Source organism: Buttiauxella cochleicola (genome assembly GCF_021282405.1).
In the GTDB taxonomy this organism is placed as follows: domain Bacteria; phylum Pseudomonadota; class Gammaproteobacteria; order Enterobacterales; family Enterobacteriaceae; genus Buttiauxella; species Buttiauxella massiliensis.
The window spans coordinates 115,343-230,290 of record NZ_JAJSOU010000005.1 but is presented as its reverse complement, the minus strand read 5'-3'; the positions used below and the strand labels follow the sequence as shown (position 1 = coordinate 230,290).

Sequence of the window (114,948 nt, the reverse complement as noted above, 5' to 3'; positions counted from 1 at the left end):
TTCACCGACGATAGCGGTAATCAACACCACGACACCCGCACCACAGACAAAACCGGCGATGGAACCGAAGTCCAACCAACTGCCCATAAAGCCGCGTTTACGGTCTGGTGAGTATTCGGCGACAAATATCGAAGCACCAGTGTATTCACCACCCACTGAGAACCCTTGCGCCATTTTCGCAAGTAACAACAGGATTGGCGCCCAGATACCAATAGTCGCGTACGACGGAATCAGGCCAATACAGAAGGTACTCAAGGACATAATGATAATGGTAATGGACAGGATCTTCTGGCGCCCATATTTGTCACCGAGCATGCCGAAGAACAGGCCACCCAACGGGCGAATCAGGAAGGGGACAGAGAAGGTACCCAGTGCGGCAATCATCTGCACACTAGGGCTGGCATCCGGGAAGAAAACCTTACCGAGGGCGTAAGCAACAAAGCCGTATACGCCGAAATCAAACCATTCCATCGCATTGCCAAGCGAGGCGGCGGTAATTGCCTTTTTAAGGCGACTATCGTCGATGATGGTGACGTCACTGACCTTAATAGGTCTGACTTTCTTTTTCCTTTTTAACATTATTATCCTCTTTTTCCTTGCGGGGGCGAAACGGCCCCGTACTAAGTGTAGTGTGCCGATTGCAAATTGAAGGTCAAAACTCCAGCACTTAGCGTCACTATGACATTTTCATTAATAACTTCATGAAATTAATGGGAAATGTGCTCCCCATCCAAAATCATTATAAAAAATATGGCTTAGTTAAAAAAGTGTGATCGCCGTCAAGTTTAACCGCTAAAGTAAAATTTTGCAGCGCCGAAATAACAATACAACTAAAAATATTAACAATTGGATAACCTGCCAAGGGAGTTGCTATGACTGCGCGCGCGGCTGCTACACAGCATGAATACCTGCTTGATGACGACACGACATTGATGTCGACAACCGATTTAAAAAGCACAATCACCCATGCGAACGACGCATTTGTGCAGGTGAGTGGTTACCAGCTTCATGAACTCACCGGGCAGCCCCACAACCTCGTGCGGCATCCCGATATGCCCAAAGCCGCCTTTGCCGATATGTGGTTCACCCTGCAAAAAGGAGAACCCTGGACCGGTATCGTTAAAAATCAGCGCAAAAACGGCGACTATTACTGGGTAAGGGCGAATGTTGTGCCGGTGGTTCGCAATGGCAAGACGACGGGCTATATGTCAATTCGCACTAAAGCGAAGCCTGAAGAGATCGCCGCGGTCGAGCCGCTCTATAAAGCGCTCAAAGAAGGGCGCTGCAAACGTAGCCTGTTTAAAGGCCTGGTTTTGCGTAAAGGCTGGCTGGGGAAATTACCCGCGTTACGGCTGCGGGGCCGTATTCGTATGATCATGAGTTGCGTGTTTGTGCTGATGATGGCCGCTTCTTTATCGTTAGGTCTGGGTTCGCTTCCGGTGTTGATTAGCGCGCTGGCGAGTGTGGTGGCTTGCTTGCTGCTCGAATGGCAAATTGCCCGCCCGTTGGAAAATGTCGCCCGCCAGGCGCTGGAAGTCGCCACCGGAAATCAACAGCGTGTGCAGCATCTTGCGCGAACGGATGAAATTGGTATGACGCTGCGTGCCATTGGCCAGCTAGGTTTGATGTGCCGCTGGCTAATTCATGATGTCAGCCATCAGGTTGAGAACGTGCGCAGCGGCAGCGAAATGCTGGCCCAGGGCAATGTGGAGCTCAATGAGCGCACGCGCCAGTCGGTTGTCAACGTGCAGCAAACCGTCACCACCATGGGCCAGATGGCGGTGTCGGTGCAGAACAATTCAGAAACTGCCGCAGCCGCTGATAAGCTTTCAAGTTCCGCGAGCGAGGCCGCAGCCCACGGTGGCAAGGCGATGGAAACTGTTGTGACTACCATGGATGACATCGCCGACAGTACGCAACGTATCGGCTCCATTACCAGCCTTATCAATGACATTGCCTTCCAGACCAATATCCTGGCGCTTAACGCGGCGGTAGAAGCAGCACGAGCCGGAGAGCAGGGCAAAGGCTTTGCTGTAGTTGCCGGAGAAGTGAGAAATCTGGCACAACGTAGTGCAACGGCGGCGAACGATATCCGCAAGCTGATTGATGCCAGCGCCAGTAAAGTGCAGTCCGGCACCATTCAGGTTCACGAAGCGGGGCGCACCATGAATGATATTGTTTCCCAGGTACGAAATGTCACGCAGTTGCTTGGGCAAATCAGCCTTGCCACTTCCGAACAGGCGGAAGGGTTGTCCGATTTAACCCGTGCGGTCGCAGAACTGGACGCCATCACGCAGAAAAATGCGGCGCTGGTCGAAGAAAGCGCAGAAGTGTCGGCGATGGTGAAACATCGGGCAACGCGTCTGGAAGATGCCGTGACGGTTTTGCATTGATGTTAAATGGCACATTTTTCACCCCATGTCGGTGGATTATTAGCTAGTCTGGGACTAATTGAATTTTTACTCACGACCCTATCAATGGAGAGCGTTATGACTCAGTCGTCCCAGATTAACCGCCGCTTTGTGCTGGCGAAACGCCCGCAAGGCATGCCGACCAGTCAAGATATCAAGCTGGAAGAAGCGCCTGTCCCGCAACCCGCTGCAGGACAATTACTGCTGCGCACGCTCTATTTATCTCTCGATCCGTATATGCGCGGGCGCATGGATGATGCCGAATCTTATACGCCACCACTTGCCATTGGCGATGTGATTGGCGCGGGCACCGTGTGCCGTGTCGAAAAATCCGAACATGCGGACTATAAAGCGGGTGATCTGGTCCTGGCCTATACCGGCTGGCAGGATTACGCATTGTCTGATGGCAGTGATGTGCAAAAACTCGACCCGAATATGCAGCACCCTTCATATGCGCTTGGTTTGCTCGGCATGCCTGGTTTTACCGGGTATATGGGCCTGACCGATATCGGCAATCCACAAGCGGGTGAAACCGTGGTCGTGGCGGCAGCCAGCGGCGCGGTTGGTTCGGTTGTCGGGCAAGTGGCGAAACTGCGCGGAGCCAAAGTGGTGGGGATCGCAGGTGGTGCGGATAAATGCCGTTACGTCACTGAAACGCTGAAATTTGACGCCTGTATTGATCACAAAGCCCCGGATTTTGCCGAACAGCTGAAAAAAGCCTGTGACAAAGGCATTGATGTCTATTTTGAAAATGTCGGCGGCGCCGTGTTTGATGCGGTTCTGCCACTGCTGAACACCAAAGCACGTGTACCGGTATGTGGTGTTATCAGCCAGTACAACGGGGCTAATAGTGCGTTTGAACAGGACAGATTACCGCTGCTGATGGGCACGATCCTGAAAAAACGCCTGCGCGTGCAAGGCTTTATTATTTCTCAGGATTACAGCGACAGTTACCCGCAATTCTTTAAGCAGATGAGCCAGTGGCTGGCGGAAGGAAAAATCCAGTTCCGCGAAGATATTGTTGATGGCCTGGAACACAGCGTGGAAGCATTCCGCGGTCTGTTGAGCGGCAAGAACTTTGGCAAGGTGATTGTTAAAGTCGCAGAGTGATGTATAAAGCGGCGCAGTTCGCGCCGCTTTTATTTATCTTTAAATGGCCCGTCAATCACTGAATTTCTCGCTAACAAATCCGATGTGAACACATTCTCTTTCGACAAATATCCACCATCTAGCATCGATATTAAGCGGTTGATCACCTCGCTTATCATATCGCTCACCGGATCTTTGATACTGGTTAAAGCAGGTGAGAGATAAGGTGCGGTAGGTATATTATCGAAACCGATAATTGATATTTCATGAGGAACAGAAATACCCATATCGTTTAATTGTTTCATTGCACCAACCGCCATTTCATCGTTACTGGCGAGGATTGCGCTGATCTTGTTCTTGCGCGCAAGCAACGTTTCAACTGCCGCAACTCCGCTGGCTGGCGTCCATTTTCCTTGTGCAATCAGATCTTCATTTACACCAATATCATATTGATTTAATGCTTCTTTATAGCCTGATAAACGCTCAATAGCGGTAGGGGAGTCCATTGAGCCGGTAATAAAGGCAATATCGCGATGCCCGCGTTCAATAAGATATTTTGTTGCCTGGAAACTGGAGCCTTTATGATCACAAAAAACGCAGTGGCTTTGATTTTTTCTTAATTTTCGGTTAACCACCATAATGGGTTTTTTATGCTGCTCAATAATCAAATCCATTTCATCAATGGTTAAAAAACGCGGGTAAATAATGACCGCATCGCAGCGTAAATCGAGCAGAAACTGAATAGCTTCCCTTTCTTCCTGCGCACTGTGTTTACCATCGACCAGAATAAGCTGGCGACCATTGTCTTCTAATTTCTTCGCCGCCTGAGAAAGTATTTCGCTGAAATAACTGCCGTGATAAAGCGTGTTGGTGACCACTAAACCAATGCATTCCGATTTATTGGTCGCCAGATTACGCGCCAGTAAATTGGGCCGATACCCTGCCTCCTCAATGGCTTTATAGACCTGCTCTTTCGTGGCTTCGCTGACGTATCCCTTCCCGGACAGAACACGTGAAACGGTGGCTTTTGATACACCGGCTTTTTTTGCCACTTCTAGCATTGTCGACATTGGAGCTTCCTGGCTTTTATGAATGCGGCCATTTTACACATTCCGCGGCGACAAAATACTGCCCCATACCCGTCATACTTCAAGCTGCTTCTTTGTTGGCTGCGTGATCTCGCCCGGGTCACTTACTTAAGTAAGCTCCCTGGGACTCATTCCCTTGCCGCCTCGAAGCAACTCGAATTAATTAGGGTATGAAAGCGGTGTTAGTGGCCTTAAAAGGCTGATTATGGCGATCGTAATCACAAAATTAACAATATGTAAAATTAGTGTTTGATCTGTTTGTTTTGCTTGGTCAATCTAATGTGGAACCGGTTACCTATTTCTCGGACTCCCTACAAGTCGATGCGGTGTCACCGGAAAATATATTCATAACATCATGAATTTAAATAAAAAGAGTGATAACTCATGGCTAAGAATTATGCGGCAGTATCTCAGTCGATAGTCGACGCAATTGGTGGCGCAGGTAACGTTGGCGCGGTGACTCATTGCATGACGCGTTTGCGGTTCGTACTCAATGACGACAGCATCGTAGATACTGCAAAACTGAAAGCTATCAATGGCGTGATGGGTGTTGTTCGTAGTGAAAATCAGTGCCAGGTGATTATCGGTAACACGGTTTCTCAGGCCTACGCTGAAGTGCTAAAACTCCTGCCAGAAGGTATGCAGCCAGCCGAGCCTGCACAAGGGAAAGGCAAAATCACCCTGAAACGCATTGGTGCCGGGATTTTGGATGCGTTGATTGGCACCATGTCACCGCTGATTCCAGCCATTATTGGTGGCTCGATGGTGAAACTACTCGCCATGATTCTGGACATGACGGGCGTCTTTGAAAAAGGCTCCTCAACACTCGTCATTCTGAATGTGATTGGTGATGGCGCGTTCTTCTTCCTGCCAGTCATGGTCGCGGCTTCTGCGGCGGTTAAATTCAAAACCAATATGTCGCTGGCCATCGCCATTGCTGGCGTGCTGGTTCACCCAAACTTTGTTGATTTGATGGCGAAGGCAGCACAAGGCCAACACGTTGAATTTATGGGGATGTCGGTCACTGCGGTGAAATACACTTATACCGTTATCCCAGCGCTGTGCATGACATGGATTCTCTCTTATATCGAAAGATGGGTTGATCGCATTACACCTGCAGTAACGAAAAACTTCCTCAAACCGATGCTGATTGTGCTTATCTCCGCACCGATTGCCATCATGCTAATTGGTCCGTTGGGTATCTGGATTGGTACCGGTATTTCATCACTGGTTTACACCATTCATAGCTATTTGGGCTGGCTGTCGGTTGCGATTATGGGCGCGCTGTGGCCGCTGCTGGTGATGACCGGTATGCACCGTGTATTTACACCATCTATTATTCAAACCATCGCAGAGACAGGCAAAGAAGGGATGGTTATGCCATCTGAAATCGGTGCCAACTTGTCACTCGGCGGTTCATCTTTGGCTGTGGCATGGAAAACGAAAAACCCGGAATTGCGCCAGACGGCGCTGGCTGCAGCAGCATCGGCGATTGTGGCGGGGATTTCTGAACCTGCACTTTACGGTGTGGCGGTGCGTCTGAAACGTCCACTGATTGCGGCACTTATCAGTGGTTTTGTATGCGGTGCGGTCGCCGGAATTGGCGGGCTTGCGAGCCATTCAATGGCCTCACCAGGCTTATTTACCAGCGTGCAGTTCTTTGACCCGGCGAATCCAATGAGCATCGTATGGGTGTTTGGCGTGATGATCCTGGCGGTTGTGCTCTCTTTCTTCCTGACACTGTTACTGGGCTTCGAAGATATCCCGGTTGAACAAGAGCAAAGTAAAGAGAAAGAACAAGTACAGCCAAACGCTGTTGTTGCATCCGTAAGCGCTAATTAATTTAGAAGAGGAATCTCATGAGCGAATCTATATTTCCGAAGGATTTTTTATGGGGCGGTGCGATTGCGGCGAACCAGGCTGAAGGCGCATATCTTGAAGGCGGTAAAGGGCTAACCACGGTTGATACCATCCCGCATGGTAAAGACCGTATGTCGGTAAAACTGGGTATCGAAAAGCGTTTTAGTTTGCGTGATGACGAATACTACCCGAGCCATGTCGGTATCGATTTCTATCATCGTTACAAAGAAGACATCGCGCTGATGGCCGAAATGGGTTTCACCGTATTTCGTACTTCCATTGCCTGGAGCCGTATTTATCCGAATGGCGACGAGTTAACACCTAATGCGGAAGGCATCGCTTTTTACCGTGACATGTTTGCCGAGTGCAAAAAACAGGGCATCGAACCGCTGGTCACGCTGTGCCATTTCGATGTGCCAATGCATCTGGTGAAAGAGTATGGTTCCTGGCGTAACCGCAAAATGGTGGAGTTTTTCACCCGCTATGCGCGCACCTGTTTTGAAGCGTTCGATGGACTGGTGAAGTACTGGCTCACTTTCAACGAAATCAATATCTTGCTGCACAGCCCATACTCTGGCGCAGGTCTGGTATTCGAAGAAGGCGATAATAAAGAACAAGTGAAGTACCAGGCGACGCACCACGAACTGCTGGCAAGCGCCCTGGCGACCAAAATTGCCCACGAAGTGAATCCGAACAATCAGGTTGGCTGTATGTTAGCGGGTGGGAATTTCTACCCGTACTCCTGCAAGCCTGAAGATGTCTGGGCGGCGCTGGAAAAAGACCGTGAGAACTTGTTCTTTATTGATGTACAGGCGCGTGGTGCTTATCCGGCTTATACCAAACGCTTGTTCCGCGAGAAAGGTTTTGAACTTGAAGTGCAGCCTGGTGATGACGAAATCCTTAAAAATACCGTCGATTTTGTCTCATTCAGTTACTACGCTTCGCGTTGCGCTTCGGCCGATATGAACGATCAAAACAGCAATGCGGCAAACATCGTGAAATCCCTGAAAAACCCGCATATTCAAGCGAGTGAATGGGGGTGGGGTATTGATCCGCTGGGTCTGCGCATCACCATGAACATGATGTACGACCGTTACCAGAAACCGTTATTCTTGGTGGAAAACGGACTCGGTGCAAAAGACGAAATTAACGAGCAGGGTCAAATCAACGACGACTATCGCATCAGCTATTTGCGTGAGCACATCAAAGCGATGGCAGATGCTATCGACGACGGTATCCCGGTTATGGGTTACACATCGTGGGGCTGCATTGATTTGGTATCGGCTTCGACCGGGGAAATGAGCAAGCGTTACGGCTTTATCTACGTTGACCGCGACGACCAGGGTAACGGCACGCTCGCCCGCACGCGCAAAAAATCGTTTTACTGGTACAAGAAAGTGATTGCCAGTAACGGTTCTGATTTGAGCTAACTTGTGCGTCATGCGGGCAGGCTTTGTAGCCTGCCCGCAGTAAAACATTTAAACCCGCACCACCATCTCCAGAGCATCGCTATCCTGCAACCAGTCGCGTGTATTAATCCTCAGCATTTCCATAAACGTATTTCCAGCCGTTGAGAGACGAGCGATATTGGGGCACAAAATACAGATGCTGCTGGCGGGAAGCACTTCGCGTAACACCAGCGGACGCAGGTTCGGGCTGTAGCCGGGAAAGCGCAGACGCACTGACGTCCACATACTTACCGCATCCGTCTGTTCCATCATACGGGCCATAATCCACGGCGATGAGCAGTGAATAATGTTTTGCGGTAGCGGTAGGTTATAACGACGAAAAACTTGCCCAAGAATCGAATGCTCACCGGGTTCGTCCCAGTCCAGCCACGGGTAATCCATCAATTTCTTCAAAGAGGTGGTGTGCGTTACGGGGTGCTTAATTCCGGCAATCACTGTGTTGCTCAAAGCGTATAGCGTTTCGTAATACATACCGTTTTGCACCGCATTGCTGGCGGTGGTAATCACGGCAATATCCAGCCGCTGGTTCTCAAGCGCGTCGTGTATTTGCTGCGGGCGGCCTTCCATTACGATGAGTTTCACGCCGGGATAACGCGCCTGAAATTGAATCAGCGTGTTGGTAAATGGCCCGTAGGATGCGGCAGAAGTAAAACCTACCCGTAACTGGCGCATGGCTTTGCCAAGCAGATTGTCGATTTCATCCCGTGCCTGATGTAGCGAACGATCGATGTCCCGTGCATGGCGCAGCAAAACCTGCCCATACTCATTTAATGTTACGCCGCGTGATGAGCGTTGCAGAATCGGCATGCCGATTTCAGCTTCCATTTCCTGAATTGTTTTAGAAATGGCAGGTTGTGTGAGGTGTAACGCCTTTGCCGCTTTACCGATGCTGCCTTGCGCGGCAACTTCCAACAAAATATCTAACTGATTTAGTTTGATTTTCAATTTTCCGTCCCGCCAGAATCATCACCGTGGTGCAAAATTTGCTCTCTTACAATACAAATAAGATAACCAAAGGCATAACTAATTTTTATGATTGTAATGTTCTTTTTTTATGCAGATAGTTAAAACAACCCCTCCCAGTTGTTTACATCTGAGTAACAAAGAAGGACGTGAGCATGAAACAGCGTGTCAGCTATGCCCAGGTGGATGCCGAGATGTCAGCCTCGCTTCCGTATGATGCGCCGTTGGTCCCGGAGCGCGCTAACGCTAAGTCGTTGGTGGCAGTTACTCTCGGCAATGGCCTCGAGATTTACGACTTTGCGGTTTACAGCTTTTTCTCGGTGATCATTGGTCATCTCTTTTTCCCAAGCTCCAATGACTACACCTCGTTACTGCTGGCGGTGGGGACCTTTGGGGTTGGATTTGTGATGCGCCCACTAGGTAGCATGGTGTTAGGGAGCTATGCCGACAAACATGGACGTAAATCGGCGATGACGCTGATCCTCGGGCTCATGTCCCTGGGGGTAATGATGGTGGCCTTTGCGCCGACCTATAACCAGGCGGGGATCTTAGCTCCTGTCGTATTGGTTGCCGGGCGCATGCTGCAGGGTTTCTCTGCAGGCGGGGAAGTAGGGGCGGCGACCTCATGGTTGATGGAAGCCGGGGACAAATCTCGTCGCGGCGCGCGTGTCAGCTGGCAGATGACAAGCCAGGGCGGTGCGGCACTTTTTGGTGCGGCGATGGGCGCGGGCTTAAGCCATGTCCTGAGCGAGCAGCAGCTTTACGACTGGGGCTGGCGCATCCCGTTTATTGTTGGCCTGGCGATTATGCCGATTGGCTTGTATATCCGCCGCCAGCTTGCTGAAACTCACACAGTGACGCCAACCGTTAGCGCAGAAAGCCCGACTCTCACATTATGGCGTGAACACCGCCGTGCTTTGTTACTGGGCATTTTGCTGGTGATGAAAGGCACCACTACGTTTTACATCATCATCTACTACATGCCCGCTTATATGGTTAACACGCTGCATATGCCTGCCAGCACGTCGTGGTGGGTGAGTTTGACGGCAGCGGCATTAACGCTGGTGGTGCCATTCTTCGGTGGCAAGTTGGCAGATAGATTACCTAAGCGCAAACCGATTTTGATCGCCTGCGCATTAGGATCATTTGCCCTGATCTGGCCGATCTTTGCCACCATTCTGCACGGTGCGCCGCTCGGTATTACCCTGGCGCTGATTGCCGTGGATCAGATCCTCGCCAATATCAGTTCCGCCGCCTTTTTCTTGTTGATCCTCGAAGCCTTCCCGAAAGCGGTTCGTGCTTCTGGTATGGCTATGGTTTATGCCATTGGTGTCACGCTGTTTGGGGGATTCGCGCAATTGATCGTGACCTGGCTGTTAAAAGTCACCGGGCAACCGATGGCTCCGGCCTGGTATTTGATGTTCTGCGCGGTAGTGACATTCGGTGCATTGATTGCCTGGCATGAACGCAAAACTTTCTGTGATGAATAAAAAGGAATAACCCTATGCTGATTAAAGAAATTCTCGACCACGAAGAAGAGATGATTGCTATCCGCCGTGATTTTCATCAACACCCGGAATTAGGTTTTGAGGAGTTCCGCACCAGCGATCGTATCGCCCAGTTGCTGACGGGATGGGGTTACGAGGTGCATCGCGGCCTGGGCGGAACAGGCGTGGTAGGGACGTTAAAAGTCGGGAATGGCGGTAAGCGTCTGGGGATCCGTGCCGATATGGATGCACTGCCGATGCAGGAGCAAACTGGGTTGCCGTGGGCGAGCGTGAACGAGGGGAAAATGCACGCTTGCGGGCATGATGGGCACTGCGCGATTTTGCTGTCGGCGGCACGGTATCTGGCAGAACACCGCCCGTTCAACGGCACGCTGCACCTGATTTTCCAACCGTCGGAAGAGTCCATCGGTGGGGCTAAGCGCATGATTGATGATGGTTTATTTAAGCTATTCCCTTGTGATGCGGTATTTGGTCTGCACAACTTCCCATTGCTGCCTGCGGGTGAGATCGCCACCAAACCCGGTGCCTTGATGGCCTCGTCAGACAGCATGACGATCACTCTTGAAGGCAAAGGCGGCCACGGATCGATGCCTGAACATTGTATTGATCCTACCGTTGCAGGTGCCTCGATCGTGATGGCGTTGCAAACCATTGTGTCGCGCAATGTGGATCCGCAGGATTCTGCTGTAGTGACGGTGGGGAGTCTGCAAAGCGGTACTACGCACAACATCATCCCTCACAGTGCGGTGCTAAAACTGAATATGCGTACTTTTAAAGCTGAAGTACGTGAGGCGGTAAAGCTGCGTATTGATAAGTTGGTGCACGCTCAGGCGGAAAGCTTCGGAGTGAAGGCGTCAATCGCGGTGGACTTCGGCTACCCGGTGACGGTGAATGATCCTCAACAGACTGAGTTTGCACTCCAGATAGCACGCGACGTTTTTGGATCCGATAAAGTTGCCGATCCTGCGCAGGTGAAAAGTGCGATGGGCAGTGAAGACTTTTCATTCATGCTTGAAGAAGTTCCGGGCTGCTATTTATGGCTTGGTACCGCAACCGGCAATAATGATTACTCGGTTCACCATCCTTTGTATCAGTTTAACGATGCCTGCATTTCGGGTGGCGCGACATATTGGGTCAAACTGACCGAGTCATTTTTACGTTAAATTCCCAGCCCTCATCCTGTGTAAAGCAGGGTGAGGGTGCCCGTAAATTACAACTTTCTGCTGACGGTGAATAACCCTGGGTTTTCTAGACTGAAAGAAAACGTGTGTTGAGGTTTAACATGTCCTGGCAGCCTTTTCTCTCAGTGATCCCGGGCTCTGTACCTGCGGATCTGGCCATTAAACATATCTCTTACAGTGATATAAGCGATAGCTGGCCGATGAAAGATCAGGTTTTAGAGCAGATTGATGATATCAACCAGCAGTTAGAAGGTGATCCGACACTCGAAGCCCCGGAAATTTTTCTGGATGGCCAGGGAATGCGACGGATACGCTACCGAAACAAGCTGTCAGAACAAGCCTTTATAAATCGCCCCGCACTCGAAGAGTGGCGTTGCCAGTTGGTTCCTACCGCTCTTTCACTATGGTCTGTGCAGCATCCGCTTGCCGAGCGCCTGATAAGCGGAAGGGAAATAGATAGCAACAGCCGGGCATGGTTTATACATGCCAATGATGCTCAAGGTGTTCGTTCACGAGCGAAAGTGATGTCGGCGATTGCTGATGTGTATATCAATAATCATGTTACCGGCAACTGGATAAGTCTTGCCTGTGGTGCAGCGGTACCCGTGCTCAGAGCATTGCGTGGTGCGAAATTACGCGCGCAGAAATTCACCATATTGCTGGTTGATCACGACAGGCAGTCGCTGAAATTTGCCCGTGGGCTTGCGACTCAATATGGCCTGGTGGAAGGGCATCATTTTCAGCTGTTAATGAGGAATTTATTCGACCGGATGATTTTCAGTGACAAGCTGGTTCAGGAACTGGGTGAACAATCAGCTGAGCTCGTTGATGGACTGGGGATTTTCGAATATTTTTCGACATCTGAAGCGGTGAGTTTTATTCGCCATGCGTTGCGCTTAGTTAAACCAGGCGGCGTGTTGATTATTTCCAATATGCTGACTACTAGCCCACAGCTTGCCTTTTTATTGCGCTGTATCGGCTGGCCCACACTCTATCCGCGCACATTGCCTGAGCTAAGAGATATTATTATTGCAGCGGGTGTCGATTTGAAAAATGTCACCGTTACGTTACCCAGTGATGGTGTCTATGCGGTGCTGGAAATTAATGTGAAATCCTGAATCTGCCCCCGGTATCAGGGGCAGGTAATCTGATTAAGACAGATAATTTACGCCTTGCTTCAGGACAAAATCACACGCCTGAGTTTTCACTTTTTCTGCCAGCGGTGAATTACCGATGGTTTTCAGATCCAATTGCTGGCCTTTGCCGGTGTTCAGCAAGCCCATCAAACCCTGAGTGTAATCTTCTGGTGGAGTTTGCTTTGTGCCGCTATCTAAACCTAATTTATCCATCAACTGATTTTTGATGTTTTCAGGGTTGGTTGCTGATACCAGTTTGTTCTTCATGCAGTACTGCAAAATACCTGCCGCATTCGTCATGCTGTCTGAACTCAGGGCTTTAGTGCCGCCGCCAAGCAGGCTGGTCAATGACGCCATAGAGTTGCCGGTTGTTCCGGTGCTACTGCTGGAGGTGGTGGTTTTGCTTAACTCTGTTGCCGCGCTGGAGAGTTGATCTTGCCAGCTTGATGCCATCGCCTGGCCGGTAAACACGGACGTTGCCAGCGCCAGAGCGCATATAACACGATTGCTTGCTTTCATCTTTTATACTCTTTTTCGATAACCTGCATTGCAGGAGAATTTCCGCCGAGTATACCGCTTTCTCTGGGCCTGTTGAGGTTCGGAGAGTTCTTAAAGCATCCAAAAATACGGTTATTTACGGCCCGATGTAGCGCAGTACCACTTTTACCGCCATTTCACGGTAATGGCTGGTGCTGTCAGTCGGTTCGGCTCCGTCTTCAAAGAAGTTGGAGAAGGTATAGCTGTTAGCAACATGGTAGAAACTAAAGCTACTGATCAGGCGGTGAACGTCTTTGGCGCAAACCTGCTTATTGAACAGCTGTTTTTCTTGCCCACGGGTTAACACATCTTCCAGTAATTCCAGTGCGCTGCGGTTAATTTCCCGCAGGTAAGCGGATTCTTTTACGAAACGCCCGCGCTGCATGTTTTCCATACAGATGATGCGAATAAAATCTGGATGCGTGGCATGGAAATCAAATGTCCATTCCACCAGTTCCACCATTGCTTCTACCGGCGGCTGGTCTGAGAGATTGAGCTTGCGCTCACAACTGCGAATTTGGGTATACACATACTCAAGCACCTGAACATAGAGCAGCTCTTTGCTTTTGAAGTGATAGACGACCATCCGCTTTGTGGTGTTGGCTTTCTCGGCAATCTGTTCCATGCGTGCGCCGTTAAGGCCAAATTCAGCGAACAAACTAATGGCGCTGAAGAAAATCTTTTCTTTCAGACTGGCGTCATCAAAACGCTCAGGAAGATAAATTTCGTGGGTTTCCACGCAAGGCTCCTTAATGTCATCAGACCGCGGGTAACAGACCTGGCCTGATGACATTAAAACAAGTTTGCGCGGGCAAAGCACTGATGAGTTAGCGAAGCCCTGAAATACATCACACTCGCGGGCGTTTACGGTAAAGCCACAGGCCAGGAATAGATAAGCCAATCGACAATGCGCCGAGGATAAACGAGGCCTTCAGGAAGTTGGTGAGCAGCTGAATCATGAGGTCTTCGGTGTAACCAAAGTGGCTGAGTTTCACCGCTGAAATCATCGCGGTATAGGCAGAAATTCCTGGGAACATGGGAATTACCGCAGCCACTGTGAACACTTTAGGATGCGCCAGGTACCAACGCGACCACTGTATTCCAATCGTGCCTATCAGAAGGGAGGCGATAAACGTACTCCATTCGATGTTCATACCCGCCGCCATCATTGCCATTCGGGAACCGTGGCCAATCGCGCCGAGCAGAGCGCAGTAAGGCAAAGCACGCTGCGGGACATTAAACACCAGCGCAAAGCCTAGTGCGGGAATCGCCGCAAGCACCATGTCTTGTAGCAACGCCAGTAAAAAATCGATTATTCCCATCCGCGCAGCCCCCATAGTGACATGGCCATCACGACACCAATACAGGTAGCAAGCGTTAGTAGGCTCGCCATTGCCCATCTTGCAAGCCCCGTGTTGACGTGACCTTTAAACATATCGGCCACGGCGTTAATCAGCGGAAAGCCCGGCACCAGCAGCAGCACGCTTGCCGCCATGGCAATATTGGATGTCGTGGCAAATGGGCCTTTGGCAATGAGTAACCCAGAAATTGTGGTGGCAACAAACGCCGTAATGCAGAAATTAATTTGCGGGTGTAGATGGCGTGCGGTAAACACCAGGCGAACATACATCGCTACAGAACTGGCAAGAAAGGCGACGAAGGCACCGTCCCAACCGCCTTTATTTAGCTTACAGAAGCAGCCACAAGATAGGCCAACCATCAGCACCACTAACCAACGTGGATAGCGCAGCGGTTTTATGTGCGTAAAACGTTTCAAAACATCTTTATGATCCAGAAGCTTATGCTCGGCCATAATCACAATGTGTTGCACTTCTGTCACCACATGCATGTTGATGCCGCGGTCAGTGTTTTTACGCGTGGTGGTAAGGCATTGATTATCTTTTATGGTGCTTAGCACAATAGCATTTGCTGAAATTGAGCTTTCAACGCTATCCATACCTAAGGCAATGCCCAGGCGACAGGAAAGTTCTTCTACCAGTGCGCTTTCGGCACCATGTTGCAGCAAAAAAAGCCCACACTGGATGCAAAGGCGAGTCACGTCCCGTTGCGTGTTTACATCTTCCGACATACCTGTCCTATGAAAGGTAGAAGCGACGATAGCCGCTCAAATTTTAACATCCTTTATTATTAGCATATGCCACTACCAGGACTCAGGCGCTCCAGATCAACATTTAACCAAATAACCTATTTCGCACACTTTTTCGGCGAACTATGAACTCGTCCACACTCTTTACATGACTTTCGAAAAGTGCACGTTTTAGACCGATATTGGCCTTCTTTTTCCCTCTGATGACGTTAAAAATGCATTAACGAGCAATTGTTAAACATAAAAATAACATTTTAATAACGCACATCAGAGAACGTATCCTATGAAAACTCAGGTAGTGATTATTGGTGCTGGTCCGTCGGGTTTGCTGTTGGGGCAATTACTACATAACGCAGGCATCAGCAATGTGGTGCTTGAACGACAATCACCCGAACATGTTTTAGGACGTATTCGTGCGGGCATCCTGGAGAACGGCACCGTAGATTTGTTGCGTGAGGCAGGGGTCAGTCAAAGAATGGATGTGGAAGGGTTAGTCCATGAGGGTGTTGAGTTTTTGGTTGATGGAAAGCGTATCCCTGTTCCGCTAAAAGAACTGACTGGCGGGAAGACGGTGATGGTGTATGGCCAGACGGAAGTGACTCATGATTTGATGGAAGCGCGCCGAGCAACTGATGCTATTTCCATATACGGCGTTAGCAACGTGCAATTATTTGATCTCAAAAGTGATTGTCCCTATGTCACTTTTGAGAAGCAGGGTGAAACCTGCCGTATCGATTGTGACTATATTGCGGGTTGCGATGGCTTTCACGGTGTTTCCCGTAAGGCTATTCCTGAAGAAGTCACTCGTGAGTACGAACGTGTTTATCCGTTCGGCTGGCTTGGGTTGTTATCGGATACGCCACCAGTTAACCATGAGCTTATTTATGCTCATCATGAGCGGGGATTCGTTTTGTGTAGTCAGCGCTCACTAACTCGAAGCCGCTACTATTTACAGGTCCCACTTAGTGACAATGTTGAATCCTGGTCAGATGAACGCTTCTGGGGCGAACTAAAGCTGCGGTTGCCTAAAGAGCTGGTTGAGAAGTTAGTGACTGGTCACTCACTTGAGAAAAGTATCGCCCCGTTACGTAGTTTTGTGGTGGAGCCGATGCAATATGGCAATCTTTTCCTGGTGGGTGATGCGGCTCATATTGTGCCGCCGACCGGAGCAAAAGGATTAAATCTTGCCGCATCTGATGTGAATTACCTGTATCGGATTTTGAGCAAGGTGTATCACGAAGGGCGAACTGATTTGCTGGAGACTTATTCACCAATGGCATTGCGTCGAGTATGGAAAGGGGAGCGTTTTAGCTGGTTTATGACTAATCTGCTTCATGATTTCGAAGGCATGGATGAGTTTGACCGTAAGATGCAGCAGGCCGATCGTGAATATTATTTGGCTTCGCGCGCAGGGTTGACAACGATTGCTGAAAACTATGTTGGATTGCCATTCGAACTTGTTGAATAAACTATACTTATTCAGCGTAGGATTAAAGAGGATGTCATGGCCCCGAACACCAGTATTCCGGTATTCAAACTTTATGGTGAAAGCCGGAACTGGCCTGCATCTGATTTGCTGCATTGCGAGTCCATCCACAGCCGCAGTAGCCTTTATGAATGGCATATTCGTACGCATCAACATGCGGATTTAGTTCAACTGCTTTATTTGCATAAAGGGCAGGTGGAGATAGACATTGAGGGCTGTACTCACCATGTGACGCATGCCTGCATTCAAGTTGTTCCGGCCTTGTGCGTGCACGGTTTTAAATTTTCACCCGGTGCACAAGGCTATTCACTGTCTTTTTCAGCGCCTTTAATAACGCAGTTTGAACAACAGTTTGGTCGCCCTTTGCAGGTGCTCTCACAAGCCACCTGCCTGCCGGTGAAAGGCTCTCGCAGGCAAATTAATACTCTGTTTAGCACTCTGCAAAGTGAGTATGAAGGCCAGGGTGAAGCGCGCGATATGATGTTGCATTCACTGATTAGCGCCTTGCTGGTTTGGCTTAATCGGCAATGTACTCCAGCCCCGAATGGCAGTTCGCGTGTTGAGCGAAAACGTTCAGTGATTCATCAGTTTAACCAACTCGTTGAACGACATTATCGTGAGCAACTTTCGGTAACGCATTATGCAAGTGCCGTAGGGCTATCCAGTGTGCATTTAAATAATCTGTGCCATGAGTTTTATGGCTACAGCGCACTAAACGTATTGCATCAAAGGCTGTTGCTTGAAGCCCGACGCAGTTTGCTCTACACCAGCATGACAGTCAGTCAAATCTCTGATTATCTTGGTTTTAGTGACTCAACCTACTTTTCACGTTTTTTCCGTCGCCATATGGCAACTACGCCAAAAGATTTTCGTAATCATCCAATTCGGGATCTTTAAGTCGGTTTTCTGTTTTACAGGAATTGTTTATATTAAATTATTGTTTTCTCTTTCAATACTCCATTGGATTTTTGCTAATAAATATAATGGGGTGAATGCTATTTAAATTGGCGTTGCATGTTGCTTTTCATGTATATCTATTATCCTTTGTTTTTATGTTTTTTGATATATTGATCAAGGGAATGATATGGAAAATAATATCACTATAAATAATGTATCGAGTCAAGTAATGGTTGTTATACCTTGTGTATTAATGGTGGAAGGGATAATTCATCAGCTAAATGCCAGACCAGAATTTAAAAATTCAATTAATATTATTAAAGATATTCATGGCGCTTATGATGAAGTGTTAAAAATCCCCCATCCCACTATCATCTTAAATATTAGTAAATCATCACAGCAATTGGCTGAGGAGATAAAGTTTATTAAATGGTATCGAAAGGCAAAACCAAATAAAAATATTGTTATTTACACTCATAATCATAAGGTCAGCATTCTGAAGTATATTTCATCTCTGGGTGTTCGAGTGATTATATCTCAGTATGAATCAGCCTCAATATTTATGGAGCTGTTAATAAAATCACTATCTAGTAATATAACCCTACACAGCCCAATGATTAAAACTGTTCTGCGGGAGCAGATACCTGGTGAATTGACGGAATGCGAGATGGAGGTAATCGAGCAACTATTTTTAGGACGTAACGTTACCCAAGTAGCAAAGCGTTTGGGGCGCGATATCAGAACAGTAAGCTCACATAAAAGACATGCAATGGAAAAGCTGGGATTTCACTGTGATAAAGACCTACATGTTTTTCGCTGTGAGCTAACAGGCAATTAATTGTTATTATAAGGATATTTTGATGACGGAAAACAAGGAAACGATCTTTTTGCATAATCCTTTTTGTCGTGCAGTAGTTATTAGTAAACGGCCATTGATGAGAGAAGGTGTGCAGATCGTTATGAAAGAAAAAGCGGCAGAATCTTCACAGATTTTGTTGGCAGATTATTTAGAGCTAAATTCAGAAATTCTCGATCAGGCGGATGTTGTCATGCTTGAGCTGGATAGTTCGCAACAGGAATTCATACAGCAATGTGACTTTCTGAGCCATCTGAAAAATGAATCTCAGCATGTAAGATGGATATTTATTATGCCTCAACATCTGCTCAATCTCGCTATTGAACGTTTGCTGACAACCAAAACTTCATTGCTTTCTTTACATGAACCAATGAACAGCATTATCGAGCATGTATTTAATAATGCTAGTGATGTTGAAAGAATCAGCAACTGTCTTTTGCAAGAGAGAGCTGCACAGGCATCTGTTAATGATATGGTCAAAACGAGGTTAACTTTTTCAGAATGCCGAGTTTTACGGCTGATCAGTAAAGGCTGGAAGTTGGTGCAAATTGCGACGCTACTTGAAAAAAACTATAAAACCGTTAGCGCACAAAAAAAAAGCGCTATGCGCCGATTGGAAATTAAAACAGATGCCGAAATGTATACCTGGCTATTCAGTGAACATGGAAAGCGGGAGTTAAATATTCCACCTTATAAACAGTGAGTATGAAAATAATGGGGTACGACTGAGGAGCTCAAATCCTTCCTCAGTCTCCTGATTATTGGCACACATCTACCCAATGTGCAGCGGTGAGTTCAGCCAAACGAGCAGGTGAAATGCGCACCGCGCTATGGATGGCTCCGGCAGCAGGTAAAACCTCCTCGTACTGTTTAAGTGAAATATCGCAGTAAACTGCTAACGGATTTTCTAGTCCAAAAGGACACACTCCGCCCACGGGGTGGCCTGTCCAGGTCACAACCTCATCACTGCTAAGCATGCGGGCTTTGGCCCCAAAAACAGTTTTAAGTTTTTTATTATCCAGGCGTGCGTCACCTTTCGCGACAACCAACACCACTCTATCCTTCACTTTCAACGACAATGTTTTAGCAATCTGCCCTGGCTCGACGTTATGGGCTGTCGCAGCTAAAGCAACAGTTGCTGTGCTTTGATTCAATTCAATGATGTCGATATCGGGGGCGTTTTCGGCAAAGAATTGCCGGACGGACTGCAGGCTCATGCTTTTCTCCCATTCTGTTCAGCAAATAATTTGGCATAAGTATGTGCTATATGTAAACCAGTGAAACCGACCCTGATTGTGTCGAATGAAAGGGCGACGTTGTGATGTGAAATACCTAAAGAAGCTAAAGTTTCAGTGATTTCTGGATCTTCTTCACATTCACTGCAACCGGTTTCAGTAACCGGTTGCAGTAGGTGAATTAGCGATGAATACTTAAACGGTCACACACCTGTACCCAATAATAAGAGCAGCCTATGAAACCGATTTTTTTATGCTGTGCCACTGATGTCGAATTGAAAGCTGTATCTAAAAAGGTCCCGGTTTCGGGGATGAATTCTATGAATTACGGACTGTTGCGCGGCGATACTTTTCCCGCGGCTACATTCGCGTTGATAGCCTGACTGGAGTTCCGATATGTCTACGAATCATGCAGCTTTTAATTTGATTTTCCGTTTTGTAGAAAACTACGTTAGTCCCGTTGCGGGACGAATCTCTTCACAGCGCCATGTTATGGCGATTCGTGATGGGTTTATCTCTGCGATGCCATTTATGATTGTCGGTTCGTTCTTGCTGGTGTTTGCATACCCTCCATTCTCGCCAACCACCACCTGGGGGTTTGCTCGCGCATGGCTGGATATGGCGAAACAGTTTGAAGGGCAAATTCTGACGCCGTTTGATATGACGATGGGCATTATGTCTATCTACATTTGTGCGGCTATTGCCTACAACCTCGGTAAGCACTATGTGAAGTCGCACGGCCTGGATCCATTCATGTGCGCAATGCTTTCACTCATGGCTTTTCTGCTGGTGGCGGCACCAAAAACTAAAGGCACGATGCCGGTAGACAGTATGGGAGGGACAGGGATTTTCACTGCAATCCTGGTGGCGATTTACTGTGTCGAAATGATGCGTTTCCTGAAAGCGCACAATATCGGAATCAAACTCCCGGACCAGGTTCCACCGATGATCAAAAACTCCTTTGATCTTCTGATCCCCGTTCTGGTTGTGGTGCTAACGCTCTACCCACTGAGCCTGTTCATTCAGTCTGAGTTTGGCATGTTGATTCCACAAGCCATTATGTCACTGTTCAAACCGCTGGTTTCTGCGGCGGACTCACTGCCTGCTATTTTGCTGGCGGTGCTGATTGGCCATCTGCTTTGGTTTGCAGGAATTCACGGCGCGGCCATTATTTCTGGCATGCTGCAAATGTTCTGGTTGACCAACCTAGGTATGAACCAGAGCGCGTTGGCACAAGGTGCGCCACTGCCACACATCTTTATGGAAGCGTTCTGGACGTTCTTTATCGTGATTGGTGGTTCGGGTGCAACCATGGGGCTGGTGATTTGCTATCTGCGTAGTAAATCAGCTCACCTGCGCTCTATTGGGCGACTAAGCGTGGTGCCAAGTTTCTTTAACATTAACGAACCGGTCATTTTCGGTACGCCAATTGTTATGAACCCAGTGTTCTTTATTCCGTTCCTGCTGGCACCAATGGTTAACGCCGTGCTGGCGTGGGGTGCAATGAAGATGGATTTGATTGGCCGTGTGATTTCAGTTGTGCCGTGGACTGCTCCTGCACCAATCGGTGCGGCTTGGGCTCTGGGCTGGGATTTCCGCGCGGCGATTCTGGTTATTCTGCTGGCTGTCGTTTCCGCCATCATCTACTTCCCGTTCTTCAAAGTGTACGAGAAGCAGTTGCTGGAACAAGAAGCGGAAGAAGCACAGAGATCATCTGGAGAAGAGAGCCAACAGGCTGCTTAACAGTAGAGCGATGAGTGCAATGAAACGGTGGGGAAACCCACCGTTTTACTTTAACGTGCAGTCACCGCAGCGTTGTACATCTGGCAGTTTATAGCGTTGGCAGCAGGTGCGACGTACTAGCAAACCTTCACGGAGAATGACGGTACGGTAGAGGGGATTATCCTGACCATCCTGCAGCTGTTTCTCAAAGAAACAGGCATGACGCAACTCGGCAATTGTTGATTCATCCAGCAACTCTCTGAGCTCGCCAAAAAACCAGTTCAGCAGATATCCCGTATTACTCCAGATGAGTTTTCCATTGATTTCACCACTTTTTTCCAGTGCCTCAACGACGGGCATTAACCCTTTAATAATCAGCTTTTCAAGGCGTTGGGTTAACGGCATTGTTGTTGCCATCTTATCTTCCTGGACGTCTAGCCAGAAAGTAGCAGCTCTGCCTGTTTCATGAAACTCAACATGGATGTGTTGCGGGTCGATATCCAGTGCACGAGGTTGGGTAATCAATGCCATGACCAGCGGTGGAACCAACAAACCAAGATACCATTGTGCCCATAGCGATTTTAGCGGCTTCCCTTCACGCGCAAGCTGCGGCTGGTTCCGGTAAATGTGGTCACTGTAGCAGGCGAGAAATGAAGTTAAGGCCGCAGGTTGTGCCCACTGATGCAGAGCCTGGCTGGTGTGAGGCACAGGTTCATTGAGTTTGATGATGTCGTTGAAGTACGGTCGATGCACAGCAAAATGCGCGCGTAGCTCATCTGCAAGCGGCGGTTGCGAGCTCGTAAATGGCGGCTGCCATGCAAAATCATTAATAAACTGTGAAGACTGAAACGACATCGGCAAACAGAACCACTAATACAAATGATAATGATTGCCAATCCTATCTATAGATAATGCCTTTAGCAAGGTTGTTTTGTGTTCAAGGTATTTAGCCGTTAAAGATGAGCGGGTTCTGTTGGTGTTTGAAGGAGAGTGTCGCTGACAAAGATGCTGTTACGGCCCTGTCGTTTGGCACGATAAAGTGCGCCGTCAGCTTTGCGCAATGCTTCTTCAATGTCGTGCTGCTCAAGTGCTGCAAGTCCGATGCTTATTGTAAGATGGGTCGCCACGCTTTTATTAAACATGTGCTGAATATTTAAATCATAAACGCGTTGGCGAATGCGCTCTGCTGTTTGCAGGGCTTGTTCAGCATCAACATCAACCAGTAAAACCATAAACTCTTCGCCACCATAACGCGTGACGACATCACGTGAACGAACAGCATCACGAATGGCCGCAGAGACATGCGTCAGTGCCTTATCGCCCATGTTATGACCATAGTTATCGTTGTAGTCTTTAAAATGGTCGATATCCAGTAGCAGTATATAATGCTGGCCGCTGCTGACTGAGAGCAGAGTGTCAAAACGGTTCTGGAACCCACGGCGATTATTCAAACCGGTAAGCGGATCTAACATACTAAGATCGTTAAGGGTTTCTTTTTCTTCAAGCAGCTTATTCATCAAACGACGCGTAAAGTTATCATGACGCTGATGAATGATATGTTGAATGGTAATCCCCACGCCTGGCAGAACAATTGAATACAACAGGCGCGGCCAGTTGGCCCCTTGATCAAGCCAGAATATGATTAAGGTGGCAGGCAGGCATGCGGCAATAAATGCTTGTATATTATTAATAAAAGAGATTGCGCCAATAAATAATATTGCCAACAAGGCAATAATTAAAAAAGAAACGTCTTTATTTGGCATTGCAGAGACTTTTATATAGATATGCCCCGCCCAGAGTAAGCCAATTATTAACGAAATGAAGTTAATGTTAATTAATTTCTTTTTATTTACTAGCTGCCAGAGTAGACAGGACAGGCTTACCACCAGCACCAGAACAATGGGTACTGTAATATGTTGCGTATTAGTTGCCGGGGATATCATGCTAAATCCCGCAGAAAACGCATTCAATAATAAAAATAAACGCAAAGAGAGTTGATGTTTCCCTTTGAGTAAAGTGGACCAATTTGTTGCTGTCATATCAAAAATAGTTCTTTCGACTCATGCCGACATTATGCTGGGAATGAAGTAGGAAAATATATCCGTAAAGTGATTACTTCATATATGTATTCGGTGTTAATCAGAGATTTAACATTCTGGGCCAATCTATCACCTTACTGAATATATGTCATCTGATGATACAGAAAGCTTAACATTTCTAATGTAAAACTGACGATACGCTATCGCTGACAAACGAGAAATAATATCATATGATATTGGTTATCATTACCAATTGATGAGATAGCGATGATGTTACAACGTCAGTTAGAAAGTGCATGGGGTGTGCTGGTGCCGGCAGGTATCGTCGCCGCGTTACTGTATCTAGATCTTTCTTTTAGTCAGTGGCGCGTCTTGATTGTATTAGGATTATTGGTGACCGCAGCCATGCTGTACCATAAACGGTTACGTCATTTTGTGCTGCTACCGTCATGCGTTGCATTTGCCAGTGGGCTTGCTTTGGTGATGATGAATATGGGAACGATGAGATAGCGAGATAAAACTGAGGGATAAAAGAGTACTGCTGGGAAGTTGATAAGAATTGGTGCGAAGAGAGGGACTTGAACCCTCACGCCCGTTAGAGCACTAACACCTGAAGCTAGCGCGTCTACCAATTCCGCCACCTTCGCAATTCAAAACTTATCTGATATCGCCTTCGCATTGGTGCGAAGAGAGGGACTTGAACCCTCACGTCCGTAAGAACACTAACACCTGAAGCTAGCGCGTCTACCAATTCCGCCACCTTCGCGCAGTGCGAACGATATCTTGCGTGGTTAATGGTGCGAAGAGAGGGACTTGAACCCTCACGTCCGTAAGAACACTAACACCTGAAGCTAGCGCGTCTACCAATTCCGCCACCTTCGCATACCCACAACACCGAAGTATTGTAACCACGGAGGCGCATTCTAGATGTTTTCTGCGCGTCGTCAACAGTTAATTTGGTGCCGCTTTTCTAATCGCTGGAAAAAGCGGCACTGTGTTGTATTAACGCTTCTTCACGCCACGCATCACAACTGAGCGGTAAACTTTGAAACGCCCTGTCTGAGCGATCACTTCGTGGTTACCAAAGGTTTCGTCCAGCACGTCCGGATAGGCCAGGAAGGCGTTCGCTACGATACGCAATTCACCGCCCATATTCAGATGGCGGACTGCGCCGCGAATCAGCTGGTGAGCTGCATCAAGGCTAGTTTGCAAACCATCATGGAACGGTGGGTTTGAGATAATCATGTCAAAACGACCATTCACTTCGGAATAGACGTTACTGGCGATGACTTCGCCTGCGATCTCGTTGGCTGCAAGCGTTGCGCGGCTTGCTGCAACGGCTGGAGCAGAAACATCACACAAAGTCAGACGGACTTTTGGAGAATGTTTAGCCAGGGTTACCGCCAGCACGCCAGCGCCACAACCTACATCCAGCACTTTACCTTTGGTGTGCGCAGTCAGCGTGGAAAGCAGCAATTTACTGCCGGTATCCAGGCCATCACGGCTGAACACGCCCGGCAGCGTTTTGATGGTCATATCATTGTGCTGATACTCATCCCACCAGGAATTCTCATCAAACTGTGGCTGTTTTTCCAGTTGACCGTGATAGAAGCCGCAACGACGCGCGCTGTCGATTTTATTCAGCGGGCAGAATTCGGCGAGCATTTGCTCGGCACTACGAACGCCGCTACGGTTCTCACCCACCACAAAAATGTCACTGCCAATCGGCATTAAAGACAAAATGTTCATCAGCTGGAACTGCGCTTCTGGCTTATTCTTCGGCCAGTAGTAAATCAGGGTGTTGCAATCGCCAAGGGTGCTGGCATCCGCCACCAGACTATATTGCGCATCTTCGCCCATTTGAGCGCTCAGAGCCTGCCAGTGGTGAAATTGTTGTGTGTGAACGCGACTTACCGCCGTTTCGAAACGGGCAGGCAGGTCGTCTTGTAAATCACCGGCAAACAGCACGCGGCTCTCGGTAAAATCATCGCTATGGCGCAGCAGCACTTCACTTGCCGGGGTTAACGCAGTCATCAAATTACTCCTGGGAAATCAGAACCGGGATTATAGAGCTTTAATGGCGCATATTCGATGAATTTGCTATATTTGCGCCCCAATTGGCACTCTCAATAGGTTTCGCTATGCCTCAAATACCTTTGCGACGTGACTGGTTGTTACAACAACTGGGCATTACTCAATGGGAGCTGCGACGCCCGGCTGCGTTACAGGGCGAAATTGCCGTCTCGCTGCATGAAAACGTCAAATTGCTGATGGTTGCCGAAGACCTTCCAGATTTAAGCGATCCGTTAGTTAACGATGTTTTGCGTAGTCTGAATTTGGATGCACAGCAGGTCATGCAACTGACGCCTGAACGAGCCGCGATGCTGCCAACTGACAGCCGCTGTAATAGCTGGCGATTGGGTGTGAGTGAACAACTCCCCATTCCCGGTGCGCAGTTGGCGACTCCCGAATTAAACGAGCTTTATGAAAATGGCGCGGCACGACAAGCGTTGTGGCTGCAAATTTGTGAACATGAAAACGATTTCTTCCCTCACCACCAGTGACTTGAGCGCGGCTTACGCCATCGAACTTCGCAGCCATGCTTTCCCATGGAGTGAAAAGACCTTCGCCAGTAACGAAGGTGAGCGCTATTTGAATTTTCGCCTCGATGTTGATGGCAAAATGGCGGCGTTTGCGGTGACGCAAGTCGTGTTGGATGAGGCGACGCTGTTTAATATTGCTGTTGACCCTGATTACCAACGTCAGGGGTTAGGTCGCCAGTTGCTGGAGCATTTAATCAGCGAACTGGAAGCGCGAGATGTATTTACCCTGTGGCTTGAAGTGCGCGCCTCAAATACGGCAGCGATCGCACTTTATGAAAGTCTGGGCTTTAACGAGGCGACGATTCGCCGTAACTACTACCCCACAAAAGAGGGTCGCGAAGACGCCATCATCATGGCGTTACCGTTAGGCTAATTTGAAAAAGGTGTGTTGATGAACTGGGACTGGATTTTATTTGATGCTGACGAAACGCTATTTACCTTTGACGCTTTCGGCGGCTTGCAGCGGATGTTTCTCGATTATAGCGTGACCTTTACCGCTGAAGATTTCCAGGATTACCAGGCGGTTAACAAACCTTTGTGGACCGATTACCAGAATGGAACCATTAGCGCGCTTCATTTACAGCATCAGCGTTTCCAGGGGTGGTCCGAAAGATTATCAGTGCCTGCGGGTGACCTTAATGCAGCATTTCTTAACGCTATGGCCGAAATTTGCGTGCCGCTGCCTGGTGCTGTTTCGCTGCTTAATGCGTTAAAAGATAAAGTGAAAATCGGTATTATCACCAACGGTTTTACTGCGTTGCAGCAAATTCGCCTGGAGCGTACCGGTCTGCGCGATTATTTCGATTTGCTGGTGATTTCTGAACAGGTCGGCGTCGCGAAACCCGATCGTAAGATTTTTGATTACACTTTTGAGCAAATGGGCCAGCCGCCACGCGACCGAGTAATGATGGTTGGTGACACTGCGGAATCAGATATTTTAGGCGGCATGAACGCAGGCATTGCCACCTGCTGGCTCAATGCCCATGGACGAAGCTTACCGGAAGGCATCACGCCGACCTGGGAAGTGACCACATTAAGTGAACTGGAGCGATTGTTGTGTAACTAATGACTGCTTACAGCCGATTGTTAAACCTCACCTGATGGGTAGAATAGCCGTCAGGTAACGTTCATTTGCCGCGCAGTTACGACTGTGCGCAATTCACAGAAGATTTCATTATGACTTTGTCTCCTTTTTTGCAAGAAGTGGGGAAACGCCGCACTTTTGCGATCATTTCTCACCCGGATGCCGGTAAAACGACCATCACTGAAAAAGTGTTGCTGTTCGGACAGGCAATTCAGACCGCCGGTACTGTAAAAGGCCGTGGTTCCAGCCAGCATGCTAAATCTGACTGGATGGAGATGGAAAAGCAGCGTGGTATCTCAATTACCACATCTGTAATGCAATTCCCGTATCACGACTGCCTGGTTAACCTGCTCGATACCCCAGGGCACGAAGACTTCTCCGAAGATACTTATCGTACTCTGACCGCTGTTGACTGCTGTTTGATGGTTATTGACGCCGCGAAAGGTGTAGAAGATCGTACCCGTAAGTTGATGGAAGTTACCCGTCTGCGCGATACGCCAATTCTCACCTTTATGAACAAACTCGACCGCGATATCCGCGACCCGATGGAAGTGATGGATGAAGTTGAACGCGAGCTGAAAATCGCCTGTTCACCAATCACCTGGCCTATCGGTTGCGGCAAGCTGTTCAAAGGCGTTTACCACCTTTATAAAGACGAAACTTATCTTTATCAGACAGGTAAAGGCCATACCATTCAGGAAGTGCGCATCGTTAAAGGGCTGGATAACCCAGAGCTGGATGCTGCTGTCGGTGAAGATCTGGCAGCGCAACTGCGTGATGAGCTGGAACTGGTTCAGGGTGCTTCCCACGAATTTGATCGTGAGCTGTTCCTTGAAGGTGAGCTGACACCAGTCTTCTTCGGTACTGCATTGGGCAACTTTGGTGTTGACCACATGCTCGATGGCCTGGTTGATTGGGCGCCAGCGCCAATGCCGCGTAAAACGGATTCCCGCGAAGTGAAAGCGGAAGAAGATAAGTTCACCGGCTTCGTATTTAAGATTCAGGCCAACATGGACCCGAAACACCGTGACCGCGTTGCCTTTATGCGTGTGGTTTCCGGCAAGTATGAAAAAGGCATGAAACTGCGCCAGGTTCGTACCGGTAAAGATGTGGTGATTTCTGATGCGTTGACCTTTATGGCGGGTGACCGTTCACACGTTGAAGAAGCGTATCCAGGCGATATTATCGGCCTGCATAACCACGGCACTATTCAGATTGGTGATACCTTTACTCAAGGCGAAATGATGAAGTTCACCGGTATCCCGAACTTCGCACCGGAACTGTTCCGTCGAATTCGTCTGCGTGATCCATTAAAGCAGAAGCAGTTGCTTAAAGGTCTGGTACAGCTTTCTGAAGAGGGTGCGGTACAGGTATTCCGTCCAATCGCGAACAACGATCTGATTGTTGGTGCGGTCGGTGTACTGCAGTTCGACGTGGTTGTGGCGCGCCTGAAAAGCGAATACAACGTTGAGGCGATTTACGAGTCGGTCAACGTCTCAACGGCGCGTTGGGTAGAAAGCACGGACGTTAAGAAGTTTGAAGAATTCAAACGGAAAAACGAAATGCAGTTGGCTCTCGATGGCGGCGACAACCTCGCTTATATCGCTCCAACTATGGTCAACCTGAACCTGACGCAAGATCGCTACCCGGAAGTCACCTTCCGTAAAACCCGCGAGCACTAATCGTCTCTCAGGGCGCGGCAGCCGTCGCGTCCTGCTACTTTTCCCGTCTTATTAATCCCTTACGGATTGTTCTTAATTTCCTGCTTTTCCCTCATGTTCATCCCATTCCGCCATGCAATTCCGTGATTGTTGTCTATATTTAACAAACCAGTGACAAATTGGTTGGTTGAAAACGCCACGTAAATGAAGATTTCTGGCGAGTTCATTTGTACTCATTTTTCCTGGCGCTATTAAAAACTGAACGGAAAATTTTTGGGCTGTAAGCGTTAGCCCAATTTTTAAGGAAAGCCGTTACGTAAAGGCTTGTGCTCAAATAGTGAGCAAAACTATAGGAATTAATCGATGACTATGACTACGACTAAGATTTCTAAAACTCTGTTAGCTGTTGTTCTTGGCTCTGTGCTGGCAAGCGGTAGCGCTTTAGCAGAAGACAAGATGCTTAACAAAACCGAATCAACAGCGGACACAGCAGGCGAAAAAATCGATAGCTCCGTGAAAGACGTCGGTAATTTCATGGATGACAGTGCAATTACTGCGAAAGTAAAAGCTGCACTGGTCGATCACGACAGCATCAAAAGCACTGATATCTCAGTGAAAACGGACAAGAAAGTGGTAACGCTAAGTGGCTTTGTTGAAAGCCAGGCGCAGGCCGAACAGGCCGTCACTGTCGCAAAAGGCGTGGAAGGGGTTTCTTCCGTGAGCGATAAACTTCATGTGCGTAACGGGTCTGATAAATCTGTCAGCGGTTATGCAGGCGATACTGCGACCACTAGCGAAATTAAAGCTAAACTTTTAGCTGATGACATCGTCCCTTCACGTCACGTGAAAGTGGAAACCACTGAAGGTGTTGTACAGCTATCCGGTACCGTGGAATCGAATGCGCAGTCTGCTCGAGCCGAGAGTATCGCTAAAGCAGTTGATGGCGTGAAAAGCGTCAAAAACGACCTGAAAGTGAAGTAACAGGGCATATAGAAACTTTCTCCTTCGGTGTAATGCCGGGGGAGTAGGTCAGCAACATCGTTACTCAATATCGCCAATGAGTGTTTATCTGGCACTCATCCAGAAGCGATTCGGGTTCATTATGGTTAAGGAGAAGCTTATGTTTCGTTGGGGCATTATTTTTCTGGTCATTGCGTTGATTGCAGCAGCACTGGGTTTTGGTACTCTCGCGGGTACTGCGGCAGGTGCAGCAAAAATTGTCTTCGTGGTAGGTATTATTCTGTTCCTGGTTAGCCTGTTTATGGGTCGAAAACGCCCATAGCATACCCGTCATACTTTGAGCCGCAGGTGCGTTGACGCACCCGTTCGCCCCAGTCACATAGTAATCTATGCTCCTGGGGACTTACGGCCTGGTCGCCTTCCTGCAACTCGAATTATTTGGGTATATAATCATTTTGAGACAGACCAGAGAGCCAGTCTAATTTAGACTGGCTCTCGCGTTTTTAAGCGACTATCAAATAACCAATATCTAATAATAATTATCCTTTAGATTTCGAGTTGCAGGTAGGCTGCCAGGGAGAGCATCTCCAGGAGCTTACTGAGATAAGTGACTGGGGTGATTGAGCGCAGCCAACACCCCTGCGACTTGAAAGATGAAGGATAAAGAACCAAGGAAAGCAGGGTGGGACAAAGAATACCCGTAACGCTCGGCAATATTTCGCCGCTTGCGCTTCCAAAGTTTCGTCCCGGAAAACTCGCCATAGTTTGTGAAGGCGGCGGGCAGCGTGGGATATTCACAGCTGGCGTGCTGGACGAATTTATGCGCGCTAATTTCAACCCGTTTGACCTCTTCTTAGGCACTTCTGCCGGTGCGCAAAACCTTTCGGCTTACGTTTGTCACCAGCCGGGATACGCTCGAAGAGTCATTACTCGATTTACCACAACTCGCGAATTTTTTGATCCTCTGCGCTTTGTGCGTGGCGGGCATCTCATAGACCTCGATTGGCTCGTGGAATCCACTTCCACCAAAATCCCGCTTTCAATGACGACGGCCGAAAAGCTATTTGAATCTGGTAAGGAATTTTATATGTGCGCCTGTCGTAGTGACGACTACACGCCGGGATATTTTTCCCCGGACAGCGGCACATGGCTGAATCTTCTAAAAGCCTCAAGCGCGATTCCAGGTTTTTACCGTAGCGGGGTGGAGATTGACGGCATCGGTTACCAGGACGGTGGAATAAGCGATGCGGTTCCGGTGAGAGAGGCTGTGCGCCTCGGTGCTGACACACTGGTGGTAATTCGCACTGTCCCTTCGCAAATGTATTACACACCTGAATGGTTTAAACGCATGGAGCGTTGGCTTGGCGACAGTAGCCTGCAGCCCTTATTAAACCTGGTGCATCACCATGAAGCCAGCTATCGCGAGATTCAAAACTTCATTGAAAAGCCGCCAGGTAAACTGCGTATCTTCGAGATTTACCCGCCGAAGCCATTGATGAGCTCTGCATTGGGCAGTCGATTACCTGCGCTAAATACCGACTATAAAACAGGACGTCTGTGCGGGCGTTACTTCCTCGCAACCATAGGCAAACTAATTTCTGATAAGCCGCCGTTAAAACGTCATCATCCGCGTATTGTGGTTCCGGGGCAGGTGGTCGTTCCACAGGCCGTGGTCACTGAGCCATTGTCTAAAGCGGTGATTGAAACACCAGAAGCTAACGACTCCTCTTTCAATAACGAAGATACGGCGTGACGATGACGTTTTACGATACCCATTGTCACTTCGACTTTCCGCCATTTAGCGATGATGAAGCCAACAGCATTGCCCTCGCCGCGCAAGCGGGCGTAACAAAAATCATTGTTCCGGCAATCGAGGCTGAGCGGTTTAGCACGGTGTTGGCGCTGGCAGACAACTATCCGGCGCTATATGCCGCGTTAGGTTTGCATCCGATAGTAATTCACAAGCATCAGGATGCGTCTTTGGCGTTGCTCGAACATCACCTGAAACAGCGGCCGGGAAAATTAGTGGCTATTGGTGAAATAGGACTCGATCTTTATATGGAAAATCCGCTTTTTGATAAACAAGAAGCGGTGCTGGATGCCCAGCTAAAACTGGCAAAATGTTATGATTTACCTGTCATTCTCCATTCCCGTCGTACGCACGACAAACTTGCCGCGCATTTGAAGCGTCATAATTTACCGCGCACTGGTGTGGTACATGGCTTCTCGGGGAGCCTGCAACAGGCCGAACGTTTTGTGGCGATGGGTTACAAAATTGGTGTGGGTGGAACGATTACTTACCCACGCGCCAGCAAAACGCGCGATGTAATGGCGCGCTTACCCCTTAGCGCGCTGGTGCTGGAAACGGATGCACCTGATATGCCGCTTAACGGCTGGCAGGGGCAACCGAATCGCCCGGAACGCATAGTTAATGTTTTTCAGACACTTTCTATGCTGCGTTCAGAATCTCCCGAAGTTATCGCGAATGCGATTATTAATAACTGCAATGAATTATTTGAAATGAAATAGTAAGTAACAAAATGTGACCTGGCTCACTTAATAAGACAAACGTTTCCGTGGATGTCTATAAATACGTGATTGCCATTCCATTTAATGGCCTCCCTGCCGTTATAATCCCGCCCGCTGTCGTTTTTTAGTTCGTTTTCCTTTTTCATTCAATACACAGGGATTCTGTATGCAACTACTCATGGGATTGATCGGCATGATCGTTCTGCTGCTGATCGCCGTTTTACTTTCCAGTAATCGCAAAGCAATTAATCTGCGTACTGTTTTAGGTGCATGGATTATTCAGGTCGGTATCGGGGCGCTAATCCTGTATGTTCCGGTCGGTCGCCAGGTTCTGCTCGCTATGTCCGAAGGGGTCGCTAACGTAATTGGTTACGGTAACGCCGGTATTTCCTTCCTGTTCGGTGGCTTAGTTTCAGACAAAATGTTCGAAGTCTTTGGCGGCGGTGGCTTTATTTTCGCACTGCGTGTTCTGCCAATTATCGTCTTCTTCTCCTCACTGATTGCTGTGCTGTACTACCTTGGCATTATGCAGTTTGTTATTCGTATTCTCGGCGGTGGTCTGCGTAAGATTCTGAAAACCTCTCGTACAGAATCTCTTTCTGCAACAGCAAACATCTTTGTTGGTCAGACTGAAGCTCCGCTGGTTGTTCGTCCTTATATCGCCACTATGACGCGTTCAGAACTGTTCGCTGTTATGTGTGGTGGTTTGGCTTCTGTTGCAGGTTCAGTACTGGCAGGTTACGCGCAAATGGGCGTGCCACTAGAGTACCTGATTGCCGCTTCATTCATGGCAGCCCCTGGCGGGTTACTGTTCGCCAAAATTATCTTGCCTGAGACAGAAACGCCAAACGACTCACCTGAACTGGACTCTTTGAAAAACGATCCAGACCGCCCGGCAAACGTGCTGGATGCGGCGGCATCAGGTGCAGCTTCTGGTATGCAACTGGCTTTGAACGTGGGTGCAATGCTGCTGGCGTTTGTTGCTTTGATAGCGCTGCTTAACGGCATGCTTTCTGGCATTGGTGGTTGGTTCAACTATCCGCAACTGTCTATGGAACTGATTCTCGGCTGGGTGTTCTCACCACTGGCATGGGTTATCGGTGTACCGTGGAGTGAAGCTAACGTTGCTGGTTCCTTCATTGGCCAGAAGTTAATCATCAACGAATTTGTTGCTTACCTGAACTTCGGGGAATACCTGAAAGATGACGCCACTGTAGCGGCAGCAGGTCTGCAAGTTCTGTCAGATCACACCAAAGCAATTATCTCCTTTGCTCTGTGTGGTTTTGCTAACCTTTCTTCTATCGCTATCCTGATTGGTGGACTTGGAAGCATGGCTCCAAACCGTCGTCATGATATTGCACAGTTAGGTCTTAAGGCTGTAGCAGCAGGTACATTGTCAAACCTGATGAGTGCCACAATTGCCGGGGTCTTCCTGTCATTATAAAAAAGAGATGTTAAAATTATAACATCTCTGTGAAATCAATGGCTGGCGCTTGCGTCGGCCATTTTTTATATCTGGCGATGAATTTTCCGTTATCGCTCGTTGTTAAATCACATATACTGTACAAATTATGTAATTTCATCGTGGCTTTTGTGAAGCTATCCGCAAAACCATCAGGGTTGTGAATGTTATAATTATAACATCGCAACTGATTCTATATCTTTTGTTGGAGAATGTTATGACCGATTTAACTGCAAGCAGCCTGCGCGCCCTGAAACTGATGGATCTGACCACTCTGAATGACGATGACACTAATGAAAAAGTGATCGCACTTTGTCATCAGGCAAAAACTTCAGTGGGCAACACCGCAGCTATTTGTATCTACCCGCGTTTCATCCCAATCGCGCGTAAAACTCTGAATGCTCAGGGCACTCCTGATATTCGCATCGCTACGGTGACCAACTTCCCACACGGCAACGACGACATCGAAATCGCGCTGGCTGAAACTCGTGCTGCTATCGCCTATGGCGCAGACGAAGTGGATGTGGTGTTCCCATACCGTGCGCTGATCGCCGGTAACGAACAAGTTGGTTTCGAACTGGTGAAAGCTTGTAAAGAAGCCTGTGCCGCGGCTAACGTTTTGCTGAAAGTCATCATCGAAACGGGTGAGCTGAAAGAAGAAGCGCTGATTCGTAAAGCTTCTGAAATCTCCATCAAAGCAGGCGCTGATTTCATCAAAACCTCTACTGGTAAAGTGCCAGTCAACGCAACACCTGAAAGCGCACGCATCATGATGGAAGTTATTCGTGATATGGGCGTTGAAAAAACTGTTGGTTTCAAACCAGCTGGTGGCGTGCGTACTGCTGAAGATGCAGCGCTGTTCCTGTCTATCGCTGATGACCTGTTTGGTGCTGACTGGGCTGATTCCCGTCACTACCGCTTTGGTGCTTCCAGCCTGCTCGCAAGCTTGTTAAAAGCGCTGGGTCATGGCGACGGTAAAAGCACAAGCGCTTACTAATCTCTTCCTTGCGGCGGGCTCCCCGCCGCATTTCACCTGATGTACTCAGGGGGTTACCTTGTTTCTCGCTCAAGAAATTATTCGTAAAAAACGTGATGGTCATGCTCTCAGTGATGAGGAGATTCGTTTCTTCATTAATGGTATTCGAGATAACACCATCTCCGAAGGGCAGATTGCCGCACTGGCAATGACTATCTTCTTCCACGACATGACTATGCCTGAACGCGTATCACTGACCATGGCGATGCGAGATTCAGGAACCGTGTTGGACTGGAAGAGCCTTAACCTAAATGGCCCAATCGTTGATAAACATTCAACGGGCGGCGTGGGTGATGTGACGTCCTTAATGCTTGGCCCAATGGTGGCGGCATGCGGCGGTTATATCCCAATGATCTCTGGCCGCGGTTTAGGCCACACTGGCGGTACGCTCGATAAACTCGAAGCGATCCCAGGCTTTGATATTTTCCCGGACGATAACCGTTTCCGCGACATTATTAAAAATGTCGGCGTGGCGATTATCGGCCAGACTAACTCGCTTGCTCCGGCTGACAAGCGTTTCTACGCGACGCGTGACATTACCGCGACCGTAGACTCCATCCCGCTGATCACCGCATCAATTCTTGCGAAGAAACTCGCAGAAGGCCTGGATGCGTTAGTGATGGATGTGAAAGTGGGCAGTGGCGCATTTATGCCTACTTATGAGCTTTCTGAATTACTGGCTGAAGCGATTGTTGGCGTGGCAAATGGCGCGGGCGTTAAAACCACGGCGCTACTCACCGACATGAACCAGGTGCTGGCATCCAGCGCGGGTAATGCTGTTGAAGTTCGTGAAGCGGTGCAGTTCCTTACTGGCGAATACGTCAATCCACGTCTGCATGAAGTGACCATGGCGCTGTGCGTGGAAATGTTACTTTCCGGCAACCTTGCGAAAGACGACGCTGAAGCGCGTGCCAAACTGCAAGCTGTGCTGGATAACGGTAAAGCGGCAGAAGTATTTGGTCGTATGGTTGCAGCTCAAAAAGGGCCGGCAGACTTCGTCGAAAACTACGCGAAATACCTGCCAACCGCGGTTCTGAGCAAACCTGTATTCGCAGACCGTGCTGGTTTCGTAAATCAGATGGACACTCGTGCATTAGGTATGGCGGTCGTTTCCATGGGCGGCGGTCGTCGCCAGGCTTCTGACACCATCGACTACAGCGTCGGCTTTACCGACATGGCTCGTCTGGGCGAGAGTGTAGATACCTCACGTCCACTGGCAGTGATTCATGCAGCAAGTGAAGCTCAATGGCAGGAAGCGGCACATGCCGTTAAAGCGGCAATTAAAGTTAACGAGACCGCACCGGCACAAACGCCAGATGTGTATCGCCGTATTAGCTAATTGCTGGCATACTGATCTGATCACTTTTTGAAACGCCTCCGGGCGTTTCAGGCGCAACGACGCAGGAGAAATTATGAAACGTGCATTTATTATGGTGCTGGACTCTTTCGGTATCGGCGCAACAGAAGATGCAGCAAAATTTGGCGATGTTGGCTCTGATACTTTCGGGCACATTGCAGAGGCTTGTGCCAAAGGCGAAGCAGACAAAGGTCGTCAAGGACCATTGAATTTGCCAAACCTGACCCGCCTGGGTCTGGTAAAAGCCGCCGAAGGCTCTACCGGCAAAATCCCAGCAGGTATGGACGGTAATGCAGAAGTTATCGGCGCATATGGCTGGGCGCATGAACTGTCATCAGGTAAAGACACTCCGTCTGGTCACTGGGAAATCGCTGGTGTTCCTGTGTTATTCGACTGGGGTTACTTCTCCGATACGCAAAACAGCTTCCCACAAGAGTTACTGGATAAACTGGTTGAGCGTGCAAACCTGCCAGGTTACCTCGGTAATTGCCACTCTTCCGGTACTGTGATTTTGGATGAGCTGGGCGAAGAGCATATGAAAACCGGCAAGCCGATTTTCTATACCTCTGCTGACTCCGTGTTCCAGATTGCTTGCCACGAAGAAACTTACGGCCTGGACAAACTCTATGAGCTGTGCGAAATCGCACGTGAAGAGTTGACCGAAGGTGGCTACAACATTGGCCGTGTTATCGCGCGTCCGTTTGTTGGCGATAAAGCGGGTAACTTCCAGCGTACTGGTAACCGCCATGACCTGGCTGTTGAACCACCAGCACCAACCGTGTTGAAAAAACTGGTTGATGAGAAAAATGGCCAGGTGGTATCCGTGGGCAAAATTGCGGATATCTACGCTGAAGTCGGTATCACCAAAAAAGTGAAAGCGACGGGCCTGGATGCGCTGTTTGATGCCACCATCAAAGAGATGAAAGAAGCGGGTGATGACACTATCGTGTTCACTAACTTCGTTGATTTTGACTCATCTTACGGCCACCGCCGCGACGTTGCGGGTTATGCCGCAGCACTGGAACTGTTTGACCGCCGTCTGCCTGAATTGATGGAACTGCTGAAAGAGGATGACATTCTGATCCTCACCGCTGACCACGGTTGTGACCCAACCTGGCAAGGCACAGACCATACTCGTGAACACATTCCGGTATTGGTCTACGGCCCGAAAGTGAAAGCTGGCTCTCTGGGCCACCGTGAAACCTTCGCGGACATCGGCCAGACCGTTGCTAGCTATTTCGGTACATCCCCGATGGACTACGGTAAGAACATGCTGTGATACCCGTCATTCTTCGAGCCGCAGGGGTGTTGGCTGCAAAAGCTCACCCCAGTCACTTACTCAAGTAAGCTCCTGGGGATTCGCTTTCTTGCCGCCTACCTGCGACTCGAATTATTTAGGGTATATGGATTACAGATTTGGGTGAGATGTTTATCCGTCCAGACGTTTACCTCTTAAAACAAGGATATAGATATGGCAACGCCACATATTAATGCTGAAATGGGTGATTTCGCAGACGTCGTTTTGATGCCTGGGGACCCGCTGCGTGCAAAACACATTGCAGAAACTTTCCTTGAAGATGTTCGTGAAGTGAACAACGTGCGTGGCATGTTGGGCTTCACCGGTACTTATAAAGGTCGCAAAATCTCCGTAATGGGTCACGGTATGGGTATCCCGTCCTGCTCCATCTACACCAAAGAGCTGATCACTGATTTCGGCGTGAAGAAAATCATTCGTGTGGGTTCATGCGGCGCGGTTCGTGCGGATGTGAAACTGCGTGACGTGGTTATCGGCATGGGTGCTTGCACCGACTCTAAAGTTAACCGTCTGCGTTTCAAAGACCACGACTTCGCAGCTATCGCTGACTTCGATATGGTTCGCAATGCTGTTGATGCAGCTAAAGCGCTGGGCGTAGACGCTCGCGTAGGCAATATCTTCTCCGCAGACCTGTTCTACACGCCAGATCCAACCATGTTTGACGTAATGGAAAAATACGGCATCCTGGGTGTGGAAATGGAAGCGGCAGGTATCTACGGCGTGGCAGCAGAGTTCGGTGCTAAAGCACTGACTATCTGTACTGTATCTGACCATATCCGTACTCACGAGCAGACTACTGCCGAAGAGCGCCAGACCACCTTTAACGACATGATCAAGATTGCTCTTGAATCTGTGTTACTGGGCGACAAAGAGTAAGATTTTAAAGGGTGCTTCGGCACCCTTTATCCTTCGAAGTATCTATTCACTTAAACTCCCTCATTCTGCTCACCTGCTTTACCTTTCAACTATATAGCGCTATAAATCTATTCAAGTATCTATTCACGAATCTATTCACATGAGCACTTTGACTGATTTATTACTCCATGGGCCACAAACTGCAAACTCCTTGCGGCAGCGTTTGGGTGTCAGCCAGGCGACGTTTTCACGTCTTGTAAATGCTCAGAGCAATGTGATTAAAGCGGGTGCCGCCAGAGCGACTCGCTACGCCCTGAGCCGCCCTGTTCGTCAGATTCACCAGTTCCCGTTGTGGCAAATTGATGATTTCGGGCAGGCATGGCGCTTTGGTGAGTTGTATCCCATTTGGCCGCAGGGCAGTTGTCTGGTCATTCTGAATAATGGTGTTGCGCAGTGGTTTGACGGGATCCCATGGTATTTGACCGACCTTCGCCCACAGGGTTTTTTGGGAAGAACGTGGGGGCGCAAATTAGCGCAGCAAGCGGGGCTACCGGAAGATATCCGCTTATGGCAGGAGGAAGATGTTCTACTGGCGCTATCACAGCAGGTAGCGGAAAACCTGGGTGGCTGGTTAGTCGGCGAGGAAAGCTATCGGCGCTGGTTTGATACGCCTTTGCCTCCGGTGATTGCGGATGCTGATAAATTATCGGTTTATAGCGAACTGGCGAGTAGCGCACTGGCGGGCGATATCGTTGGGTCGTCAGCGGGTGGCGAACAGCCTAAATTTACCTGTTATGCACAAACTACGACCGGGCCGGCGCATGTCATCGTTAAATTTACCCCGTTGCTACAAAACGAGAATAGCCAGCGCTGGTCTGATTTGCTTTATGCGGAAGCTTTAGCGCTCAACACTCTGGCTCAGGCCGGTATCCCCGCCTCGACGGCAAAAGTTCTGACCAATACGCAAAGCCAAACATTCCTTGAAGTCATTCGTTTTGACTGCATTGGTGAGCAGGGCCGCAGAGGAATTGTCTCACTTGAAGCCGTACAGAGTGAGTTTGCCAGCGGGGCACAGCATTGGCCCGTCACGATGGAAAAATTACTCGTCCAAAAGTCGGTTGAACCTGCAACTTTGCGCCTGACGCAACGCCTCTGGGCATTTGGTCGGTTGATAGCCAACAGCGATATGCACGCAGGGAATCTTTCGTTCTATCTGTCTGATATGCCACTGCGGCTGGCTCCTGTCTACGACATGCTACCCATGGCTTTTGCCCCGAACAGCGTCGGGAATATGCGCAGAGAACCGGTCAAACCGCAGATTGATCCCGTTGTGCCGCGCGAGGTGTGGTTGGAAATGCTGCCCTATGCTCGCCAGTTCTGGCTTGATGCAAGCCAGAATCAAGGGATTAGCGAAAGTTTCCAGGAGTTGAGTTGTGTGATGGCTTCAGAGCTGGATGCGGTTGAAGCCAACGTTAAACGCCTTGCCTAACGCACCGTCTGTGCAATCCACGCACTTAATTCACGTAGTTCCATTTCCTGCTCGGGGAAATCAGCAATCAGTGTTTCACACTGTTGCTGCAACATATCGCTTCGATACAAACAACCCTGCAAGCGCGCCGCCAGCGCTTCCAGCGGGGCCGGATTCAGGCTATCGGTGAAGATTTGCGTGCGTGTGATATGTCCTTTCTCAACATCGAAATGCAGCTCAACACCGCCCCAGGTAAAACGCTGATCCAGCAAATGACTGAACGCCGGAGCCTGGCCGAAGTTCCATTCCCAACTGCTTTGGCGGGCAAAGGTTTCCGCAAATCCGGGTAGGTCGGGCAGGACATCAGGCGAGATATGTTCCGCTTCAACGCGCTCGCCGTACCAGCCAAAGAATGATTCGCGCACAGCATCGCATATTTGCTCATGGGTTAAGCCAGGTAGCAGGTCGCTGAGGTTTGCTACGCGTCCACGCACAGACGTTATCCCTTTGGCTTTCAGCTTTTTCTCATCTGGATTGAGGTAGTTAGCCAGGCGGCTTAAATCTGCGTTGAGCAGCAGTGTGCCATGATGGAAGCCGCGATCCATGGTTTCTTTATACGCGGAACCTGAAACTTTGCGTGGCCCTTCAGCAGTGGCAACTTCCAGATCGTTGCGCCCGGAAGCAGTCGCGCTAATTCCCAGTGAATCGAGTGCATTAACCACAATAGCGGTAGATACACTTTTGTCGTATTCCGGTTTTCCAGCCATGAAGGTGAAACAGGTATTGCCCAGATCGTGGAACACCGCGCCACCGCCGCTGCTGCGTCTCGCCAGCCGCACGTTGTCTTCTTCCATTCGACGGGTATTGCACTCTTTCCAGGGGTTTTGCGCCCGGCCAATAACTACGGTATCTGCGTTACGCCATAAAAAGAGCACGCGCTGAGTTGCAGGCATCTGGCGGAAAATACACTCTTCTACGGCCAGGTTGAACCAGGGATCGTAAGAGTCAGAAATCAGTAGTCGTAAGGTCGTCATCGTAGAAATCCTTTCTTATTTATAGCTTATTGTCAGCCTGTTCTTCCTCATCTTCTTTCACTTCGGTATTCGCAGTGAGAAGGAAAGGAGACTGCTGCCAGCGGGTGCGTTTGCCCTGCAAAAGAGTACGCGTCAGCACAATGCCAATTGCCAGCGCCAGCAACATCATCAGGCGCAAAATATTGGTGGTGTTATCCACCTGTTTGGCTTCGGTAGCGAGCGTGTGGGTATCAAGTGTGATTCGCAGATAGCCAACCGTCCCGTCTTTATCTTCAATCGGCTGAACAATTTGCTGATTGAAATAACTGCCTGCTTTTTTGCCATCCAGCGCCAGCCTGTCACGCACGCCAATTCCTTCACCTGCTCGCGCGATTTGGCCGCCGCTATCGTCATAAACGCCCGCATCAAGAATACGACTATCCTGGGTCAGTAACTTGAGGGCGGCTGAAATCTTTTTCTCATCAGGGTTTTCGGATTTCATCAGTGGCGCCAGGTTGTAACTCACCTGACGCGCCAGCGTTTTGGCCAGCTCTTCAAGCTGCACATTGCGGGCTTGTTGATGCCCCTGGCTAAACCATGATGCTCCCTGCATCAGCGCGACTAAAAGTGCGAGGCAGATAAGCACAATCACTGCACGATGCAGCCTGAATTTCATTTTTGCCCGAGCCATAATGCACCTTAGGAAAATTGCGTACTTTAATGTTGCCAGAAGCAACGTTCACAAGGTAGCCTCATGCGATCTTTTACTCTGGCCTTTATCTTTTTTCTGGAGCTGTGATGCCAAATAGTCTGACCTGGTGCGACCTGCCGACCGATGTCTCCCTCTGGCCTGGGTTGCCACTATCGCTAAGTGGTGATGAAGTTATGCCACTCGATTACCGTGCTGGCCGCAGCGGCTGGCTTCTGTATGGTCGGAATCTGGATAAAGAGTGCCTGAATCGCTATCAACGAAAGCTAGGCGCGGCGATGGTTATCGTCACCGCGTGGTGTGTTGAAGACTATCAGGTTATTCGCCTGGCGGGTTCATTAACGCCGCGAGCTACCAAACTTGCCCACGATGCTGGGCTGGATGTCGCGCCGCTGGGTAAAATCCCACACTTGCGCACGCCAGGTCTGCTGGTGATGGACATGGATTCCACCGCCATCCAAATCGAATGTATCGATGAAATCGCTAAACTGGCGGGCACCGGTGAAATGGTAGCGGAAGTGACCGAGCGCGCGATGCGTGGCGAGCTGGACTTCGCGGCAAGCCTGAAGCAACGCGTTGCGACCCTTAAAGGGGCAAATGCATCTATTTTGCGCCAGGTGCGTGATGAACTGCCGCTGATGCCAGGGCTGACTTCTCTGGTGCTTAAGCTCGAATCGCTAGGCTGGAAAGTGGCTATCGCTTCCGGTGGCTTCACCTTCTTTGCAGAGTATCTGCGCGATAAACTGCATTTACATGCAGTTGTGGCAAATGAGCTGGAAATTTGCGACGGCAAACTGACCGGTGAAGTCATTGGTCAAATTGTTGATGCCCAATTCAAAGCAGATACGCTCAAGCGCCTTGCGGATAAATATGAAATCCCTGTCGCGCAAACTGTGGCAATTGGTGATGGCGCGAATGATTTACCAATGATTCTGTCTGCCGGGCTGGGTATCGCTTATCACGCGAAACCTAAGGTTAATGAGAAAACAGAAATCACCATCCGTCATGCTGATTTGATGGGTGTATTCTGTATTCTTTCAGGCAGTCTTATTCAGGAAGAACGCTAATGGCGAAAGCGCCGAAACGTGCATTTGTCTGCAACGAATGTGGTGCAGATTATCCTCGCTGGCAAGGGCAATGTAGCGCCTGTCAGGCGTGGAACACTATCACTGAGGTGCGCATTGCCGCCTCGCCGACAGTTGCGCGTAACGAGCGTTTGTCTGGTTATGCCGGCAGTGCGGGCGTCAGCAAAGTACAAAAACTCTCTGATATCAGCCTCGAAGAGTTGCCGCGTTTTTCCACTGGTTTTAAAGAGTTCGACCGCGTACTGGGCGGCGGCGTTGTGCCGGGTAGCGCCATTCTGATTGGCGGTAACCCAGGAGCGGGTAAGTCCACGCTGCTGCTGCAAACACTGTGCAAACTCAGCGAACAGATGAAAACTCTGTATGTCACGGGTGAAGAGTCGCTGCAACAAGTGGCGATGCGCGCACACCGCTTAGGTTTGCCGACTAACAACCTGAATATGCTTTCGGAAACCGGCATCGAGCAAATTTGCATGATTGCCGAAGAAGAAGCGCCGAAGCTGATGGTAATCGACTCCATTCAGGTGATGCACATGGCCGACGTACAATCGTCGCCGGGCAGCGTGGCGCAGGTGCGTGAGTCTGCCGCTTACCTGACGCGCTTTGCCAAAACGCGCGGTGTGGCAATTATCATGGTCGGCCACGTCACCAAAGACGGTTCACTTGCCGGGCCAAAAGTTCTCGAACACTGTATCGACTGCTCGGTGATGCTTGATGGCGATGCCGATTCCCGTTTCCGCACCTTGCGCAGCCATAAAAACCGCTTTGGCGCGGTGAACGAGCTGGGTGTGTTTGCCATGACGGAACAAGGTCTGCGCGAAGTGAGTAACCCTTCAGCTATCTTCCTGAGCCGTGGTGATGAAGTGACTCCCGGTAGTTCTGTGATGGTGGTGTGGGAAGGGACGCGTCCGCTGCTGGTAGAGATTCAGGCGCTGGTGGATCAGTCTATGATGTCCAACCCACGCAGGGTTGCTGTTGGTCTTGAGCAAAACCGTCTGGCGATTTTGTTGGCCGTTTTGCACCGCCACGGTGGCCTGCAAATGGCCGATCAGGATGTATTTGTGAACGTGGTTGGCGGTGTGAAAGTCACCGAAACCAGTGCTGACCTCGCGCTTTTACTGGCGATGGTTTCAAGTCTGCGCAACCGGGCTCTGCCACAAGATTTAGTGGTGTTTGGTGAAGTAGGGTTGGCAGGTGAAATTCGCCCGGTGCCAAGCGGGCAGGAGCGTATTTCTGAAGCCGCAAAACACGGTTTTAAACGTGCGATTGTACCGCAGGCCAATGTGCCGAAAAAATTACCGGAAGGGATGCAGGTCTTCGGGGTGAAAAAACTTGCTGATGCGCTGTCAGTGTTTGACGACTTACAAGACTTATAATTGTATATTCGCCCAATTTTGCAGGAGGCAGGCAGCATGTCGTCATTTGAGTATTTAAAAACCGCAATTCGCCAGCAGAACGTTACGCTGCAGCAAGTTGCGGAATCCTGCGGTATGACCAAGGGCTATCTGAGCCAGCTACTTAACGCCAAAATCAAAAGCCCAAGCGCTCAAAAACTTGAAGCCCTGCACCGTTTCCTCGGCCTGGAGTTTCCCCGCCGTGAGAAAAAGGTCGGTGTTGTATTTGGGAAGTTTTATCCACTGCATACCGGCCATATCTACTTGATTCAACGCGCCGCAAGCCAGGTTGATGAGTTACATATCATCATGGGCTATGACGAAACCCGCGATCGTCTTCTGTTTGAAGACAGTGCCATGTCGCAACAGCCGACAACCGGCGACCGTCTGCGCTGGTTGCTTCAGACCTTTAAGTACCAGAAAAACATTCGTATTCATTCGTTTAACGAAGAAGGGATGGAGCCGTATCCACATGGTTGGGATGTCTGGAGCCGTGGCATCAAAGCTTTCATGGAAAGCAAAGGCATCAATCCTGACTGTATCTACACCTCTGAAGAGAATGATGCGCCACGGTTTAACGAACAGCTCGGTATTGAAACGGTGCTGATAGACCCGAAGCGCACCTTCATGAATATCAGCGGTGGGCAGATCCGCGAAAACCCGTTCCGCTACTGGGAATACATTCCAACTGAAGTGAAACCGTTCTTTGTCCGAACCGTTGCGATTCTGGGCGGTGAGTCGAGCGGTAAGTCGTGGATGGTGAATAAGCTTGCCAACATTTTCAACACGACCAGCGCCTGGGAATACGGGCGTGACTATGTCTTTTCCCATCTGGGTGGCGATGAGATGGCATTGCAATATTCTGACTACGATAAAATTGCCATCGGCCATGCGCAGTACGTTGATTTTGCAGTTAAATATGCCAATAAAGTCGCTTTTATCGATACTGACTTTGTTACCACTCAGGCATTCTGCAAAAAATATGAAGGGCGTGAGCACCCTTTTGTGCAGGCGCTGATTGATGAGTACCGCTTTGATCTGGTGATTTTGCTGGAAAACAACACGCCGTGGGTAGCCGATGGCTTGCGTAGCCTGGGCAGTGATACCGACAGGAAATCGTTCCAGAATCTTTTGGTGTCGATGCTTGATGAGAACAACATCAGCTACGTTCATGTAGAAGAACCTGACTACGATTCTCGCTTCTTGCGCTGTGTTGATTTGGTGAAGAACATGATTGGCGAGCGGGGATAATCGGGCTTGTCAAAAAAGGGGGCGCATCAAGCGCCCCCTTTTTTATTACTTCGTTACGCGCTTGTACTTAATACGCTTAGGTTCCAGCGCATCCGCACCCAGAGTGCGTTTCTTGTACTCTTCGTACTCAGTAAAGTTGCCTTCAAAGAACTCCACTTTGCCTTCATCCTGGTAATCCAGAATGTGCGTGGCGATACGGTCAAGGAACCAACGGTCGTGCGAGATAACCATGGCACAGCCTGGGAATTCCAGCAGGGCGTTTTCTAACGCGCGCAGGGTTTCGATATCCAGGTCGTTGGTTGGTTCATCGAGCAGCAGTACGTTGCCGCCAACTTGCAGTAATTTTGCAAGGTGCAGACGACCACGCTCACCACCGGATAACTCACCGACACGTTTACCCTGGTCGACGCCTTTGAAGTTAAAGCGACCAACGTACGCACGGCTTGGCATTTCGGTGTTACCGACGCGCATGATGTCCTGGCCGCCGGAAACTTCTTCCCACACGGTTTTGCTGTTGTCCATTGCGTCACGGAACTGATCGACAGACGCCAGTTTGACGGTTTCGCCCAGTTCAATGGTGCCACTATCTGGCTGTTCCTGGCCGGACATCATACGGAACAGGGTAGATTTACCCGCGCCGTTAGGACCGATGATCCCGACAATTGCACCTTTCGGTACAGAGAATGTCAGGTCTTCAATCAGCAGGCGGTCGCCGTAGGATTTACGCAGATTGGTAACCTCAACGACTTTATCGCCCAGACGTGCGCCTGGTGGAATAAACAGTTCGTTGGTTTCGTTACGTTTCTGGTATTCAGTGTTGTTAAGCTCTTCAAAGCGAGCCAGACGCGCCTTGCCCTTAGACTGGCGGCCTTTCGCACCCTGACGTACCCACTCCAGCTCTTTCTCGATGGATTTACGGCGAGCCGCTTCCGAAGAGGCTTCCTGAGCCAGACGTTCGTCTTTCTGCTCAAGCCAGGAGGAGTAGTTACCTTCCCACGGAATACCTTCACCGCGGTCAAGTTCCAGAATCCAGCCTGCAACGTTATCGAGGAAGTAACGGTCGTGGGTAATAGCCACAACGGTGCCTTCGAAGTCGTGCAGGAAGCGCTCGAGCCACGCCACGGATTCAGCATCCAGGTGGTTCGTTGGTTCGTCGAGCAGCAGCATGTCTGGCTTTTCGAGCAGCAGGCGGCAAAGTGCTACACGGCGACGTTCACCACCGGACAGGTTAGCAATTTTCGCATCCCAATCTGGCAGACGCAGCGCATCAGCAGCACGTTCCAGTTGCACGTTCAGGTTGTGACCGTCGTGTGCCTGAATGATTTCTTCAAACTTACCTTGTTGGGCAGCCAGCTTGTCGAAATCGGCGTCCGGCTCAGCGTATTTGGCATACACTTCGTCGAGGCCTTTCAGGGCATTAACGACTTCAGCTACGGCTTCTTCAACCGATTCACGGACGGTATGTTCAAGGTTGAGTTGCGGTTCTTGCGGCAAATAGCCGATTTTTAGTCCAGGTTGTGGGCGCGCTTCGCCTTCGATGTCGGTATCAATGCCGGCCATAATGCGCAGCAGCGTGGATTTACCGGAACCGTTCAGACCCAGTACGCCAATCTTGGCGCCAGGGAAGAAACTGAGAGAGATATTTTTCAGGATATGACGTTTCGGCGGAACAACTTTGCCGACTCGATGCATGGTATAAACGAATTGAGCCACAGTGCGACTTCGCCTCTTTTTCGTGATTTAAGATGGTTCGTATCAAAGGCGAAGTGTAGCCGTTTTCAGCAGGTAATCCCAGCAGGGGAAGTAGGATGTGTTACCCGAAACACTCTGGACAGTGTTATACCCAAAATAACGTGCTCTGGCGTGGCGAAACAGCAATAGCAGAGTTAGCATGAAGTAACCAATGGCGGCATGATGCTGCCTGTAAATATGTGAGGAGAACTTGTGGGGAAAGCCAAACAAGTCGCGGGACAATTGCTGGTGGCAATTGTAAGCCTTGCGGCATTAACTCATGCAGTTCGTGCGGACTCGCTCGATGAGCAACGCAGCCGATACGCACAAATCAAACAAGCGTGGGATAGCAAGCAAATGGATGTGGTGCAGCGAATGATGCCCACGTTGCAGGATTATCCTCTCTATCCTTATCTAGAATATCGCCAGATTACAGACGACTTAATGAATGAGCCAACGCTTGTCGTTAGTCGCTTTATTGAGGCAAATCCAACGCTGCCGCCAGCTCGCTCCCTGAAGTCACGCTTTGTGAATGAACTCGCCCGTCGTGAAGACTGGCGTGGCTTGCTGGCATTTAGCCCTGAGCAGCCGGGTACGACCGAATCTAAATGTAATTATTACTACGCAAAATGGAATACCGGCCAGGCGGATGCCGCATGGGTGGGAGCCAAAGATTTGTGGCTGACGGGGAAGAATCTGCCGTCAAGCTGTGACCGTTTATTCTCGGCGTGGCGCTCTTCAGGGACTCAAGATCCGTTGGCCTATCTGGAGCGTATTCGCCTGGCGATGAAAGAGGGCAATACTTCGTTGGTCAATAGCCTCGCAAGCCAAATGCCTGCGGATTACCAAACCATCTCCAGCGCGCTAATAAATCTGCAAAATAACCCCAATTCGGTGCTGACATTTGCCCAAACTGTGGGTGCAACAGACTTTACGCGTCAGGCTGCGGCAATAGCTTTTACCCGTGTGGCCCGGGATGACGTAGAAAATGCGCGCATGATGATCCCGTCACTGGTGCAAGCGCAGCAACTTAATGACTCTCAGGCTCAGGAGCTCCGAGATACCGTCGCCTGGCGCTTGATGGGCAATGATGTTACGGCCGAACAGGCTGCGTGGCGTGATGATGCCATTATGCGTTCAGAATCAACGACGCTAGTTGAAAGACGTGTACGTATGGCGCTGGGAACGGGCGATCGTACTGGTCTGAATACCTGGCTTGCGCGTTTACCGATGGAAGCCAAAGAGAAAGATGAGTGGCGTTACTGGCAGGCAGATCTATTGTTGGAACGTGGCCGTGATGTGGAAGCCAAAGAGATCCTACATTCTTTGATGCAGCAACGCGGATTTTACCCAATGGTGGCAGCCCAGCGTTTAGGGGAAGAATACCCATTGCGGGTAGACAAAGCGGTACCGGTCAATCCAGCGCTGGTCCAGGGACCAGAAATGGCGCGAGTTCGCGAGTTAATGTACTGGCAGATGGATAACACTGCGCGCAGCGAATGGGCGAATTTAATCACCAGCCGCAGCAAACCAGAGCAGGAAGGATTGGCGCGTTATGCGTTTGATCAAAACTGGTGGGATCTTAGCGTGCAGGCAACGATCGCCGGGAAGCTTTGGGATCATCTCGAAGAGCGTTTCCCTCTGGCGTATAAGGATGTTTTCTCTCGTTATGTCAGCGATAAAGATATCTCGCAAAGCTATGCAATGGCGATTGCGCGTCAGGAAAGTGCCTGGAACCCGAAAGTGAAATCACCTGTTGGAGCCAGCGGCTTGATGCAAGTTATGCCGGCTACGGCTGCGCATACTGTGAAAGTGTTCAACATTCCAGGTTACAGCAGCCCCTCTCAGTTACTCGACCCTGAAACCAATATCAATATTGGTACGACGTATTTGCAGTCCGTCTATCAGCAATTCGAGAACAATAGGATCTTCTCGTCAGCTGCTTATAACGCGGGGCCGGGCCGAGTCAGAACCTGGCTTGGTAACAGTGCCGGGCGCATCGATGCAGTTGCGTTTGTTGAGAGTATTCCCTTCTCAGAAACGCGCGGATATGTGAAAAACGTGCTGGCTTATGATGCGTATTATCAATACTTCATGGGTAAATCCGCACCGTTGCTGACGGACACTGAGTGGCAACGCCGTTATTGATTTTGGGGTGTCCATGTTATGCTATCGTACTAGTTAATTAGTATGAAGTAGGGTGGCATAACATGACTCAGCACTCTCAATACTCGGCAGAACACGCCGAACAAAGCAATCAAGAGTGGCTCCGCTTTGTGGAGTTGCTACAGCAATCGTTTGATAAGCAACTGCATATGCCGTTGTTGATGTTGTTACTGACACCAGATGAACGCACAGCCCTTGGGACTCGTGTCAGAATTGTCGAAGAGTTACTGCGCGGCGAAATGAGCCAGCGTGAGCTTAAAAATGAACTGGGTGCGGGGATTGCGACTATTACCCGTGGCTCAAATAGCTTGAAATCTGCCCCACCAGCGCTGCGTGCGTGGCTGGAGCAGGAATTATTGAGTGCTAAAGATTAACGATAAACGTCGTTATGAAATGGGCTCAACGCCAGAATAACCGCCTGGTGGTAAACGCTACTGCGAGTTAATTTCCCGGCGGTAAACACGCCAATCGCGCCTTCTTTATTACCAATTTTATCGATACCAGTATAGGCGGACATCACAGGCCCTAATGCTTCGCCTGCACGTACTTTTTCAAGAATGATGGCAGGAAGTGGGAGCGTTGCTGAACGGGCTTCACCACGCTTATTTTGGTTTTCAATCACAACCCAACTGAATGTACTGTCATCATCAATTCCCGCCTCAACCGCCACCCAAAAATCAGCTTCCGGGCGCACCTGACGGGCGTTCATAATTCGGCATCGTGCGCCAGTTCGCGTTTCATGGTTTCCAAATGGCTGTTCAGGCACACCACTATCGACGGCGACGGGTTCAATATGGCAGCATCCCTCCCCATAGATATCGTCGAATGCCTGGTGAATTGCCTGAATTTTGGCTGGATTAGTTGTTGCGCAGACGACATGGTACATAATCAGTGAAACTCTCAAGAAATTGTTGCCGCAGTATAACGGAAAAAACGCATGTTACAGGTATACCTTGTTCGCCACGGCGAAACGCAGTGGAATGCGCAGCGCCGCATTCAGGGCCAGTCAGACAGTGCGCTGACTGAAAAAGGAGAACGCCAGGCCGAGCAGGTGGCCGAGCGAGTTAAAACGTTAGGCATTACGCATGTGATTGCCAGCGATCTGGGGCGTACGCGCCGCACCGCTGAGATAATCGCGCATGCATGTGGTGTGGATGTCACGCTGGATGCGCGTTTACGTGAGCTGGATATGGGCGTGCTAGAACGCCGTAATCTGGACACGCTAAGCGAAGAAGAAGAGAGCTGGCGTCGTCAGTTAGTTAATGGCACCGCTGATGGGCGTATTCCCGAAGGGGAAAGCATGCTCGAGATGAGTGAGCGTATGCATGCGGCTTTAAATGCTTGCCTGAATTTACCTGCTGGCAGTCGCCCATTGCTGGTGAGCCACGGTATGGCGTTAGGCTGCCTGGTGAGTACGATTCTGGGATTACCGGCCTGGGCTGAACGTCGCTTACGTTTAAGAAACTGTTCAATTTCCCGTGTGGATCACCAGCAAAGCCCGTGGTTGGCTTCCGGCTGGGTGGTTGAAACAGCAGGGGATATCTCGCATTTAGATGCCCCTGCGTTGGATGAACTTCAGCGTTAATTAGCGACGTACAGGAATCAGATACTCACATCTGATCTGCATTGGACGGTCATGAACACGCGCTTCTTCTTGCGGGAAGAAGCGTTCAATATCCTGGCCTTTGCGACGAGTCAGATTCAGGGACGGCATGCAGGTTCCGTAAATGGTCAGGATAAACTCCTGCAAACCCGTGCCCGGCCCTTCGTAGTCGAACTGTACGTAATCCCCACCTTCAAGGCTGACCGGATGAGAGTCGGGTAAGAACCCATTCGCCATTTCAGGTGTTAACGCAGTGGTATAGAAGACTTCTTGCTCGTCGTCTTTCTCGATGCTTGGGCGCGGCTCATGCAAACCGTACAATACGCGCGGCAGTGTCGGAGAATTCCCGAGGAATTGCGTCCAGAACTGGATACGCATTTCATTACGGAAATCAGAGATTTGCTCGAGCGTACAGCTGTAACTTTGCGTGACCCCCACCAAATGGGTTTTTGGCAGAGTGACAAATTGCGCTTGAGGAAGAGTAAACTCATCTAAACGCAACGGTGGACGCATACCGAATGCGCTCCAGTCAGGTGAGCGACGATAGAGTGCCGGTGTTTGGGCAAACTGCTTTTTGAAGGCGCGAGTGAATGTCTGCTGAGAATCAAAGCGATACTGCAAAGCAATATCAAGGATAGGTCGAGCGGTTAGACGCAACGCCACTGCTGACTTTGATAAACGACGTGCGCGGATGTATGCACCGATGGCATGACCCGTAACATCTTTGAACATCCGTTGTAGATGCCACTTGGAATAACCTGCTTTTGCCGCCACATTATCCAGAGACAGTGACTGATCCAGGTGGCCTTCCAGCCAAGTTAATAGATCGCGAATGATCCCTGTCTGATCCATATAATATCCTCATCCTGACACGGTGAGTGCCGTCAATTTGGGCGATGATAGCACTTTTTGTTGTCATGACATTCAGAGTTTTTTTTAACAAGACGTGCCAAAATCAGTTACTCATTCGAACAATTTTATTAATAACGTGATATTTAACGGTTTTTTAGTCCAGGGTGTGAATAGTCGCTTAAGGCAATCATTAACTAATGGTAACAATATGAAATATAAAGTTTTAGTCGCGCTGAGTTCATTGCTGTTTATTTCACTGGGTGTTCGGGCGGAAGTGATCGGCTCAGTCGATACCGTTTTCAAGGTGTTTGGCCCTGACCATAAAATTGTTGTTGAGGCATTTGACGATCCGGATGTTAAAAACGTCACTTGCTATATTAGCCGTGCAAAAACGGGTGGCATTAAAGGTGGGCTAGGGCTAGCAGAAGATACTTCAGATGCGGCGATTTCTTGCCAGCAAGTTGGGCCAGTAGAGCTAAGCGAAAAAATAAAAGCTGGCAAAACTCAGGGTGATGTTGTGTTCCAGAAACGGACATCATTGGTGTTCAAGAAACTGCAAGTCGTGCGTTTCTATGATGCTAAACGTAACACTCTGGCCTATCTGGCGTATTCCGACAAAGTGGTTGAAGGCTCACCAAAAAATGCGCTGAGTGCGGTGCCAATTATGCCGTGGAAGTAACAGGGAGCATGCGATGAACCAGGCCACTATCTGGTTAGTTGAAGATGAAACCAGTATTGCTGATACGTTGATCTACACGTTACAGCAAGAGGGGTTTTCGGTGCGTGCCTTCGATCGCGGTTTGCCTGTGCTGAAAGCTGCACATGAAGAACGCCCGGATCTGGCTATTCTGGATGTTGGCCTGCCTGATATTAACGGCTTTGAATTATGTCGCCGCCTGCTGGCTGATTACCCGGATCTTCCGCTGCTGTTTCTTACCGCGCGCAGTGAAGAAGTTGACAGGCTGATTGGCCTTGAGATTGGCGCTGATGATTACATCGCCAAACCGTTTTCCCCACGTGAAGTTTGCGCGAGGGTTCGAACGGTGCTGCGTCGCCTGCAAAAACAACGGCAGGCTTTAGCCGGGAGCACCCAGCGGATTGGCCTTTTCGAGTTCAATGAAATGGCCGCGCAGATCTCCTGGTGCCAGCAGTCGTTGCAGCTGACTCGCTATGAATACTTGTTATTAAAGACTTTTTTACAGTGGCCTGGTCGAGTATTTTCCCGCCAACAATTGATGGATCTGGTGTGGAGTACTGCCGAAGAAAGTTTTGATCGCACGGTCGACACGCATATTAAAACGCTGCGTGCCAAACTGCGGGCGATCAACCCCGATCTTTCACCGATCAACACGCATCGTGGCTTAGGCTACAGTCTTGGTGTGAATTAATGCGTATCGGGATGCGCCTGCTGCTGGGCTATTTTTTGATTGTGGCGATTGCGGCCTGGTTTGTACTGTCGATCTTTTTACAGGAGGTGAAGCCTGGCGTTCGGCGCGCAACGGAAGGCACGTTAATTGATACCGCTACGTTACTGGCCGAATTTGCTAAAGCCGATATGCTGGCGGGAAATGCACAAAACGGCCAGCTCGCGCAGGCATTCTCCCGGCTTAATCAACACTCCTTCAAGGCCAATATCAGTGGCATTACCAAATCCAAAAATGAATACCGTGTTTATCTAACTGATACGAAAGGGATCGTTTTATTTGATTCCAGTGGCAATGCAACAGGTGAAGATTACTCGCGCTGGAACGATGTCTGGCTGACGTTACAGGGTAAATACGGTGCACGCAGCACACCGGTAAACGCTAACAACCCCGAAAGTACCGTGATGTATGTGGCCGCACCCGTGCGTGACGGGCAAAACATCATTGGTGTGTTGAGTGTTGGTAAGCCAAACAGCGCTATGGACCCGGTTATACGCCGCAGTGAGCGGCGTATTCTGTGGGCGGGCGTGGCATTACTGGGCATTGCTTTGCTGATTGGTTTTGGGTTTGTGTTGTGGATTAACAGGGCCATCGGAAAGCTGGTTCGCTATGCAGACTCGGTCACCACCGAGCACCCTTTACCGCTACCTAAACCTGGCAGTAGCGAATTGCGTAAGTTGGCGTTGGCGCTGGAAAGTATGCGGCTGAAACTCGAAGGGAAAACGTATATAGAGCAGTACGTTCATGCCCTGACTCATGAGTTGAAAAGCCCGATGGCGGCGATTCGTGGTGCGGCAGAAATTTTACGTGAAGGCCCGCCGCCAGAAATTGTCGAGAAGTTCTCTGCGAACATTCTTCAGCAAAATCTGCGCATGCAACAGCTGGTCGATAATCTATTACGCCAGGCAAAACTGGAAAGCCGGGTTGATATTATGGCTCAACCGATAGGTCTGGCAGCGCTATTTTCCTCGCTATGTGATAGCCGCGAAGTGCTCGCCCGCAGTAAAAAAATCTTGTTAAGAATCGATAAAAATGTTCCCGAAGATCTTACCGTGGAAGGTGATCCGGCTTTGCTTGAGCAAGCTGTTGGGAATTTGCTGGATAATGCGCTCGATTTTACTCCGCCCGCTGGGGAGGTGGTTTTAAGTATTGAACAACATATTGGACAGATCACTATTTTGGTTTCTGATACAGGAAGCGGGATACCTGATTATGCAAAAGAACGCGTATTCGAACGTTTTTACTCATTGCCGCGCAGCAACGGGCAAAAAAGCAGTGGCTTAGGGCTGGCATTTGTTCATGAAGTCGCACGTTTGCATCGTGGAACCATAACTCTTGAGAATCGTCCTGAAGGTGGTGTGCAAGTTCGATTGGCACTGCCTGAAAAATAACTCCCGCACTTCACCGTCCCTTCACATAACTTCATTTAGCCCCCACAAACGCTCGCTATCCTCTGCCCATCAAAAATGGAGGGGATTATGTTTAAATCTGCGTTGTTCTGGAAAGTCATGACCTTGTTGGGATGTATGGTGGTGTTGTTGATTCCCTTAAATATGTTGAGTTCGTTAGTTAATGAACGCAGCAGTTATCGGGATGATGTTGAACAGTCACTGCGCCAAAGTGCCAGTGGGCCGCAAACCATTACTGGTCCACTGATCGCCATCCCCATAACGGAGCTGACGACCGTTATGGAAGACAATAAAGAGATTAAGAAAGAGCGCCGGTTCATTCGTTACTACCTGCCAGAGAACTTGAGTATTGTGGGGAAGCAAACCGTTGAACCGCGCCATATCGGTATTTATGAGGGGCAAATCTGGCGCACAGCTATCACGTTTGATGCCACGTTTAATCGCCAATTGCTCTCAAACGAGGTAGGTCCCGATACTCTTATTGGTACGCCATACGTGGTGCTGGCAGTCGGCGACTCACGCGGGATTGGTAAAGTGGGTGAGCTTGATATCAACGGTGAGTCTTATCCGATTGAACCCGGTAGCAACCTGCCAGGAGTGGGGCAGGGGCTACATGCTATTCTCCCTGTAAAACTTCTTCAGGATGAGAAACTCACGCTGCGTTTTAACCTGGATTTGATGGGAACTAAACAGCTTGCCGTCGTGCCTGTTGGGCGTAATAGTCAGTTCAACTTAACCAGCAACTGGCCGCATCCTGGATTTATGGGCGATTTTTTACCACAGCAGCGGACTGTCACTGATAGTGGATTTAGCGCCAGCTGGCAAAGCACCTGGTTTGCTAACAATCTGAATACCAATTTCTATGATGGTCAGCGGGTTGACGTCGACCGTCTGCCAGCTTTTAGCGTCACGGTAGCGAACCCGGTCGACCAGTATCAACTGACTGACCGCGCAGTAAAATATGCCATCCTTCTGATTGGTCTAACATTTATGAGCTTCTTCTTGCTGGAGACACTGACCGGACTGCGTGTTCACCCGATGCAGTATTTGCTGGTTGGGCTATCGCTCGTGATGTTCTATCTCGTTCTACTGGCCGTATCGGAGCACATTGGATTTAACGGAGCATGGCTGCTGGCGAGCCTGGTTTGTGCCGGAATTAACGGTTTTTACCTTAAGGCTGTACTCAATAGCGGGAAAGCGAGTGCAATGTTCACTCTGGGATTATTGATGCTGGATGCGGTGCTCTGGCAGCTATTGCAGTCTGAAGACAGTGCTCTGCTGCTCGGAACTGGGGTCCTTTTTGCAGCACTCTCAGCCATTATGTTACTGACACGAAATATCGACTGGTACGGAATGAGAAGAAAAGTACAGGTGCCAGAAAATGGCGAGATGCAGAAAGATCCGGAGCGGTTCCGCTTGTGGAAATAGATAGATAATCGAGACAAAAGAAAAGGGCGGATTAAAAATCCGCCCTTTCACATTCATGTTTGATTACAGGTTTATTCCTGTAAATCGCCGCAGAAGCGATAACCTTCGCCGTGAATCGTAGCGATGATTTCAGGTGTGTCTGGGGTCGATTCGAAATGCTTACGAATACGACGAATTGTGACGTCAACGGTACGATCGTGCGGCTTCAGCTCACGACCTGTCATCTTCTTCAGCAATTCAGCACGGGACTGAATTTTCCCTGGGTTTTCACAGAAGTGCAGCATGGCGCGGAATTCGCTACGCGGCAACTTGTACTGCTCACCATTTGGACTGACCAATGAACGGCTGTTGATATCCAATTCCCATCCATTGAACTTGTAGCTTTCAACGGAACGACGTTCTTCGCTGATTGCACCCAGGTTCATAGTACGAGACAACAGGTTGCGCGCACGAATAGTCAATTCACGTGGATTGAATGGCTTAGTGATGTAATCATCTGCGCCGATTTCAAGGCCAAGAATTTTATCGACTTCGTTGTCGCGACCCGTCAGGAACATCAATGCCACATTGGCTTGCTCACGCAATTCACGCGCCAGCAGCAGGCCATTTTTGCCTGGCAAATTGATATCCATAATGACCAGGTTGATGTCATTATCGGAAAGGATTTGATGCATTTCAGCGCCATCAGTCGCTTCAAAAACATCATAACCTTCAGCTTCAAAAATGCTCTTTAACGTGTTGCGTGTTACTAATTCGTCTTCGACGATAAGAATATGCGGGGTCTGCATGTTTGCTACCTAAAATTGCCAACTAAATCAAAACAGGAAGTACAAAAGTCCCTGACCTGCCTAATACATGCCAAAAATTAACATGCTGGGCGTAACATGACTAAAGTACGTAATTGCGTTCTTGATGCACTTTCCATCAACGTCAACAACATCATTAGCTTGGTCGTGGGCACTTTTCCCTCTGGACCCGACGGTGTCAAAAACGGTTGTTATCCTATACCATTTTAACAGCAACATAACAGGCAGGACCGCTTTAGACATCTGATAAAACTACGCTTCGTTGACATATATCAAATTCAATTGTAGCACGTTAACAGTTTGATGAAATCATCGTAGCGTTTTGCCACATTTCATCACAATATTTTAATAATATATATAGTTACATGAATTGATTAGTAAAGAACATAAATCAGATTGATGATGGTGTTAATATGGTTTTTTTGTTATTTAAAACAATGAGATAATGCTTTTTACTGCATCTTTGCTTGCTGGTCAAACCACCAATATGTATTCAAGGTGCTTATGATTCGTATTACATGCATTTTATATACGAATGTTACTTTAATGTAAATTTTTGATGCGTATTATCATTTGAAATTTGTGAATGTCCAATAACGGGCACTTTTTTAAAGAGAGTTTTAATGCGTTTTATAATTATTTTGGTCGCACCAGCCAGAGCTGAAAATGTGGGTGCAGCAGCTAGAGCGATGAAGACCATGGGATTTGCTGATTTGCGTGTGGTTGATAGCGAAGCCGATCGACAACCAGAAGCACGCTGGGTCGCGCATGGTTCTGGTGATGTGCTGGATAATGCACAGCATTTTAATACGCTGGCGGAAGCCTTGCATGATGTCGATTTTACGATTGCAACCACTGCGCGCAGCCGCGCTAAATTTCATTACTACGCCACACCGCAACAATTGGTTCCATTACTTGAAGAAAAGCGTACCTGGGTAGGGACTGTGGCACTGGTGTTTGGTCGTGAAGATTCGGGGCTAACCAATGAAGAACTCGAACTGGCAGATGTTCTGACCGGCGTACCGATGGTTGCGGATTATCCGTCGCTTAACCTTGGCCAGGCTGTAATGGTCTATTGTTATCAGCTCTCAGCACTTATGCAGCTCCCTGCGCCAGAACATGATGTGGTGGATGCCAAACAGCTAAGCGCATTACGTTCTCGTATCACTTCCTTGCTTGAGCGTGTTGAGGCGAGCAGCGACCAAAAAATGGTTGATTGGTTACAGCAGCGTCTTGGCTTGTTAGCGCAGCGAGATACGGCAATGTTGCACCGTTTGCTGCATGATATCGAAAAAAAACTGCCAGAGCATAATGCTGGAAACCGCTTTAAAAGCAGTGAGGATGGGGTGTGATTTCCCCGTTTTTTCAGCGTAATAAGCGCGGTTTTTGCTGCTTTTTCAGCGTTCAGAAGCTGTGTCACTAACAGTGGTAAAATTAAAAATAAATTGACTTAGATTGCCGGATACTTTAGTCAATATAGGTAAATCATATTACGAGCACACAACATCCATGATTCGCATCAGCCCAATGACAACAATTATTACAACCACCATTACCACAGGTAACGGTGCGGGCTGACGCATACCAGGAAAAACGAAAAAAGCCCGCACCTAAACAGTGCGGGCTTTTTTTTGGACTAAAAACTCAAGGGTAATAATAAATGCGAGTGTTGAAATTCGGTGGTACTTCAGTGGCAAATGCGGAGCGTTTTCTGCGTGTTGCCGATATCCTGGAAAGCAATGCCAAACAGGGGCAGGTTGCGACCGTGCTGTCTGCCCCGGCGAAAATTACCAATCACCTCGTTGCCATGATTGAAAAAACAATTGGCGGCCAGGATGCCTTACCGAATATCAGCGATGCAGAACGCATTTTCAGCGAACTTCTGAATGGTCTCGCAGATGCACAGCCGGGTTTCCCTGTCGTGCAGCTCAAGGGATTTGTTGAGAAGGAGTTTGCGCAGCTAAAGCATGTTCTGCACGGTATTAGCCTGTTGGGGCAATGCCCGGACAGCATCAACGCCGCTATCATCTGCCGTGGCGAAAAGCTCTCTATCGCTATCATGGCTGAATTGCTTAAAGCTCGCGGTCACAATGTGACGGTTATCAATCCGGTAGAGAAACTTCTCGCTGTCGGGCATTACCTTGAATCCACTGTAGATATTACTGAGTCAACTCGTCGCATTGCTGCCAGCCGTATTCCGGCTGACCATATGATCCTGATGGCGGGCTTTACTGCCGGGAACGAAAAAGGCGAGTTAGTCGTTCTGGGTCGTAATGGATCTGACTATTCAGCGGCCGTGCTGGCTGCCTGTTTACGCGCGGACTGTTGTGAAATTTGGACTGATGTTGATGGCGTTTATACTTGCGACCCACGTCAGGTACCGGATGCAAGGCTTCTAAAATCGATGTCGTATCAGGAGGCCATGGAGCTTTCTTACTTCGGCGCCAAAGTTCTTCATCCACGTACTATTTCCCCGATTGCTCAATTCCAAATCCCTTGCCTGATTAAAAACACGGGTAACCCGCAAGCGCCTGGCACTTTAATTGGTGCAGAAAGTGATGAAGATGATCTGCCGGTTAAAGGCATCACTAACCTGAATAATATGGCGATGTTTAACGTTTCAGGCCCAGGAATGAAAGGGATGGTTGGTATGGCGGCACGCGTCTTTGCTGCTATGTCCCGCGCTGGAATTTCGGTGGTGTTGATTACTCAGTCATCCTCTGAATACAGCATCAGCTTCTGTGTGCCGCAGGCGGATTGTGTACGTGCGCGTCGTGCGATGGATGATGAGTTCTATCTCGAACTCAAAGAGGGTCTGCTTGAACCACTGGCGATCATGGAGCATCTGGCCATTATCTCTGTCGTTGGGGACGGTATGCGTACTCTGCGCGGTATTTCCGCTAAGTTCTTCGCAGCCCTTGCCCGCGCCAACATCAATATCGTCGCTATCGCGCAGGGCTCATCCGAGCGTTCTATCTCGGTCGTGGTCAGTAACGACGATGCGGTTACCGGCGTGCGCGTGACTCACCAGATGCTATTCAATACCGACCAGGTTATCGAAGTGTTCCTGATTGGCGTGGGCGGAGTGGGTGCTGCATTAGTTGAGCAGGTGAAACGTCAGCAGGCCTGGTTGAAGCAAAAGCATATCGATCTGCGTGTATGTGGAATTGCGAACTCGAAAGCTCTGCTGACCAATATTCACGGCCTGAATCTGGATAACTGGCAGGAAGAGCTGGCCCAGGCGAAAGAGCCGTTCAACCTTGGGCGTCTGATTCGTCTGGTAAAAGAGTATCACTTGCTGAACCCGGTGATTGTTGACTGTACTTCCAGCCAGGCGGTTGCCGACCAGTATGCAGATTTCCTTGGTGAAGGTTTCCACGTGGTGACGCCGAATAAGAAGGCGAACACCTCGACCATGAACTACTACCACCAGATGCGTAACGCGGCGGCAAAATCACGCCGTAAATTCCTTTACGATACCAACGTAGGGGCCGGTCTGCCGGTTATCGAAAACCTGCAAAATTTGCTTAATGCAGGTGACGAGTTACAACGTTTCTCTGGCGTTCTTTCGGGTTCTCTGTCGTTTATTTTTGGCAAGCTGGACGAGGGTATGAGCCTTTCAGAAGCAACCAAAGTTGCCCGTGAGATGGGTTATACCGAACCCGATCCGCGTGATGATCTTTCTGGTATGGATGTGGCGCGTAAGCTGTTAATTCTGGCGCGTGAAACCGGCAGTAATTTTGAGCTTTCGGATATCATCATTGAGCCAGTATTACCGGAATCCTTTGATTCTACAGGTGATGTCGAGTCGTTCATGGCGCGCTTGCCGCAGTTGGATGATGAGTTCTCTGCGCGAGTTGCAAAAGCCCGTGATGAAGGAAAAGTGTTGCGTTATGTCGGCGTGATTGAAGAAGATGGTAGCTGTAAAGTTAAAATTGATGCGGTGGATGGCAACGACCCATTGTATAAAGTTAAAAATGGAGAAAATGCGTTGGCCTTCTACAGCCATTATTACCAGCCTTTGCCGTTAGTCCTGCGTGGTTACGGAGCAGGGAATGATGTGACTGCTGCCGGTGTTTTCGCCGACTTATTGCGCACTTTGTCATGGAAGTTAGGAGTTTAAGATGGTTAAAGTATACGCCCCGGCTTCCAGTGCCAATATGAGCGTCGGGTTTGATGTTCTGGGCGCAGCCGTATCGCCGATAGATGGCTCGCTGCTTGGGGATTACGTGACTGTCGAAGCGGCAGACACTTTTAGTTTGAACAACATCGGGCGCTTCGCCAGCAAATTGCCAGACGAGCCGCGCGAAAACATCGTTTATCAATGCTGGGAGCGTTTCTGCCAGGAGATCGGCAAAAATATTCCCGTGAAAATGACTCTGGAAAAGAGCATGCCGATTGGTTCCGGCCTCGGTTCCAGCGCTTGTTCAGTGGTCGCAGGCCTGATGGCGATGAACGAATACTGTGGCAAACCATTGAGCGACACGCGTTTACTGAGCTTGATGGGCGAGCTGGAAGGGCGCATTTCAGGCAGCGTTCATTATGATAACGTAGCTCCGTGTTTCCTCGGTGGCATGCAGCTGATGATTGAAGAAAATGGCATCATCAGCCAGTCTGTACCGGGTTTTGATGAATGGCTTTGGGTGCTTGCGTATCCTGGGATTAAAGTCTCTACCGCAGAAGCACGGGCCATCCTGCCGGCGCTTTATCGCCGCCAGGATTGTATTAGCCACGGTCGCCATCTGGCGGGCTTTATTCACGCATGCCACACGCGCCAGCCACAGCTTGCGGCAAAACTGATGCGTGATGTGATTGCTGAGCCGTATCGCGCTAAATTGCTACCGCGCTTTAATGAGGCGCGCCAGGCTGCTGCAGATATTGGTGCGCTGGCGAGTGGTATTTCGGGCTCTGGCCCAACTCTATTTGCACTGTGCGATAACACTGATACCGCACAACGCGTGGCTGACTGGCTCAGCCAACACTATTTGCAGAACCAGGAAGGTTTTGTACATATTTGCCGTCTGGATACGGCGGGCGCACGAGTTCTGGGATAACGCATGAAACTGTATAACCTTAAAGATCATAACGAGCAGGTCAATTTTGCCCAGGCGATTGTGCAGGGGTTGGGTAAACAGCAGGGGCTGTTTTTTCCACATGATTTGCCGGAATTTGAACTGACAGAAATAGACGAAATGTTGAAGATGGATTTCGTCTCCCGCAGCAGCAAAGTTTTGTCTGCTTTCCTCGGTGATGAAATTCCGCAGGAAGTCCTCGAAGAGCGCGTGCGTGCGGCCTTCGCTTTCCCTGCACCAGTTAAAAGCGTTGAGCCGGACATCGGCTGTCTTGAGCTGTTCCATGGCCCGACGCTGGCATTTAAAGATTTTGGCGGCCGTTTTATGGCGCAGATGCTGACGCATATCAGCGGTGACAAACCGGTTACGATTCTGACTGCAACGTCTGGTGATACTGGTGCTGCGGTTGCGCATGCATTTTATGGCCTGAAAAACGTGCGCGTCGTGATTCTGTATCCGCGCGGCAAAATCAGCCCATTGCAGGAAAAACTGTTCTGTACGCTGGGCGGCAATATTGAAACTGTCGCGATTGACGGTGATTTCGATGCCTGCCAGGCACTGGTGAAACAAGCATTTGATGATGAAGAGCTGAAAGTGGCGCTGGGGTTAAACTCTGCCAACTCCATCAACATCAGCCGTTTGTTGGCGCAGATTTGCTACTACTTTGAAGCGGTTGCTCAACTGCCTCAGGAAGCGCGCAACCAGTTGGTGGTTTCCGTGCCAAGCGGCAACTTTGGTGATTTGACTGCGGGCCTGCTGGCAAAATCACTTGGCCTGCCAATCAAGCGCTTTATTGCGGCGACCAACGCGAACGATACCGTTCCACGCTTCTTAGCTAACGGCGAATGGACCCCGAAAACGACTGTGGCGACGCTTTCTAACGCCATGGATGTCAGCCAGCCAAACAACTGGCCGCGCGTGGAGGAGTTGTTCCGCCGTAAAACCTGGCGTTTGACCGATCTGGGCTATGCGACCGTGACTGACGAGACCACCAAAGCCACCATGCAAGAGCTGAAAGCTGTGGGCTATGTTTCTGAACCACACGCTGCTATCGCTTACCGTGCACTGCGCGACCAACTCCAGCCGGGAGAATATGGTCTGTTCCTCGGGACTGCACACCCAGCGAAATTCAAAGAAAGCGTAGAAGAGATCCTGGGCGAAACTCTGCCACTGCCTGCAGAACTTGCTGAGCGTGCTGACTTACCGCTGCTCTCCCATAATCTGCCAGCAGATTTTGCCGAGCTGCGTAAATTGATGATGGCCAAAGCGTAAGTTTTTCGGATTGCTGACAACGATAGATGCATAGGTTTGTCGGCTGTCGCCGCGCTAATCCGACCCGGGAAACCATAAAGTAATGCCGTTCGCTTAATCGCGAGCGGCATTTTTTTCGTCGGATATTTACTGTAGCTGGCAGCCGGGTTCCACGCTTTGGCTAACCACGCGTGTGAACGTCGACAGCGGGCAGTATCCTTCAGCCGTCTGGTCGTTACAGCCAGGAATTTTTAGCTGTACGCTTCCCGCAGGTTGATTAAGGCTAAGTGGTGTTTGGGAGCGCAACTGCTCGAGAGTCTGATACACCATGCTCACGCTAACATATTGTTTCCCTGACTTATCGGCCAAACGCTCAAAGACTAAAGCGCCGCCCGGAGGGGTGTTATCGGGTTGCCCTGGTAGCGTCCAGCGCATGTTGAGCATGCCTGCGATATTGGCGATATTGGTATCGTGCCCGGCAATAAACAGGATCTTATTGTCCGGCGAGATATCAGGCAGCTTGCTTGCGGTGGCGTTCGGGTCCAGCGCGTTGCTGATGGTCTGCAATAGAGGCGTCCCGTTATGTCTGGCGATATAAGGCGTGCGTGCCATCAAATCAAATTGGGTGTTATGCAGTTTCAGCAACTCCGCCCACTGTTGCTCTGAATGAATATTCCCCCAGGCCGCTTGCGGCATCCCTTGGGCATATTCCAGCAGGAAAATTTCAGCAAGTGTGGATGACAGGCCAACGGCCCCATCGAGAGAAACTTTGTTGCCATTATCTTTTATCGAAAGCTTGCTCGGCATGGATTGCCCTAAATCACAGCTTTTATCCACACTATATTTCTGACACCAGGCAGAATTTGCAAAGTTGAGGGTAGTGTTCATCAAGGCCAGGGATGGAAGATAGTGTTGGTTCAGATTATCAATCGGGGTTTGCGCCTGCTTTTCAACGGCCTGTTGAATCTGATTTTTCTCCATTGAACAGATACCCGCTTTCACCGGGTGGAACAAAGGATCGGCCTTTTCAAGATTCTGCTGGTGATGAATAGTCAAACCACATTGCGGGGCAAGCCCTGCCAGGAAAGCTTCGCCTGTTTTAAGCGTGCGCTGATCAACGTCTGCCCAGACATAAACTGAGTTCGGAGCAGGGCAATTTTCCTGCGATAAAATCCCCTGTTGTTGAAACTTCTCGCGATAAAAACCGCCCATCAGGCTAATCAGATGCTCTCCGCGTGGCGTGATATAACCCAGTTTTACCGGCCATTCTGGCCAGCTATTGGGAGTAACGTCACGCATGGTTTGTGTCATCTTGGTTGGTGACCGCACACCGTGGCGGCTGAGTATTACCACTTTTTCAACCTGATAGCCTGAAGCGGGAGTTTCGCTGGCATAAGCCGTTGAACCTAATGAAAATGTGGTGCCGAGTGCGACGAGCAGACCATTGCGAAGCGTTAGTTTTTGGCGTTTAAACGCAGATATTTTCATTTACAGCCTCTTTTCTTTCGGGTGTTTGAGTCTGCTGAATATACTCCAGAAGCAAAGGGGTAATGTCGAGTTCGTCTCGTTGTTGTTTTGTATGTGAAAAAAATCCACGCAGGTGCGTGGATCTTAAAAGAGCTTGCGGAAGCATTTTTAGAGCCCGCGTTTAGCCATCATTGCTGCAAGGTCGACCAGGCGGTTAGAGAAGCCCCATTCGTTATCGTACCAGGCCAATATCTTGACCAGATTACCGCCAATCACCAGCGTCGAAAGCCCGTCGATGATAGAAGAACGTGGATCCCCCTGATAATCACTCGATACCAGCGGTTCATCGCTGTAGCCTAATATGCCTTGCAGCGGGCCGCTTGTTGCTGCTTCCAGGAATGCGGCATTCACTTCTTCGACAGTGACCGGGCGTTTTAAGGTTACCGTTAAATCAACAATAGAAACGACGGGTACAGGCACTCGCAATGAGTAACCGGTCAGGCGTCCGTCCAGTTCAGGAATGACTTTGCCTAACGCTTTTGCCGCGCCGCTGGAGTAAGGAACAATGGAGAGGGCGGCCGCTCGCGCACCACGCAGGTCTTTTTCCGGCTGATCGTGCAACACCTGGCTGTTGGTGTAAGCGTGAGTGGTGTTCATCAAACCGTGTTCAATACCAAACTGTTGATGCAAAACCTGTGCGGCAGGTGCAAGGCCGTTAGTGGTACAGCTGCCATTGCTCACGACATAATGGCGTTCCGGATCGTACTGCTGGTGGTTAACGCCCATCACTATCGTCAGGTCGTCATCTTTACCCGGTGCTGAGATGATGACGCGTTTTGCTCCGCCGCTATTGATGTGTACTGCGGCCTGCTCGCGGCTGGTAAAGAAACCCGTGGCCTCAATAACAATATCGACGCCCACATCACGCCACGGGATATTTGCCGGATCTCTTTCGCTAAACACGCGAACAAGTTTGCCGTCCACCTGCAAATGCCCGTTAGCCGCTTCAACCGGAACAGGCAATCTTCCCATCAGTGAATCGTGTTTCAGCAAGTGAGCAAGGGTTTTGCTGTCTGTCAGATCGTTGATTGCTACAATTTCTACGTCTGCGTTGCCCAGCGTGGCGCGTAATACATTACGACCAATTCTGCCGAAACCATTAATACCGACCTTAACCATGATTGACTCCTTCTTTGAAATGTCTGGAATCACTGTAGGCTTCAGGCAAAGTGGCGTAAATGACAAAAAAGGATCAATTCACGCCATTTTTCGACAATGAAAACGCTCGCGGTATTCGCCCGGTGTGAGGTGTAGTTGACGCTCGAAGGCACGGCGCAAAGTGATGGTATTGCCGAAGCCCACTTTACTTGCAATTTGCTCGAGCGTTTCCCGCGTTTGCTCAAGGCAATGTCGGGCTGCAGCAAGGCGGGCTTCTTCAACATAGCGCGCGGGTGTGATGCCCGTTTCTTTGCTGAAAACGCGCGTGAAGTTACGGGGACTCATCGCGACCCGGTCTGCCAGTTTCTCAACCGACAAATCGGCGGATAGATTTTCAAGCAGCCAGTTTTGCAATTGACCTATCGGACCGGAGATGTCGCTTTGCTGGAGGTGGTAGCGACTGAATTGCATCTGCCCGCCGGGACGACGCAGATACATCACCAGATCCTGCGCCACGTCGCGAGCAAGCGTAAAGCCATAATCTTCTTCGACCAGTGCGAGGGTTAGATCAAAACCTGAACTTACGCCGCCGGAAGTCCAGATAGGGCCATCCTGAAGATAGAGCGGACCACTTTCGACTTTGACGTGCGGGTAAGTGGATTGCATCTTTTCCAGTAGATGCCAGTGGGTTGTCGCACGACGGCCGTTAAGTAACCCAGCCTGTGCCAACAACATTGCCCCGCCGCAAATGGAAACAATGCGCTGAGCGTGAGGTGCGGCAAGCTTTAACCAATCGACCACCGCGGTGCCTTCTAACTCATCTGACCCTCTCCCTGTGATCATAATGGTATCCCGGGGTTCATAAGGATCAAGTTCGTGCAGGCGATGGTCGGCCAGCAAGTTCAGCCCGGATTGACCGTGGATCACCTGATAAGGCTGAGTGGTCGCCAGTCTTATCTGGTAGCGAGGTTGAGACAAACCTTCTGGCTGTAAGCGATTGGCTTGCATCAGGATGTCGGCAATCCCGGCGGCTTCGAACAGTACCCCGCCATCCGGAACAATAATCAGAAAGGTTTTCATGTCCTGAAAAGTACGCTTTTAACAAAATAAGTCAAGGTGGGTGTGCGGCTGAATCATGGAGAAAATATGCAGGAAAGAAGGAGGGAAAATGTAGGAATTCTCATAAAATGCGGGCAATCTGAGATTAGGATTGCGGAGAATAACAACCCCATGCTGTCAGGCATATGCTCTCTTCAACGACCTATAATGGGCATGAATGCAGTAAGGAGTAGCTTATGTTGAAATCAATTGTTCTCGCATTATCGATTCTGGTAGTCGCTCCGCTGGCTGCGCAGGCTTCAGAAATTACGCTAATTCCAGCGGTGAAACTGCAAATTGGCGACCAGGATCGGGGCGGTAATTACTGGGACGGTGGCCACTGGCGGGACCGTGGCTGGTGGAACGACCACTATGAATGGCGTGATAACAGATGGCATCCGCATGACCATCATGACGAGCGCCATGACCATGACCACCATGATAAGGACCACCATGATAACGGCAATCACTATGGCCAATACAAACATCACTAAGCAAAACGCCAGCATTGTGCTGGCGTTTAGTTTTACTGTTCGTGACGCTTGAATACCAATTCATGTTTACCGGAAGCCGCTTCATCAAAGAAGTAGCCATCAGTGTTAAAGCCCGTTAGCTGCTCAGGTTTAGTCAGGCGATTTTGAATGATGTAGCGGCTCATCAGGCCACGGGCTTTCTTGGCATAGAAACTAATGACTTTAAATTTGCCATTTTTCTCATCAAGGAACACCGGCTTGAAGATTTCTGCGTTGAGCTTTTTCGGTTTAACCGATTTGTAGTATTCATCTGAAGCCAGGTTAATCACAACATTGTCACCCTGAGCTTCCAGCGCCTGGTTCAATTTTTCGGTGATGGTGTCACCCCAGAAATGATACAGATCTTTACCCTGCGGGTTCTCAAGCTTAATGCCCATCTCCAGACGATATGGCTGCATTAGGTCAAGTGGGCGCAATACGCCGTACAACCCGGAAAGCATCCGTAAATGCTGCTGGGCGAAATCGAAATCTGCATCGCTAAACTCTTCAGCCTGCAACCCTGTATACACATCACCTTTAAACGCCAGAATCGCCTGACGCGCATTTTGTGGGGTGAATTCCGGGTGCCATTCGTGAAAACGGGTTTCGTTTAGCGAAGCCAGTTTGTCGCTGATATGCATCAGGGATGAGATTTGCGGGGCGCTAAGTTTACGCGCCACGGCAATCAGCTGTTGGGAATAGTCCAGCAGCTCGGGCTGTGTAAAGCGATCGGTAGGAAGATCGCTTTGATAATCCAGTGTTTTTGCAGGTGAAATTAGAATTAGCATATCTGTTCCTTGCCGATTAATGCCCACTACTGTAGCAAATTTACTGAAAGTATTAGCCGATGGTTGCGATTAGCGCCTGGTTTCAGGTGGTTCCGGATTGTCCCAGATGCCCGGTGCCAGCTGGCTTTTAATTTCCGGAAAGCGATTCGGGTCGAAAACGGGGGTTTCACCTAACTTTAACTGCCGCAGGTAATCGATACTCAGATCGCGGGCGATAGGCGAAAGCAGCAGAATTGCCGTGAGGTTAGTGACAGCCATAAACGCCATTGCTACGTCTGCCATTTGCCAGACTAATGGCAATGGGGAAAGGGTGCCAAACATCACCATTACCAGTGCCAGGCAACGGAATAACACAGTAGCAAAAGGGCTCTTTTGTTGTAAAAACAGAAGGTTGTTTTCTGCGTAAGCGTAGTTGGCGACAATCGATGTAAATGCAAATAGCATAACAATGAGAGCGATGAATCCCGTTCCCCACGACCCCACTACACTACTAAGTGCTTGTTGTACCAGCATTATGCCGTTCATGTCAGGGCTTGCCGTATCCAGAATGCCCGAAAACAGGATAATCCCGGCGGTGGCTGAGCAGATGATTATTGTATCAATCAACACACCAAACATTTGCACCAACCCTTGTGATGCGGGATGTGGTGGCCATGTCGCAGCAGCCGCTGCAGCGTTAGGTGAAGAACCCATGCCAGCTTCGTTAGAAAACATGCCGCGCTGAAAACCGGTGGTGATTGCCTGACTAATTGTGAATCCCAGGGCTCCTGATGCCGCTTCTTGCCAGCCGAACGCGCTTTTGAACACCAGCGAAACCACTTCAGGTAAACGCTCGATATTCATTGCCATGACGACCAGGCTCATCAACACCCAGATAAGCGCCATAAACGGAACCAACCATTGGGCAATGCGCGCGGTGCCACGCATTCCACCCCAAATAACACCGGCTGTTAAGACAACAAGCCCGATGCCAACCCAGGTTTTGGGAATTCCGAAAGCGTTATTCACGGCATTGGCGATGGAGTTCGCTTGCACCGCATTGAAGATCAAACCAAAGGCTATCATCAGGAAGATGGAGAACATCACCCCCATCCAGCGCATTCCCAGCCCACGTTCCATATACCACGCCGGACCACCGCGATAATTGCCTTCGCTATCACGCGTTTTATAAAGCTGGGCGAGGGTGCATTCGGCAAAAGAAGTCGCCATTCCGAGCATGGCTACGACCCACATCCAGAAAATAGCACCAGGTCCACCGAGTGTAAGAGCAAGTGCCACGCCAGAAAGATTACCGCTACCTACACGAGCAGCGAGACTTGTGCAGAGCGCCTGAAATGAGGATATTCCGGAAGGATCTTTATTTTTATTCGCCAGAATTATGCTTCGAAGCTGGGTCAAATAGCGGAATTGTACAAAACCACAGCGCCAGGTGAACCAAAGGCCTGCGCCGACTAACAAATAAATGAGGATGGAACCCCATAGTATCTCATTGATAAACAGAAAAAAATCTGCCATTAACATCCCTCGTTTGCATGCGTTGTGAGCACAGCTAATGCGCGGTGGTCGCGCATGATCCTTTAGATTGCAGGCAAATAATACACGGTATTTATCAGTTTCGCGTTCAGTTCCTGCCGATGTGTTGCTGCGGTTGCACCTGAATTGCGTCGTGATATCATCAAGCCAGACCGGTTACATCCCCCTAACAAGTTACATCTAATGAGAAACACTATCATGACGGATAAATTGACCTCCCTGCGTCAGCTAACCACAGTAGTTGCGGACACCGGGGATATTGCGGCAATGAAGCTGTATCAACCGCAAGATGCCACCACTAACCCATCTCTGATCCTGAACGCTGCGCAAATTCCTGAATATCGCAAACTGATTGATGATGCGATTGCATGGGCGCGTGAGCAGAGCAGTGATCATGCACAACAGGTTGTGGATGCGACTGACAAGCTGGCGGTGAATATTGGTCTGGAAATCCTGAAACTGATCCCAGGTCGTATTTCTACTGAAGTTGATGCGCGTCTGTCTTATGACACCGATGCCAGCATCACTAAAGCAAAACGTCTGATCAAAATGTACAACGATGCGGGTATCAGCAACGACCGTATCCTGATCAAACTGGCTTCTACCTGGCAGGGCATCCGTGCTGCTGAGCAGCTGGAAAAAGAAGGCATCAACTGTAACCTGACTCTGCTGTTCTCCTTCGCTCAGGCTCGCGCTTGTGCTGAAGCAGGTGTGTTCCTGATCTCTCCATTCGTAGGCCGTATCCTCGACTGGTACAAAACGAACACCGATAAGAAAGAGTACGCACCGCATGAAGATCCAGGTGTGGTTTCTGTTTCTGAAATCTACCAGTACTACAAAGAACACGGCTATGAAACCGTGGTTATGGGCGCAAGCTTCCGTAACCTGGGCGAAATCATCGAACTGGCTGGCTGTGACCGTCTGACCATCGCACCTGCTCTGCTGAAAGAGCTGGCTGAAAGCGAAGGTACTGTTGAGCGTAAACTGTCTTACACTGGTGACGTGAAAGCACGCCCAGAGCGTATGACTGAATCCCAGTTCCTGTGGAGCCACAACCAGGATCCAATGGCAGTTGATAAACTGGCTGACGGCATCCGTAAGTTTGCTATCGACCAGGAAAAACTGGAAAAAATGATCGGCGACCTGCTGTAATCATGACGTGTGGCAGGCTGCGCCCTGCCACGCTTTTTAGTGTTTCACCTCTGTCTGCTACTCCCTCCACCGTGTATCATTCCGTTAAGTTTTGACTGTCCGGGAATGATATGAATACCTTACGCATTGGCTTAGTTTCCATCTCCGACCGCGCTTCGAGCGGTGTATATCAAGATAAAGGCATTCCGGCGCTTGTTGACTGGCTGGAGCGCACCATAACGACTCCTTTCCAAATTGAAACGCGCTTAATTCCTGATGAACAACCGCTTATTGAACAGGCGCTGTGTGAGCTGGTGGATGAAATGGCGTGTCATTTGGTGTTAACCACCGGTGGTACAGGCCCGGCACGCCGCGATGTCACTCCTGATGCAACGCTTGCGGTTGCCGATCGTGTAATGCCTGGTTTTGGCGAGCAGATGCGCCAGATAAGCCTGCATTTTGTACCGACGGCAATTCTTTCACGCCAGGTCGGCGTAATTCGCAAGCAAGCATTAATTCTTAATTTGCCGGGGCAGCCTAAGTCCATCCAGGAAACTTTGGAAGGCGTAAAAGGCGCAGAAAACAAGGTGGTAGTGCCGGGGATTTTCGCTAGTGTACCGTATTGTATACAGTTATTAGATGGTCCTTACATTGAAACAGATAGCTCTGTGGTAGCAGCTTTTCGCCCTAAGAGTGCCATTCGCGATACAAACTCCTAAAACCAAGTTGTTTGCGGTATAAGATGTAGTCACTCTGGCAAGTGGAGTGTGGTTCGTTATAGTGAATTTGCTTTACAGCAAAATGGAAGCTAATAACCACACTCTACTCTGGAAGCAGGCTCTTATGGCACAACAACTCAATTCAACACATCGCACCAGGCCCCTGAATCGTCAGGATTACAAAACCCTGACCCTTGCCGCTTTGGGCGGTGCGCTCGAATTCTACGACTTCATCATTTTCGTCTTTTTTGCCACCGTTGTTGGGGCGCTTTTCTTCCCGGCCGATATTCCCGAGTGGCTTCGTCAGCTACAAACTTTTGGTATCTTTGCCGCAGGCTATCTGGCTCGTCCGCTGGGTGGGATCATCATGGCGCACTTCGGCGACCTGGTTGGTCGTAAAAAAATGTTCACCTTGAGCATTTTACTGATGGCGCTGCCAACGCTTGCGATCGGGATGTTGCCGACCTATGAAACGTTGGGTATCGCGGCACCTGTATTATTGCTGCTGATGCGCGTTCTTCAGGGGGCGGCAATCGGTGGTGAAGTGCCCGGAGCATGGGTATTTGTCGCAGAACACGTTCCCTATAAACGTATTGGTATTGCATGTGGCACCTTAACAGCTGGTTTAACTGCCGGTATTTTGTTGGGTTCCGTGGTTGCTACCATCATTAATACCTCTATGACTCAGCAAGCGATTCACGATGGTGGCTGGCGTATACCGTTCTTCCTCGGTGGGATTTTCGGCCTGGTGGCAATGTATTTGCGCCGCTGGTTGCAAGAAACTCCCATCTTCCTTGAGATGCAACAACGCAAAGCGCTGGCAGAAGAGTTGCCGTTGAAATCGGTCATCGCAAACCATAAAAAAGCGGTTGTGATTTCGATGCTGCTGACTTGGTTGTTGTCGGCGGGGATTGTAGTGGTCATTTTGATGGCGCCAACCTGGCTGCAAAAACAGTTGGGTATTGCGCCCGCACTGACGCTTCAGGCGAACAGTATCGCCATCGTGATGTTGTGCATTGGTTGTATTCTGGCTGGTCTGATTATTGACCGTATCGGTGCCAGCAAAACCTTTACTCTCGGCAGCTTGTTATTGGCCGTGAGCAGTTGGATGTTCTATCACCTGACGGCAATTTATCCTGAATATCTTTTCTTATTCTATGGACTCGCTGGTTTGAGTGTTGGTGTTGTGGGGGCTGTACCGTTTGTGATGGTGCGTGCGTTCCCGGCGGAAGTGCGTTTTAGCGGCATCTCGTTCTCTTACAATATGTCGTATGCCATTTTTGGTGGACTGACGCCAATCTTTGTCACGATGTTATCTGCCATATCACCAATGGGACCTGCCTGGTATGTGCTGGCGCTGGCAATGGTTGGGCTGGGATTGGGGATTTGGTTACGCAAAGATTTAACGCATGAAGATAAGGTGGTTGAAAGGCCGCTGCAACATTCATAAAAAAACGCGGAGGCTAGCCTCCGCGTTTTTGTTTTCTTACACGTGAGTGCAGGAATTAGTGTTTTTCACCAATAGGCAGCACGGTACGGCCAAACTGCTCATTGAGCACTTCGCCCATTGCCAGATAAATGGCGCTTGCACCACAAACCAGGCCAATCCAACCCGCAACGCGAACGATGCTTTCGTTATCTACCAGGTGGCCAATAGCCAGCAGGGCAAACAGGACGGTCAGGCTACCAAACACGAACTGCAGCATACGTGGCGCTGAAGCCAGGGTGCCGAAGAACATGAACAGTGTGAATACGCCCCACAGACCGAGGTATGCACCGAGGAAGTGTGCGTTCGCAGCATCTGCAAGACCCATCTTAGGCATGATCAGAATGGCGACCAGAGTCAGCCAGAAAGAGCCATAAGAAGTGAAAGCTGTCAGGCCGAAAGTATTACCTTTCTTAAATTCCAACAGGCCGGCAAAAATTTGTGCGATACCACCGTAGAAAATGCCCATTGCAAGGATGTTGACATCAAAAGGGAAGATGCCGGTGTTATGCAGGTTGAGCAGAATGGTGGTCATGCCGAAGCCCATCAAGCCCAGGGGAGCTGGATTAGCCAACTTAGTGTTGCCCATAGTTCCTCTAAAATTCGTCTGAAAATGATTATATGTAGTCGCCACAAGCTGCTAAAGGGCAGCGGGGCGCGGCATCATAATCAGGTGGAGAGCCTGAGTCCATGATCTAAACAGGTGTGAAGATGAAAATTTTTTTTGCCTTGCCCCTTGATGGCGAGCCGAGTGACCCCATCTTGTATGCAACCGCAGTTGATGGACCTGTAAAAAATCATGTTTGGGCAGTTGAAAGACTCTTGTTTGCCCGCATAACAGGTTCACGACCATATGACGAACAAATTTTAAGTGGAGACGTTTAGATGGGTAAAATTATTGGCATCGACTTGGGTACTACCAACTCTTGTGTAGCGATTATGGATGGTACTACTGCTCGCGTTCTGGAAAACGCAGAGGGCGACCGCACCACTCCTTCTATCATTGCTTATACGCAAGATGGTGAGATTCTGGTTGGTCAGCCGGCTAAACGTCAGGCAGTGACTAACCCGCAGAACACATTGTTCGCGATCAAACGCCTGATTGGCCGTCGCTTCCAGGATGAAGAAGTGCAGCGTGATGAAGCTATCATGCCGTACAAAATTATTGGCGCTGATAACGGTGATGCATGGATCGACGTTAAAGGCCAAAAAATGGCACCTCCGCAGATCTCTGCTGAAGTGCTGAAGAAAATGAAGAAAACCGCTGAAGATTACCTGGGCGAACCAGTAACTGAAGCTGTTATCACCGTTCCTGCATACTTCAACGATGCTCAGCGTCAGGCAACTAAAGATGCTGGCCGTATCGCAGGTCTGGAAGTAAAACGTATCATCAACGAACCAACCGCAGCGGCTCTGGCCTACGGTCTGGATAAAGAAGTTGGCAACCGTACTATCGCGGTATACGACTTGGGTGGTGGTACTTTCGATATCTCTATCATCGAAATTGATGAAGTTGATGGCGAGAAAACCTTCGAAGTTCTGGCAACCAATGGTGATACCCACCTGGGTGGTGAAGACTTCGATAGCCGTCTGATCAACTACTTAGTGGAAGAGTTCAAGAAAGATCAAGGTATCGATCTGCGTAACGATCCACTGGCTATGCAGCGTCTGAAAGAAGCTGCTGAAAAAGCGAAAATTGAGCTGTCTTCAGCTCAGCAGACCGACGTGAACCTGCCGTACATCACAGCAGACGCGACTGGTCCAAAACACATGAACATCAAAGTGACTCGTGCGAAACTGGAATCCCTGGTCGAAGACCTGGTAAACCGTTCTATCGAGCCGCTGAAAGTTGCACTGCAAGATGCTGGCCTGTCTGTATCCGATATCCAGGACGTAATCCTGGTTGGTGGTCAGACTCGTATGCCAATGGTGCAGAAGAAAGTTACTGAGTTCTTTGGTAAAGAACCACGTAAAGACGTTAACCCGGACGAAGCTGTTGCAATCGGTGCAGCTGTTCAGGGTGGTGTGCTTGCTGGTGACGTGACTGACGTACTGCTGCTGGACGTTACCCCGCTGTCTCTGGGTATCGAAACCATGGGCGGTGTGATGACTTCACTGATCAACAAAAACACCACTATCCCGACTAAGCACAGCCAGGTGTTCTCCACAGCTGAAGATAACCAGTCTGCGGTGACCATCCATGTGATTCAGGGTGAACGTAAGCGTGCAGCTGATAACAAATCTCTGGGTCAGTTCAACCTGGATGGTATCAGCCCAGCACCACGTGGCATGCCACAAATCGAAGTAACTTTCGATATCGATGCTGATGGTATCCTGCACGTTTCCGCTAAAGACAAAAACAGCGGTAAAGAGCAGAAGATCACCATCAAGGCTTCTTCTGGTCTGAATGAAGAAGAAATCCAGAAAATGGTGCGCGATGCGGAAGCTAACGCAGAGGCTGACCGTAAGTTCGAAGAACTGGTTCAGACTCGCAACCAGGGTGACCACCTGATGCACAGCACTCGCAAGCAGGTTGAAGAAGCAGGCGATAAACTGCCAGCTGACGACAAAACTGCAATCGAGTCTGCACTGAGCGCGCTGGAAACTTCTCTGAAAGGCGAAGACAAAGCTGACATCGAAGCGAAAATGCAGGCGCTGGCGGAAGTTTCTCAGAAACTGATGGAGCTGGCTCAGGCACAGCACGCTGAACAGCAAGCTGGCAACGCGACTGACGCTGGTAACTCTGCAAGCAAAGACGACGATGTTGTTGATGCTGAGTTCGAAGAAGTTAAAGACAAAAAATAATCGCCCTTTTATAAGTTAAAGTGTGATGTGAATAGAAGCACGGGCGTTGAGGTTTTCCTCTGCGCCCGTGCCCGCATGTTAGGGGCAGACAAAAAAGATGGCGAAGAGAGACTATTACGAGGTTTTAGGCGTTCCGAAAAACGCGGAAGAGCGTGAAATCAAGAAAGCCTATAAACGCCTGGCAATGAAGTTCCACCCGGATCGTAATCAGGGTGACAAAGAGTCCGAAGGCAAATTTAAAGAAATCAAAGAAGCCTACGAAATCCTGACCGACGAGCAAAAACGTGCAGCCTATGACCAGTATGGTCATGCCGCGTTTGAACAGGGCGGGATGGGCGGTGGCGGTCACGGCGGGTTTGGCGGTGGCGGTGCTGACTTTGGCGATATCTTTGGCGACGTATTCGGTGACATCTTCGGTGGTGGCCGCCGTCAGCGTGCTTCCCGCGGGTCCGATTTGCGTTACAACATGGACTTAACGCTGGAAGAAGCGGTTCGTGGCGTCACCAAAGAGATCCGTATCCCAACACTTGAAGAGTGTGGTGTTTGTCACGGTAGCGGCGCGAAAGCAGGCTCCAAGCCACAAACTTGCCCGACTTGTCATGGACAAGGCCAGGTGCAAATGCGTCAGGGCTTCTTTACCGTGCAGCAAAGCTGTCCACACTGCCAGGGTCGCGGTTCGATTATTAAAGATCCGTGCAACACCTGTCATGGGCATGGCCGTGTAGAGAAAACTAAGACTCTGTCGGTGAAAATCCCGGCAGGCGTTGATACCGGCGACCGTATTCGTCTTGCAGGCGAAGGTGAAGCGGGCGAGCATGGCGCACCGTCAGGTGATCTGTACGTTCAGGTTCAGGTGAAACAGCACCCGATCTTCGAGCGTGAAGGCAACAACCTGTATTGCGAAGTGCCAATTAACTTCGCGATGGCGGCATTGGGTGGCGAGATTGAAGTCCCAACACTGGATGGTCGTGTAAACCTGAAAGTGCCTGGTGAAACGCAAACTGGCAAATTGTTCAGAATGCGTGGTAAAGGGGTGAAATCCGTACGTGGCGGGGCTCAGGGTGACCTGTTATGCCGCGTTGTTGTAGAAACCCCGGTTAGCCTGAATGAAAAGCAGAAACAATTGCTGCGCGATCTGGCGGAAAGTTTTGGTGGGCCAAGTGGTGAAAAGAATAGTCCGCGTTCAAAGAGCTTCTTTGACGGCGTGAAGAAATTCTTTGACGATCTAACCCGCTAAACCTAACTTCCTTATTGGTAGTGAAAAAGCCTGAATCGAATATTTTTGATTCAGGCTTTTTTTATGCGCCAGGCATTCATTAGTTTTTTATGTAACTCGATTCGTTTTTCTCGAGTCTTTAATGCAATATAATCTACTTTTCTCGAAGTGTTAGACAGGCTATGCTTAATACATATTAATGCCCTAAATGATTTAAGGCAGTCTGAAAACCGGGATGAAAAGATGACAAAAAAACTAAAATACTTTTTCAATAATGATGCCTCCAGCGGCATCTTTTTAATCCTTGCCGCTGTGCTGGCAATGGTTCTTGCCAACCTGAGCTCCACCAGTGAGTTGTACCAGTCGTTTTTAAATACACCGGTAGAGGTGCGTATTGGTTCGCTGGATATCAGTAAAAATCTACTGTTGTGGGTCAACGATGCATTGATGGCAATCTTCTTCCTGATGATTGGCCTTGAAGTAAAACGCGAAATGGTGTGTGGTTCGCTTGCCAGCATGCGCCAGGCATCGTTCCCGGTTATTGCGGCATTGGGTGGCATGGTCGTCCCTGCTGCAATCTATTTGCTGTTCAACTTCCAGGACCCGATTACTCGTGAAGGCTGGGCGATTCCTGCAGCAACCGATATCGCTTTCGCACTGGGTATTCTGGCATTGCTGGGCAACCGTGTTCCTGTCGCACTTAAAGTGTTCTTGATGGCTTTGGCCATTATTGATGACCTGGGTGCGATCGTAATTATCGCTCTGTTCTACACCAGCGATCTTTCCATCCTTTCGCTGGCCGTTGCTGCTGGTGCTATTGCTGTACTGGCATTACTGAATATCTGCAATGTGCGCCGTACTGGTTTGTATATTCTGGTTGGTGTGGTGTTGTGGACCGCAGTATTGAAATCGGGCGTTCACGCAACACTTGCAGGGGTAATCATTGGTTTCCTTATCCCACTGAAAGAAAAAGATGGGCGCTCTCCGGCGAAAGAGCTGGAGCATGTGCTGCATCCTTGGGTCGCATTCTTGATTCTGCCGTTGTTTGCTTTTGCGAATGCGGGCGTTTCATTAAGCGGTGTGACTTTTGACGGGTTAACGTCGTTGTTACCGATGGGGATAATGGCGGGTCTGTTTATCGGCAAGCCACTGGGTATTAGCCTGTTCTGCTGGGCAGCACTGAAGTTGAAGCTGGCAACGTTGCCTGAAGGGACGACCTGTAAGGAAATCATGGCGGTCGGCGTGCTTTGCGGGATTGGTTTCACAATGTCTATCTTCATTGCATCACTGGCATTTGACGGTGCAGATCCTGCGCTGATTACCTGGGCAAAACTGGGTATTCTCTTGGGGTCACTGTTCTCAGCCGTCGTCGGTTACTGCATGTTGAGAAGCCGCTTCAGCTCGCAGTTACAGCATAATTAATGTTACTACTAACGGCTCCTCGGGAGCCGTTAGCTAATGGACTGTTTATCAGGGAGTGAAAAACGTATGTCACACATCAATTACAACCATCTCTACTACTTCTGGCAAGTCTGCAAAGAAGGGTCGGTTGTGGGGGCCGCAGAAGCGCTTTATTTAACGCCGCAAACCATCACCGGTCAGATCAAAGCGCTGGAAGAGCGCCTGCAAGGTAAACTCTTCCGCCGCCAGGGGCGTGGTCTGGTACCTTCTGAATTAGGACAGCTTGTTTTCCGCTATGCAGACCGTATGTTTACCTTAAGTCAGGAAATGCTGGATATCGTGAACTACCGCAAAGAGTCCAGCCTGTTGTTTGATGTCGGTATTGCGGACGCACTATCAAAACGCCTGGTGAGCGGCGTGCTTGATGCGGCTGTCGTAGAGGATGAGCAAATCCACCTACGCTGTTTTGAATCGACCCATGAAATGCTGCTTGAGCAATTGAGCCAACATAAACTGGATATGATCATCTCTGACTGCCCGATTGATTCAACTCAGCAGGAAGGGCTGTTCTCGGTGAAAATCGGCGAATGTGGCATTAGCTTCTGGAGCCAAAACCCGGTGCCAGATTTGCCTTTCCCTGCCTGTCTTGAAACCCGACGCTTGTTGATTCCAGGCCGCCGCTCGATGTTAGGGCGTAAGATTTTGAACTGGATTAACACTCAAGGATTGAAGGTGGAGATTCTCGGTGAGTTTGATGATGCCGCCTTGATGAAAGCCTTTGGTGCGGCGCACAATGCAATTTTTGTGGCTCCAACGCTATACGGGCAGGATATCTATAACGATGAGAACATTGTTGAAATTGGGCGCATTGAGAATGTGATGGAAGAGTACCACGCGATATTTGCAGAACGCATGATTCAACATCCAGCGGTACAGCGTGTGTGTAACCGGGATTACTCAGCGTTATTCAAAGAGGCTTAAAGCAGGGCTCAAATTTCAGATATAAAAAAACCGGCATAAGCCGGTTTTTTTCAAGCTAACAACAAGTTGGCGATTAAGCCAGTTTGTTGATTTGCGCTACAAGGTTAGCCTTATGACGCGCAGCTTTGTTTTTGTGGATCAGACCTTTGCTAGCCTGACGATCCACGATTGGTTGCATTTCGTTAAATGCTTTCTGTGCAGCAGCTTTGTCGCCAGTTTCAATCGCTGCGTATACTTTCTTGATGAAAGTACGCATCATAGAGCGACGGCTTGCGTTGTGCTTACGAGCCTTTTCAGACTGTACAGCACGTTTCTTAGCTGATTTGATATTAGCCAAGGTCCAACTCCCAAATATGATCTATGTAGACAATTCAAAGGCCGAGGAATATGCCCTCTTAGCCTTCTTTTGTCAATGGATTTGTGCAAATAAGCGCCGTTAAATTTCCGGAGCCTCTTACGTTGTGATGGCGCGGATTCTACCAGCATAACGGTCATGAATACAGCTTTAAGCAACAAAAATCGTCCAGTGATGCGCATCTACGTAGAAACCAGGCGCCAGTTCGATGAAAACCTTAATGCTTTATGCCAAAGGGGACAATCGCCGGTTAACCTTCACCGTGGTAATTGATATAATCCGCCGATTTCCACTGTTTTGAGCCAGCCATGAAGCTGATACGCGGCATACATAATTTACGCCAGAACCACCACGGGTGTGTCCTCACCATTGGGAATTTCGATGGCGTGCATCGAGGCCACAAGTCCCTGTTAAAAGGGTTGTGTGCACAAGGGCGTGCGCGAAATCTGCCGGTGATGGTCATGATCTTTGAACCGCAACCGCTTGAGCTGTTTGCAGGCGATAAAGCCCCAGCGCGTCTCACCCGCCTGCGCGAAAAGCTGCGTTATCTGGCTGAGTGTGGTGTGGATTACGTGCTGTGTGTGCGATTTGACAGGCGTTTTGCTGCACTCACCGCGCAAAACTTTGTCAGCGATCTTCTGGTTGACCGCCTCGGGGTAAAATTCCTCGCGGTAGGTGATGATTTCCGCTTTGGTGCTGGTCGCCAGGGGGATTTCTTGTTATTACAGAAGGCTGGTCTCGAATATGGTTTTGACGTCACCAGTACGCAAACCTTCTGCGAAGGTGGAGTGCGAATCAGCAGCACGGCTGTTCGCCAGGCACTGGCTGATGACGATTTGATACTTGCCGAAAGTTTACTGGGCCATCCGTTTATCATCTCCGGGCGCGTTGTCCACGGTGATGAACTTGGGAGAACCATTGGTTTCCCAACAGCGAATTTACCGCTGCGTCGCCAGGTTTCCCCGGTAAAAGGGGTGTTTGCGGTAGAAGTCGCAGGCCTGGGCGATAAACCCCTGCCAGGCGTTGCCAACATTGGCACGCGTCCTACGGTAGCGGGGATTCGCCAACAGCTAGAGGTCCATTTGCTGGACGTTGCAATGGACTTATATGGGCACCATATTGATGTGGTGCTACGTAAAAAAATACGAAATGAACAACGGTTTGCTTCGCTTGATGAACTGAAAGCGCAAATCGCCAAAGATGTGGTAACCGCCCGCGAATTTTTTGGGCCTAATACCTGAGCAAGCTAACTACGGAACCGAGAATCTAATGAGTGACTTTAAATCTACCCTGAATTTACCGGAAACAGGGTTCCCGATGCGTGGCGACCTCGCCAAACGCGAACCGGGCATGCTGGCTCGCTGGAATGATGATGACCTGTACGGCATCATCCGTAATGCAAAGAAAGGCAAAAAATCCTTCATTCTGCATGATGGCCCTCCATACGCGAACGGCAGCATTCACATTGGTCACTCAGTTAACAAGATTCTGAAAGACATTATCGTGAAGTCCAAAGGGCTTTCCGGTTTTGACTCCCCGTATGTTCCTGGTTGGGACTGCCACGGCCTGCCAATCGAGCTGAAAGTAGAGCAATTGATCGGCAAGCCAGGTGAGAAAGTTTCTGCGGCTGAGTTCCGTGCTGCATGCCGTAAATATGCGGCAGAGCAGGTTGACGGGCAGCGTGCCGACTTCATCCGTCTGGGTGTGCTGGGTGACTGGTCACGTCCGTACCTGACTATGGATTTCAACACCGAAGCGAACATCATTCGTGCGCTGGGTAAAATTGTCGGTAATGGCCACCTACATAAAGGTGCTAAGCCGGTGCACTGGTGTGTCGACTGCCGTTCAGCTCTGGCTGAAGCAGAAGTCGAATACTATGACAAAACCTCTCCATCAATCTTTGTTAGCTTCCAGGCCGTTGATGCTGAGGCGGTAAAAGCGAAATTTGGCGTAACTCAGGTTGATGGCCCGGTTTCCATGGTTATCTGGACCACCACTCCGTGGACTCTGCCAGCTAACCGTGCGGTTTCTCTGAATGCAGAATTCGAATATGCGCTGGTGCAGGTTGATGGCCAGGCGCTGATCTTTGCTAAAGATTTGCTCGAAAGCGTAATGAAAAGCGCGGGCATCACTGAGTGGACTGTTCTGGGTACTGCCAAAGGTGCAGATCTGGAATTGACCCGCTACAAACACCCGTTCTTAGATTTCGATGTTCCTGCGATTCTGGGTGAGCACGTTACGCTGGAAGCGGGTACCGGTGCGGTTCACACCGCAGGTGGCCACGGTCCGGACGACTACGTGATCAGCCAGAAATACAATCTGGAAATCGCCAACCCGGTTGGCCCAGACGGTTGCTACCTGGCTGGTACTTACGAAGGTCTGGATGGCGTTCAGGTGTTCAAAGCGAACGACCTGATCGTTAACATCCTGCGTGATAAAGGCGTTCTGCTGCACGTTGAAAAACTGCTGCACAGCTACCCGCACTGCTGGCGCCACAAAACACCAATCATCTTCCGTGCTACTCCACAGTGGTTCATCAGCATGGATCAAAAAGGCCTGCGCGAGCAGTCTCTGAAAGAGATCAAAGGCGTGCAGTGGATCCCAGACTGGGGCCAGGCACGTATTGAGTCCATGGTTGCTAACCGTCCGGACTGGTGTATCTCTCGTCAGCGTACCTGGGGCGTGCCAATGTCTCTGTTCGTACACAAAGACACGGAAGAACTGCACCCGCGCACACTGGAGTTGATGGAAGAAGTCGCTAAACGTGTTGAACAAGACGGCATCCAGGCGTGGTGGGATCTCGACCCGCGCGACATCATGGGTGACGACGCTGACAACTACACCAAAGTGCCAGACACCCTGGACGTGTGGTTCGACTCCGGTTCAACGCATTCATCTGTTGTTGATGTGCGCCCTGAATTCAACGGCCACGCGGCAGATATGTATCTGGAAGGTTCGGATCAGCATCGCGGCTGGTTCATGTCTTCACTGATGATTTCGACGGCGATGAAAGGCAAAGCGCCTTACCGCCAGGTACTGACCCACGGCTTCACCGTTGATGGTCAGGGCCGCAAAATGTCCAAATCCATCGGTAACACCGTTTCTCCGCAGGATGTGATGAACAAACTGGGCGCGGATATTCTGCGTCTGTGGGTGGCATCAACGGATTACACCGGTGAAATTGCGGTGTCTGATGAGATCCTGAAGCGTGCTGCTGACTCTTATCGTCGTATCCGTAACACTGCTCGTTTCCTGTTGGCTAACCTTAACGGCTTCAATCCAGAAACCGATATGGTGAAACCGGAAGAGATGGTTGTTCTGGATCGTTGGGCTGTCAGCTGTGCGCAGGATGCACAAAACGATATCCTGGCCGCTTACGAAAACTACGATTTCCACGAAGTGGTGCAACGCCTGATGCGTTTCTGCTCCATCGAAATGGGCTCGTTCTACCTCGATATCATCAAAGACCGTCAGTACACCGCGAAGCCTGACAGCATAGCGCGTCGTAGCTGCCAGACCGCGCTGTTCCACATTGCAGAAGCGCTGGTTCGCTGGATGGCACCAATCATGTCCTTCACCGCTGACGAAATCTGGGCATTCCTGCCTGGCAATCGTGAGAAATACGTCTTCACCGGCGAGTGGTACGAAGGTCTGTTCGGTCTGGCTGACAGCGAAACGATGAACAATGAATACTGGGACACGCTGTTAACCGTGCGTGGCGAAGTGAACAAAGTTATCGAACAAGCGCGTGCTGACAAGCGTGTGGGCGGCTCTCTGGAAGCAGCAGTGACCCTGTATGCCGACAGCGAACTGGCGGCCAAGCTCAACAGCCTGGGCGAGGAATTGCGATTTGTCCTGTTGACCTCAGGTAGCGAAGTTGCCGATTATTCACAGGCAACTGAAGACGCACAGCAAAGCGAAATCCTGAAAGGATTGAAAGTTGCCCTGCGTAAAGCCGACGGTGAAAAATGCCCGCGTTGCTGGCATTACACCACCGACGTCGGTCAGGTAGCGGAACACGAAGAAATCTGTGGCCGCTGTGTAACCAACGTAGCCGGTGACGGCGAAAAGCGTAAATTTGCCTGATGAGTAAATCGATTTGTTCTACCGGACTGAGCTGGCTGTGGCTGGTGGTCGTGGTACTGATCGTCGATCTGGGCAGCAAATACCTGATCCTCCAGCATTTCATGCTGGGGGACACCGTATCGCTGTTCCCGTCGCTGAATCTGCACTATGCCCGCAATTACGGTGCCGCGTTTAGTTTCCTGGCGGATAAAGGGGGCTGGCAGCGCTGGTTCTTCGCGGGTATCGCTATCGGTATCTGCGTGATTCTGGCGGTGTTGATGTATCGCGCCAAAGCAAGCCAGAAGCTGCATAACATCGCCTATGCTTTAATCATTGGCGGTGCACTCGGTAACTTGTTTGACCGGTTATGGCACGGTTTTGTGGTCGACATGATTGATTTCTATGTCGGCGACTGGCACTTCGCCACGTTTAACTTGGCTGATACGGCAATCTGTATCGGCGCGGCGCTGATTGTGCTGGAGGGGTTCTTTGTCTCCTCCGACAAGCCCGCAAAAGAAAAAGGGTAACCCATGGCTGAGTCTATCCAGGCCAATAGCAGAGTTTTGGTGCATTTCACGCTGAAACTCGAAGATGGCTCCACCGCCGAGTCGACCCGCAACAACGGCAAACCGGCACTCTTCACGCTGGGTGACGAAACACTGTCGCCAGGCATGGAAGACCAGCTAGTCGGCTTAAAAGCAGGGGACAAAAAAGCGTTCTCTCTGGCACCAGAATCGGCGTTTGGTATTCCAAGCCCGGACATGATTCAGTATTTCTCGCGCCGCGAATTTATCGACGCGGGCGAGCCGGTGCCAGGGGCGATCATGCTGTTCACCGCAATGGATGGCAGCGAGATGCCAGGTGTAGTGCGTGAAGTTAATGGCGATTCCATCACCGTTGACTTCAATCACCCGCTCGCCGGGCAAACCATTCATTTTGATATCGAAGTACTGGAAATTGACCCGGTACTGGAGGCGTTGAATGCAGATCCTGTTGGCTAACCCTCGCGGCTTTTGTGCCGGGGTAGACCGCGCTATCAGCATTGTTGAAAACGCGCTGGCCATTTACGGCGCACCGATTTACGTTCGTCACGAAGTGGTGCATAACCGCTATGTGGTTGATAGCCTGCGCGAACGCGGGGCGATTTTCATCGAGCAAATCAGCGAAGTGCCGGACGGCGCAATCCTGATTTTCTCCGCACATGGTGTTTCCCAGGCAGTACGTAATGAAGCCAAAGGCCGTGATTTAACGGTGTTTGACGCAACGTGCCCGCTGGTGACTAAAGTGCATATGGAAGTGGCTCGCGCCAGTCGTCGTGGTGAAGAATCCATTCTGATTGGCCACGCCGGGCACCCGGAAGTGGAAGGCACCATGGGCCAGTACAGCAACCCGAAAGGTGGCATGTATCTGGTTGAATCACCGGAAGATGTCAGCAAGCTGGATGTGAAAAACGAAGCCAAACTGTCGTTTATGACGCAGACCACGCTCTCTGTTGATGACACTTCTGACGTGATAGATGCGCTGCGTAAACGCTTCCCGAAAATCATTGGCCCGCGTAAAGACGACATTTGCTACGCCACTACCAACCGTCAGGAAGCCGTGCGAGCACTGGCTGATGAAGCGGATGTGGTGTTGGTGGTTGGCTCGAAAAACTCGTCTAACTCCAACCGTCTTGCAGAGCTTGCACAACGCATGGGCAAGGCCGCATATCTGATTGACGATGCGACCGATATCCAGGAATCCTGGGTTAAAGATGCGGTTTGTGTTGGCGTTACGGCAGGGGCGTCCGCACCAGATATTCTGGTGCAAAACGTCCTTGCTCGCTTGCGTGAGTTAGGCGGCAGTGAAACCCGAGAGCTTGTCGGGCGCGAAGAGAACATCATTTTCGAAGTGCCGCGCGAACTGCGTATGGATGTGAAAGAAGTCGAGTAATCGACATCCATCGCAAACACCAAATTCAAAAGGGGAGCTTATGCTCCCCTTTTTTGATCAAGCCTCACTCCTCACAGCTGGAAGTCACTCAGGAAGCGATCAATGATCTGATGGTCTTCACTGGAAAGTTGCCAGCCAGGCCTGCGGCAATAGTCCGTTGCGATAATCCCACGTTTCATCAAAATCGTTTTCTCAACCTGAATGATGTATTCGCAATGCGTCATCCAGCGCTGGATAAAGGGTAACAGCGCCTGATGTAGCGCCTCGGACTGTGCTGTTCCGCTCCGCTGCCAGTGCTGATAAATCCGCACATATACCTCAGCAAAAGAACAACCCGGCATCACGCCTTTTCCGCCTGCCGCCAGCATTTGCAGCATGTACAAACCGGCATAGCCGTTGAGCACGCTGGCCTGTGGGGCCAGTTTCAGGAAATCGCGTGTGTAGTCGACCGGCGGATTACACTCGATTTTGAATACCGCATGCGGATAGCGGTCTGCGACCACAGCCAGTTGTTCAGGCGTTATCGGCAGCCCGGTTTCGCCCGGCGCGTACTGCACCATCACCGGGATCTCGACCGCTTCCAGCACGGCAAAAATATGCTCCTGAATCGCCTGTGGATTGGGGCTGAGAAAGAATGGCGGCAGCAGCATTAGCGCATCCACGCCCAACCTTTCGTAGTAACGCGCGCGTTTGACTGCCAGCTCAGTGCTGTGATCGGTTACTGACATCGCCCGATAAAGCGGGCTACCCGCCAGAGTACTGACAAACATTTGCGCCAGTCGGTCACGTTCCTGATCGTGCAATTTCGGGAATTCGCTGGCGATACCAAATAGCGTGGCTCCTTGCACGCCAGTCGTCGCGAGATGCTCAAGCAGGCGCACAAAACTCACTTCATCAATTTCGCCGTTAGTGGTAAAAGGCATCGCGACAATCGGGTTCACACCGCCAATGTCCTGCGCGGTATAGTGCTTAGTCATCAGTCGTCCTCCCGGTCAGCCAACACTGCACCTTGTGCGGCAGGCAGCGCCCAACGGCGATACAAACGCAGGAAGCCGCGTGGAACTTGTTTATCGACTGGCTTCCAGTTTTCACGACGCGTAGCCAGTTCGGCCTCGGCTACGTGCAAAGTTAGACTACGGGTTGGAATATCAATCGAGATTTCATCGCCATCTTCTACCAGACCCAATTCGCCACCATCCACCGCTTCCGGTGAAATATGGCCGACGAACAGACCACGGTTGGAGCCTGAGAAACGCCCGTCAGTAATCAACGCACAAGTATCAGAAAGCCCCATACCTTCAAGTGATTTCATTGGCTTGTACATTTCTGGCATACCAGGCCCGCCTTTTGGCCCTTCGTAGCGTAGAACCAGCACGCTACCCGGCTGGATTTGGCCAGACATGATCGCTTCCACAGATTCCTGCTCGCTGTTAAACACCACTGCAGGGCCGCGGAATACCATCAGGTTTTCCGGGACTGCGGCAGGTTTTACCACGCATCCGAGTGGTGACAGATTGCCGTGCAGCACGGCAACACCGGCCTCGTTACGCACGGGAATGGCTAAGGTATGGATGACTTCCGGGCGGCAACTCCGGGTTGCTTCGGTCAGCAACTCGGCTTTGGTTTTTCCGGCCACTGTCAGCGCATTCAGATCCATCAATTTGCTGATTTCATATTCGACCGCCTGTACACCGCCGGCTTCCCAGAAGTCGATCATGTCGTGTTCTGAGGCCGGATAAAGTGAGGCAACCAACGGCACCTGATGGCTTAACTCATCAAAAGCAGACAGCGGCAAATGGCCCAGTTCTGCTTCATAATAAATTGCCTGCAAGTGCAGAATTGCGTTGGTCGAACCGCCCGTTGCCAGCAAATAAATCATCGCATTGCGGATGGATTCAGCGGTAATGATCTGACGTGCATTAACGCCATCCAATACCAGTTTGACGGCCTGACGACCGGTTTCCACTGCACATTCACGGCGCTCTTTTGAGATAGCAGGCAGCGTGCTGCTACCTGGTAAACTCATGCCCAGCACTTCGCCGATACAACACATGGTGTTCGCGGTGCCATACATGGTGCAGGAGCCAGGGCCTGGTTCGGCGATATTTTCAATGTGGGCGAACTCTTCTTCGCTGATTTCACCGCGCATTTTCCAGCCAATGGCTTCGGTGACGATATTGCCGTCCCAGTGTTTACCTTTATATTCAGCCGGGTACATTGGCCCGCCGTTAACCATAATCGCCGGGATATCCAGGCGAGCAGCGGCCATTAACATCGCCGGAACGATTTTGTCGCAGGAGCCGAGTAACACCATGCCGTCAAAACGGTGGGCGCGCATCATCACTTCAATCGACGCGGTAATCACTTCGCGGGCAGCGAGGATATAGCGCATCCCCAAATGTCCTTCAGCTATCCCGTCGCAAGGGGCAATAGTGCCAAACACCATGCCCACGCCACCGGCTTCATCAATGCCTTCCAGCACTTTCGCCGTTAGTTCATTCAGGTTGGCATGGCCCGCAGTTGCGTTGGTGTAGCTGTTTACTACGGCAATCACAGGTTTGCGCAGTTGTTCATCGGTATGACCCATTGATTTGTATAGCGCACGTTTCAGTGCGCCGTCGTCACCTTCGAGGATCGGGTTGAAATGCGTGCCACAACTGGCACATCCGCCACCGCCACATCCACTCATAGTTTCAATCTCTTCTAAACGTTGCGATTAATAGTCGCGTTGATATGTTGGGCAGCATCAAGCTGCTCACCGCTCTGTTCGGGTACAGCGATAACTTTCTTCGGATTCGCCAGCCGTGCTGGCAGGGTGAGAATGAGTGGCGCGCACAGCAGTAAGAAGGCGGCGAGAATATATAAGCCCGTGTCGGTGCGTCCGGTAGTGTCTTTCAGCCATCCCAATACTGTCGGGCCAAAGAAACCTGCCAGGTTGCCGATGGAGTTAACGAAGGCGATACCTGCGGCTGCTGCCGTGCCGGAAAGCAGGGCGCCAGGCAGGCTGATGTAGGTTGGAATCAATGCCAGGGTGCCGGACATTGCCACGCAAATCCACGCCATCATCCAGAAGGTGGAGCCGCTGCAATACGCGCTCAATGCCAGGCCCACGCAGCCAATCATGGCGGGAATAGCGATGTGCCAACGACGTTCTTGTTTCAGGTCAGAGTGGCGACTGTTCCACACCATAAAACAGGCACCGAAGACATACGGCAGCGCCGCGAGCAGGCCGATATGTAAATCGTCGCTGACGCCTGAGGATTTGATGATCGACGGCAGCCAGAAATTGATGCCGTAGTAGCCGATGTTGAAGCTAAAGAACACCACCGCCAGCAGCCAGACATAGCCGTTTTTCAGCATGCCTCTCACGCTGCTATCCACTTTGCCTTTATTGGCTCGTTCACGGTTGGCGGCATCTTTTGCCAGATCGTTAATGACGACCTGTTTTTCGGCATCGCTTAACCATTTCGCCGACTTCACGTCGTTATCGAGATAACGCAGCACCACAAAAGCGAGCAGGAAAGAGGGGATCGCTTCAACCAGGAATAACCACTGCCAGTTGTGCAGGCTGCCGACGCCCTCAAACAGTTTGAGGATCAGGCCGGAAAGCGGGCTGCCGATAATGGTCGAAAGCGGCGTCACCAGAATAAACAGCCCCAGTGTGCGAGCGGAGCGCCACGATGGGAACCACAGCGTGAGATAAAACACGATGCCAGGGAAGAAACCGGCCTCTGCCACGCCGAGTAAAAAACGCACCACGTAAAACTGCGTCGGCGTGGTGACAAACATCATGCCCGCTGAGAGTACCGCCCAGGTTGCCATGATGCGGGCAATCCAGAAACGCGGCCCGAAACGTTGCATCAGCAAGTTACTTGGCATCTCAAACAGGAAATAACCGATAAAGAAGATGCCCGCCCCGAGCCCATATACTGTGTCGCTAAAGCTCAGCGCATCTTGCATGTGTAGTTTGGCGAATCCGACGTTAACGCGGTCCAGATAAGCGAAGAAATAACATAAGATCAAAAACGGGATCAGGCGTCGCGTTATCTTGCTATAAACCTTTGACTCCGCTGCCGAAGCTGTGGGTTTGTTGTCCAGAGCTGTGTTCATTTTTTTGTCTCCAGAAAATTCAGGGTAAGAGGTTTTTTTATTGTGTAGGGAATTTAATGTTCTATTGCTCAAGCCAGGCTTGCTGATACGCCTGTGCCCGTTCACGTAATACAGCCATGCTCATACCTGCCTGATACAACCCGCCACCCAGGCCAAAACCATCGGCTCCTGCCTGAATATAGCTACGCATTTGTGCGGCATCCGCTTGGATGCCACCTACGGGTAAACAGGCCACTTCACGTGGGACGACTGCGCGGAACGCTTTGGTTATTACTGGAGTGATATGTTCGGCCGGAAATAATTTCAGCGCGCTCGCCCCGGCATCTATGGCGCTAAAAGCCTCGCTTGGTGTCATGACGCCAGGGAGACTTATCAAGCCGCGTTTCACCGAATGGCGAATTACATCGGGATTACAGTTGGGGGAGATGATCAATTGCCCACCGCATTCAGCAACGCTATCCACTTGTTCCACATTTAACACCGTGCCCGCACCGACATACCCACGGTTGCCTACGGTATCTCTCATCAGGTGAATAGATTTCAGTGCAGAAGGGCTATTAAGGGGGACTTCCAGGTAATGGAAACCGCACTCAAGCAGAATTTCTGCGGCTTCAACAGCTTGCTCCGGCGTTATACCGCGCAGAATGGCAATCAACGGTAAAGGCTCTTGTTGCCAGCGGGCAATAAATTGTTCCGGACTCATTTTTGCATTCCTTGTAGTCGAGTAAAGAGGTGACTGAGGCCCGTCACGAAGCAGGCGTCGCCATCAGCCGATAGCAGATTGAGATCCATCTGGTTTGCTGCAAGTTGATACCGAGCTATTAGCGCCGGGTTGCCCACAACCCAGGTGTGTTGGCCTGCGGGAAGCGCTTTGAGTTCATAGCCAATCACCAGGCCGGAGAGATAGCTGTGAACGTGGGATTCCTGGATTTCTAAGGCCAGACGGCGTGTTCGTGCTGAAAATATCAGGTGACTGAATGGTGCATCACGCAGGGCTGTTGCCACGCCAAGCAAGAAAGCTTCTTCATTTTCTTGCTGTTCTGGCAGTGCGCGCCCAAGGATTGAGTGCTGGCTTAACAGCGAGAAAAGTTCACCACTCATAAATGTTGAGAAGGCGGTGATTTTCCCGTTCACGATCTTCGCGTGTTTGCTGTGAGTGCCCGGTAGCAAGACCAGGTGTTCATCGGCAGCATGTAATGCGGCGAGCCCAAGTAATTGAACTTCTTCGCCACGCATGACATCGGGCTGGTGGTATTGGCTCATCCCGTGTACGCCAGGCACAATCCACGCTGGACTGCCCCATGGCGTGGTGAAAGCCAGTGTTCGGGCGACTAAAATGTCGATGTCGCAAGGCAGCGGAGCGTAGGGTACTTCCCGCCAGCCTTGCTGTGAGCCGACCATTCCCGCCATCACGACGGGCAATGATCCATGCTGCTCAAGCCACGGTTGCAGTAAGGTTTGCAGCGTGCAGGCAAATTGCCCTTGTTCAATGGACAACAACCCGCAGGCTTGATTGATGTGGGCGACTTGTACACTTTCCTGCATCAAAAATGCGCGGAAATTAGTCGTGCCCCAGTCGATGGCGATCCAGTTGTTTTTCATTTCAAGTAATACAAACCACGCAATCTTGTAATACAAGAATGCTAGAGCAAAAAACACCCGCAATCTGTGAGAGAGATCGAAATTACATCAGGAGAGGATCAAATAATGTGGTCGAACATTTCCGGACGATCTTGCCAGATGCGTTTTTTGGCTGCATTCAACAAGATGGTGCGCATTTGCTGGCGGGCAGTTTCGACTTGTTTCAGGCGAATAGCATCAAACAGTTGAAAGTGATCATCGACGGCGGCTTTGGTTTGGCGAACATCTTTCTCAATCGTCTGTTTGAAAGAGAGTTCCATGGCCGCGGAAAGTGCATTACCGAGTGCCAGTAAGAAAGGATTATGAGTGGCACGCAGCAGCGCATGGTGAAATGCCAGATCCCCTTCTTCAAATAAGGCTCTTTGCGCTTCAAGCTGGCCTTTACGCATCAACTGGAGTGCGTCTTCCATCGCTGCCAAATCATGTCCGTTGGCGTTTAATGCCGCGAGTGTTGCTACATTTGGCTCGAAAATCAGGCGTGTCACAATCAGTTGTTCAACCAGCTTTAGGTCAACTTCCCCTTCGGACAGCCAGCCGAGAACATCAATATCCAGCAGGCTCCACTGCTCGCGGCTATTCACCGTGCTGCGTTTTTTGGCCTGAATGGAGATAAGCCCTTTTGCGGCAAGCACCTGGAGGGCATTGCGTACTGAAGTGCGGGAGACTTCATACTCCACGGCCAGTTCGTTTTCACCTGGTAAAGAAAGCCCCGGCGCGAGATCGCCATGCATGATACGGCGTGCAAGGTGCTGGGTGACAGATTCAGAAATATTTGTCTGTGGGACTTTCATTACACTTTCTCGGTCGTGACTAAACATGGAAATGAGCTACATAGTAAGCTAATCGAGCCGTATTCGCACCGTATGTACTTAAAAGATAAGAGAGCAATGTATGAGTAGAACTCCAATTATTCTCGACACCGATCCAGGTATCGACGACGCCGTAGCCATTGCAGCAGCACTTTTTGCCCCGCAGCTTGATTTGAAATTGCTGACCACGGTCGCCGGGAACGTCAGCGTCGAGAAAACCACCCGCAACGCGCTGCAACTGATGCACTTCTGGCACAAAGATATTCCTGTTGCTCAAGGGGCAGCCACGCCGCTGGTGCGTAAATTGCGTGATGCCGCTTATGTTCACGGCGAGTCCGGCATGGAAGGTTATGCGTTTGTTGACCACCAACGCCAGCCGCTGGATAAACCCGCTTTTCAGGCTATTTATGAGTGCCTGAACGCAAGCCCTGAACCTATCACGCTGGTGGCGATCGGGCCGTTGACTAATATTGCACTGCTGCTCACTCAATACCCGCAATGCAAAGCGAAAATCAAACGACTGGTGATCATGGGTGGATCGGCGGGGCGCGGAAACTTCACACCAAACGCCGAGTTTAATATCGCCATTGATCCAGAAGCTGCCGCAAGGGTGTTCGAAAGTGGGGTGGAAATTGTGATGTGCGGCCTGGATGTCACCAATAAAGCGATGTTAAGCCCGGCATATTTAGAGCAGCTTCCATCTCTTAACCAAACCGGAAAAATGCTACACGCGCTATTTAGTCATTACCGCAGCGGCAGCATGGCGACAGGTTTGCGGATGCATGATTTATGCGCCATTGCCTGGTTGGTGAAGCCTGAGTTGTTCGGTGTGAAGCCCTGTTTTGTGGCCGTTGAAACCCACGGAGAATTCACTTCTGGCACGACTGTTGTAGATATCGAAGGTCGCTTTGAACGGCAACCCAATGCACAGGTTGCGCTGGATTTGGATGTCGATGGTTTTCGGGCATGGGTGGCGCAAGTCCTGGCGTTGGCACCCTGAGAATTTGCGCGACATAGATCGACTTTCTCCGGTCTGATTAAGCGGTTAATCGATTAACCTGCTATGCTAATTTTGCAGTTCTCCTTGGGCCGGAGAAACAACATGACTATTCCTTTCTTTATGCCACCTGGCGTGGCGTTCGCTAACGGCCATTTCACGGCTGAAAATATCATTACTAAGGTCACGCATAGCGGGGATCTGGCTGGCATATTTCACGATCAAACCGCCTGGCGGGCGATCCCTTCAAAAACGCCAATTTACCAGGTTGAAATGCTGAGTTCAGCGCAAGGTGACGGCGAGCTTTATGTGGGAACCACGCATCTGAATCCGGGGCGTGTTGGCGACGAATTTTACATGACCAGGGGGCATTTTCATCAACGGCGCGAGCAAGGTGAGGTTTACTTTGGCCTGCGTGGAAGTGGCCTGTTGCTACTACAAACTGAGCAAGGTGAGGCGAGGCTGGAGCAAGTATTCCCAGGCTCTGTCCACATCATTCCAGGTTTTACCGCACATCGTCTAATCAACACCGGAACGGAAATTCTTTCAGCACTGGCAGTCTGGCCAACCATTGCCGGGCATGATTATGCCTCGTTGGCAAAAGGCTTTGCGCTACGCGTTGTAGAGCAGGATGGCAAAATTCAGGCGAAGGAGGTGCAAAATGGCTGAGCCACTCCTCAATTATGGGTTGGATATGCAGGTCCATCACCAGCCAATGGGTTTTAGCTACGGTGAAGAGGTAATTGGGCCGGTGCCGGAGATCCGTAAACTCGATCAGATCCGTGCTTCATTGCGTGATCCTTTGTGCCAGGGGCCGGAAGATGTTTACGCGATCGTTATGGATGTTGCTCGATTGCAGGACAGAGAAGAACTTAAAAAACGGATGTTACTGTTTGGTGTGGTGACTTACGCTTCCGGGCGGTTGGGCGATGAACCTGTCCGCAGCCAGGGGCATATTCATCGAATTAGTGCGCATAGTGGCTGGTCGCCGCCAGAGCTATATGAAATCTGGCAGGGCAAAGCGATTATTTACATGCAGGAATATGTTGCCGACGATCCCGGCCGCTGCTTTGCAATCGTGGCCGGGCCTGGCGAAAAAGTGCTGGTGCCGCCGGGTTGGGCGCATGCCACTATCTCTGCATCACCTGATGAACCACTGACGTTTGGTGCCTGGTGCGACCGGGAATATGGATTTGAATACGAAGCTGTGCGGGCATACAAAGGGCTGGCGTGGTATCCGCTTTTGCAAGATGAGCATATTGCCTGGCAGCATAATCGCCGTTATATGCCGGGGCGTTTACAGGTGACCTCGCCGCGCCAATATACCGAGTTTGGGATTACCGATGCGCCGCTGTATCAACAATTTATTGATGATCCGGCGCGTTTTCAGTTTATTTCAAAGCCGGGAATGGTGAGCGGGAAATGGGTGGGGTTCCATCCTTAAAAAAGTCGGGTGACGCTGCGCTTACCCGACCTACGAGTTTGGTGTCGTAGGGGGGATAAGCGCAGCGTCATCCACCATGTTTTACGAGAACAGCCCCACAGCCACACCCGCCGCCGCCAACACCAATAACAACAACATTGCTTTCACCGGTGACACGCCGCGTTTTGCCATCAAATACCAGGTACCAATCACCACTAACAGCGGCAACAGGTTCGGGAAAATTCCATCCAACATTTGTTGCACATGGATATTCACACCATCTTTGGTGACAAACTCCAGTCCGGTGCCAAGCTTCACGTAACTTGCCGCCACGCCGCCCATCACAAATACGCCGAGCAACGATAGCGCTTCACGCAGGCGAGTCGATTTGCTGCTCACCAGCATCTCAACGGACGTCGACCCCATGCGGTAGCCTTTCAGGAACAGGAACCACGAGCCAGGAATGATAATTGCCAGCCATGCTACACAGTAAAACAGTGGCCCGAGGATATTCCCTCCCGCCGCCAGCGCCATACCGATACTCAGCAGAATCGGGATTAACATCCCCGGAATCATTGAATCGCCAATCCCAGCCACTGGACCCATCAGTCCCACTTTCAGGGTGTTGATCGTTTCGCCGTCGATTGGCTCACCGTTGGCGCGTTTCTCCTCAAGACCCAGCACCATGCCGTTGACTATCGCACCCAACTGCGGCTCGGTGTTATAGAACGACGCGTGGCGTTTGAGCATCTCTTTGCGTTGTTCTGGATCGGGATACAGCTTCTTCGCCACCGGCAACATACTCAAGCAAAAGCCGAATGACTCCAGGCGCTCAAAGCTCATTGAGGAGAGGTTGTACATCATCCAACTACGCCAGCAACTGCGCAGATCCTGGCGAGTGAGTTTACGTTCTTCCATCAGAATTCATCCTCATCATCAGCGGGCGTGGAGGCCACACGTTCAGCCTGCGGCTCGGGTTTGTAGTTGTAGTGAATCAGTGCCAGCAACGCGCCGACAATCACCAGCGCCACCATGTTTAGTTTCAGGAAAACAATGCAGATAAACCCCACCAGGAAGTAAATCAACATGCTGTAATTCTTGATTATTTGTTTAAGCAGAATGGCGATACCGACAGCTGGCAGAATCCCGCCCAATACGTTCATGGTGGAAAGAACGATGTGTGGCAGGCTGTCCATAAAGGCATTGATGTACTGCGCGCCGAAATAGACCGCGATAAACGTTGGAATAAAACGCATCAGGAAGTTGGTGGCTTGCGGCCAGATTGCGCTGTTGAGATACACGCCGCGCTCGTCGCCCTTTTCCAGCGCGATATCCGCACGGTGGTTCCACCAGGAATTGAGCACCATCATGGCGTTGAATAACACGGTGCCCGCAATGCCGATAGTGGCAGCTAACGCTACAGCCACTTCCGGGCCTTTATTGGAAAGAATGCCCAGTGCAATAGCCGGGAAGGCCACAAAGTTGAGATCCGCAGGCATAGAACCACCGGGGGTTACCATGGCGATATACACGGCTTGAACCGCCACGCCGATGATAATCCCGGTTTGCACATCGCCGAGAATAAAACCTACCAGCATCCCTGAAACCAGTGGGCGGGTAATCAGATACCAGCCGCCGGTCAACCCCAGTAGCCATGGGCTACTAAGCGCACCGAGGTAACAGAGAATGCCGATTAGAGCTGCTTCGAAAGCCATAATGCACTCCTTTATTTGAGTTTTTGTCGAGCATCTTGCCAGCTGTAACTGCTGGCGTCGGGTACCAGTCGAAATTCAATCTGGTGCCCGCGCAGCGAGAGATAGTCGAACGCCGCTATCTCTTCCGGATTCACAGACTGATTCGGGCCAATGGTGGTGGTAGTGGCTCGTGCGCTCATCGGGCCAACGTTGATTTTCTTATTGCTGTTTTGCAGGCTGATTCCCGCTTCTTCAATGCGTTTTAGCGTCACCGGAGATTTACCAATCACGAAATAATGCTTCTCACTGGCGATGATCTTCGGCAGTTTTTCAATCGCGGTGGCGGTATCAAATAACCAGACTTTGGTATCCTGCACCGCACCTTTCATCACCGAAGACAACAACGGATCGGCGGCGACAGCGTCATCAATGGCGATGATCCCATCGCACGGCAACTCTTTTGCCCAGCGGGTGATCAACTGGCCGTGGATCACCCGATCGTCAATGCGTACAAAAGAAATACTCATCGTTGCCCCTTAGAAATCATCAGATTGTGTGGTTTCAGCCAGTTGGGCCTGAACCAGCGAGTCACGCGATTCTTCCAGTAAAACCGCTGCCGCTTGGGCTACATCGGTCAGATCTTTTATTTCATCGCTCAGCAATAGCATGGGGAAATTAACACCTCCCAACACTGCCATTGGCGGCTGCGTTTGCGGATCGAACGCATGGTGGCAGGCAATATTCCAAGGCGTGCCGCTTTGCAAATCGCACAGCACCAGCACGCCATCAGCATCTTTGGCGGCCTGTTTCAGCACCGCAGCAAACTCATCGCCAAAACTATTGATGCCCTTGTTCTCCGTTAGCATCACCGGGAATACATGCGGCAATTCTCCATAAACCATTTTGCTACCGGCCAGTAGTGCTTCGGCAAGCGAGCCATGTGTTGCCAGAATGACGTTGATCATCTTGTTATCCTCTTACCCAGGCTTTCATGGTGGCGAGCTGTTGACCTACACTGCTGCCGTATGGGGAAATGCGATATTCGCCGACCGCCGCCGGAACAATGAAGGTTTCGGCGTAATGCACCACAAAGGGTTCGAATGCGCCGCTCGGGCTTTCAACCAGCGCTTCACTGCCTTCCACCAGATTCAGTACGTTTACGCCACCATGAGTGTGGTGCGTGACAGGTTGCGTAAACCAATGGCGGCGGGTTTCGATAAACTCACGTTCATGTAGACCCGTACGTTCTTCGCGCCAGCCATCACCTTCCGCGATAGGCTCGAAATGATTCACCAGATGCTCGGTGACCCATTGCGTATCACGTTGCCAGTCAATCACTTGTGCACCGTGTTCAAGATGCACCGGACGTGGCAGACCATCCAGACCGAGGCGCCCCCAGTCCCACAATTTGAAGGTGAAAATGAACGGCGTGGCGCTGATCTCCAGCACCATTGCACCGGATCCAGAGCAGTGAACAGTGCCTGCCGGGATCAGGAAATGATCGTGTTTACGTGCCGGGAAACGGTTAACGAATTTCTCATCATCAAACGCTTTTTCGCCCCGCTGCGCACAAGCAAGATCGTCGAGCATTTCCTGTGGATTGATGCCTGTTTTGGTCCCCAGATACACTTGCGCACCAGGCTCGGCTTCCAGCATGTAATAGCTCTCATCCTGGGTGTAATGCATGCCGAAATGCTGCTGGATGTATTCGGTAATCGGGTGAACCTGGAAGCTTAAATTCTGCCCGCCGATGGTATCGAGGAAGTCGAAGCGGATCGGGAATTCCGCACCAAAACGGGCATGAACACGCTCGCCAAGCAGCGGGCGAGGGTAGAGCAACACCAGATCCTGAGAGGGGATCTCGATCCGCACATCACCAAAACGCAGTAACAGGCTGTTCTCCTCGGGCACACAGTCAAAACACCATGCGTAATTTGGCTTTGAGGGATCGAGATCGAATTTGTCTTTCATCCATTGCCCGCCCCAGACTCCAGGGTCGAAGAATGGCACTACGCGGAACGGTTGTTGCGTGGTTTGTTGCAGGCCATGGCGCAACGCATCTCCGCTCACCATCGCCGGTTGTGCGGCATTATTGGTATCGAGCAGGAAATCCGCGCGCTTCAGAAGTGGCGTTTTATGGCGATCAAACACACGCCACTCAATGAAAAAGGCGCGTTTGTAGCGGCGCAGAATATCTTCATTTGTGTTATTCGCGCCCCAGTTACCCAGTTCACCACGGCGAAAACGCTGCTGGATTTCCCAGCGCGCCAGATCCGCATACACCAGCACATCACCTGAATGAATCAGTGCCGCGCCGGGGCCGTAGACCACGACCAATCCTTCGGTTATTTCAGCGACCTCAAGCTGCGCGGCGGCTAGTTTTTCCGGGCAAAGAAACTCATTTAATTCATGGCATGAGAGTACGCCAAACACCCGGTCATCCGTCAGGTTGCGTGCCAGCAAATCATGCAGATGTTGTTCACTTAAGCGCGCGGATTCGGCATTAATGGTGAGCGTTGGGTTGAGTTGTGCAATGAGTTGCGCGTGAATCTCTTCGAGTTGAACGCCCGGGTAGCAGTCAATAACCAACACGGTTTTTCCCGAGCGAGCAAGTTGTTTGCTGACGGCTTGTTGGATAGCGGCCCAACCCTGCCATGCGTGATCGTCAAACCCCGAAACGCTGACTTCGGGATACTTTTCGTATGATGCCGGATGCATATTCTTCTCCCTGTTCTTAATGAATTAAGATTAATCGATTAACCGACTTTGAACAGGGTGGTAAACGCGATTAACCCACCACTTTTAGCAAGATGTCGCCTGAAGTTGAGTTATCTGTGATGGCTTTCACATGGATATATGCAATTTTTTGGTTATTCGATTAATCTGAGAATCATTGCTAAATACCAAGGAGTGCTAATGAGCACCGTAACCCTTGCCCAAGTCGCAAAGCAGGCCGAAGTTTCAACTGCTACCGTTTCAATGGTGTTGCGTAATCGGGGCAGAATTTCTGACGCCACTCGAACCCGTGTGCTGAAAGCACTGGATGATCTGGGATACGTGTATAACCAAACGGCAGCCAATTTACGTAATCGCACCAGTAATCAGGTCGGACTGTTGCTGCACGACATTACCAACCCTTTTTACGGTGAAATGACTGCTGGGCTAAGTCAGGAAATGGAACGCCACGATCTGCTGCTATTTTTGGCAAACAGTGAAGAGTCCGGCGAGCGCCAGCAAAAATTTGTCGATTCTCTGATGCGCAATAACGCGTGCGGCATGGTGCTGTGCGCGGCACGGGAAACGCCACCGCTATTTTTCGAAACCCTGAAGCGCCGCAATATTCCGGCGATTATGGTGGTGCGCCCAATGGACGATGTGGACTTCGATTTTGTCGGTACCGATAACTTTTTGGGCACTCAGTTAGCGACACAGCATCTGTTGCGTCTCGGGCATCGCAACATTGCATTTATCGGCGGTAGTGAAAATTCTATTAGCCGTGCACAGCGTATCGGTGGCTACAGCAGCAAACTGCTAGAGCACCGTATCCAACCGAAAAGTGAATGGGTGGTTTCATCGCTCGCCAGCCAAAGTGATGGTGCACGCGTGGCTGAAGAGCTATTCCGGCAGTACCCGGAAATCACGGCCGCTGTCTGTTATCAGGATATTGTGGCACTCGGCGTCATGCAGACACTGCGTAAAATGGGACGCCAGCCGGGCATCGACTTTGCGCTGGTAGGTTTTGACGATATTACCGAAGCATCTTTGGTTCAGCCAGCGTTGACGACAGTTTCAGTCGCCGCTAAAGAGATTGGTCGCAAAGCTGGAGAGCTGTTATTTAGCCGTATTCAGGGTAACGATGAGCCCCCAAAACGTATCATCCTGCCTCCAACGCTAGTGGTGCGGGAGTCATGTGGGTTTGCATAATAGGTGATTTAAAACCTTTTGATTATCAGGTGAATGATGGGTTTTACTGATAACTTCAGCGTTTTGTCATAAATTTCTTATTATCGGTGTTTTCGAGTGGCGGCTTGTGAGCGGGCTGGTTAACCTGAGAACGTTATATATTCAGATTAATATAGAAAAGAGAGTGAATATGGATGGATCACAAGTCCGTGTAGCAATCGCGGGTGCGGGTGGTCGCATGGGGCGACAACTGATTCAGGCTGCATTACAGCTGGATGGCATCAAACTCGGTGCAGCACTTGAACGTACAGGGTCATCCCTGGTTGGTAGTGATGCAGGTGAATTAGCCGGTGTAGCGAAAACGGGCGTTATCGTGAGCGATAGTCTGGATGCCGTGGTCAACGACTTCGATGTCTTTATCGATTTCACTCGTCCTGAAGGTACGCTGAACCATCTGGCTTTCTGCCGCCAACATGGCAAGGGCATGGTGATTGGGACGACGGGTTTTGATGATGCGGGCAAACAGGCGATTACTGACGCTTCAACACAGATCCCAATTGTCTTTGCCGCCAACTTTAGCGTTGGTGTGAACGTGATGCTCAAGCTGTTGGAAAAAGCCGCCAAAGTTATGGGCGACTATACCGATATCGAAATCATTGAAGCACATCATCGTCACAAAGTTGATGCTCCATCGGGCACCGCTCTGGCGATGGGCGAAGCCATTGCTCATGCGATGGATAAAGACTTAAAAGAGTGTGCGGTCTATTCCCGTGAAGGGTACACCGGCGAGCGCGTTCCAGGCACTATTGGTTTTGCCACAGTGCGTGCAGGCGACATTATTGGTGAACATACGGCGATGTTTGCGGACATCGGCGAGCGTATTGAAATCAGCCATAAAGCATCCAGTCGTATGACTTTTGCAAATGGTGCAGTTAAGTCTGCATTGTGGTTGAGTGCAATGAAAAGTGGTCTTTATGACATGCGTGATGTCCTTGATCTTAATAGTTTGTAATCGTTATTACCCATCGTGATGTGGTTATTACAATCGTAATTACTTGATTGATAGGGCAATATTTTATTGCCCTTTTTATTTAATGTTATTTTGGTTGTTTGTTTCAGTTATTTATTTGAAATTCTTATAATTATATCTTTATAACCCTTTTATCGTTGTTTTTTTATCATTTTTGACCATTTGGTCCACTTTTTACCTTCTTGTAATTAGATTCCCATTCATCCTGGCCCGCAACCGATTACGCACTGTAAGTTAGCTGTTGATTTCACCGGTCAATTCCTCTTTTTTACATCAGAGCGCTAAAAAACACATAAAAAGTTGCGCTTATGGTAGACTTTTGCCCGGCCGCTCACTAGAATGCCGCCGTTTGTCAAAAATCCAAATGACAGGCTGTTTTGCATTGATTCCTGAATTCGTTTTGAATTAATATGCAAATAAATTGACTGTTTATTCCCTGGAGGGCGTTTTGATTAAGTCAGCAATATTGGTTCTGGAAGACGGAACCCAATTCCACGGTCGGGCCATTGGGGCATCGGGTTCGGCCATTGGGGAAGTCGTTTTCAACACCTCTTTGACCGGTTATCAAGAAATCCTCACTGATCCTTCCTACTCCCGCCAGATTGTCACTCTTACTTATCCTCATATCGGAAATGTCGGCACCAATGCTGCTGACGAAGAATCCTCCCAGGTACATGCGCAAGGCCTCGTTATCCGTGACCTACCACTGATTGCCAGCAACTACCGCAATACCGAAGACCTTTCTTCCTACCTTAAGCGCCATAACATTGTGGCCATCGCCGATATCGATACCCGTAAGCTGACCCGAATCCTGCGTGAGAAAGGTGCACAGAACGGCTGCATTATTGCCGGTGATAACCTGGACGCGGCACTGGCGCTGGAAAAAGCGAAAGCCTTCCCTGGCCTTAACGGCATGGATCTGGCGAAAGAAGTGACCACTCAGGAAGCTTATGCCTGGCAGCAAGGCAGCTGGACGCTGGAAGGCGAATTACCTGAAGCGGCTAAAGAAGAAGACTTACCATTCCATGTCGTGGCTTACGATTACGGCGTGAAGCGCAACATTCTGCGCATGTTGGTTGACCGCGGTTGCCGCCTGACAGTAGTTCCAGCACAAACGCCAGCAGAAGAAGTGCTGAAGATGAACCCAGACGGCATCTTCCTTTCTAACGGCCCAGGTGACCCGGCACCGTGTGATTACGCTATCAGCGCAATCAAATCCTTCCTGGAAACCGACGTGCCGGTATTCGGTATCTGCTTAGGCCACCAGTTGCTGGCTCTGGCAAGCGGCGCGAAAACCGTGAAGATGAAGTTTGGTCACCACGGTGGTAACCACCCGGTTAAAGATTTGGATCGCGATTGCGTGATGATTACTGCCCAGAACCACGGTTTTGCGGTAGAGGAATCAACACTTCCGGCGAACCTGCGCGTGACCCATAAGTCATTGTTCGATGGCACGCTGCAAGGCATCCATCGTACCGATAAAGCGGCATTTAGTTTCCAGGGCCACCCTGAAGCAAGCCCGGGTCCACACGATGCGGCACCGTTGTTTGACCACTTTGTCGAATTGATTAAGCACTACCGTTCTACCGCCACTCTTAATAGCAAGTAAGTATCAGGAGCTAAGAAAATGCCAAAACGTACAGATATAAAAAGCATCCTGATCCTCGGCGCAGGCCCAATTGTTATCGGCCAGGCGTGTGAGTTCGACTACTCCGGTGCTCAGGCGTGTAAAGCGCTGCGTGAAGAGGGTTACCGTGTCATTCTGGTGAACTCCAACCCGGCAACGATTATGACCGACCCGGAAATGGCTGATGCGACTTACATCGAGCCGATTCACTGGGAAGTGGTTCGCAAAATCATTGAGAAAGAGCGCCCGGATGCGGTTCTGCCAACCATGGGCGGCCAGACTGCACTGAACTGTGCACTGGAACTGGAACGTGAAGGCGTGCTGGCAGAATTCGGCGTCACCATGATTGGTGCTACCGCTGATGCGATAGATAAAGCTGAAGACCGCCGCCGTTTCGACGTGGCGATGAAAAAAATCGGCCTTGATACTGCGCGTTCTGGTATTGCTCACAACATGGAAGAAGCGCTGGCGGTTGCGGCTGACGTGGGTTATCCGTGCATCATCCGCCCTTCATTCACCATGGGTGGCACCGGCGGCGGTATCGCTTACAACCGTGAAGAGTTCGAAGAAATCTGCGAGCGTGGTCTGGATCTTTCGCCAACCAAAGAGCTGCTGATTGACGAATCGCTGATCGGTTGGAAAGAGTACGAAATGGAAGTTGTGCGTGATAAAAACGACAACTGCATCATCGTCTGCTCTATCGAAAACCTCGACCCGATGGGCATCCACACCGGTGACTCCATCACTGTTGCGCCAGCGCAAACGCTGACCGACAAAGAATACCAAATCATGCGTAACGCCTCGATGGCGGTTCTGCGTGAAATCGGCGTAGAAACTGGCGGTTCCAACGTGCAGTTCTCGGTTAACCCGAAAACTGGCCGTTTGATTGTTATCGAGATGAACCCGCGCGTGTCGCGCTCTTCTGCGCTGGCTTCTAAAGCAACCGGCTTCCCGATTGCGAAAGTGGCAGCGAAACTGGCTGTCGGTTATACCCTCGATGAACTGATGAACGACATCACCGGTGGCAAAACGCCAGCGTCGTTCGAGCCATCCATCGACTACGTTGTGACTAAAATTCCTCGCTTTAACTTTGAGAAATTCGTCGGCGCGAACGACCGCCTGACCACGCAGATGAAATCTGTTGGTGAAGTGATGGCGATTGGCCGCACACAACAGGAATCACTGCAAAAAGCCTTGCGCGGCCTGGAAGTGGGCGCAACTGGTTTTGACCCGAAAGTGAATCTGGATGACCCGGAAGCGCTGACCAAAATTCGCCGCGAGCTGAAAGACGCAGGCGCTGAGCGTATCTGGTACGTGGCTGATGCCTTCCGTGCAGGCCTGTCCGTTGACGGCGTGTTCAACCTGACCAACATCGACCGCTGGTTCCTGGTGCAAATCGAAGAGCTGGTTCGCCTGGAAGAGAAAGTTGAAGAGATCGGTATCACCGGCCTGGACTACGACTTCCTGCGTATGCTCAAACGCAAAGGCTTTGCCGATGCGCGCCTGGCGAAACTGGCTGGCGTTCGCGAATCTGAAATCCGCAAACTGCGTGAGCAATATAAACTGCACCCGGTTTATAAGCGTGTTGATACCTGTGCGGCGGAGTTCTCAACTGACACCGCGTACATGTACTCCACTTATGAAGATGAGTGCGAAGCTAACCCGAACAACGACCGTGACAAAATCATGGTGCTGGGCGGTGGTCCAAACCGTATCGGCCAGGGTATCGAGTTTGACTACTGCTGCGTACACGCCTCTCTGGCGCTGCGTGAAGATGGTTACGAAACCATCATGGTTAACTGTAACCCGGAAACCGTTTCTACCGACTACGACACTTCAGACCGCCTGTACTTCGAGCCAGTAACCTTCGAAGACGTGCTGGAAATCGTCCGCGTTGAGAAACCTAAAGGCGTTATCGTGCAGTACGGCGGCCAGACTCCGCTGAAACTGGCACGTGAACTGGAAGCAGCAGGTGTTCCGATTATCGGCACCAGCCCTGACGCGATTGACCGCGCAGAAGACCGTGAGCGTTTCCAGCACGCAGTTGACCGCCTGAAGTTGAAACAGCCTGCCAACGCCACCGTTACCACTATCGAAATGGCGGTAGAAAAAGCAGCACACATTGGTTACCCGCTGGTGGTTCGCCCATCCTACGTTCTGGGCGGTCGCGCGATGGAAATCGTTTATGACGAAATCGACCTTCGCCGTTACTTCCAGACAGCGGTAAGTGTCTCTAACGATGCACCAGTGCTGCTCGACCGCTTCCTTGACGATGCGGTAGAAGTGGATGTCGATGCGATTTGCGACGGTGAAACCGTGCTGATTGGCGGCATCATGGAGCACATCGAACAGGCAGGCGTTCACTCCGGTGACTCGGCATGTTCTCTGCCAGCTTACACGCTGAGCCAGGAAATCCAGGACGTGATGCGCCAGCAGGTGCAGAAACTGGCTTTCGAACTGCAAGTTCGCGGTTTGATGAACGTGCAGTTTGCGGTGAAAGATAACGAAGTCTACTTGATTGAAGTTAACCCACGTGCTGCGCGTACCGTACCGTTTGTCTCTAAAGCAACCGGCATGGCACTGGCTAAAGTGGCGGCGCGAGTGATGGTTGGGCAAACCCTTGTACAGCAGGGCATGACCAAAGAAATCATTCCACCGTATTACTCGGTAAAAGAAGTAGTTCTGCCGTTCAACAAGTTCCCGGGCGTTGACCCACTGTTAGGGCCAGAAATGCGCTCTACCGGTGAAGTGATGGGCGTGGGCCGCACCTTCGCAGAAGCTTTCTCCAAAGCGATGCTGGGTAGCCAGTCCACCATGCGTAAACCAGGCCGCGCACTGCTGTCTGTTCGCGAAGGCGACAAAAAACGTGTGGTAGACCTGGCGGCTAAATTGTTGAAGCAGGGCTTCGAACTGGATGCGACTCACGGTACTGCGGTTGTGTTGGGTGAAGCTGGCATTAACCCGCGTCTGGTGAACAAGGTGCATGAAGGTCGTCCGCACATTCAGGACCGTATCAAGAATGGCGAATATACCTATATCATCAACACCACAGCTGGTCGTCAGGCGATTGAGGATTCCAAGCTGATTCGCCGTAGCGCACTGCAATACAAAGTGCACTACGACACCACGCTGAACGGTGGTTTTGCTACCGCGATGGCGCTGAACTCTGACGCGACTGAAAAAGTGATTTCAGTGCAGGAAATGCACGCGCAAATCACTAAGTAATCGCTTCTCGATACTTTTGAAACCCGCTTCGCGCGGGTTTTTTTTCGTCTGATGTTTGTGGTGGTCGACACTTCAGAGTGTTCTGTATTTTCCAGCGAAGCCGGAAAATCCTGCTAATGTTTTTAGTCTGAAGATGAGAAATGACTACAAACAGGGAGAACAACATGAAAAACAAAATTCTGCTGGCGTCCATATTCGCGGCTGCAACCATGGTTACCGTGGCAGGCTGTTCGTCTAACCAGGCAGTAAAAACCAGCGATGGCAAAACCATTGTCACCGACGGCAAGCCGCAGGTTGACGACGACACAGGCCTGGTCTCTTACAAAAATGCCGAAACCGGCAAGACCGAGCAGATCAACCGTGACCAGGTTAAATCCATGGGCGAACTGGATAATTAATCCAGGTCTTCCCACTTAGCCCGGCTGGAATTATGACTATTAGCCTGTTGAATTACTGACTACACTCTTTGAGAAAAGAATGCGGTAAAACAACAGGCTAATTGATGATTTTAATTATTTATGCACATCCTTACCCGCAACACTCTCACGCAAACCGAAAAATGCTTGAGCAAGCCTCGCTTTTGCCTGATGTAGAAGTGCGCTCCCTCTATGAGTTATACCCTGATTTCAATATTGATATTGCCGCCGAGCAGGAAGCATTAAGCCGCGCAGATTTGGTTATCTGGCAGCACCCAATGCAGTGGTACAGCACTCCGCCATTGATGAAACTGTGGATCGACAAAGTCCTTGCCCACGGCTGGGCATACGGGCGTGGCGGTAGGGCACTACACGGAAAAAACGTCATGTGGGCGGTTACTACTGGTGGTGGTGATAACCACTTTAATCTGGGTGACCACCCAGGCTTTGATGTGCTTGGACAACCATTGCAGGCGACTGCCCTTTACTGTGGTATGAACTGGCTACCGCATTTCACCGTTCATTTCACTTTCGTTTGCGATGAGAACACGCTCGAAGTACAGGCCGGGCAATATAAACAACGGTTGCTCGACTGGCGGGAGGCGAACCATGGATAGTCACAGCATGATTCAGGCGCTGATTTATCTCGGCTCCGCCGCGATCATTGTGCCCATTGCCGTGCGGCTTGGATTAGGTTCGGTGCTTGGCTACCTGATTGCCGGGTGCATTATCGGCCCGTGGGGATTACGTCTGGTTACCGATGCCGAAACTATTCTGCATTTTGCGGAGATCGGCGTGGTGTTGATGTTATTTGTGATTGGTCTCGAGCTTGACCCTCGTCGCTTGTGGACGCTACGCGCTTCGGTGTTTGGTGGCGGTGCGCTGCAAATGGTGGCGTGCGGTTTGCTGCTTGGTTTGTTCTGCATGTTCTTAGGGCTGCGTTGGCAGGTAGCCGTTTTGATCGGCCTTACGCTGGCGCTCTCTTCTACCGCCATCGCTATGCAAGCCATGAACGAGCGCAACCTGACGGTTTCGCAAATGGGGCGCAGCGCGTTCGCCGTGCTGTTATTCCAGGATATCGCTGCGATCCCGCTGGTAGCAATGATCCCGTTATTAGCCAGTAGCGGTGCGACTACTACCCTGGCTGCGTTTTCCATTTCAGCTCTGAAAGTGGTTGGTGCATTGGCCATCGTTGTATTGCTTGGCCGCTATGTGACGCGCCCGTTGCTGCGGTTCGTTGCGCGTTCCGGCCTGCGTGAAGTCTTCAGCGCCATGGCATTGTTTATGGTGTTTGGTTTTGGCTTATTGCTTGAAGAAGCAGGGCTTTCGATGGCGATGGGAGCGTTTCTTGCCGGTGTGTTACTGGCAAGTTCTGAGTATCGCCATGCGCTGGAAAGTGATATCGAACCGTTCAAAGGTTTGCTGCTCGGGCTGTTCTTTATCGGTGTGGGCATGTCGATAGACTTCGGCACGCTGCTTGAGAATCCACTGCGGATTATTGCGCTGCTGTTCGGATTCCTGGCGATCAAAATCATTACGCTCTGGATTGTGGCAAAACCGCTGAATGTGCCGCGCAAGCAACGGCGCTGGTTTGCTGTTTTGCTGGGGCAAGGTAGTGAATTTGCTTTCGTGATTTTTGGTACAGCAAGAATGGCTGAGGTGTTAGATGACAGTTGGGCGAAATCGCTGACCCTGGCTGTTGCACTATCAATGGCGGCAACGCCGCTACTGCTGGTATTACTCAACCGTCTGGAGAAATCGGGTAAAGAGCAGGCGCGAGAAGCGGATGAAATCGATGAAGAACAGCCGCGAGTGATTATCGCAGGTTTCGGTCGTTTCGGGCAGATTGCCGGCCGTTTGTTACTCACCAGTGGGGTAAAAATGGTGGTTCTTGACCACGACCCAGACCACATTGAAACGTTGCGTAAGTTCGGCACCAAAGTCTTTTATGGTGATGCAACACGCGTGGATTTACTGGAGTCCGCCGGGGCTGCTAAAGCTGAAGTGCTGATCAATGCTATCGACGATCCTGATGCCAACATGCAGTTAGCAGAGTTGGTGCAGGAGCACTTCCCACATTTGAAAGTGATTGCGCGAGCACGCGATCTTGACCACTTCATTCGCCTGCGCCAGTTGGGTGTTGAACAACCAGAGCGTGAAACATTTGAAGGTGCACTAAAAGTGGGGCGTCGGGCACTGGAAGGTCTGGGCGTTGGCAGCTACGAAGCACGTGAGCGAGCCGATCACTTCCGACGTTTTAATACGCAGATGGTTGAAGAGATGGTTCCGGCTCCAGACTGGTCAGCGCGAGCCGATGTGCTCAAGCGCACCAGTGCCATGCTGACTGAGGTGATTAACGAAGATCGTACTCATCTGAATGTGATTCAGCGCCACGGCTGGCAGGGGACGGAAGAAGGGCTTCATTCGGGGAAACTGGCTGATGAGCCGCCAGTGAAACCGGAATAACGAAAAAGCTCCCGAATTTGGGAGCTTTTTAAAATCTATTGGTTTGAGTAAAAGTCAGCTCAAAGCCACTTTAATCCCCAGCGCAATCAACATGCCGCCCAGCAGTTTATCGACAATTTTCTGTGCTTTAGCCAGGCCGCGACGAACAGGCTCGCTTTGGATTAACACAACCAACAGAGGCCACCAGACCACGGATAGCATCAGGATAACTCCGGCATACCAAAGTTTTTCCATGGTCCCTGAATTCACGCTCAGTACCTGGGTGAAAACAGAAAGGAAGAATAGGGTCGCTTTTGGGTTCAGCAGGTTGCACAAATAGCCCTGTAAGAATGCTTTCTTAAGTGTTGTTTGTTGGCGCTCAACGTTGCTGACATCCATTTTACTGCTGCCGCGAGCAAATAGTGCATGTAAACCAATCCAGATCAGATAAGCGGCCCCGGCATATTTCAACAGGTCGAATAACCATGGCGTGGTGGTAATAACCACGGCTAAACCCGCAACACAATAAGTCATGTGAGTTGCCACGCCGCTGATGACACCCAGCGAAGTCATCATTGCCGCAGTACGTGAATAGCGTGCTGCGTTCTTAATCACCAGAAAGAAATCAGGCCCGGGAGATAGCATTCCCAAAGTGGCAATGGTGGCGACGAAAAGCGTGGTTTCTAACATGGTTTAATCCGGTGCAGTCAAAGAAACGTGAACTATACCGCAGCTATTGCATAAACTTATAGAGGGTGACGGAGAGCGGTTAAGTATTTTTTACGTCATCTTTTACAATGCTTCTGACACTTTTACGCTAACTCGTTGTTCCTGCTATAACAGGAAGCAATACGTTACGGGTTTACAGTCGCAGAACAAAAATATTCTCACGGACATGCTTGCGGATAGTCGACGAAAGAATGCGCTTTCCGTATAGTGGCGGCAATTTTTTCACCACCCTTGGGTTAATAGAATGATCAGTCTGATTGCTGCATTAGCGGTAGATCGTGTAATTGGCATGGAAAACGCCATGCCCTGGGAAATACCTGCCGATCTGGCCTGGTTTAAACGTAATACGTTGAATAAACCTGTCGTGATGGGGCGTTTGACCTGGGAATCCATCGGTCGTCCGCTGCCAGGTCGCAAGAACATCGTTATTAGCAGCAAGCCCGGCACCGATGACCGCGTTGAGTGGGTATCATCCATCGAAGACGCGATTAAAGCCTGTGGCGATGCGGAAGAGATTATGGTGATTGGCGGCGGTCGTATTTACGAACAATTCCTGCCAAAAGCTCAGCGCCTGTATCTGACGCACATTGATGCGGAAGTGGAAGGCGACACGCACTTCCCGGATTACGATCCGGACGAGTGGCAGTCAACGTTTAGTGAATTCCATGATGCCGATGAGAATAACTCACACGGTTATTGTTTTGAGGTTCTGGAGCGTCGTTAAGGCGTTGAAGAATGAAAAAACCGGTTAGCTAGTATATCCAAAATAATTCGAGTTGCAGGAAGGCGGCAAAGGAGTGAATCCCCAGGAGCTTACTAACGTAAGTGACTGGGGTGAACAAGAGCAGCCAACGCTCATGCAACTTGAATTATGACGGATATAACCGGGTTTTTTATTACGAAGCAATAGCCGTTTCACCACCGCCAACATCCTGCTGGCGATTCGAGGGCTGGGTGAAATATGTTTTATCTTCCCAGCGTAGGCAAGTTAGCTCACCGCCCCAGCAACATCCTGTATCCAGCCCGTAAATCCCTTCTGGTGTGCCTTTACCTTCCAGTGATGCCCAATGTCCGAAGATAACTGAGTATTCATCGGTAACCGGCCCTGAAATAGCAAACCACGGTTTGAGCGGCGCAGGCGCGCTTTCTGGTGTGTCTTTGCAGTACATATCCAGTTGCCCATTAGGGAAGCAATAACGCATGCGGGTCAGCGAATTGGTAATAAAGCGCAGACGAGCGAGCCCAGAAAGTTCAGGCGACCAGTTGTTAGGCATATCGCCATACATCGCATCGAGGAATAACGGATAGCTGTCGCTTGAAAGCACGGCTTCAACATCACGCGCGCAGGCCATTGCAGTATTCAAATCCCACTGCGGCGTAATCCCGGCATGTGCCATCACCAGTTTTTTCTCTTCATCAACCTGTATCAGAGGTTGGCGACGTAACCAGTTCAGCAGTTCGTCGGCATCTGGCGCTTCCAGCAATTGGGAAACGCGATCTTTGGGTTTATTGCGGCTAATGCCTGCATAAACTGCCAGAAGATGCAGATCGTGATTACCGAGAACGATGCGAGCACTTTCACCAAGCCCGCGCACAAAACGCAAAACTTCAAGCGAGCCGGGTCCACGCGCGACGAGATCGCCCGTAAGCCATAAAATATCTTTGTCAGGCGTAAACTCAACCTGTTGCAGCAGGGCTACCAGTTCATCGTAACAACCATGAACATCGCCAATCAGGTATGTAGACATCGTATCAGTGAATAAAGGCTGGGATAGCCAGACGGAATACGGGAATAGCGACACGGAAAGCATCGCCCTGAGAGTCGACCATTTCGTAATGGCCTTGCATGGTGCCAAGCGGTGTTTCAAGTACTGCACCGCTTGTGTAGCTATATTCGTTGCCCGGTTCAATATGCGGCTGGACGCCAATCACGCCCTCACCCTGAACTTCAGTTTCATGGCCGTTTCCATTGGTGATAAGCCAGTAACGACCAAGCAATTGAACCGGTGTTCGCCCCAGGTTGCGGATGGTTACAGTGTAAGCAAAGACGAAACGTTCGTTTTCCGGAGAGGACTGCGCTTCGATATAAACGCTTTGTACCTGAATGCATACGCGGGGCGAATTCAACATCGTTAACTCTCCTTTGGCTGCTGCTGTGGGTGCTCAGCCAAATAGTTTGCCAGTTGGCAATACTGTGCGACTGAGATGTTCTCAGCGCGTAGGGTTGCGTCGATTCCCAGCTCCGCCATCACCTCTGGGCTAAACAGATGGCCAAGGCTGTTACGAATCGTTTTGCGACGCTTGTTAAAGGCTTCAGTGGTGATGCGGCTTAACACACGCAGCTCTTTAACTGGGTTCGGTATTACTGCATGTGGTACCAGGCGCACAACGGCAGAGTCAACTTTCGGTGCCGGTGTGAAGGCCGTTGGTGGCACTTCAAGTACTGGGATCACATTGCAATAATACTGCGCCATGACTGATAAACGACCATACGCTTTACAGTTAGGGCCAGCAACTAAACGGTTTACCACCTCTTTTTGCAGCATAAAGTGCATGTCAGCAATGGCATCAGTATAGCTAAAGAGATGGAACATCAATGGCGTGGAGATGTTATACGGCAGGTTGCCAAAAACGCGCAACGGCTGACCGATTTTTTGCGACAGCTCTCCAAAATCCATTGTCATGGCATCTTGCTGATAAATCGTCAGCTTCGGTGCCAGGAATGGATGCGTTTGCAGGCGAGCTGCAAGATCGCGGTCCAGTTCGATGACGGTCATTTCATCCAGGCGTTCACCCACGGGCTCGGTTAATGCGCCAAGGCCGGGGCCGATTTCAACCATCGCCTGGCCTTTCAGTGGATTAATAGCAGAGACAATACTGTCGATAACGAACTGGTCATTAAGGAAGTTTTGTCCAAAACGTTTACGGGCTAAATGGCCCTGGTGGACACGAGTATTCATTGAGTATTAGCAATCATCTTGATGGCGAGATTAAGCGCCGTAATAAAACTGCCGACCTCGGCTTTCCCCTGACCGGCTAGATCTAGCGCGGTGCCATGGTCAACCGAAGTGCGGATAAAAGGTAAGCCTAGAGTGATATTTACCGCCCGACCAAAGCCCTGATATTTGAGTACAGGTAAGCCCTGGTCGTGGTACATCGCCAACACTGCATCGGCGTTATCGAGATACTTAGGCTGAAACAGCGTATCTGCCGGTAGCGGGCCAGAAAGCTTCATTCCAAGACCACGCATTTCATTCAGTACTGGAATGATGGTATCAATTTCTTCAGTACCCATGTGGCCACCTTCCCCGGCATGGGGGTTGAGGCCACAAACCAGTACATGTGGCTGCGCGATACCAAACTTGGTTTGCAGGTCATGATACAGGATGGTGATTATCTGGCGTAATAATTCTGGCGTTATCGCATCACTAATGGCTTTAAGCGGCAGATGTGTCGTCACCAGCGCAACGCGAAGTTCTTCGGTCGCCAGCATCATCACGACTTTTTCGCTGTGCGATCGCTCTTCGAAAAACTCGGTATGCCCGATAAAGGGAATACCAGCATCGTTAATGATGCCTTTATGTACCGGCCCGGTGATCAGTGCTGCAAATTCACCCTTGATACAACCATCACATGCCCGAGCCAGCATATCCACCACATACTTACCGTTCTTCACATCAAGCAACCCCGGTTTGACGGGGGCTCGTAGGGCTATGGGCAGTATGGTGAGTGTTCCGGCAGTTTGCGGGCTTGCAGGAGCGTCAGGCGAGTAAGGAATGAGCTGAAGAGGAAGACCGAGAAGAGCTGCACGTTCCAGGAGTAATTCGGGAGACGCTGCGACAACCACTTCGACAGGCCAGTCGCGCTGTGCCAGCGCGATGACCAGATCAGGACCAATCCCGGCTGGTTCGCCGGGAGTGATGACTACACGTTGGATATTAGCCATTGCTACCTATGACTTTCACATAAGCAGATGCGCGTTGTTCTTGCATCCAGGTCTGTGCTTCTTCAGAGAACTTACGGTTGAACAGCATGCGATACGCGCGGTCTTTCTGCGCAGCATCAGTCTTATCAACGCTACGAGTATCCATAAGTTCGATCAAGTGCCAGCCGAAAGAGGAGTGAACCGGTGCGCTCAGCTCACCTTTATGCATTTTCGACAGTGCATCACGGAAGGCAGGATCGTAGATATCAGTAGCAGCCCAACCCAAGTCACCGCCCTGGTTTGCTGAACCTGGATCTTCAGAGAACGATTTTGCTGCCGCAGCGAAGGTCGTTTTTCCACTCTTAATATCAGCTGCAATCTGGTTTAACTTAGCTCGAGCCTGGTCGTCACTCATGATTGGCGATGATTTCAGTAAGATATGACGTGCATGAACTTCAGTCACAGAAATGCTCTGGCTCTGGCCACGCAGATCGTTCACTTTCAGGATATGGAAACCAACACCTGAACGAATCGGACCGATTACATCACCTTTTTTCGCCGTCCCTAATGCCTGAGCGAAAATAGTTGGCAGTTCCTGGATACGGCCCCAACCCATTTGACCACCTTTCAGTGCTTGCTGGTCAGCAGAGTAGGTGATTGCCAGTTTGCCGAAATCACCACCATTTTGCGCTTGTGAAACGATGTCACGCGCTTGCTTTTCCGCATCGTCTACCTGAGTAGACGTAGGGTTTTCCGGCAATGGAATCAGGATGTGGCTCAGGTTAAGTTCGGTGCTGCTATCGTTTTGGCTACCCACCTGCTGCGCGAGGGAATCAACTTCCTGCGGCAGTATAGATACGCGACGACGAACTTCGCTATTACGCACTTCCGAAATGGTCATCTCTTTGCGGATCTGAGCACGGTAAGAATTGTAATTAACGCCGTCATAGGCCAGACGACTACGCATCTGGTCCATGTTCATTTTGTTCTGAGCGGCGATATCAGCAATGGCTTTATCAAGCTGCTCATCCGTCACTTTAACGCCCATTTTCTGACCCATCTGCAGCATGATCTGGTCCATGATCAGACGTTCCAGAATTTGATGACGCAGAGTGTTGTCGTCAGGAAGCTGTTGCCCGGCCTGTTGGGCGCCGCTCTTCACTGACTGCATCATGCCGTCAACGTCACTTTCCAGTACCACACCGTTATTCACTACGGCTGC

General features: G+C 50.2%; 108 protein-coding genes, 3 tRNA genes, 1 pseudogene and 1 other annotated feature (2 of these 113 only partly in view). Of the genes and pseudogenes, 68 read left to right on the top strand and 44 right to left on the bottom strand.

Annotated features, from left to right (window positions below; genetic code table 11):
- Positions 1-579: the start of a glycine betaine/L-proline transporter ProP gene (gene proP, locus LVQ79_RS08905; protein ID WP_151993047.1), read on the bottom strand. 927 nt of this gene lie to the left of the window's left edge; the window shows 579 of its 1,506 coding nt (coding positions 1-579); the start codon lies at positions 577-579; the stop codon falls past the left edge of the window.
- A 293-nt stretch (positions 580-872) separates the two neighbouring features.
- On the opposite strand from proP, the gene LVQ79_RS08900 reads away from it, so the two are divergent.
- Positions 873-2,393 carry a methyl-accepting chemotaxis protein gene (locus tag LVQ79_RS08900; RefSeq protein ID WP_232864658.1) on the top strand — a complete coding sequence of 507 codons (1,521 nt, stop codon included), beginning with the start codon at positions 873-875 and terminating at the stop codon, positions 2,391-2,393.
- Positions 2,394-2,489: 96 nt separating this feature from the next.
- Complete coding sequence (gene curA, locus LVQ79_RS08895; RefSeq protein WP_232864657.1) at positions 2,490-3,521, top strand: NADPH-dependent curcumin/dihydrocurcumin reductase; 1,032 nt, start codon at positions 2,490-2,492, stop codon at positions 3,519-3,521.
- Positions 3,522-3,550: 29 nt separating this feature from the next.
- On the opposite strand, the gene LVQ79_RS08890 is transcribed toward curA, so the two are convergent.
- Complete coding sequence (locus tag LVQ79_RS08890) at positions 3,551-4,570, bottom strand: LacI family DNA-binding transcriptional regulator (RefSeq protein ID WP_232864656.1); 1,020 nt, start codon at positions 4,568-4,570, stop codon at positions 3,551-3,553.
- Positions 4,571-4,972: 402 nt separating this feature from the next.
- Between LVQ79_RS08890 and ascF the strand changes: the two genes are divergently transcribed.
- Both ascF and LVQ79_RS08880 read left to right on the top strand, forming a co-directional pair.
- The gene (gene ascF, locus LVQ79_RS08885) at positions 4,973-6,430 is read left to right on the top strand and encodes a PTS cellobiose/arbutin/salicin transporter subunit IIBC (protein WP_232864655.1); all 1,458 of its coding nucleotides are present in this window, start codon (positions 4,973-4,975) and stop codon (positions 6,428-6,430) included.
- 17 nt (positions 6,431-6,447) lie between these two features.
- Positions 6,448-7,878 carry a 6-phospho-beta-glucosidase gene (locus LVQ79_RS08880; protein WP_232864654.1) on the top strand — a complete coding sequence of 477 codons (1,431 nt, stop codon included), beginning with the start codon at positions 6,448-6,450 and terminating at the stop codon, positions 7,876-7,878.
- 48 nt (positions 7,879-7,926) lie between these two features.
- On the opposite strand, the gene LVQ79_RS08875 is transcribed toward LVQ79_RS08880, so the two are convergent.
- Entirely contained in the window at positions 7,927-8,862 is a 936-nt protein-coding gene (locus LVQ79_RS08875) for a LysR family transcriptional regulator (RefSeq protein ID WP_151993053.1), read from the bottom strand.
- A gap of 173 nt (positions 8,863-9,035) precedes the next feature.
- Here LVQ79_RS08875 and LVQ79_RS08870 point away from each other — a divergent pair, with 173 nt between their 5' ends.
- From LVQ79_RS08870 to LVQ79_RS08860, 3 genes are all read left to right on the top strand, one after another.
- A complete protein-coding gene (locus tag LVQ79_RS08870) occupies positions 9,036-10,370 on the top strand; it encodes an MFS transporter (protein ID WP_232864653.1) in 1,335 nt (444 codons plus the stop codon).
- A 14-nt stretch (positions 10,371-10,384) separates the two neighbouring features.
- Positions 10,385-11,551, top strand: coding sequence for a M20 aminoacylase family protein (locus LVQ79_RS08865; protein WP_232864652.1), 1,167 nt, complete (start codon positions 10,385-10,387; stop codon positions 11,549-11,551).
- Positions 11,552-11,670: 119 nt separating this feature from the next.
- On the top strand, positions 11,671-12,687 hold the full coding sequence (locus tag LVQ79_RS08860; protein ID WP_232864651.1) for a class I SAM-dependent methyltransferase: 1,017 nt from the start codon (positions 11,671-11,673) through the stop codon (positions 12,685-12,687).
- Positions 12,688-12,720: 33 nt separating this feature from the next.
- Here the strand turns inward: LVQ79_RS08860 and LVQ79_RS08855 are convergent, their stop codons facing one another.
- From LVQ79_RS08855 to LVQ79_RS08840, 4 genes are all read right to left on the bottom strand, one after another.
- Positions 12,721-13,224: a YjjA family protein gene (locus LVQ79_RS08855; RefSeq protein ID WP_232864650.1), complete on the bottom strand. Its 504-nt coding sequence runs from the start codon at positions 13,222-13,224 to the stop codon at positions 12,721-12,723.
- Between the two features lie 115 nt (positions 13,225-13,339).
- Positions 13,340-13,981 carry a TetR/AcrR family transcriptional regulator gene (locus tag LVQ79_RS08850; RefSeq protein ID WP_226811976.1) on the bottom strand — a complete coding sequence of 214 codons (642 nt, stop codon included), beginning with the start codon at positions 13,979-13,981 and terminating at the stop codon, positions 13,340-13,342.
- Positions 13,982-14,090: 109 nt separating this feature from the next.
- On the bottom strand, positions 14,091-14,564 hold the full coding sequence (locus LVQ79_RS08845) for a threonine/serine exporter (RefSeq protein WP_232864649.1): 474 nt from the start codon (positions 14,562-14,564) through the stop codon (positions 14,091-14,093).
- Positions 14,555-15,331 (bottom strand): threonine/serine exporter family protein, encoded by a 777-nt coding sequence (locus LVQ79_RS08840; protein WP_151993059.1) that lies wholly within the window; start codon positions 15,329-15,331, stop codon positions 14,555-14,557. The genes LVQ79_RS08845 and LVQ79_RS08840 overlap by 10 nt, the downstream gene beginning before the upstream one ends.
- A 301-nt stretch (positions 15,332-15,632) precedes the next feature.
- On the opposite strand from LVQ79_RS08840, the gene pobA reads away from it, so the two are divergent.
- The 4 genes from pobA to LVQ79_RS08820 all read left to right on the top strand — a co-directional run bounded on the left by pobA (position 15,633) and on the right by LVQ79_RS08820 (position 19,291).
- Entirely contained in the window at positions 15,633-16,817 is a 1,185-nt protein-coding gene (gene pobA, locus LVQ79_RS08835; RefSeq protein ID WP_232864648.1) for a 4-hydroxybenzoate 3-monooxygenase, read from the top strand.
- Between the two features lie 36 nt (positions 16,818-16,853).
- On the top strand, positions 16,854-17,732 hold the full coding sequence (locus tag LVQ79_RS08830; protein WP_232864647.1) for a helix-turn-helix domain-containing protein: 879 nt from the start codon (positions 16,854-16,856) through the stop codon (positions 17,730-17,732).
- Between the two features lie 187 nt (positions 17,733-17,919).
- Positions 17,920-18,570: a LuxR C-terminal-related transcriptional regulator gene (locus tag LVQ79_RS08825; RefSeq protein ID WP_232864646.1), complete on the top strand. Its 651-nt coding sequence runs from the start codon at positions 17,920-17,922 to the stop codon at positions 18,568-18,570.
- A 22-nt stretch (positions 18,571-18,592) separates the two neighbouring features.
- The gene (locus LVQ79_RS08820; protein ID WP_232864645.1) at positions 18,593-19,291 is read left to right on the top strand and encodes a helix-turn-helix transcriptional regulator; all 699 of its coding nucleotides are present in this window, start codon (positions 18,593-18,595) and stop codon (positions 19,289-19,291) included.
- 55 nt (positions 19,292-19,346) lie between these two features.
- Here LVQ79_RS08820 and LVQ79_RS08815 read toward each other — a convergent pair whose 3' ends face one another.
- On the bottom strand, positions 19,347-19,805 hold the full coding sequence (locus LVQ79_RS08815) for a YbaK/EbsC family protein (protein ID WP_154150759.1): 459 nt from the start codon (positions 19,803-19,805) through the stop codon (positions 19,347-19,349).
- Between the two features lie 414 nt (positions 19,806-20,219).
- Here LVQ79_RS08815 and LVQ79_RS08810 point away from each other — a divergent pair, with 414 nt between their 5' ends.
- On the top strand, positions 20,220-21,566 hold the full coding sequence (locus LVQ79_RS08810) for a PTS sugar transporter subunit IIC (protein WP_064513892.1): 1,347 nt from the start codon (positions 20,220-20,222) through the stop codon (positions 21,564-21,566).
- 45 nt (positions 21,567-21,611) lie between these two features.
- Here the strand turns inward: LVQ79_RS08810 and fhuF are convergent, their stop codons facing one another.
- A complete protein-coding gene (gene fhuF, locus LVQ79_RS08805) occupies positions 21,612-22,400 on the bottom strand; it encodes a siderophore-iron reductase FhuF (RefSeq protein WP_232864644.1) in 789 nt (262 codons plus the stop codon).
- A gap of 98 nt (positions 22,401-22,498) precedes the next feature.
- A complete protein-coding gene (locus LVQ79_RS08800) occupies positions 22,499-23,584 on the bottom strand; it encodes a GGDEF domain-containing protein (protein WP_232864643.1) in 1,086 nt (361 codons plus the stop codon).
- Positions 23,585-23,854: 270 nt separating this feature from the next.
- Here LVQ79_RS08800 and LVQ79_RS08795 point away from each other — a divergent pair, with 270 nt between their 5' ends.
- On the top strand, positions 23,855-24,094 hold the full coding sequence (locus tag LVQ79_RS08795) for a DUF1435 domain-containing protein (protein ID WP_232864714.1): 240 nt from the start codon (positions 23,855-23,857) through the stop codon (positions 24,092-24,094).
- A 50-nt stretch (positions 24,095-24,144) separates the two neighbouring features.
- On the opposite strand, the gene LVQ79_RS08790 is transcribed toward LVQ79_RS08795, so the two are convergent.
- The 4 genes from LVQ79_RS08790 to rsmC form a co-directional block, all read right to left on the bottom strand.
- Positions 24,145-24,231: transfer RNA gene (locus LVQ79_RS08790), tRNA-Leu, on the bottom strand.
- A 32-nt stretch (positions 24,232-24,263) separates the two neighbouring features.
- A tRNA-Leu gene (locus tag LVQ79_RS08785) sits at positions 24,264-24,350 on the bottom strand.
- Between the two features lie 29 nt (positions 24,351-24,379).
- Positions 24,380-24,466 (bottom strand) — tRNA-Leu (locus tag LVQ79_RS08780).
- Between the two features lie 120 nt (positions 24,467-24,586).
- A complete protein-coding gene (rsmC, locus tag LVQ79_RS08775) occupies positions 24,587-25,618 on the bottom strand; it encodes a 16S rRNA (guanine(1207)-N(2))-methyltransferase RsmC (RefSeq protein ID WP_232864642.1) in 1,032 nt (343 codons plus the stop codon).
- A gap of 107 nt (positions 25,619-25,725) precedes the next feature.
- Between rsmC and LVQ79_RS08770 the strand changes: the two genes are divergently transcribed.
- The 14 genes from LVQ79_RS08770 (at position 25,726) to yjjJ (ending at position 39,935) form a co-directional block, all read left to right on the top strand.
- On the top strand, positions 25,726-26,148 hold the full coding sequence (locus LVQ79_RS08770) for a DNA polymerase III subunit psi (RefSeq protein ID WP_255668893.1): 423 nt from the start codon (positions 25,726-25,728) through the stop codon (positions 26,146-26,148).
- Positions 26,117-26,560 (top strand): ribosomal protein S18-alanine N-acetyltransferase, encoded by a 444-nt coding sequence (gene rimI / locus LVQ79_RS08765; protein ID WP_151993069.1) that lies wholly within the window; start codon positions 26,117-26,119, stop codon positions 26,558-26,560. Before LVQ79_RS08770 ends, rimI begins: the two co-directional genes overlap by 32 nt.
- Positions 26,561-26,578: 18 nt before the next feature.
- Complete coding sequence (gene yjjG / locus LVQ79_RS08760; RefSeq protein ID WP_232864641.1) at positions 26,579-27,253, top strand: pyrimidine 5'-nucleotidase; 675 nt, start codon at positions 26,579-26,581, stop codon at positions 27,251-27,253.
- Positions 27,254-27,363: 110 nt separating this feature from the next.
- Positions 27,364-28,953: a peptide chain release factor 3 gene (gene prfC, locus LVQ79_RS08755; protein WP_232864640.1), complete on the top strand. Its 1,590-nt coding sequence runs from the start codon at positions 27,364-27,366 to the stop codon at positions 28,951-28,953.
- A gap of 342 nt (positions 28,954-29,295) precedes the next feature.
- The gene (osmY, locus tag LVQ79_RS08750; protein ID WP_151993071.1) at positions 29,296-29,913 is read left to right on the top strand and encodes a molecular chaperone OsmY; all 618 of its coding nucleotides are present in this window, start codon (positions 29,296-29,298) and stop codon (positions 29,911-29,913) included.
- Positions 29,914-30,052: 139 nt separating this feature from the next.
- A complete protein-coding gene (locus tag LVQ79_RS08745) occupies positions 30,053-30,214 on the top strand; it encodes a DUF1328 domain-containing protein (protein WP_064513877.1) in 162 nt (53 codons plus the stop codon).
- Between the two features lie 360 nt (positions 30,215-30,574).
- The gene (locus tag LVQ79_RS08740; RefSeq protein ID WP_232864639.1) at positions 30,575-31,645 is read left to right on the top strand and encodes a patatin-like phospholipase family protein; all 1,071 of its coding nucleotides are present in this window, start codon (positions 30,575-30,577) and stop codon (positions 31,643-31,645) included.
- Positions 31,642-32,421 (top strand): TatD family hydrolase, encoded by a 780-nt coding sequence (locus LVQ79_RS08735; protein WP_232864638.1) that lies wholly within the window; start codon positions 31,642-31,644, stop codon positions 32,419-32,421. Before LVQ79_RS08740 ends, LVQ79_RS08735 begins: the two co-directional genes overlap by 4 nt.
- Positions 32,422-32,587: 166 nt before the next feature.
- A complete protein-coding gene (locus LVQ79_RS08730) occupies positions 32,588-33,865 on the top strand; it encodes a NupC/NupG family nucleoside CNT transporter (RefSeq protein ID WP_064513871.1) in 1,278 nt (425 codons plus the stop codon).
- Between the two features lie 235 nt (positions 33,866-34,100).
- Positions 34,101-34,880: a deoxyribose-phosphate aldolase gene (gene deoC, locus LVQ79_RS08725; protein WP_232864637.1), complete on the top strand. Its 780-nt coding sequence runs from the start codon at positions 34,101-34,103 to the stop codon at positions 34,878-34,880.
- 58 nt (positions 34,881-34,938) lie between these two features.
- Positions 34,939-36,258, top strand: a complete 1,320-nt coding sequence (gene deoA, locus LVQ79_RS08720; RefSeq protein ID WP_232864636.1) for a thymidine phosphorylase — start codon at positions 34,939-34,941, stop codon at positions 36,256-36,258.
- Positions 36,259-36,331: 73 nt separating this feature from the next.
- The gene (deoB, locus tag LVQ79_RS08715; RefSeq protein WP_232864635.1) at positions 36,332-37,555 is read left to right on the top strand and encodes a phosphopentomutase; all 1,224 of its coding nucleotides are present in this window, start codon (positions 36,332-36,334) and stop codon (positions 37,553-37,555) included.
- A 192-nt stretch (positions 37,556-37,747) separates the two neighbouring features.
- Positions 37,748-38,467 (top strand): purine-nucleoside phosphorylase, encoded by a 720-nt coding sequence (gene deoD / locus LVQ79_RS08710; protein WP_034459469.1) that lies wholly within the window; start codon positions 37,748-37,750, stop codon positions 38,465-38,467.
- A gap of 139 nt (positions 38,468-38,606) precedes the next feature.
- Complete coding sequence (yjjJ, locus tag LVQ79_RS08705; RefSeq protein WP_232864634.1) at positions 38,607-39,935, top strand: type II toxin-antitoxin system HipA family toxin YjjJ; 1,329 nt, start codon at positions 38,607-38,609, stop codon at positions 39,933-39,935.
- Here yjjJ and lplA read toward each other — a convergent pair.
- Both lplA and LVQ79_RS08695 read right to left on the bottom strand, forming a co-directional pair.
- The gene (gene lplA, locus LVQ79_RS08700) at positions 39,932-40,948 is read right to left on the bottom strand and encodes a lipoate--protein ligase (RefSeq protein ID WP_232864633.1); all 1,017 of its coding nucleotides are present in this window, start codon (positions 40,946-40,948) and stop codon (positions 39,932-39,934) included. The two genes, yjjJ and lplA, sit on opposite strands and share 4 nt — an antisense overlap.
- 19 nt (positions 40,949-40,967) lie before the next feature.
- Complete coding sequence (locus tag LVQ79_RS08695; RefSeq protein ID WP_232864632.1) at positions 40,968-41,618, bottom strand: YtjB family periplasmic protein; 651 nt, start codon at positions 41,616-41,618, stop codon at positions 40,968-40,970.
- A 107-nt stretch (positions 41,619-41,725) separates the two neighbouring features.
- Between LVQ79_RS08695 and serB the strand changes: the two genes are divergently transcribed.
- The 3 genes from serB to nadR are packed head-to-tail and all read left to right on the top strand — an operon-like array spanning position 41,726 to position 45,363.
- Positions 41,726-42,703 (top strand): phosphoserine phosphatase, encoded by a 978-nt coding sequence (gene serB / locus LVQ79_RS08690; protein WP_232864631.1) that lies wholly within the window; start codon positions 41,726-41,728, stop codon positions 42,701-42,703.
- Positions 42,703-44,094, top strand: a complete 1,392-nt coding sequence (gene radA, locus LVQ79_RS08685) for a DNA repair protein RadA (RefSeq protein ID WP_232864630.1) — start codon at positions 42,703-42,705, stop codon at positions 44,092-44,094. Before serB ends, radA begins: the two co-directional genes overlap by 1 nt.
- A 36-nt stretch (positions 44,095-44,130) precedes the next feature.
- Positions 44,131-45,363 (top strand): multifunctional transcriptional regulator/nicotinamide-nucleotide adenylyltransferase/ribosylnicotinamide kinase NadR, encoded by a 1,233-nt coding sequence (nadR, locus tag LVQ79_RS08680; protein WP_232864629.1) that lies wholly within the window; start codon positions 44,131-44,133, stop codon positions 45,361-45,363.
- Positions 45,364-45,408: 45 nt separating this feature from the next.
- Here nadR and ettA read toward each other — a convergent pair whose 3' ends face one another.
- Positions 45,409-47,076 carry an energy-dependent translational throttle protein EttA gene (ettA, locus tag LVQ79_RS08675; RefSeq protein WP_064513850.1) on the bottom strand — a complete coding sequence of 556 codons (1,668 nt, stop codon included), beginning with the start codon at positions 47,074-47,076 and terminating at the stop codon, positions 45,409-45,411.
- Positions 47,077-47,307: 231 nt separating this feature from the next.
- Here ettA and sltY point away from each other — a divergent pair, with 231 nt between their 5' ends.
- Positions 47,308-49,242 carry a murein transglycosylase gene (gene sltY, locus LVQ79_RS08670; RefSeq protein ID WP_232864628.1) on the top strand — a complete coding sequence of 645 codons (1,935 nt, stop codon included), beginning with the start codon at positions 47,308-47,310 and terminating at the stop codon, positions 49,240-49,242.
- A gap of 62 nt (positions 49,243-49,304) precedes the next feature.
- Complete coding sequence (trpR, locus tag LVQ79_RS08665; RefSeq protein ID WP_034459454.1) at positions 49,305-49,634, top strand: trp operon repressor; 330 nt, start codon at positions 49,305-49,307, stop codon at positions 49,632-49,634.
- Here trpR and yjjX read toward each other — a convergent pair.
- Positions 49,631-50,146 (bottom strand): inosine/xanthosine triphosphatase, encoded by a 516-nt coding sequence (gene yjjX, locus LVQ79_RS08660; protein WP_232864627.1) that lies wholly within the window; start codon positions 50,144-50,146, stop codon positions 49,631-49,633. The genes trpR and yjjX overlap by 4 nt on opposite strands.
- A 51-nt stretch (positions 50,147-50,197) precedes the next feature.
- Between yjjX and gpmB the strand changes: the two genes are divergently transcribed.
- Positions 50,198-50,845, top strand: a complete 648-nt coding sequence (gene gpmB, locus LVQ79_RS08655; RefSeq protein WP_232864626.1) for a 2,3-diphosphoglycerate-dependent phosphoglycerate mutase GpmB — start codon at positions 50,198-50,200, stop codon at positions 50,843-50,845.
- Here gpmB and robA read toward each other — a convergent pair whose 3' ends face one another.
- Complete coding sequence (gene robA, locus LVQ79_RS08650) at positions 50,846-51,715, bottom strand: MDR efflux pump AcrAB transcriptional activator RobA (RefSeq protein ID WP_034459448.1); 870 nt, start codon at positions 51,713-51,715, stop codon at positions 50,846-50,848. It abuts the gene before it with no gap.
- 208 nt (positions 51,716-51,923) lie between these two features.
- On the opposite strand from robA, the gene creA reads away from it, so the two are divergent.
- The 4 genes from creA to creD all read left to right on the top strand — a co-directional run bounded on the left by creA (position 51,924) and on the right by creD (position 55,976).
- Positions 51,924-52,394 carry a protein CreA gene (creA, locus tag LVQ79_RS08645; RefSeq protein ID WP_232864625.1) on the top strand — a complete coding sequence of 157 codons (471 nt, stop codon included), beginning with the start codon at positions 51,924-51,926 and terminating at the stop codon, positions 52,392-52,394.
- Positions 52,395-52,407: 13 nt separating this feature from the next.
- Positions 52,408-53,103, top strand: coding sequence for a two-component system response regulator CreB (gene creB / locus LVQ79_RS08640; protein ID WP_232864624.1), 696 nt, complete (start codon positions 52,408-52,410; stop codon positions 53,101-53,103).
- Positions 53,103-54,530, top strand: coding sequence for a two-component system sensor histidine kinase CreC (gene creC / locus LVQ79_RS08635; protein WP_232864623.1), 1,428 nt, complete (start codon positions 53,103-53,105; stop codon positions 54,528-54,530). The genes creB and creC overlap by 1 nt, the downstream gene beginning before the upstream one ends.
- 87 nt (positions 54,531-54,617) lie before the next feature.
- Complete coding sequence (gene creD / locus LVQ79_RS08630; RefSeq protein ID WP_232864622.1) at positions 54,618-55,976, top strand: cell envelope integrity protein CreD; 1,359 nt, start codon at positions 54,618-54,620, stop codon at positions 55,974-55,976.
- A 71-nt stretch (positions 55,977-56,047) separates the two neighbouring features.
- Here the strand turns inward: creD and arcA are convergent, their stop codons facing one another.
- Complete coding sequence (gene arcA, locus LVQ79_RS08625) at positions 56,048-56,764, bottom strand: two-component system response regulator ArcA (RefSeq protein ID WP_034459438.1); 717 nt, start codon at positions 56,762-56,764, stop codon at positions 56,048-56,050.
- A 96-nt stretch (positions 56,765-56,860) separates the two neighbouring features.
- Here arcA and yjjY point away from each other — a divergent pair.
- From yjjY to thrC, 6 genes and pseudogenes are all read left to right on the top strand, one after another.
- Positions 56,861-57,003, top strand: a pseudogene (yjjY, locus tag LVQ79_RS08620) (YjjY family protein).
- Positions 57,004-57,405: 402 nt separating this feature from the next.
- Complete coding sequence (locus LVQ79_RS08615) at positions 57,406-58,134, top strand: tRNA/rRNA methyltransferase (protein ID WP_232864621.1); 729 nt, start codon at positions 57,406-57,408, stop codon at positions 58,132-58,134.
- A 157-nt stretch (positions 58,135-58,291) separates the two neighbouring features.
- Positions 58,292-58,360, top strand: coding sequence for a thr operon leader peptide (gene thrL, locus LVQ79_RS08610; RefSeq protein WP_072009468.1), 69 nt, complete (start codon positions 58,292-58,294; stop codon positions 58,358-58,360).
- Positions 58,299-58,416 (top strand) — a sequence feature (Thr leader region). Its footprint overlaps the gene before it by 62 nt.
- A gap of 26 nt (positions 58,417-58,442) precedes the next feature.
- The gene (thrA, locus tag LVQ79_RS08605) at positions 58,443-60,905 is read left to right on the top strand and encodes a bifunctional aspartate kinase/homoserine dehydrogenase I (RefSeq protein WP_232864620.1); all 2,463 of its coding nucleotides are present in this window, start codon (positions 58,443-58,445) and stop codon (positions 60,903-60,905) included.
- 1 nt (position 60,906) lies between these two features.
- On the top strand, positions 60,907-61,836 hold the full coding sequence (gene thrB, locus LVQ79_RS08600; protein ID WP_064513827.1) for a homoserine kinase: 930 nt from the start codon (positions 60,907-60,909) through the stop codon (positions 61,834-61,836).
- 3 nt (positions 61,837-61,839) lie between these two features.
- Complete coding sequence (gene thrC / locus LVQ79_RS08595) at positions 61,840-63,126, top strand: threonine synthase (RefSeq protein ID WP_232864619.1); 1,287 nt, start codon at positions 61,840-61,842, stop codon at positions 63,124-63,126.
- A gap of 126 nt (positions 63,127-63,252) precedes the next feature.
- Here the strand turns inward: thrC and LVQ79_RS08590 are convergent, their stop codons facing one another.
- The 3 genes from LVQ79_RS08590 to LVQ79_RS08580 form a co-directional block, all read right to left on the bottom strand.
- A complete protein-coding gene (locus tag LVQ79_RS08590; RefSeq protein ID WP_232864618.1) occupies positions 63,253-64,593 on the bottom strand; it encodes an AppA family phytase/histidine-type acid phosphatase in 1,341 nt (446 codons plus the stop codon).
- Positions 64,594-64,740: 147 nt separating this feature from the next.
- The gene (gap, locus tag LVQ79_RS08585; protein ID WP_232864617.1) at positions 64,741-65,751 is read right to left on the bottom strand and encodes a type I glyceraldehyde-3-phosphate dehydrogenase; all 1,011 of its coding nucleotides are present in this window, start codon (positions 65,749-65,751) and stop codon (positions 64,741-64,743) included.
- 78 nt (positions 65,752-65,829) lie between these two features.
- Positions 65,830-66,810, bottom strand: a complete 981-nt coding sequence (locus LVQ79_RS08580; RefSeq protein ID WP_232864616.1) for a GlxA family transcriptional regulator — start codon at positions 66,808-66,810, stop codon at positions 65,830-65,832.
- A gap of 215 nt (positions 66,811-67,025) precedes the next feature.
- Here LVQ79_RS08580 and LVQ79_RS08575 point away from each other — a divergent pair, with 215 nt between their 5' ends.
- Positions 67,026-67,322 (top strand): DUF2502 domain-containing protein, encoded by a 297-nt coding sequence (locus LVQ79_RS08575; RefSeq protein WP_232864615.1) that lies wholly within the window; start codon positions 67,026-67,028, stop codon positions 67,320-67,322.
- Positions 67,323-67,354: 32 nt separating this feature from the next.
- On the opposite strand, the gene yaaA is transcribed toward LVQ79_RS08575, so the two are convergent.
- Together yaaA and LVQ79_RS08565 are read right to left on the bottom strand one after the other, a co-directional pair.
- Positions 67,355-68,128, bottom strand: coding sequence for a peroxide stress protein YaaA (gene yaaA, locus LVQ79_RS08570; RefSeq protein WP_232864614.1), 774 nt, complete (start codon positions 68,126-68,128; stop codon positions 67,355-67,357).
- Between the two features lie 69 nt (positions 68,129-68,197).
- Positions 68,198-69,643 carry an alanine/glycine:cation symporter family protein gene (locus LVQ79_RS08565; RefSeq protein ID WP_232864613.1) on the bottom strand — a complete coding sequence of 482 codons (1,446 nt, stop codon included), beginning with the start codon at positions 69,641-69,643 and terminating at the stop codon, positions 68,198-68,200.
- A gap of 216 nt (positions 69,644-69,859) precedes the next feature.
- On the opposite strand from LVQ79_RS08565, the gene tal reads away from it, so the two are divergent.
- The 3 genes from tal (at position 69,860) to LVQ79_RS08550 (ending at position 72,961) form a co-directional block, all read left to right on the top strand.
- Complete coding sequence (gene tal / locus LVQ79_RS08560; RefSeq protein ID WP_232864612.1) at positions 69,860-70,813, top strand: transaldolase; 954 nt, start codon at positions 69,860-69,862, stop codon at positions 70,811-70,813.
- Positions 70,814-70,923: 110 nt separating this feature from the next.
- The gene (gene mog, locus LVQ79_RS08555; protein ID WP_232864611.1) at positions 70,924-71,511 is read left to right on the top strand and encodes a molybdopterin adenylyltransferase; all 588 of its coding nucleotides are present in this window, start codon (positions 70,924-70,926) and stop codon (positions 71,509-71,511) included.
- Positions 71,512-71,635: 124 nt separating this feature from the next.
- Positions 71,636-72,961: an MFS transporter gene (locus LVQ79_RS08550; protein ID WP_232864610.1), complete on the top strand. Its 1,326-nt coding sequence runs from the start codon at positions 71,636-71,638 to the stop codon at positions 72,959-72,961.
- A 55-nt stretch (positions 72,962-73,016) separates the two neighbouring features.
- On the opposite strand, the gene satP is transcribed toward LVQ79_RS08550, so the two are convergent.
- Positions 73,017-73,586: an acetate uptake transporter gene (satP, locus tag LVQ79_RS08545; protein ID WP_151993101.1), complete on the bottom strand. Its 570-nt coding sequence runs from the start codon at positions 73,584-73,586 to the stop codon at positions 73,017-73,019.
- Positions 73,587-73,708: 122 nt separating this feature from the next.
- Between satP and LVQ79_RS08540 the strand changes: the two genes are divergently transcribed.
- From LVQ79_RS08540 to nhaR, 5 genes are all read left to right on the top strand, one after another.
- Entirely contained in the window at positions 73,709-73,882 is a 174-nt protein-coding gene (locus LVQ79_RS08540; RefSeq protein ID WP_154150710.1) for a hypothetical protein, read from the top strand.
- Entirely contained in the window at positions 73,883-75,802 is a 1,920-nt protein-coding gene (gene dnaK / locus LVQ79_RS08535; protein ID WP_151993102.1) for a molecular chaperone DnaK, read from the top strand.
- Between the two features lie 97 nt (positions 75,803-75,899).
- Positions 75,900-77,039, top strand: a complete 1,140-nt coding sequence (gene dnaJ / locus LVQ79_RS08530; protein WP_151993103.1) for a molecular chaperone DnaJ — start codon at positions 75,900-75,902, stop codon at positions 77,037-77,039.
- Between the two features lie 222 nt (positions 77,040-77,261).
- A complete protein-coding gene (gene nhaA / locus LVQ79_RS08525) occupies positions 77,262-78,440 on the top strand; it encodes a Na+/H+ antiporter NhaA (protein WP_232864609.1) in 1,179 nt (392 codons plus the stop codon).
- A 66-nt stretch (positions 78,441-78,506) separates the two neighbouring features.
- The gene (nhaR, locus tag LVQ79_RS08520; protein WP_232864608.1) at positions 78,507-79,400 is read left to right on the top strand and encodes a transcriptional activator NhaR; all 894 of its coding nucleotides are present in this window, start codon (positions 78,507-78,509) and stop codon (positions 79,398-79,400) included.
- A gap of 73 nt (positions 79,401-79,473) precedes the next feature.
- On the opposite strand, the gene rpsT is transcribed toward nhaR, so the two are convergent.
- Positions 79,474-79,737: a 30S ribosomal protein S20 gene (gene rpsT, locus LVQ79_RS08515; protein ID WP_034459390.1), complete on the bottom strand. Its 264-nt coding sequence runs from the start codon at positions 79,735-79,737 to the stop codon at positions 79,474-79,476.
- 326 nt (positions 79,738-80,063) lie between these two features.
- Here rpsT and ribF point away from each other — a divergent pair, with 326 nt between their 5' ends.
- From ribF to ispH, 5 genes are read left to right on the top strand one after another with little or no spacing between them, the layout of a single operon-like run.
- Complete coding sequence (ribF, locus tag LVQ79_RS08510; protein ID WP_232864607.1) at positions 80,064-80,996, top strand: bifunctional riboflavin kinase/FAD synthetase; 933 nt, start codon at positions 80,064-80,066, stop codon at positions 80,994-80,996.
- 28 nt (positions 80,997-81,024) lie between these two features.
- Entirely contained in the window at positions 81,025-83,841 is a 2,817-nt protein-coding gene (gene ileS, locus LVQ79_RS08505) for an isoleucine--tRNA ligase (protein ID WP_232864606.1), read from the top strand.
- A complete protein-coding gene (gene lspA / locus LVQ79_RS08500; protein ID WP_232864605.1) occupies positions 83,841-84,347 on the top strand; it encodes a signal peptidase II in 507 nt (168 codons plus the stop codon). Before ileS ends, lspA begins: the two co-directional genes overlap by 1 nt.
- 3 nt (positions 84,348-84,350) lie before the next feature.
- On the top strand, positions 84,351-84,821 hold the full coding sequence (gene fkpB, locus LVQ79_RS08495) for an FKBP-type peptidyl-prolyl cis-trans isomerase (protein ID WP_034459386.1): 471 nt from the start codon (positions 84,351-84,353) through the stop codon (positions 84,819-84,821).
- Entirely contained in the window at positions 84,802-85,752 is a 951-nt protein-coding gene (ispH, locus tag LVQ79_RS08490; protein ID WP_034459385.1) for a 4-hydroxy-3-methylbut-2-enyl diphosphate reductase, read from the top strand. Before fkpB ends, ispH begins: the two co-directional genes overlap by 20 nt.
- Positions 85,753-85,823: 71 nt before the next feature.
- On the opposite strand, the gene LVQ79_RS08485 is transcribed toward ispH, so the two are convergent.
- The 6 genes from LVQ79_RS08485 to LVQ79_RS08460 form a co-directional block, all read right to left on the bottom strand.
- A complete protein-coding gene (locus LVQ79_RS08485; protein WP_232864604.1) occupies positions 85,824-86,729 on the bottom strand; it encodes a dihydrodipicolinate synthase family protein in 906 nt (301 codons plus the stop codon).
- Complete coding sequence (gene ilvD / locus LVQ79_RS08480) at positions 86,729-88,441, bottom strand: dihydroxy-acid dehydratase (RefSeq protein ID WP_232864603.1); 1,713 nt, start codon at positions 88,439-88,441, stop codon at positions 86,729-86,731. Before ilvD ends, LVQ79_RS08485 begins: the two co-directional genes overlap by 1 nt.
- A gap of 14 nt (positions 88,442-88,455) precedes the next feature.
- Positions 88,456-89,862 (bottom strand): MFS transporter, encoded by a 1,407-nt coding sequence (locus tag LVQ79_RS08475; protein ID WP_232864602.1) that lies wholly within the window; start codon positions 89,860-89,862, stop codon positions 88,456-88,458.
- 61 nt (positions 89,863-89,923) lie between these two features.
- Positions 89,924-90,565, bottom strand: coding sequence for a 2-dehydro-3-deoxy-6-phosphogalactonate aldolase (locus tag LVQ79_RS08470; protein ID WP_232864601.1), 642 nt, complete (start codon positions 90,563-90,565; stop codon positions 89,924-89,926).
- Positions 90,562-91,464, bottom strand: a complete 903-nt coding sequence (locus LVQ79_RS08465) for a 2-dehydro-3-deoxygalactonokinase (RefSeq protein WP_232864600.1) — start codon at positions 91,462-91,464, stop codon at positions 90,562-90,564. The genes LVQ79_RS08470 and LVQ79_RS08465 overlap by 4 nt, the downstream gene beginning before the upstream one ends.
- Positions 91,465-91,562: 98 nt before the next feature.
- Positions 91,563-92,294, bottom strand: a complete 732-nt coding sequence (locus tag LVQ79_RS08460) for a FadR/GntR family transcriptional regulator (RefSeq protein ID WP_232864599.1) — start codon at positions 92,292-92,294, stop codon at positions 91,563-91,565.
- Positions 92,295-92,394: 100 nt separating this feature from the next.
- Between LVQ79_RS08460 and rihC the strand changes: the two genes are divergently transcribed.
- From rihC to LVQ79_RS08445, 3 genes are all read left to right on the top strand, one after another.
- Positions 92,395-93,312 carry a ribonucleoside hydrolase RihC gene (gene rihC / locus LVQ79_RS08455; RefSeq protein ID WP_232864598.1) on the top strand — a complete coding sequence of 306 codons (918 nt, stop codon included), beginning with the start codon at positions 92,395-92,397 and terminating at the stop codon, positions 93,310-93,312.
- Between the two features lie 102 nt (positions 93,313-93,414).
- Entirely contained in the window at positions 93,415-93,978 is a 564-nt protein-coding gene (locus LVQ79_RS08450) for a glucose-6-phosphate isomerase family protein (protein WP_232864597.1), read from the top strand.
- Complete coding sequence (locus tag LVQ79_RS08445; RefSeq protein WP_232864596.1) at positions 93,971-94,753, top strand: glucose-6-phosphate isomerase family protein; 783 nt, start codon at positions 93,971-93,973, stop codon at positions 94,751-94,753. The genes LVQ79_RS08450 and LVQ79_RS08445 overlap by 8 nt, the downstream gene beginning before the upstream one ends.
- Positions 94,754-94,834: 81 nt before the next feature.
- Here LVQ79_RS08445 and LVQ79_RS08440 read toward each other — a convergent pair whose 3' ends face one another.
- Genes LVQ79_RS08440 through LVQ79_RS08420 form a run of 5 tightly spaced genes read right to left on the bottom strand, consistent with a single transcriptional unit; the run spans position 94,835 to position 99,144 of the window.
- Positions 94,835-95,650, bottom strand: a complete 816-nt coding sequence (locus tag LVQ79_RS08440) for a PTS system mannose/fructose/sorbose family transporter subunit IID (protein ID WP_232864595.1) — start codon at positions 95,648-95,650, stop codon at positions 94,835-94,837.
- Positions 95,650-96,447, bottom strand: a complete 798-nt coding sequence (locus LVQ79_RS08435; protein ID WP_232864594.1) for a PTS mannose/fructose/sorbose/N-acetylgalactosamine transporter subunit IIC — start codon at positions 96,445-96,447, stop codon at positions 95,650-95,652. Before LVQ79_RS08435 ends, LVQ79_RS08440 begins: the two co-directional genes overlap by 1 nt.
- A gap of 11 nt (positions 96,448-96,458) precedes the next feature.
- A complete protein-coding gene (locus LVQ79_RS08430) occupies positions 96,459-96,953 on the bottom strand; it encodes a PTS sugar transporter subunit IIB (protein ID WP_151993114.1) in 495 nt (164 codons plus the stop codon).
- Positions 96,954-96,962: 9 nt separating this feature from the next.
- A complete protein-coding gene (locus LVQ79_RS08425) occupies positions 96,963-97,391 on the bottom strand; it encodes a PTS sugar transporter subunit IIA (RefSeq protein ID WP_064513769.1) in 429 nt (142 codons plus the stop codon).
- A gap of 4 nt (positions 97,392-97,395) precedes the next feature.
- On the bottom strand, positions 97,396-99,144 hold the full coding sequence (locus LVQ79_RS08420; RefSeq protein WP_232864593.1) for a class I mannose-6-phosphate isomerase: 1,749 nt from the start codon (positions 99,142-99,144) through the stop codon (positions 97,396-97,398).
- Positions 99,145-99,342: 198 nt separating this feature from the next.
- Between LVQ79_RS08420 and LVQ79_RS08415 the strand changes: the two genes are divergently transcribed.
- The 7 genes from LVQ79_RS08415 to kefC all read left to right on the top strand — a co-directional run bounded on the left by LVQ79_RS08415 (position 99,343) and on the right by kefC (position 109,093).
- Positions 99,343-100,350 carry a LacI family DNA-binding transcriptional regulator gene (locus tag LVQ79_RS08415; protein ID WP_154150689.1) on the top strand — a complete coding sequence of 336 codons (1,008 nt, stop codon included), beginning with the start codon at positions 99,343-99,345 and terminating at the stop codon, positions 100,348-100,350.
- 169 nt (positions 100,351-100,519) lie between these two features.
- Positions 100,520-101,341 (top strand): 4-hydroxy-tetrahydrodipicolinate reductase, encoded by an 822-nt coding sequence (dapB, locus tag LVQ79_RS08410; RefSeq protein WP_064513762.1) that lies wholly within the window; start codon positions 100,520-100,522, stop codon positions 101,339-101,341.
- A 466-nt stretch (positions 101,342-101,807) separates the two neighbouring features.
- The gene (carA, locus tag LVQ79_RS08405) at positions 101,808-102,968 is read left to right on the top strand and encodes a glutamine-hydrolyzing carbamoyl-phosphate synthase small subunit (protein WP_232864592.1); all 1,161 of its coding nucleotides are present in this window, start codon (positions 101,808-101,810) and stop codon (positions 102,966-102,968) included.
- A gap of 18 nt (positions 102,969-102,986) precedes the next feature.
- Positions 102,987-106,211: a carbamoyl-phosphate synthase large subunit gene (gene carB / locus LVQ79_RS08400; RefSeq protein WP_232864591.1), complete on the top strand. Its 3,225-nt coding sequence runs from the start codon at positions 102,987-102,989 to the stop codon at positions 106,209-106,211.
- Positions 106,212-106,375: 164 nt separating this feature from the next.
- Positions 106,376-106,609, top strand: coding sequence for a YgdI/YgdR family lipoprotein (locus LVQ79_RS08395; protein ID WP_232864590.1), 234 nt, complete (start codon positions 106,376-106,378; stop codon positions 106,607-106,609).
- Between the two features lie 104 nt (positions 106,610-106,713).
- On the top strand, positions 106,714-107,244 hold the full coding sequence (gene kefF, locus LVQ79_RS08390; protein ID WP_232864589.1) for a glutathione-regulated potassium-efflux system oxidoreductase KefF: 531 nt from the start codon (positions 106,714-106,716) through the stop codon (positions 107,242-107,244).
- On the top strand, positions 107,237-109,093 hold the full coding sequence (gene kefC, locus LVQ79_RS08385; protein ID WP_232864588.1) for a glutathione-regulated potassium-efflux system protein KefC: 1,857 nt from the start codon (positions 107,237-107,239) through the stop codon (positions 109,091-109,093). Before kefF ends, kefC begins: the two co-directional genes overlap by 8 nt.
- A gap of 54 nt (positions 109,094-109,147) precedes the next feature.
- Here the strand turns inward: kefC and LVQ79_RS08380 are convergent, their stop codons facing one another.
- A complete protein-coding gene (locus LVQ79_RS08380) occupies positions 109,148-109,762 on the bottom strand; it encodes a LysE family transporter (protein WP_232864587.1) in 615 nt (204 codons plus the stop codon).
- 283 nt (positions 109,763-110,045) lie between these two features.
- Here LVQ79_RS08380 and folA point away from each other — a divergent pair, with 283 nt between their 5' ends.
- Positions 110,046-110,525 (top strand): type 3 dihydrofolate reductase, encoded by a 480-nt coding sequence (folA, locus tag LVQ79_RS08375; protein ID WP_120064831.1) that lies wholly within the window; start codon positions 110,046-110,048, stop codon positions 110,523-110,525.
- A 172-nt stretch (positions 110,526-110,697) separates the two neighbouring features.
- On the opposite strand, the gene apaH is transcribed toward folA, so the two are convergent.
- The 5 genes in view from apaH to surA are tightly spaced (at most 4 nt apart) and all read right to left on the bottom strand, a layout consistent with a single transcriptional unit that may run on beyond the window.
- Positions 110,698-111,549, bottom strand: a complete 852-nt coding sequence (gene apaH, locus LVQ79_RS08370; protein WP_232864586.1) for a bis(5'-nucleosyl)-tetraphosphatase (symmetrical) ApaH — start codon at positions 111,547-111,549, stop codon at positions 110,698-110,700.
- Between the two features lie 4 nt (positions 111,550-111,553).
- The gene (apaG, locus tag LVQ79_RS08365; protein ID WP_034459334.1) at positions 111,554-111,931 is read right to left on the bottom strand and encodes a Co2+/Mg2+ efflux facilitator ApaG/CorD; all 378 of its coding nucleotides are present in this window, start codon (positions 111,929-111,931) and stop codon (positions 111,554-111,556) included.
- 2 nt (positions 111,932-111,933) lie between these two features.
- Positions 111,934-112,761, bottom strand: coding sequence for a 16S rRNA (adenine(1518)-N(6)/adenine(1519)-N(6))-dimethyltransferase RsmA (rsmA, locus tag LVQ79_RS08360; RefSeq protein WP_034498450.1), 828 nt, complete (start codon positions 112,759-112,761; stop codon positions 111,934-111,936).
- On the bottom strand, positions 112,758-113,747 hold the full coding sequence (gene pdxA / locus LVQ79_RS08355; protein ID WP_232864585.1) for a 4-hydroxythreonine-4-phosphate dehydrogenase PdxA: 990 nt from the start codon (positions 113,745-113,747) through the stop codon (positions 112,758-112,760). The genes rsmA and pdxA overlap by 4 nt, the downstream gene beginning before the upstream one ends.
- Positions 113,740-114,948: the 3' portion of a peptidylprolyl isomerase SurA gene (surA, locus tag LVQ79_RS08350; protein WP_064513744.1), read on the bottom strand. 84 nt of this gene lie beyond the right edge of the window; the window shows 1,209 of its 1,293 coding nt (coding positions 85-1,293); its start codon lies off the right edge, out of view; it ends in the stop codon at positions 113,740-113,742. The genes pdxA and surA overlap by 8 nt, the downstream gene beginning before the upstream one ends.

Excerpts from the sequence above, each read along its gene's own strand:
- deoB (WP_232864635.1), top strand. The coding sequence starts at position 36,332 with ATGAAACGTGCATTTATTATGGTGCTGGACTCTTTCGGTATCGGCGCA.
- satP (WP_151993101.1), bottom strand. The coding sequence starts at position 73,586 with ATGGGCAACACTAAGTTGGCTAATCCAGCTCCCCTGGGCTTGATGGGC.
- LVQ79_RS08840 (WP_151993059.1), bottom strand. The coding sequence starts at position 15,331 with ATGTCGGAAGATGTAAACACGCAACGGGACGTGACTCGCCTTTGCATC.
- ispH (WP_034459385.1), top strand. The coding sequence starts at position 84,802 with ATGCAGATCCTGTTGGCTAACCCTCGCGGCTTTTGTGCCGGGGTAGAC.
- LVQ79_RS08420 (WP_232864593.1), bottom strand. The coding sequence starts at position 99,144 with ATGCATCCGGCATCATACGAAAAGTATCCCGAAGTCAGCGTTTCGGGG.
- radA (WP_232864630.1), top strand. The coding sequence starts at position 42,703 with ATGGCGAAAGCGCCGAAACGTGCATTTGTCTGCAACGAATGTGGTGCA.
- yjjX (WP_232864627.1), bottom strand. The coding sequence starts at position 50,146 with ATGTACCATGTCGTCTGCGCAACAACTAATCCAGCCAAAATTCAGGCA.
- LVQ79_RS08485 (WP_232864604.1), bottom strand. The coding sequence starts at position 86,729 with ATGACTAAGCACTATACCGCGCAGGACATTGGCGGTGTGAACCCGATT.
- robA (WP_034459448.1), bottom strand. The coding sequence starts at position 51,715 with ATGGATCAGACAGGGATCATTCGCGATCTATTAACTTGGCTGGAAGGC.
- ascF (WP_232864655.1), top strand. The coding sequence starts at position 4,973 with ATGGCTAAGAATTATGCGGCAGTATCTCAGTCGATAGTCGACGCAATT.
- creD (WP_232864622.1), top strand. The coding sequence starts at position 54,618 with ATGTTTAAATCTGCGTTGTTCTGGAAAGTCATGACCTTGTTGGGATGT.
- LVQ79_RS08795 (WP_232864714.1), top strand. The coding sequence starts at position 23,855 with ATGTTACAACGTCAGTTAGAAAGTGCATGGGGTGTGCTGGTGCCGGCA.
- ribF (WP_232864607.1), top strand. The coding sequence starts at position 80,064 with ATGAAGCTGATACGCGGCATACATAATTTACGCCAGAACCACCACGGG.
- arcA (WP_034459438.1), bottom strand. The coding sequence starts at position 56,764 with ATGCAGACCCCGCATATTCTTATCGTCGAAGACGAATTAGTAACACGC.
- creC (WP_232864623.1), top strand. The coding sequence starts at position 53,103 with ATGCGTATCGGGATGCGCCTGCTGCTGGGCTATTTTTTGATTGTGGCG.
- LVQ79_RS08465 (WP_232864600.1), bottom strand. The coding sequence starts at position 91,464 with ATGAAAAACAACTGGATCGCCATCGACTGGGGCACGACTAATTTCCGC.
- gpmB (WP_232864626.1), top strand. The coding sequence starts at position 50,198 with ATGTTACAGGTATACCTTGTTCGCCACGGCGAAACGCAGTGGAATGCG.
- LVQ79_RS08440 (WP_232864595.1), bottom strand. The coding sequence starts at position 95,650 with ATGGAAGAACGTAAACTCACTCGCCAGGATCTGCGCAGTTGCTGGCGT.
- dnaJ (WP_151993103.1), top strand. The coding sequence starts at position 75,900 with ATGGCGAAGAGAGACTATTACGAGGTTTTAGGCGTTCCGAAAAACGCG.
- thrC (WP_232864619.1), top strand. The coding sequence starts at position 61,840 with ATGAAACTGTATAACCTTAAAGATCATAACGAGCAGGTCAATTTTGCC.
- LVQ79_RS08815 (WP_154150759.1), bottom strand. The coding sequence starts at position 19,805 with ATGAGCCTGCAGTCCGTCCGGCAATTCTTTGCCGAAAACGCCCCCGAT.
- kefF (WP_232864589.1), top strand. The coding sequence starts at position 106,714 with ATGATTTTAATTATTTATGCACATCCTTACCCGCAACACTCTCACGCA.
- LVQ79_RS08880 (WP_232864654.1), top strand. The coding sequence starts at position 6,448 with ATGAGCGAATCTATATTTCCGAAGGATTTTTTATGGGGCGGTGCGATT.
- LVQ79_RS08430 (WP_151993114.1), bottom strand. The coding sequence starts at position 96,953 with ATGAGTATTTCTTTTGTACGCATTGACGATCGGGTGATCCACGGCCAG.
- serB (WP_232864631.1), top strand. The coding sequence starts at position 41,726 with ATGCCAAATAGTCTGACCTGGTGCGACCTGCCGACCGATGTCTCCCTC.
- LVQ79_RS08565 (WP_232864613.1), bottom strand. The coding sequence starts at position 69,643 with ATGGCAGATTTTTTTCTGTTTATCAATGAGATACTATGGGGTTCCATC.
- rsmA (WP_034498450.1), bottom strand. The coding sequence starts at position 112,761 with ATGAATACTCGTGTCCACCAGGGCCATTTAGCCCGTAAACGTTTTGGA.
- LVQ79_RS08870 (WP_232864653.1), top strand. The coding sequence starts at position 9,036 with ATGAAACAGCGTGTCAGCTATGCCCAGGTGGATGCCGAGATGTCAGCC.
- curA (WP_232864657.1), top strand. The coding sequence starts at position 2,490 with ATGACTCAGTCGTCCCAGATTAACCGCCGCTTTGTGCTGGCGAAACGC.
- LVQ79_RS08425 (WP_064513769.1), bottom strand. The coding sequence starts at position 97,391 with ATGATCAACGTCATTCTGGCAACACATGGCTCGCTTGCCGAAGCACTA.
- LVQ79_RS08445 (WP_232864596.1), top strand. The coding sequence starts at position 93,971 with ATGGCTGAGCCACTCCTCAATTATGGGTTGGATATGCAGGTCCATCAC.
- yjjG (WP_232864641.1), top strand. The coding sequence starts at position 26,579 with ATGAACTGGGACTGGATTTTATTTGATGCTGACGAAACGCTATTTACC.
- pobA (WP_232864648.1), top strand. The coding sequence starts at position 15,633 with ATGAAAACTCAGGTAGTGATTATTGGTGCTGGTCCGTCGGGTTTGCTG.
- creA (WP_232864625.1), top strand. The coding sequence starts at position 51,924 with ATGAAATATAAAGTTTTAGTCGCGCTGAGTTCATTGCTGTTTATTTCA.
- mog (WP_232864611.1), top strand. The coding sequence starts at position 70,924 with ATGAATACCTTACGCATTGGCTTAGTTTCCATCTCCGACCGCGCTTCG.
- osmY (WP_151993071.1), top strand. The coding sequence starts at position 29,296 with ATGACTATGACTACGACTAAGATTTCTAAAACTCTGTTAGCTGTTGTT.
- LVQ79_RS08830 (WP_232864647.1), top strand. The coding sequence starts at position 16,854 with ATGGCCCCGAACACCAGTATTCCGGTATTCAAACTTTATGGTGAAAGC.
- LVQ79_RS08580 (WP_232864616.1), bottom strand. The coding sequence starts at position 66,810 with ATGAAAACCTTTCTGATTATTGTTCCGGATGGCGGGGTACTGTTCGAA.
- LVQ79_RS08460 (WP_232864599.1), bottom strand. The coding sequence starts at position 92,294 with ATGAAAGTCCCACAGACAAATATTTCTGAATCTGTCACCCAGCACCTT.
- LVQ79_RS08800 (WP_232864643.1), bottom strand. The coding sequence starts at position 23,584 with ATGACAGCAACAAATTGGTCCACTTTACTCAAAGGGAAACATCAACTC.
- trpR (WP_034459454.1), top strand. The coding sequence starts at position 49,305 with ATGACTCAGCACTCTCAATACTCGGCAGAACACGCCGAACAAAGCAAT.
- LVQ79_RS08540 (WP_154150710.1), top strand. The coding sequence starts at position 73,709 with ATGAAAATTTTTTTTGCCTTGCCCCTTGATGGCGAGCCGAGTGACCCC.
- yjjJ (WP_232864634.1), top strand. The coding sequence starts at position 38,607 with ATGAGCACTTTGACTGATTTATTACTCCATGGGCCACAAACTGCAAAC.
- LVQ79_RS08470 (WP_232864601.1), bottom strand. The coding sequence starts at position 90,565 with ATGAGTCCGGAACAATTTATTGCCCGCTGGCAACAAGAGCCTTTACCG.
- ilvD (WP_232864603.1), bottom strand. The coding sequence starts at position 88,441 with ATGAGTGGATGTGGCGGTGGCGGATGTGCCAGTTGTGGCACGCATTTC.
- LVQ79_RS08395 (WP_232864590.1), top strand. The coding sequence starts at position 106,376 with ATGAAAAACAAAATTCTGCTGGCGTCCATATTCGCGGCTGCAACCATG.
- nhaR (WP_232864608.1), top strand. The coding sequence starts at position 78,507 with ATGTCACACATCAATTACAACCATCTCTACTACTTCTGGCAAGTCTGC.
- LVQ79_RS08575 (WP_232864615.1), top strand. The coding sequence starts at position 67,026 with ATGTTGAAATCAATTGTTCTCGCATTATCGATTCTGGTAGTCGCTCCG.
- LVQ79_RS08435 (WP_232864594.1), bottom strand. The coding sequence starts at position 96,447 with ATGGCTTTCGAAGCAGCTCTAATCGGCATTCTCTGTTACCTCGGTGCG.
- fkpB (WP_034459386.1), top strand. The coding sequence starts at position 84,351 with ATGGCTGAGTCTATCCAGGCCAATAGCAGAGTTTTGGTGCATTTCACG.
- rsmC (WP_232864642.1), bottom strand. The coding sequence starts at position 25,618 with ATGACTGCGTTAACCCCGGCAAGTGAAGTGCTGCTGCGCCATAGCGAT.
- LVQ79_RS08855 (WP_232864650.1), bottom strand. The coding sequence starts at position 13,224 with ATGAAAGCAAGCAATCGTGTTATATGCGCTCTGGCGCTGGCAACGTCC.
- LVQ79_RS08380 (WP_232864587.1), bottom strand. The coding sequence starts at position 109,762 with ATGTTAGAAACCACGCTTTTCGTCGCCACCATTGCCACTTTGGGAATG.
- prfC (WP_232864640.1), top strand. The coding sequence starts at position 27,364 with ATGACTTTGTCTCCTTTTTTGCAAGAAGTGGGGAAACGCCGCACTTTT.
- LVQ79_RS08890 (WP_232864656.1), bottom strand. The coding sequence starts at position 4,570 with ATGTCGACAATGCTAGAAGTGGCAAAAAAAGCCGGTGTATCAAAAGCC.
- kefC (WP_232864588.1), top strand. The coding sequence starts at position 107,237 with ATGGATAGTCACAGCATGATTCAGGCGCTGATTTATCTCGGCTCCGCC.
- LVQ79_RS08845 (WP_232864649.1), bottom strand. The coding sequence starts at position 14,564 with ATGGGAATAATCGATTTTTTACTGGCGTTGCTACAAGACATGGTGCTT.
- LVQ79_RS08695 (WP_232864632.1), bottom strand. The coding sequence starts at position 41,618 with ATGGCTCGGGCAAAAATGAAATTCAGGCTGCATCGTGCAGTGATTGTG.
- LVQ79_RS08860 (WP_232864651.1), top strand. The coding sequence starts at position 11,671 with ATGTCCTGGCAGCCTTTTCTCTCAGTGATCCCGGGCTCTGTACCTGCG.
- creB (WP_232864624.1), top strand. The coding sequence starts at position 52,408 with ATGAACCAGGCCACTATCTGGTTAGTTGAAGATGAAACCAGTATTGCT.
- LVQ79_RS08745 (WP_064513877.1), top strand. The coding sequence starts at position 30,053 with ATGTTTCGTTGGGGCATTATTTTTCTGGTCATTGCGTTGATTGCAGCA.
- LVQ79_RS08730 (WP_064513871.1), top strand. The coding sequence starts at position 32,588 with ATGCAACTACTCATGGGATTGATCGGCATGATCGTTCTGCTGCTGATC.
- LVQ79_RS08810 (WP_064513892.1), top strand. The coding sequence starts at position 20,220 with ATGTCTACGAATCATGCAGCTTTTAATTTGATTTTCCGTTTTGTAGAA.
- yaaA (WP_232864614.1), bottom strand. The coding sequence starts at position 68,128 with ATGCTAATTCTAATTTCACCTGCAAAAACACTGGATTATCAAAGCGAT.
- LVQ79_RS08415 (WP_154150689.1), top strand. The coding sequence starts at position 99,343 with ATGAGCACCGTAACCCTTGCCCAAGTCGCAAAGCAGGCCGAAGTTTCA.
- LVQ79_RS08865 (WP_232864652.1), top strand. The coding sequence starts at position 10,385 with ATGCTGATTAAAGAAATTCTCGACCACGAAGAAGAGATGATTGCTATC.
- LVQ79_RS08820 (WP_232864645.1), top strand. The coding sequence starts at position 18,593 with ATGACGGAAAACAAGGAAACGATCTTTTTGCATAATCCTTTTTGTCGT.
- lspA (WP_232864605.1), top strand. The coding sequence starts at position 83,841 with ATGAGTAAATCGATTTGTTCTACCGGACTGAGCTGGCTGTGGCTGGTG.
- apaG (WP_034459334.1), bottom strand. The coding sequence starts at position 111,931 with ATGTTGAATTCGCCCCGCGTATGCATTCAGGTACAAAGCGTTTATATC.
- dapB (WP_064513762.1), top strand. The coding sequence starts at position 100,520 with ATGGATGGATCACAAGTCCGTGTAGCAATCGCGGGTGCGGGTGGTCGC.
- nadR (WP_232864629.1), top strand. The coding sequence starts at position 44,131 with ATGTCGTCATTTGAGTATTTAAAAACCGCAATTCGCCAGCAGAACGTT.
- carB (WP_232864591.1), top strand. The coding sequence starts at position 102,987 with ATGCCAAAACGTACAGATATAAAAAGCATCCTGATCCTCGGCGCAGGC.
- folA (WP_120064831.1), top strand. The coding sequence starts at position 110,046 with ATGATCAGTCTGATTGCTGCATTAGCGGTAGATCGTGTAATTGGCATG.
- pdxA (WP_232864585.1), bottom strand. The coding sequence starts at position 113,747 with ATGGCTAATATCCAACGTGTAGTCATCACTCCCGGCGAACCAGCCGGG.
- dnaK (WP_151993102.1), top strand. The coding sequence starts at position 73,883 with ATGGGTAAAATTATTGGCATCGACTTGGGTACTACCAACTCTTGTGTA.
- lplA (WP_232864633.1), bottom strand. The coding sequence starts at position 40,948 with ATGACGACCTTACGACTACTGATTTCTGACTCTTACGATCCCTGGTTC.
- LVQ79_RS08900 (WP_232864658.1), top strand. The coding sequence starts at position 873 with ATGACTGCGCGCGCGGCTGCTACACAGCATGAATACCTGCTTGATGAC.
- rihC (WP_232864598.1), top strand. The coding sequence starts at position 92,395 with ATGAGTAGAACTCCAATTATTCTCGACACCGATCCAGGTATCGACGAC.
- fhuF (WP_232864644.1), bottom strand. The coding sequence starts at position 22,400 with ATGTCGTTTCAGTCTTCACAGTTTATTAATGATTTTGCATGGCAGCCG.
- LVQ79_RS08450 (WP_232864597.1), top strand. The coding sequence starts at position 93,415 with ATGACTATTCCTTTCTTTATGCCACCTGGCGTGGCGTTCGCTAACGGC.
- LVQ79_RS08615 (WP_232864621.1), top strand. The coding sequence starts at position 57,406 with ATGCGTTTTATAATTATTTTGGTCGCACCAGCCAGAGCTGAAAATGTG.
- LVQ79_RS08590 (WP_232864618.1), bottom strand. The coding sequence starts at position 64,593 with ATGAAAATATCTGCGTTTAAACGCCAAAAACTAACGCTTCGCAATGGT.
- deoD (WP_034459469.1), top strand. The coding sequence starts at position 37,748 with ATGGCAACGCCACATATTAATGCTGAAATGGGTGATTTCGCAGACGTC.
- nhaA (WP_232864609.1), top strand. The coding sequence starts at position 77,262 with ATGACAAAAAAACTAAAATACTTTTTCAATAATGATGCCTCCAGCGGC.
- LVQ79_RS08770 (WP_255668893.1), top strand. The coding sequence starts at position 25,726 with ATGCCTCAAATACCTTTGCGACGTGACTGGTTGTTACAACAACTGGGC.
- thrB (WP_064513827.1), top strand. The coding sequence starts at position 60,907 with ATGGTTAAAGTATACGCCCCGGCTTCCAGTGCCAATATGAGCGTCGGG.
- LVQ79_RS08475 (WP_232864602.1), bottom strand. The coding sequence starts at position 89,862 with ATGAACACAGCTCTGGACAACAAACCCACAGCTTCGGCAGCGGAGTCA.
- LVQ79_RS08550 (WP_232864610.1), top strand. The coding sequence starts at position 71,636 with ATGGCACAACAACTCAATTCAACACATCGCACCAGGCCCCTGAATCGT.
- LVQ79_RS08825 (WP_232864646.1), top strand. The coding sequence starts at position 17,920 with ATGGAAAATAATATCACTATAAATAATGTATCGAGTCAAGTAATGGTT.
- gap (WP_232864617.1), bottom strand. The coding sequence starts at position 65,751 with ATGGTTAAGGTCGGTATTAATGGTTTCGGCAGAATTGGTCGTAATGTA.
- thrA (WP_232864620.1), top strand. The coding sequence starts at position 58,443 with ATGCGAGTGTTGAAATTCGGTGGTACTTCAGTGGCAAATGCGGAGCGT.
- rimI (WP_151993069.1), top strand. The coding sequence starts at position 26,117 with ATGAAAACGATTTCTTCCCTCACCACCAGTGACTTGAGCGCGGCTTAC.
- deoC (WP_232864637.1), top strand. The coding sequence starts at position 34,101 with ATGACCGATTTAACTGCAAGCAGCCTGCGCGCCCTGAAACTGATGGAT.
- apaH (WP_232864586.1), bottom strand. The coding sequence starts at position 111,549 with ATGTCTACATACCTGATTGGCGATGTTCATGGTTGTTACGATGAACTG.
- tal (WP_232864612.1), top strand. The coding sequence starts at position 69,860 with ATGACGGATAAATTGACCTCCCTGCGTCAGCTAACCACAGTAGTTGCG.
- ileS (WP_232864606.1), top strand. The coding sequence starts at position 81,025 with ATGAGTGACTTTAAATCTACCCTGAATTTACCGGAAACAGGGTTCCCG.